Below are 115,343 nucleotides of genomic sequence, written 5' to 3'. Positions count from 1 at the left end.
ACGAATACGATCCGTCCACGGAAGCGGGCATCGTCTTCAGGCAGAGCAAGCTCGAAGGGCTCAGCGTCAAGGAAGGGGCGGCGCTGATCCTGACCGTCGGTTCGGAAAAACCGCTGACCGAGATGCCGAAGCTGACCGAGTTGAGCTACGACGAAGCGCGCCGGGATCTGGTGGCGCTCGGCGTGACCGAAGACCGGATCGTGCGCGAGGAGCAGTTCGACGATTCCGATCCGGAAACGGTCATCGCGCAGCAGCCGCAGGCCAGCGAAGATTTCGATCCCGAGCAGGCGACCGTCACGCTGACCGTCAGCATGGGCGTCGAAGAAAAAGAAGTGCCGGAAGTGGTCGGCAAGACGCGCCAGGAGGCGCTCGACGCCATTAACGGCCAGGCGCTCGCGCCTTCGTCGTCGGAAGAGCCGAGCTTCACGGTAGAAAAAGGCAAGGTCATCAGCCAGGAACCGCAGGCCGGGACCGAACTCAAGCCGAGCGAAGTCGTCAAGTTCGTCGTCAGCTCCGGCATTCCGCCCGAAGCGCTGAACTTTACCGTTCAGGTGCCGGTCGAGCCTTCCGCGGAAGGCGTGGCGACCAAAGTCCGTATCGAATACAGCGATGCGCGCGGCGACCGGATCGAATGGGGCCGCGATACGATCTCGTCGGTGCGAATCTTCCCTGTGGCGCTCGTTCTGGCTCCGAACCGGAACGGAGTCGTCATGGTCTACCGCGACAATCAGCTGATCTCGTCGTATCCGGTCGATTATACCGAAGCGAGCCGCGGGACGTTCCAGCAGCCGGAAGTTCCGGCCGAGGAACCGGAAGTCACGCCGCAGCCCGAGCCGCAGCCTGCCGACCCTCCGGCCGATAACGCCGGTGAACAGCCGGTAGAAGGAGAAGAGACGCCGGAAGAAGGCGCCGCTCCTTCGGGCGAAGGTTCGACGGAAAATGCGCCGGAGGAGACCGCTCCCGAAGAACCGGCCCAAGAAGGCACGGACGAGGAAGGCACGGAAGAAGAGCCGACCGGCGATCCTTCCGCGCTCGCTCCGCCGGGGCAGGCCGTATCCGCCGGCAAAGTGGAGAAAGCCGCGCTCAAAAGCAATGGCAACAGTAACGGCAAAGGGAACGGCAATGGCAATGGGAACGGAAACGGTAATGGCAAAAACAAAGAAAACCCCAACGGGAAATAAAAAGCTTCAACAATCAAACGGGCACCCGACGGGCCGGACGCAAGTCCGGCTCTCTCCCGTTACGGAAAAAGGAAGGTGAAGCATGCCAGAAGGATTAATCGTCAAAGCTTTGAGCGGCTATTACTACGTCAAGGATAACGAAGCGTCTCCCGGAGACAAAGCGATTCAGTGCCGGGCCCGGGGACTATTCCGGCTCAAAGGCAAATCGCCGCTCGTCGGAGACCGCGTCGTCTACGAACTCACCGAGAACGGAGAAGGCACCGTCACCGAACTCAAGCCGCGAACGTCCGAACTGGTGCGTCCGCAGGTCGCCAACGTCAACGTGGCCGTCCTCGTCTTCTCGGTCAAGGAACCCGATCTGAGCCTCAATCTGCTGGACAAGTTCCTCGTACATATCGAGAACGAAGGACTCGAAGCGATCATCTGCTTCACGAAGATGGACCTGATCGCGGAAGACGACGTGCAGACCCGCGAAGAAGTGGAGCAGGCGCGAGCGCTGTACACGTCGATCGGGTACGAGGTGCTGGAGACGAGCTCTCCGCAGGGGCTCGGAGCCGATCGGCTGCGCGAGCGCCTGGCGGGCGAGATCAGCGTATTCTCTGGCCAATCGGGCGTCGGCAAATCGTCGCTGCTCAACGCGATGTTCGCCGATCTCGATCTGCTGACGAGCGAGATCAGCCTGCGCCTCGGCCGCGGACGGCATACGACGCGTCACGTGGAACTGGTCGATCTGGGCAGCGGCGGGTACATTGCCGATACGCCGGGCTTCAGCCAGCTCGATTTCCTGGAACTTGGCGTCGACGAACTGCCGAGCTGTTTCCGGGAATTCGCGGCGCTGGCCGACGGCTGCAAATTCCGCGGCTGCACGCATCTCCACGAGCCGCAGTGCAAAGTGCGCGAAGCGCTGGAACGCGGAGAGATCGCCGAGAGCCGCTACAAGCACTACAAAGCGTTTTACCAGGAAATGAAAGATAAAAAACGGAGGTACTGAACTATGGTATGGATTGCTCCTTCGATATTGTCCGCGGATTTCTCGAAGCTCGGAGCCGACGTCGCCGAAGTGGAACAAGGCGGAGCGGATTGGCTGCACGTTGACGTCATGGACGGGCACTTCGTGCCGAACATTTCGTTCGGCGCGCCGATCATGCGCTCGATCGCGCCGCTGACGAAGCTGCCGCTCGACGTGCATCTCATGATCGAGAACCCGGAAGATTATATAGCGGAATTCGCCAAAGCCGGCGCTTCCGTCATTACGGTGCATGCGGAAGCCTGCGTGCATCTGCACCGCGTCGTGCACCTGATCAAAGAACACGGCGCCCAGGCCGGCGTGGCGCTGAATCCCGGCACGCCGGTGTCGGCGATCCGCGAAGTGCTGGAAGATCTGGATCTCGTCTTGATCATGACGGTCAATCCCGGCTTCGGCGGACAGGCGTTTATCGAACGCACCGTGCACAAGATTCGCGAGACGCGCGAGCTGGCCGATTCGCTCGGCATGCACGATCTGCGCATCGAAGTCGACGGCGGGATCTCGGCCGACACGGCGGGCAAAGTGGTCGCCGCGGGCGCCGACGTGCTCGTGGCCGGCAGCGCCGTGTACGGCGCGAGCGATCGCGCCGAAGCGATCCGCGTCATCCGCGAAAGCGCGGAGCGTGGCGAATGAACCTCAAATCGACGCTGATGCTGGCTCTGGTCACTTCGGTGACCGGCCTGTTGATCGCGCTGTTCGCTTTTCTGCCGACGCCGTTTAACGCGCTCGTCGGCTTGTTGACCGCGGGACTCGTCATCTGGTACTTCCGCAAGCTGGAAGGGCGGGGGCCCAAGATCGGCTTCATCATCTGGACGGTGGTCTACTTCTTGTTCTTCACCGTGCTGATCGCGATGGTCCGCTATCAAATGGGCTTGATCTGATTACCCGGTAGGACGGGACAGGTCGGTCCGGCTCGATCCGACAAAGCTCGAAGGGTAAAAAAGAACGCACGAAAAAAGCCGAAGTCCCGCTCCGGAAAGAGCGGACTTCGGCTTTTTTTGCCGTTCGGTCATACCTGACTTGCGGCTGTCGCCGCGATTAAACTAAAAAACACCCTCTGACGAAGGTGCTTTCCGGTCTATGTCTGGATTAAACGCGGGTCAATTTACCGGATTTGAGCGCCCGGGTGCTGACGTATACGCGTTTCGGTTTGCCGTTTACGAGGATGCGAACCTTTTGGACGTTAACTCCCCAAGTACGACGGTTGCGGTTGTTAGCGTGGGAAACGTGATTGCCGGAGCTTGGTTTTTTACCCGATACAAAACATCTGCGAGCCATGAATGACACCTCCTTGCTTAGATAAAACATACATAAGCAACACTTAGAACATCATAACACAACAAAAAAAGCTCCGTCAACGGTTCTAAAAACTTTATTTATTTATACGTGCGCTTATAGTACAATATTAGGTGGGGCCTTTTGCAAAATCTGCTTCAAAATTTTGCCCGGATTTTGCAAGAGGCTCATGGGGATGTGACCGCAAGCCCAGTTCATCCGTATAAGGCAGGAGCGGACCGCGCAATCGGCCGCCAAAGTCCCGTATGGGTCGCGGGGGACGGAAACCCGGTTTCCGGCGTGCGCCTGACCGGCAGAGCGGCAGGCGTGCGCAGAGCGAGCAGCATACGGGCTTAACATCCAAATAGAGCGGACGCTTCGGTTTGCGGCGTTTGCGTATCCAGCAGGTGTGGGAAGGGGAATTTTCATTGAGCAGGCGTTCGATTAACGGAACTGATTTTACAGGCATGGTATTGGCCGGGGCGGAGAGGCTTTCCCGTCAGGCGGAACATGTCAATGCGCTGAACGTATTCCCGGTGCCGGACGGCGACACGGGCACAAACATGAATTTGACGATGACGGCGGGCGTGACCGAGCTGCGGGAACGTTCTTCCGCATCGCTCGGCCAGTCGGCCACGGTGTTGTCAAAAGGACTGCTGATGGGAGCGCGCGGCAATTCGGGCGTCATCTTGTCGCAGCTGTTCCGCGGCTTCGGCCGGTACGCGGCTTCGCATCCCGAGTTGAACGCGATCCAATTTGCGGCCGCGCTTCAGGTCGGGGTCGATACCGCTTACAAAGCGGTCGTCAAGCCGGTCGAAGGCACGATCCTTACGGTTGCCCGCGAAGCGGCCAAACACGCGGCCGCTTACTCGCGCCGGACGACGGACGTCGTCGAGCTGATGCGCGAAGTGCTGGCCAAAGCCCAATACGCGCTCGACCGCACGCCGGACCAGCTTCCGGTACTCAAGCAGGTCGGCGTGGTCGATTCGGGCGGTCAGGGCCTTGTCTACATCTATGAAGGCTTCCTCGACTACCTGGAGAACGGGTCTTCCGCGGACGCGGCCAATCCGATCGGCGCAGGCTCGCAGCAATCCGGCAAGCCGGCCGCGGCTCCGAAAGTGCCGAACGTGCAGGCTTCCGCCCAGGCGCAGCTCGAGACCGAAAATATCGAATTCCTGTACGACATGGAATTTTTCGTGAACCTCGGGCTCGGCGACGGTTCGAGAACCGCGTTCGACGAAGAAGCGTTCCGCAAAGCACTCGCCGTCAACGGCGATTCGATCATTATTATCGCCGACGAAGACATCGTCAAAGTGCATGTGCATTCCAAAACGCCGGGCGAAGTGATGACGCTTGCGCTGCGCTACGGGGAGATCACGCAGATTCATATTCTGAATATGCGCGAGCAGCACCGCGACCTGCTGAACGCCGGCATGGACGGAGCGGCGCCTCCGGAGCTGTTCGCCGACATGCCGACGCTTGAACCCGCGGCGGAAGAACAGGCCGCGCTGCCGGCCGACGAAGTGGCGCCTTACGGCTTTATCGCCGTTGCCAGCGGATCGGGCATCGAAGAAATCTTCAAAAGCCTCGGGATCGATATCGTGCTGTCCGGGGGACAAACGATGAACCCGAGCACGGAAGATTTCGTCAAAGCGATCGGACAGGTGTCCGCGCAGCATATATTCCTGCTGCCGAACAACTCCAACATCGTGCTCGCCGCCCAGCAGGCGCGCGATCTGCTCGAAGGCGAACGCCAGGTCACGGTCGTTCCGTGCAAGAGCATTCCGCAGGGCATTGCCGCGGCGCTCGCTTTCCAGGAAGACGAAGACGCGCAGGTCAACGAAGCGCAGATGAACGAGGCGATCAAGCGGGTCAAGACCGGCCAGATCACCCACGCCGTGCGCGATACGACGTTCGACGGACTGGACATCAAGGCCGGCGACTATATCGGCATCTTCAATTCGAAGATCGTCGCGACGGCCGCCGATCGCCTGACGACCAGCCGCACGCTGCTGTCGGCCATGATCGACAGCGGCGACGAAGTCGTCACCCTGCTGGCCGGGGAAGACGCTTCGCAGGAAGACACGGCCCAACTGGCCGAGTGGCTCACGTCCGAATATCCGGACGCCGAAGTGGAATTCCATACCGGCGGACAGCCGGTGTACGACTACATGTTCTCGGTGGAAGCCTGATCTTCTCCCGCTCGAACAGGCGAAAAGCCGGCCGAGGCCGGCTTTTCCCTTAACCCAAAGGACGGTGACAGATGAATCCGATTATCGTAACCGACAGCACGTCGGACATTCCCGAGAATTTGATCGAACGTCTCGGCATTCGCGTCGTGCCGCTCAAAGTCATGTTCGGCGGCGAAGCGCTGCTCGACGGCGTCGATATCCAGGCGCAGGAATTCTACCGCCGGCTTGCGGCGGCGGATAAGCTGCCGACGACTTCGCAGCCTTCGCCGGCCGACTTCACCGCCGAATATCAGCGCATTCTGGACGAGCACCCCGGCGCACCGATCGTCTCGCTCCATATTTCGACCGGCATGAGCGGCACGTTCCAATCCGCGACGCTCGGCAGGTCGATGCTGGAGAACGACGCGGCGGATATCACGCTGATCGATTCGCTGTCCGCCTCCTACGGCTTCGGCCTCATGGTGGTACGGGCCGCGGAACTTGCGCGGGCCGGCGCTTCGACCGCGGAGATTGTGGCCGAAGTGGAACGGCTCAAATCGGTCCGCAAGCTGTATTTTCTCGTCGACACGCTCGAATATTTGCAAAAAGGCGGCCGGATCGGCCGCGCGGCGGCGCTGTTTGGTACGCTGCTGAATATCAAGCCGATCTTGTCGATCGACAAAGAAGGCGTCATTTACGCCGTAGAGAAGGCCAGAGGACGCAAAAAAGCGCTGGCCCGCGTGGTCGAGCTGTTCCAGCGGGAGCTGGGCGAAGCGGGCCGGGTGGACGTGGCGATCGGGCACACCGTTCAGCCGGAATCGGCGGACGAGATTTTGGCGCTGCTGCGCCAGCATTTCGACGTCGGCGACGTCGTCTATTCCCATATCGGCTCCGTCGTCGGCACGCATGTCGGACCGGGCTGCAACGCGATCTATATCTGGCCTTCCGTCAAATAAGGGAGAACCCAATGAACAATCGCCTGGATCAAATCCCGGTAAAAGAAGTCAACGGTGTGGGCGCCCGCAAGGTGGAGGAGCTGCACGCCGTTGGCATTTTTACCGTCAAGGACCTTATCGAATATTTCCCGTTTCGTTATGAAGATTATCGGCAAAAGCCGCTCGGCGACGTCAAAGACGGAGACAAAGCGACCGTACAGGCCAAAATCGCCGGTATCCCCGTCGTGCAGCGGTTCGGCAAAAAAACGAAGCTGAGCTGCAAAATGCTGGCGGACTATTCGATGTTTACCGCCGTATGGTTTAACCGCAATTACCTCAAGGAACAGCTGGAGCCGGACCGGGAGATTATCCTGACCGGCAAATGGGACGGGCGCCGTCTGCAAATGAACGTCACGCAGTCCGAATTCCCGGACCGGGGAACGATACGCAGCGGCTCGCTTCAGCCGGTCTATTCGATCGGCGGCGACCTGACGCAGAACTCGCTGCGCAAAGCGATCGCGAGCGCGCTCGACCAATACGGCGACGCGCTCGAAGAAGTGCTGCCGCAAGAACTGGTATCCAAGTACGAACTGATGCCGCGTCCGCAGGCGATCCGCCTGCTGCACCAGCCCGGCGACCTGGCCGAAGGCCAGGAAGCGCGCAAGCGCATGGTCTACGAAGAACTGTTCCTGTTCCAGCTCAAGCTGCAGGCGTACCGTTCGCTGAACCGCGACCGGCGCGACGGCGTGCTGCATACGACGCCGAACGCGGTCATTCGCGAATTCGTGCGCAGCCTGCCGTTCGAGCTGACCGACGCGCAAAAAAACGTCGAACTGGAAATTCTCAAAGACATGCGCTCCGAAGCGTGCATGAACCGCCTGCTGCAGGGCGACGTCGGCTCGGGCAAAACGGCTGTCGCCGCGATTGCCCTGTTTACGAGCGTCCGCTCCGGCTTTCAGGGCGCGCTCATGGTGCCGACCGAGATTTTGGCCGAGCAGCATTCGCGCTCGCTGACCACAATGTTCGAACCGTTCGGCATCACGGTCGGACTGCTCACGAGCAGCGTGACCGGACGCAAACGCAAAGATCTGCTCGCCGCCCTGCAAATGGGGCTGATCGATATCCTCGTCGGCACGCACGCGCTGATTCAGGACGAGGTCAATTTCCGCTCGCTCGGCCTGGTCGTGACCGACGAGCAGCATCGCTTCGGCGTCAATCAGCGCAGCGTGCTGCGCCGCAAAGGCTATAACCCGGACGTGCTGACGATGACCGCGACGCCGATCCCGCGCACGCTCGCCATTACGGCGTTCGGCGATATGGATGTGTCGACGATTGCCGAACGTCCCAAAGGCCGGGTGCCGATCGAGACGTATTGGGTCAAGCACGAGATGATGGAGCGCGTGCTCGGCTTTATTCGCCGCGAGGTGAGCCAGGGCCGGCAGGCGTACATGATCTGCCCGCTGATCGAAGAATCCGAGAAGCTTGACGTGCAGAACGCGATCGATCTGCATACGCAGATGAGCCAGGCGCTGCCGGATTATCGGGTCGGCCTGCTGCACGGCCGGATGAACGCGGCGGAGAAAGAAGAGACGATGCGCCAATTCTATGCCGGCGAGACGCATCTGCTCGTTTCGACGACCGTCGTCGAAGTCGGCGTCGACGTGCCGAACGCTACGCTGATGGTCATCATGGACGCGGACCGTTTCGGATTGTCGCAGCTGCACCAGCTGCGCGGCCGCGTCGGCCGGGGCGAACATGCTTCGTACTGCGTGCTGATCGCCGACCCCAAGTCGGAGCTCGGCCGTCAGCGCATGGGCGTCATGACCGATACGAACGACGGCTTCGAAGTGTCGCGGCGCGACCTGGAGCTGCGGGGACCGGGTGACTTTTTCGGCACGAAGCAGAGCGGGCTGCCGGAGTTCAAAGTCGCGGACATGGTCGCCGATTTCAAAGTGCTGGAGCAGGCGCGCGACGACGCGGCGAAGCTGGTGGAAGATCCGTTCTTCTGGACGTCGCCGACGTACGAGCATCTGCGCGGCAATCTGGAGAAGGAAGAAGCGTTCCGCGGCGAGCTGATCGACTGATGGCCGATCGCGCGCCGGACGTCCGCCGCAGGCGGACCGGGGACGCTCGTCTACCGAGAGCAAGAGGAGGAGGCCGCCGGCGGGAATGCCGGCGGTTTTCTTTGTACGCCGCCCGGGGGATAGACCTCCAAAACACGACGGGCGGGGAAAGGAGGCAATCAGCCGATGGAGACTTCGCATCCGCTGTCCATTTTTTTGCAGCTGTTCGAACGCGGATCGCTGCTGCTCATGTGCCTGTTCGTGCTGACGCGTATTCCGCGCTTCAAAGCGGTGTTCCAAAAAGAAGAATACCGGCCGCAGGATCTCGTGACGGTGACGGTCATTTTCGGACTGTTCGCCATTTTCGGCACTTATATGGGCATCAGCGTGGAAGGTTCGCTCGTCAACGTGCGGATCGTGGCGATTATGTCGGGCGGTCTGCTGTTTGGTCCCTGGGTGGGGATCGTGACGGGCGTCGTATCCGGCGTGCATCGCTATGCGATCGATATCGGCGGCGTGACCGCGATTCCGTGCCTCATCACGAGCATCGTGGCCGGGGTCGTCTCGGGCCTGATCCATTTGCGCGTACCCAAGCGCAAACGCTGGTTCTACGGCATCATCGCCGGCATGCTGTGCGAGGTGCTGACGATGGCGCTGATCCTGCTGCTGGCGGAGCCGTATGCGCTGGGCGCGGACATCGTCTCCAAGATCGCCGTGCCGATGATTGTGGCGCAGGTCATGATCGGCCTGATCGTCATGCTCGTGCAGAGCGTCGAAGAAGAGAAAGAGAATGTCGCGGCCAAGCAGGCCAAGCTCGCGCTCGATATCGCCAACGAGACGCTTCCATATTTTCGCAAAGTGGACAGCGCGTCGCTGCTGCGCATCTGCGAGATCATCGAACAGAAGATCGGCGCGGACGCGGTAGCGATCACGGATACGAGCCATATTTTGGCGTATTCGGGCTTCGGGCAGGAGCACTACAATATCGGGCACGAGATCATGAGCGACGAGACGAAGGAGACGATCCGCAGCGGGAACATTACGATCCGCAACAACGACGCCGACCATCGCAACGAATGGATCAAGTCGATGATCATCATTCCTTTGCAGGAAAAAGGCGTCGTGACGGGTTCGCTCAAAATTTATTACCGCCACGCGCACCAGATTACGTATTCGCTGCGCGAATTGGCCGTCGGCTTGTCGCAGATCATCTCCACGCTGATGGAAGTGTCGCGGGTGGAGCAGATCAAAGCGATGGCGGACAAAGCCGAGATCAAGGCGCTGCAGACGAAGATCAGCCCCCATTTCCTGTTCAACGCGCTGAACGCGATCGCTTCGTCGATCCGGCTCGATCCCGACCAGGCGCGTGAGCTGATCATTAACCTGTCCGGCTATCTGCGCTACAATCTGGAGCTGAACGACGAATTGATCGACGTGCACCGCGAGCTGCAGCAGGTCAAAGACTACGTCGAGATCGAGAAAGCGCGCTTCGGCAGCCGGCTGCAGGTGGAGTACGATATCGATGACGAGACGAACGTGAAAATTCCGAGCCTGATCATCCAGCCGCTCGTCGAGAACGCGATCGTGCACGGTATTTTAAAAGAAAAAGGCAAAGGCACCGTGAGCATCCGCGTCAAAAACGAAGGCGAGCTCGTGCGGTTCGAAATCGCGGACACGGGAGCCGGCATCGACGAGTCGGTCATCCGGCATATCCAAAGCGGCAGTATGCCGTCCAACAAAATCGGCTTGTCGAACGTGCACGAGCGGCTCAAGCTGATCTACGGACACGGCGTCGATATTCGCAGAGCCGCCAAAGGCACGATCATTACTTTTACAGTCAGAAAGGAGCCTCACGCATGAGCATGAATCCGCAGAACAGGCCGCCCATGCAGGGCATCATCGTCGAGGACGAATTTTTGGCGATGGAAGAACTGGATTATTTGATCGGCAAAAACAGCTCGGTCGATATCGTCGGCAAATTCGAGGACGGGATCGACGTGCTGAAGTTTTTGCAGACCCGCGACGTGGACGTCATTTTTCTCGATATCAATATTCCGTCGCTCGACGGCGTGCTGCTCGCCAAAAGTATCAGCAAGTTCGCGCACAAACCGTATATCGTGTTTACGACGGCGTACAAGGAGCATGCGGCGGAAGCGTTCGAGATCGAAGCGTTTGATTACATTCTCAAGCCGTACCACGAGCCGCGGATCGCGGCGATGCTGACCAAGCTCGAACTTACGTTTGCGGCGAAAAAAGAGCGCGAAGCCGGTCAAGCGGCATCTTCCGATCCCTCGCCGCCGCGTGCTGCCGCGCCTCCCGGCGCTTCTGCCGCAGTCGCGGGCGGGCCTGCCGCCGATAGTGCCCTCAACGGCCCGGCCGGCGACCGCCGCATCAATCTGCACAAAGACGACAAGATCATCGTAGTCGACGCGGACGATATTTATTACGCTTCGGCGCAGGAGAAAACGACGCTCGTCCACACGCGCAAAGAAGAGTACACGATGCATATGAGCATTTCCGAGTTTCAGGCGGGGCTTCCGCCGGAGCGCTTTTTCCGCTGCCATCGTTCGTACGCGGTCAATCTGTCGAAGATCCGCGAGATCGTGCCGTGGTTCAACAACACGTATCTGCTGCGCCTGCGCGACATCGACGCCGAAGTCCCGGTCAGCCGCAGCAAAATCAAAGAATTCCGGCAGCTCATGCGCCTGTAGCGGGCAGTTCCGGCTTATCCCGAGACGCTCATGACGGCTGCCGCGCATTTCATTCCGCTTTACCGGCATCTCATTCCAAAAACGCTTTCAGTATGGCCGAAAGATTTATACTAAAGCCATAAGGAAACGAAAACGAATGAGAGAAGGAATCGACATGAAAACTCTTACAGCTTCTTCTTCCCCGACTTCCGCACCGGATTCCGCGCTGCCGAAAGTCAACCGTCTGTGGATCGTGATCGGCACGATCATCGTGCAGATGGGCCTCGGCACCATCTATACGTGGAGCCTGTTCAACCAGCCGCTCGCCGACAAATTCGGCTGGGAACTGGGCAGCACGGCGATGACGTTCTCCATTACCAGCTTCGCGCTCGCGTTCGCGACGCTGTTCTCCGGCAAGCTGCAGGACAAATTCGGCATCCGCCGGCTGATCGCCGCTTCCGGCATCCTGCTCGGCGTCGGACTGATGCTCTCTTCGCAGGTTACGTCGATCGGCATGCTGTACGTCGTCGCCGGACTCGTCGTCGGGTACGCCGACGGTACGGCCTACATGACGTCGCTGTCCAACCTGATCAAATGGTTCCCGAAGCATAAAGGGCTTATGTCCGGCGTGTCGGTCGGCGCTTACGGTACCGGCAGCCTGATCTTCAAATATATCAACGGCGCCATGATCGAATCGCGCGGCGTCTCGCAGGCGTTCCTGATCTGGGGCATCATCGTGCTGACCATGGTCGTGCTCGGCTCGCTGCTCGTACGCGAAGCTTCGATGAATGCTTCGCCGGTGTCCGCGTCCGGCGTCCGCGCCAAAGATTACACCGTCAAGGAAATGCTCAAGACCAAGCAGGCCTATCTGCTGTTCGTCGTCTTCTTCACCGCCNTCTCGGCCCGCTGTCCGACAAAGTCGGCCGCCTGAGAGTCGTCTCCGGCGCACTGCTGGTCACTTTCGCGGCTGTCATGGTGCTCAGCTTCGCGACGCTGACGTATCCGCTGTTCTTCGCAAGCGTGGCGGCCATCGCCTTCTGCTTCGGCGGCAACATCACCGTGTTCCCGGCCATCGTCAGCGATTTCTTCGGCCTGAAGAATCAGGGCAAGAACTACGGCGTGATCTACCAGGGCTTCGGCCTCGGCGCCTTGTCCGCCTCGTTCATCGCGGCACTGCTCGGCGGATTCAAGCCGACGTTCCTCGTGATCGGCGCGCTGTGCGCGATCTCGTTCCTGATCGCGATGCTCGTCAAAGCGCCGAAGTCCGGCACGCCGGTCTTGGCCGAAGCCGCTTCGGAAACGGAAGCGCAAGCCAAAGAGCCGCAGGGCAAAGAAGCCAAAGGCATGCGGCTTAATCCGCAGACGAAAGGGATTTGACGCGAATCAACGACCGGATCGCTTCGCTCACCCGAAAAATCGTCCGGCAACAAACGGGCAATCTCCAATAAAGATTCATGCCGGCTTCCCCTATGAAGTGCAGGCCCACCCAAGAAACCTTTTCCGATTGCCGGAAAGGGTTTCTTTTTTTGTCGGCCTTTGCAAAAAAAAGTTTCGGCTTCCTCCGACTTTTTGCATGCAGACGACGCATATACCTATAGACGGACAAAAGGTCGGAGAGCGAAAGGAGGCGGTGTGAGCCGAATATGCCAAACGAAGCGAAATTAATCAGACGCATTCAGCGCAGCGGAGACCGTGAAGCCGCCGATGAGTTGGTGTCGCTCTACTACCGCGAGATTTATGCTTTCGTCTACCGGCAGCTGATGGATCGGGAATATGCGCTCGATCTGACGCAGGACATCTTCGTGAACCTGCTGCGCAGTATCGGTTCGTTCGAAGGCAAACGTTCGTCGCTGCGTACGTGGTTGTACCGGATCGCGACGAACCGGGTCATCGATCATTTCCGTTCGCGCATCCATCGAGACGCGAAGCTCAGCCAGCCGCTCGAAGATTTCGACCTGGCGGAAGAGGGAGACTTCACGCTGGAACTTGTTCAGCGGGAAGAAGTAAGCCGGGCGCTGGAAGTGATCCGCACTTTCGATCTTCGCACCCAGGAGATTATCCGGCTCAAACTGTTCGCGCAGCGGACTTTCGCCGAAATCGCGCAGATGCTGGAACTGCCGGATTCGACGGTCAAAACGAATTATTACGCTTCGATCCGCAGGATCAAACAACATTTTGAGGAGGAACGCCGTGAACAAGCAGGAGAGACCGCAGCCGCCGGACGACGCGCAGCGGATATATAGCGGAAACCGGTCAAACTTTGACGAACCGGTACACCTTTTGGCCGTGGACTACCCGGATGACCTGGAGATGCGGCGGCAGATTTCTGCGATCGTCGACGAGGCGCTGCCGGCTCGCCCGTCGTTTCCGGCTTACGTGGCGGACATGTACCGTCAGCTCGGCTTCCGGCATCTGTTCCGGGACCTGACGGAGATCGCTTTCGTGCTGCTGCTCGGAGTGGGCATTTTGGTGTTCATGGCGCTGTTTGCGCTGGAGAATATGAACGCGGCCGGCATTTATGCTTTTATTTTTATCGTATCGCCGCTGCTTTATTTGGCCGTATCTGTCGTTTTCTTCGCCGATTTGCAGCGCAGGGATACGTACCAGGTCGAGATGGCCTGCCGCTATAACGTGTACCAGCTCGCTTCGCTGCGTATGCTGGCGTTCGCGGGAGCCTGCCTGCTGCTGAATGTGGCGCTCGTCTGCTGGCTCGCCGCGTTCTACGGAAACATCGACCTGCTGCGCGGCCTGCTGCTGTCGGCTTCGTCCTTGTTCCTGTTCGCGACCGCCTTTTTGTACGGTATGCTGCGCGCCAGGGCGACGACGATGCGTTACGGCTTGATCGCCGCATGGCCGCTGCTGAATGCCGGATTGTGGATGGCGCAGCCGCAGCGTTATGCCGCCCTGCTGTCGGGCATGCCGATTTATGCGTATGCGGCGCTGATCGTGCTGGCGGCCTCCGTTTACGTGGGACAGACCCGGCGGCTGGTCGATTTTCGGCCGAAGCCGTCTTGAATACGTACAACAGCGACTTATAGAAGACATGCATAAAAAAACGTATAAAAGGAAGGAGCGGAGGCTGAATGTTGAGCGTACGATCCGCGGGCAAGCGGTACGGAAACGCCGTTGTCTTGCACGATCTTGATCTGGAATTTGAACATGGCGTGTACGGCCTGCTCGCTCCCAACGGAGCCGGCAAAACGACGCTGCTGAAGATGTTGGCCGGCCTGCTGCCGCCTACGCAGGGCGAGATTACGTATGCCGGAACGCCGCTTGCGGCATTGGACGAAAAGTATCGGGAAGTGCTGGGCTATTTGCCGCAAAAGTTCGGCTACTATCCCAACGATACGCCGCTGAAATACATGCAGTATCTGGCCGCGATCAAAGGCATGGAGCGCCAAAGCGCGCGGGAGCATTCCGAGCTGCTGCTGGACATGGTGGCGCTGGGCGAGGTGAAGCGGCGCAAAATGAAAACTTTTTCCGGCGGCATGATCCAGCGGGTCGGCATTGCGCAGGCGCTGCTGAACGATCCCAGCGTGCTGATTCTGGACGAACCGACAGCTGGACTCGATCCAAGAGAACGTGCGAGATTCCGCAGCCTGCTGACGCAGCTTGGGCGGGACCGGATCGTCATCTTGTCCACGCATGTCGTGTCGGACGTGGAGTCGGCGGCGAATCAAATCATTTTGCTAAAAGACGGGCAGGTGTTCGCCAAAGATACGGCGGAGGCGGTCTGTTCGCTGCTGGCGGGGCGGGTGTACGAGACGAAGGTGGAGGACGCAGAGGTCGACGCTTTTCGCGATCGCTATCCGATTCTGGCCGAACGCGGCGAACAAGGCGGCTGGCAGATGCGTTTCGCGGCGGAACCGGAGAGTGCTCTGCCGGAATGGCAGGCGGTGAAGCCGGGGCTGGAAGACGTGTTTTTGTACGTATACCGGGATCAAGCGTCGAGGAACGGCAGAGGAGGAAGATCGGGATGAAAACGGCTGTAACCTATTCTGCAAAAGGCTATGGGAGGTCGGAAATCCTCTTGGTCTGGCTGGAGTTCAAAAAATTGTTCATGCCAAAAAGGGTTGCTCTTGCGCTGCTCGTCCTACTGATCGGCGGGGTGTGGTTGTATCCGTTTCGGGTACTGTATCCGGGCGAGCGATTCAAAGACTGGGATACCGTTATTGCCGTGCAGATGGAAGCGAAGTACGGACTGCAGATCGACGAAGCGGAGTTTGAGCAGTTCAAGCAGTCGCTCATCCCGAAGATGGCGGAAGCGGACGCGTATATCCGTTCAACGCCCGCTTTTGCCCGGGTCAATCTGGACCGTTACGATCGTTATGTGAAAAGGTCCGGGATGACAAACGGCGGAACGCTTCCGTTAGATCGAATCATTGACGCCGGACCGGCCAGAGATCTGTTCGCGGAACTGCAAGCGTCGCTGCATTGGATCGCATATTACGAAAATAGGACGATAAATACGTTTGGCCTGAACGAAGCCGGGAAAAAACGGGCAGCAGATATCCAAAGCCGTGATTGGGTATCGGTACTGCCTCCAAACTTTATAAATGGTTATAATTCCATGAATCTTCTAAACCGGCTTGCGCTCACCGCCATGCTGCTGACTTCGCTGCTCGTTATGCCTATTCATATCGGAGACCGCCGGGCCGGGTTGGGTGAAATACAGGCGACGTCAAGAGCCGGGACAAAGGGAGTGTTTCGTCTCAAAACGGCTGCCGCGCTGTTGACCGGAACGTGGGTTGCAGCCGTTCTGCTGGTCGTTCTGATGCTTGCCTATCGATTTAGCGGGATGTGGAGTCTGATGGGAGCGGATATCAACGGATTGGGTCGCATTTTCTGGTCCGACCTAAGCTTTATGCAATATATCGGCGTCACGTATGCGGCCGTGCTCATGCTTTGCTGGCTTGCGGCGCTGTTGACCGTATTTTTCTCTTCGATCGCTCCTAATTACTTTGTGCTGGCCGGAGTTGTCGCTTTGACGTTGATCTTGTTTTTCGAAAGCGATTATCTGCTGAATCCGATGCTTAACCATATTCTTAGTATGGGACTAGGCCGCTACCCGTTCCAGACTTTCACGGAGTTAAGCGTGCTGCTGCTGGCTGCGGCGGGGCTGACGTATATCGCGCGCAAACGGGAGATGAGGAGGGAGCGATGGTAAGCGATACGCATGACAGGGATGGAATTTTATAAAGGGAAAAGGGAGCGGCCCGATCGGGGCTGCTCTCTTTTGCTTTTCGCCGATGTACGTTGGCCGAGCCATTCGACTGTTCTTTGTATGATTTCATCCGGCAACTTATTCAGTCGCCATAGTTCCGCCAAGGCGCGAACAATATCAGGCAACTTATTCAGTCGCCATAGTTCCGCCCTGTTCCCCGCCCCGCGAATAGGCGACAATGGCTTCAGATCCCAAACAGGGATTCGCGAACGCCTTCCCCGTAAGGCCGGGACTTCGATAGTCCGGCGGTGCCGGGCGCGCTGCGCCTCGGTATGCCGGAAGAAGCGTTCGCAGAGGCGGACGCGATTATTTGGGGTTCGACTCCCCACCTGCTTAGGCGCAAGCTCTTGGTAGAGCACTCCACGTTTAATGGAGCTACAACAAATGATGATCTTTGGGGAAGGAAGTTCCGGCGGGCCGCCTACTGGGGGCCCGGCGCCCGAACGCGCTTTGCAGCTCCGGCGGATTCCGCCGGCCGAAGCTGCGGCGAGCAAGCGAAGAACGACGGAGAGGGGGGCGGTCCGAAGTCGGGACCGGCGCTGCCCGGCCGCTCGATTCCCGCTTGCCGCGCGCAGCCGAAGCCGGCTCAAGCCGGGCTCCGCGCATACGGTCGTGCGAACTTCCGCCGCAAAGATTCCAAGGAGGAACCATCCATGAATTCAAATTCAAATCAGTCGAATATACACGCACCGCACGGCCGCAAAATTCCGGGGATGCCCGGTCCGAACGTTCGTCCGGGAGAAGCGAAAAAAGAATCGGTCTTCCTGCCCGGCGTGCTCGAACTCGGTGCGGGTCTGCGTACCGTCGAAGTCCAAGACGGGGAGCGCGCGCTGCTGTTTGAACATACCCGCTACGTCCGTCTGCTGATGCCGGGCCGGCACCGCTTTTGGAGCTGGACGGACCGCACCCGCAAAGTGGTCTTCAAAAGCGTAGCCGAGCCGTTCGAACATCATCCTACAGACAGTTCGGTGACCGGCTGGCTTACCGCCAACGGTGTTCCGGACATGGACGTGCGTCTGTACGCGGCAGATTCCGAGCTGATGCGGCAGCTGAGCACGGTCGAAGTCGGCGACGGCGAGTACGTGCTGCATCTGGAGAACGGGCGCTTCAAAAGCCTGCTGTCGACCGGACGTTACGCCTACTGGAACGAATCGCGCGAGCATACCTTTATTCGTGTCGACCTTCGGACGCCGGAGATCGGGCCGGAGATCGGACGGGCGATTCTGGAAAAGATCGGGCCAAGCGCGGTGCAGACGGTCGAGGTGGGAAGTCACGAGACCGGCCTGCTGTATTTCGATAACAAGCTGCAGCGGCAGCTGGCGCCGGGACGAAGCTTTTTCTGGAACGGCTCGGCGTCCGTCACGGTCAAGAAGTTCGATCTGCGCAGGCAGCAGCTCGATATGACGGGCCAGGAGATTCTGACGGAAGACAAAGTGTCGCTGCGCCTGAACTTCGTCTGCCAGTACCGGATCGTTGATCCGCTGCGGGCGGCGGAGATCAAAAATTTCGAAGACCAGGTGTACGTCCAGCTGCAGCTGCTGCTGCGCGAATACGTCGGCACGCTCAAACTGGACGATCTGCTGCGCATGAAGCAGGAGATCGGCGACTTCGTGCTGGGCCGGCTCAAAGCAAGCGGTGCCGATTACGGCGTAGAATTCCTCGCGGCCGGACTCAAAGACGTCATTCTGCCGGGCGAGATCCGCGCCATTCTCAATACGGTGCTGCTGGCGGAGAAAAAAGCGCAGGCCAACATGATCACCCGGCGCGAAGAGACGGCTTCGACCCGCAGCCTGCTGAACACGGCCAAGCTGATGGACGAGAACGCGACGCTGTACCGGCTCAAAGAGCTGGAGTTCGTGGAGAAAATCTGCGAAAAGATCGGGACGATCTCGCTCAGCGGCGGAAGCAGTCTGCTGGAGCAGATGAACGGCGTGCTCGGCCTGCGGCAGGGAGAAGAACGCCGGTACGTCGGCGGGGCCTCTACCGAATAAGATCGGGAATAGGCTCGCGAAAAAGAGTGAGCACAGACACGCAAATAGCACTGTGGACAAGAAGATACGTCCGCAAGCCGCGCTATCGCCGACCCGAAAGCCTGCGCCCCCGCGCAGGCTTTTTTTGCGCTGTGCTTGACGTTCCGCCTCACGCCCCGCCGCTTCGTCTCTCTTTTTTCAGGCATCTTATGAATCGCCGTTCCGATCTTTTTTTTAAAATAGCGTTGACAAAAAAGCAAACCACCTTTATGGTTAGTTACATGACTAACAAACCAGAGGGGTGGTTGCGATGCCGATTCCATTCGACGAGAGCCGACCTATTTTTCAGCAAATTGCAGAACGAGTCGAAGACGACATTCTAAACGACACCTATGCCGAAGAAGACCAGATCATCTCGACGACCCAATTTTCGCGGATGTTCCAGATCAACCCCGCCACCGTCGTCAAAGGGTTTGCGCTGTTGGTGAACGAAGACATCATTTACAAAAAAAGAGGGCTGGGCATGTACGTGGCCGCCGGAGCGAAGGAGAAAATCATGGGCAAACGCCGCGAACGGTTCTATAGCGATCTGGTGGTCAGACTGTTGGAGGAAGCGGAGAAGCTGGGCTTGACGACGGAAGACGTGATTGCAATGATCAAACGGGAGAAAAGGGGAGAACGCGCATGAATTCGGTTCTTGAAGTCAAACAGTTAAGCAAAGCGTACGGACGCACGGAGGCGGTCAGCAGTCTGAGCCTGGACTTGTCCGAACAGACGATCTACGGCCTGTTGGGGCGCAACGGAGCGGGCAAAACGACCCTGCTCAACATGGTGACCGGAGGCATCTTCCCGGACGGCGGCGAAGTGGTCGTGCACGGACGGACGCTGCGCAAAGGGGAAGTGCCGCCGAATACATGCTACGTCCGCGAGAAAAACTTTTACCCGAACGGAGCCCGCGTTCGCGACGTGCTGCATATGGCGTCGGCGTTCCATCCGAACTGGGACAAAGAGCTGGCCGGGCGGCTGCTCGGCACGTTCAAGCTGAATCCGAGCCAAAAGATGCGTCAGCTGTCCCGCGGGATGGAAGCGATGGTCGGCAACGTGATCGGACTGGCCAGCCGGGCGCCGCTGACGATCTTCGACGAGCCGGTGCTGGGACTGGACGTGCTCATGCGCGAAAAGTTCTACCGGACGCTGCTTGAAGATTACGCGGAGCATCCGCGCACCGTGCTGCTCTCGACGCATCTGATCGACGAGATCGCGACGGTGGTCGAGCAGGTGTTCATCATGGAGAACGGCAGCATTCTGATGCGCGAAGACGTGGAACGTATCCGCGAACGCGCCCATACGGTCAGCGGCAGCGGGGCGGCCCTGCAAGCGTTCGTCGAAGGACGCCGCGTTATTCACACCGAGAGCTACGGCCATGTCGGCGTCGCGATCGTGTACGGAGAGCTGGCCGAGAACGAACGCCGGGAAGCGGAGAGCCGCGGACTTGTGATCGACGGCTTGCCGCTGCAGAAATTTTTCGCTTATTTGATCGAGGAGGGACAAGCCGATGCATAAAATGGGAGCGCAGCTGCGCGTATCGCTGCTTCGTATGAAGCTTGCGATCTGGATCGTCGTGGCCGTCATCGTCGTCTCGACGATCGCCAACTTTACCGTCAACGCGGCGCTGCAGGGCGATCCGCAGCGGGACGCGCAGGAAGTGTCGGAAGCGCTCGACGAAGTGCGGGCCGTAACCGGAGAGGATTCGCTGCAGATCGAAGTGCCGGAAGAAATCGAGAACGTCAACGTGTCCGCAGGCAACCTGCTGCTGATCCTGCTGCCGATGCTCGCTATCATCCTGCCGCTGCGCACGTTCCGGACGATGATGAACTTCGGCGATTCGCGCAAGCGGTACTTTGCCGGCCTGCTGCTCGTGTACGCCGTGTCCGCGCTGGGGCTTGCGCTGTGCAACAGCCTGTGGTGGCCGCTCGAGCAGAACGTGATCCGCGATTACAGCCAGACCTACAACCTGATCGAGGTGTTCGGCTGGGACGGATTCGGCGCCGTCGGCATCTTCCTGTACCAGGCCGCGTTCTACTTTTTCGTCCTGACGCTGTTCAACCTGCTGTTCTCGGGCGTGAAATCGCCGGTCTCGTGGGTCTTGTGGGCGGTGCTGATCGCGGCGATTCCGATCGGCACGTCGATTGCTTCGCTGCGCGTGCACGTGGCCGATTTCTTCCTCGCGCTGCTGTTCAACGATCACCTTGCGGCCGGTGTCGGCCTCAATCTGCTGCTGAGCGTCGTGTTTATCGCGGGCGCGTGGTTATTCACGCGGCATCGGACTTTTTGACCCCGGATTCGAACGCCGCCGCTCTACAGCTTCTATAGAAACGTTTTCGACGTGCAAAAGCTTTTGCTTTTGCACTTTTTCTTTTGAAAACTCCTTTTTATGCTAAATTTTGTGCTTATTATGTCGATAAAGATCGAAACAAGTCACAGCTTCGCCGCTCAATCATCACGATACTTCAGAAGCCGTACGGCAGGCTTGAACGATTGGCATAATGAGGAGGGCTTTAAGATGAACCTGAAAATGAAATTGGCAGCGCTGCTCGTCGTCGTGACGGTCTTGGGAACCGGAAGTATCAGTTTGGGCGCTTTGAGCAGCATGAGAAGCGAAGCGGAACAATCGGTAAGCGATAACCTCAAAAATACGGCGCTCAAAACGACCGAACAGATTGGCGGCTGGGTCGGCAAAAACGCCAAAGTGGTCGAAACGACGGCGCTGAACCTTCAAGCCACTGTGCCTCTGAATCAAATCCGGGAAAAGCATCTTGGAGTGTTCAAGACCGAATCGAATAAAAACAACATCGGCGACATTTATCTTGGGCTCGAAGACGGGACGATGATCGACGGTACCGGATGGCTGGCGCCGGAAGGCTACGACGTCAAGGTTCGTCCGTGGTACACGGAAGCCAAAGCGGCGAACGCGCTGAACTTCAGCAATCCGTACCACGACATGGCGAGCGATCAATACGCGGTCTCGATCGGTTATCCGCTGCGCGATTCCGCCGGCAACTTCGCGGGCGTGCTCGCCGGCGATATGCGCCTGACAACGCTGACCGACACGATCAAGAATATCAAGATCGACGGCGGTTTCGCGTTCCTGACCGACAAAACGGGCGTCGTGCTGGCCCATCCGGACGCGGACGCGATCAACAAGCCGCTCAAGGAATCCGCGGACTATGCCGCGATCGCCCCGCAGCTGCTCGAAGGCGAATCGGGCAGCCTCGAATATACGTACAAAGGCGAACCGCAGCTGCTCTACTACCAAAAAGTCCAGGACACGGATTGGGTCGTGGCGGCTTCGGTCTCGAAAAGCTACGCGTTTGCCGATTACGTGCAGATGCGTAACCTGTTCATCGTCGGCATCGCGGCGTTGATCATTGTCTTGACGATCGTGGCCGTCATCGCCGCTTCAAGGCTGATCAAACCGCTGATCCTGCTCCAAAAAAGCGCGCAGCGCATGTCCGAAGGCGATCTGACCGTGACGGTCGACGTCAAAGGAAACGATGAGATCGGCAAGCTCGGCGGCGCCTTTAACGAGATGTCGGCCAGCCTGCGCGAACTGATCCATGCCGCGGCCGGTTCGGCCGAAGGCGTGGAGAACTCCGCCAAGTACATGAACGGACAAGCCGAAGGCGCCAAGCATATCTCCGACCAAATCGCCGTCGTGATCGAAGAATTGGCGCGCGGCGCGACGGACCAGGCTTCGTCGATCCAATCCGGCGTCGAGCAGCTCGGCGATATGAACGCTTCGATCGAAGCGATCGCCAGCAGCGCGGGCCGTGCGTCTGCCGGAGCCGACGACGTGACCGACGCGATGAGAGGCGGTCTTCAGGCCGTCGCTTCGCAGGCCGACCTGACCGAGGCGAGCCGCAGCTCGGCGGGACGGGTAGAAGAAGCAAACCGCCGCCTCGGCGATCAGACGATCAAGATCGGCGAAGCCGTCAGCTTGATCCACACCGTGGCCAAGCAGACGAACCTGCTGGCGCTGAATGCCGCGATCGAAGCGGCCCGGGCAGGCGAGCACGGCAAAGGCTTCAGCGTCGTAGCCGACGAAGTGCGCAAGCTCGCCGAGCAGGCGCGGGCTTCCGCCGCGGATATCGACACGCTGCTGGCCGGCGTGCAGGAAGCCGGACGCCAGAGCATCGGCGAGATCCAGGAATTCCAGGCGATGGTCGACAAGCAGATCGAAGCCGCCGCTTCGACCCGCGGAGCGTTCGACGTTATCCGCGGTTCGGTCGACGGTATCACGAGCCGGATTCGCGAAGTGTCCGGGGCGTCCGACGAACTGAAACGCAGTTCCGACCAGGTATCCGCCATCATGACGGATATTGCAGCCGTGGCCGAGCAGAGCGCGGCCAGCACCGAGCAGGCCGCTTCCTCGACGCAGGAGCAGGCCCAGGCGATCTCCAGCATCTCGGACCTGTCCGGCGAAGTGTCGGTCAGCGCGGACGAACTGCGCGCCCGAATCGCCAAATTCAAAACGCAGTAACGCGAAAGCCTGCGATTCCGCGTCCGCGCGCTGTAGGCCCGATTACGCGCAGCACGTGCACAATTACACGCATCCAAAAGCCGGTTGTCCCCTGCGGGGACAGCCGGCTTTTGCGCTTCGCATTTTCAAACAGATCCCTATTCGGGTAAAGGACAATGAGGAAAGCAAGCCATAGCCGCGCGGCCTACGCCGTGCGGAATCAGGCGGGAGGAGTGGACAACATGAACGAAGACGAACAGCGGGACGCGGGAGGGGAACAGACGGAATCGCCGGGCTGGGACGCGATCAACGGCGCGCTGAGCGGCATCTATCCGGATGTGGAGCCGTTTCATTACGGAACGATGATTGCCTACCGGCTGGGAGGGCCGGACCCGCTGGACGGAGTGAGCGTCTACAAGCGTGAAGAACCGGTCCCGCATTGGCATTACGTCACGTACGGGTTCACGGAGCTGCATGAAAAAGAGTCCAAAACGACGCAGGTCAGCGGATTCGGCTTCGAACTGACGCTGCGGCTGGCGCGCGAAGGCGAAGACCAGCCGCCTGTCTGGGCGATCAATTTCCTGCAAAATCTGGCCCGCTACGTGTTCAGCAGCGGACACGGATTCCAGCCGGGCCATCATCTGGACGCCAACGGGCCGATCGAAGCGGATCGCGAGACGCCGATCACGGCCGTCGCGTTCGTCGAAGACCCAGAACTGGGCCCCGTGCGTTCGCCGTTCGGCGAATTCCGGTTCGTTCAGGTGATCGGCATAACCGCGGACGAACTGGACCTGATCAAAGTGTGGAATGTGCGCAGCTTTCTGGAGCTGGCGCGCACGCGGCTGCCGCTGTACGTGACGGATATGACCCGTGCTTCCCTGCTGCAAGACGACGAGCTGAGAGCAGCCGCCGAACTCGGCGTGCGCACCGAAGGGTCGAGCACCGGCCATCTGTATTTCGAGAGCCTGGTGTGGGAAGAACAGAGAAACCTGCTAAAAGGCAATTCGTACGTGCTGCAGCTCGGAGCCAATCAGGCCGAGTCGCTGGCGCGCATCCTGACGGGCAGGCTCATGCATGACCGAAGCCTGACGCTGATCGGATCGGATACGGAAGTGATGATGATCCCCGATCTTCAGAACCGGATCGCCGAAGTGCAGGATGGGCTGCATCTGTATCTAAATGCCGACGCGGTCGCGGAACTGTCCCATCGCCTCGTGGCGCAGGAAGGACAATTCCGGCTGGAGACGATGAAGACGTTGACGATTCGTATCGTCAAAACGCTGCTGCGCGATCCCGACGGCAACGTCGTGGACACGATCGGCTGACAGCCCTTCCCGCACCGTGACAAGATCGTTTCGGGCCGCACCATTATCCTTCATCGTGCCGGTATCGCCGCGCAGGAAGCTTCGATCGACCGAGCCGCGTCACCCGCATCCGGCGGACGACGCGGCTTTTTGGCGTGCCCGATAAAAAAGGGAAAAAATGGACCTTGCAAAGCTAATCTCTCAAAACCGTTCAACCGATAGTAGAGGCATAACGATGAACGAATGAGGCGGAACAGGAAAAATACGGTCAGCCCTAGGAAGCGTTACCATCATTTGTGCATCGGCAAAGGGCGGCGGAAAGGACATGCAATCAAACACTGAACTTTTTTGAACGTTTTTGAATAAAAATGATTGTTATTTGACGAAACGTACGTTACAATGAATGGCAGATGGAGGAATCGAACATGCTGACCGAAGAAAGATACCGTATCATACTACAGCGCTTACAAGTGTCCGGAATCGTCAAGCTTCAAGAACTCGTCGAGCTGCTCGGTACGTCCGAGTCCACGGTGCGGCGGGATCTGATCGACCTGGAGTCGCAGCATCTGCTCAAGCGCGTGCACGGCGGGGCTTCCCTGCTGCACAGGCGGAGCGAAGAACCCGGCATGGAAGAGAAAACCTTCAAAAACGTTCAACAGAAGAATGCGGTCGGCCGCGCGGCGGCGATGCAGCTTCGGGACGGAGAATGTATTTATATTGATGCGGGCACGACGACGCTGGCCATGATCCCTTTTATCGAAGCGCAGGACATTACGGTTGTAACCAACGGCCTGTCGCACGTCGAAGCGCTGGTAAGCAAAAATATTCGCGCCTACCTGCTCGGCGGCATGATGAAGAGTCATACCAAAGCCGTCATCGGCAGCATCGCCCTTCAGAACATGGACAATTTCAGGTTCGACAAAGCTTTTATCGGCACGAACGGCGTCAATGCCGAATTCGGCTTCACGACGCCGGACCCCGAAGAAGCGCTGATCAAACGGCGCGCCCGCCAACTGTCGGAACGCTCGTACGTCCTGGCCGACGCCAGCAAGTTCGGCGAAGTGGCGTTTGCCAAACTGTTCGATCTCAAGGAAGCGACCATCATCACCGACTCCATTCCGGAACGGTGGAGAAAATCGATTCTTGAGAAAACCAAAATAATCGAGGGATAACTCATGATTTATACCGTAACGCTCAATCCTTCCATCGATTACATCGTGGAAGTGGAAGATCTGCAGCTGGACGCCCTGAACCGCATGAAGCGCGACCTGAAGCTCCCCGGGGGCAAAGGGATCAACGTCTCGCGTATCCTGAGCCGGCTCGATGTCCCGAATACGGCACTCGGCTTCGTCGGCGGATTTACCGGCGGATTTATCGAAGAAGTGCTGAAGTCGGAGTCGATCGTGACCGATTTCGTGAACGTGCAGGGCGATACGCGGATCAATATCAAGCTCAAGCACGGTCAGGAGACCGAGATTAACGGACAGGGACCGGTCATCGGCAGCGAAGAAGCCGATCAACTGGTCGATCAGCTCGGCAAGCTGACTCCGGCAGACATCGTCGTGCTGTCCGGCAGCGTGCCGCCTTCGCTCGGAGGCGCTTTCTACGATCGGTTGATCCGCGTCATCGGCGAACGCGGAGCGCGCTTCGTGATCGACACGACCGGCGACGCGCTGCTCAAGGCGCTGCCTTACGGGCCGCTGCTCGTCAAGCCCAACCACCACGAATTGGCCGAACTGTTCGGCGTCGAGATTCAAGGCCGCGACGACCTGATCACTTACGGACGCAAGCTGCTTGGGATGGGCGCGCAGAACGTGCTGATCTCCATGGCCGGCGACGGCGCCCTGCTGGTGACGGCAGAGCGGGTGTATCACGCGAACGTGCCGAGAGGCGAAGTGAAAAACTCCGTCGGCGCAGGCGATTCAATGATCGCGGGCTTCGTCGGAACGTTCTCGCAGACCGGCGATCCGCTGTCCGCACTGCGGACCGGCACCGCTTCCGGCAGCGCGACCGCTTTCTCGGACGATCTGGCCGAACGCTCGAAGATCGAGTCGCTGCTTCCGCAGGTGCAAGTCAACCCCTTGTAACGGATCATCCGATAGATCGGTTTGGAACGAGAACGAACGCAGCGAATCTAGTGAACGCAAATCGTGCATGAACGGCGCGCACACCGCGTGCCGACAACCCCCCCAGAGGAGTGGAAACGAATGAGAATTACGGATCTGATGATCGAACCGGTCATGATCATGGACCTGCGGTCCGCCACGAAAGAAGCCGTGATCGACGAATTGATCGCGTCCCTGAACGCAAGCGGCCGCATCAACGACGTCTCGGCGTTCAAACAGGCGATCCTTGCCCGCGAAGCGCAGTCCAGCACAGGCATCGGCGAAGGCATCGCGATGCCGCACGCCAAGACGAGCGCGGTCAACCAGCCGACGATCGTGTTCGGCAAAAGCACGCGGGGCGTCAACTACGAATCGCTTGACGACCAGCCGGCTTACTTCTTCTTCATGATCGCCGTGCCGGAAGGCGAATCGAATCTGCATTTGCAGGCGCTCAAAGTGCTGTCGCGCATGCTGCTGGACGCGGACTTCCTCGATCGCCTGCGCGCGGTCAAGACCCCGGGCGAAGTAACGGCGCTGTTCGACGCGGCGCAGACCCAATCCGAAGCTGCGGAAGCGGCCGAGAAAGCGAAAAGAGCCGAATCGGCGCGGCAATCCGATGCCGCCGTGGGCGGAAGCGCTTCCGGCATGGCCGACGTCATCGTCGGCAATCCGAGCTCCGACCAGTTCGTCGTCGCCGTAACGGCCTGCCCGACCGGCATCGCGCATACGTTCATGGCCGAAGACGCCCTGAAGAAAAAAGCGAAAGAACTCGGCATCAATATCCGCGTCGAGACGAACGGATCGGAAGGCGTCGGCAATGAACTGACGGCCGCCGAGATCGCCCGCGCAAACGGCGTCATCATCGCAGCCGACAAAAACGTGGAAATGGCCCGCTTCGACGGCAAGCCGGTGCTGCAGCGCAAAGTCAGCGACGGCATCCGCAAGCCGGAAGAACTGATCCGCAAAGCGGTCACCGGCGACGCGCCGATCTACCGGCATGAAGGCGGAGCGGCAGGGAGCTCGGATGCCGGCGGCAAAGTCAGCGTAGGCGGCAAAATCTACAAAGACCTCATGAACGGCATTTCGCACATGCTGCCGTTCGTTGTAGGCGGCGGTATCCTTATCGCCATCTCGTTCCTGTTCGAACAGTACGGCGGAGGCGGATCGGAGAACCCGATCTTCAAGCTGCTCATGGGTATCGGCGGAGGCGACGGCGCGTTCCACTTCCTGATTCCGATTCTCGCCGGCTTTATCGCGATGAGCATCGGCGACCGTCCGGCTCTCATGCCGGGTATTGTGGCCGGTTACATGGCGTCCACGTCCGGCGCCGGCTTCCTCGGCGGCCTCGCTGCCGGTTTCCTGGCCGGTTATATCGTGATCGGCCTGCGCAAGCTGTTCAGAGGTCTGCCCAAGAGCATTGACGGCCTCAAACCGATCCTGATCTATCCGGTGCTCGGCCTGCTCGCGGTCGGCCTGGTCATGTACTACATCATCGATCCGGTCTTCGGCGGATTGAACACATGGATTACGAACGTGCTGGAAAACCTCGGTACCGGCAACGCGATCCTGCTCGGCCTGCTGCTCGGCGGCATGATGGCGATCGATATGGGCGGTCCGTTCAACAAAGCGGCGTACACGTTCGCGATCGGCATCTTCACTTCGACAGGCGACGGCGCCTGGATGGCGGCGGTTATGGCCGGCGGCATGGTGCCTCCGCTCGCGATCGCGCTGGCGACGACGCTGTTCAAGAACAAGTTCACGGAAGAAGAACGCAAATCCGGCTTGACGAACTACGTGCTTGGCGCAAGCTTCATTACGGAAGGCGCGATTCCGTTCGCGGCCGCCGATCCGCTGCGCGTGCTCACTTCGTGCATTATCGGTTCCGCGATCGCGGGCGGCCTGACCCAATGGTGGGCTATCAACGTTCCGGCTCCGCACGGCGGCATCTTCGTCGCGGCGCTTGCGAACCATGCGGTACTGTTCCTGCTGACCGTCGTAATCGGCGCCGTCATCTCCGGCCTGATCCTCGGCTTCTGGAAAAAGACGCTCGCGGAACGCGCGGCAATCACGGCTCAAAAAGCGGCTTAACCGCCCACACGCAGCACTTTCAATAACGAGTTTGTCCAGCCCGTCTCCGATTCGGAGGCGGGCTTTTTTATATTTTTGTGAAAAGAAAGAAAAGAAAGACGTTTAATGATTCATTTTCAAAAAGAGAGGGTTATATAAGCTTCATGCAGGAAAGGCAACTTTTACATAATATTACTGAAAATAATTGGAGTCAGGGAGGCTGCAAGCAGGTGAAACCGTTTCTAAGCATTATCGTTCCCGTGTATAACGTGGAACATTTTTTGGGAAGATGCTTGGACAGCTTGAGTAAGCAAACACTGCAAGAGATCGAAGTCCTTATGGTGAACGACGGATCGACCGACGGATCAAGGGAGATTGCGGCAGCCTACGCGCTGCGCGATAATAGATTCCGGCTGATCGATCAGGACAACCAGGGCTTGAGCGGAGCGAGAAACAAAGGGCTCGGCGCGGCATCCGGGGAATACGTCGCTTTCGTCGATTCCGACGATTGGGTAGCGCCCGACATGTTTGCCGTCATGTACGCCGAAGCGGAGCGCAGCCAAGCGGATATTTGCGCCTGCGATTACGCGCTTGCTTACGAAGATCGCAGCGAACCGGATATGCTGAAGTTGGATCGCACGCGGATCGAGATCGAGGAATACGGACTGGATCGGCTGTGGAACAGCAAAAAGTACGCCGTCGTCGTATGGAACAAAATTTACCGGCGCAGCATCATCGCGGCGCACCGGCTGAATTTCGAGTCGAACCGTAACGTATTCAGCGAAGACGTTCTGTTCAACCTGTTTTTCCTGCGGCACGCGAAAGTGTTCGCTTCCGTGCCGGATACGTTCTATTATTATTTTCAGCGCCCGAACTCGCTCACCAGTACCCGCAAGCCGAATTACATGAGACGCGAGCTGTATCTGGTAGACCGTTTCGTGGAATTCTACGCCGATTATCGCGACCGCGACGTCTACAATCGCATCCTCAATCGGCTTTTTTTCGAGCGCGTGCAGAACAGCTGCGTCCATGACGTCGAATACAAAGTGGCGGTGTCCGAGACGAAGCGGGAACTGCTGCAGGCCAGCACGTATCCGGGCTTCGAGGCGAACATGAAAGCCGTCTCCGAAGACCGCGAAGTATGGAAGCCGATGCGGATGTTTGCGTTTCTTTGCCTGCAAAAAAAGTATACGGCTGCCGTGCTGCTGCTGCGCGCTCTTGCGGTGCGTTCGCGCGTCGCTTCTTTTGTCAAAAGCAGGAGTCGAAACCGGCAGTATTCGTCGGCTTGACCTCTTGAACCGATCCGGTTCAAACTAGACGGTTCGGGGCAGGCGACGGCAGAAAAAGAAAAGGATGAGAACCCATGAATCTGAGCATTATTATTCCCGCCTATAACGTGGAACGTTATATCGGCAGCACGCTGGGCAGCCTGCGCCGCCAATCGGCGCAGGACTTCGAAGTCGTGGTTGTCGACGACGGATCGACCGACGGCACGGCGGAAGCGGCCGAGCGGCATTTTGACGGACTGCCGGAAGTCCGGTTGATCCGGACAGCCAACGGAGGCGTCAGCCAGGCCCGTAACGTCGGCTTGGCCGCGGCCAAAGGCGACTACGTCCTGTTTCTCGACGGCGACGACTACGTCGGCGAAACGTTGGTCGCCCGGGTCGCGGAGGCGACGGCGACGAACGCGATGTCGCCGGAGCAGACCGCTCCGGACGCGGTCGTGTGGCGCTTCGTCGAAGTCGACGAAGCCGGCAAAGTGCTGTCCGATTTTTTCCAAGGCAAGCCTGCACTGCCGAAGCGGCTGGAAGGCGCAGAAGTGCTGAACCGCATTTTCTTCGACCGGAATTTACGCGTACATACGGCCGGGATCGCGTACCGGCGCGAACGGCTGCTTGAAGCGAATCTGTCCTATACGCCCGGCTGCGTCAACGGGGAAGACCAGGAGTTTATTTACAAAGCGCTTTGCCGGGCGCGCGAAGTCCGGTTTATCGACGAATCGCTGCTGTTCTACGTGCAGCGGGGTTCGTCGGTCACCTATACGTACAACGTCAGAAAATTCGATTTCGTCGGCGCGTTCGAGCGGACCGCCCGCGATTTGCGCGAGCAGGGCGGTTCCGAACTGCATCGGATCGCCGATCGGCTGGACGGACCTTACCTGCTCGAAGATTATTTGTATACGATCCGCACCTGCCTGAGCGGAGGAGGGGTGCCGATGTATCGTCTGCTCGCCGATGTCGAGCGGCAGTATCCGGGCTTGAATGTGCGTATACGCGAGCGGATTCGCGGCCTGCAGGTCGAAGGAGGGACGCTGCCGCGCGCGCTGCGTTTGTTCGCCGCGTCGCCTTCGGCTTACGGCCTGCTTCTGCAAGCGAAGCGTTCCGCCCGCAAGATTCGGGGCGGCCGCAGCACCGGCTCTGCGGCTGCCGCGGTCGGGGAGAATGAACGCACATGAGACTCAGACGAACGCTGCTTAACGCCTTCACGGGCCTGTTCAGCCAGATCATTACGATCGGGCTGGCCTTTTTTATCCCGCGGCTGATCATGGTCGGCTACGGCTCCGAGACCAACGGTCTCGTCAACTCCATTTCGCAAATTATCGGCTATCTCGCCCTGCTCGAAGCGGGGGTAGGCGCCGCTTCCCTTCAGGCGCTGTACAAGCCGGTGGCGGAAGGGGACCGCGGACGGATCAATTCGATTCTGGCGGCGACCTCGGCGTATTACAAAAAAACGGGCGTCTATTACTTTTTCGCCGTCATCCTGCTCGCCATTGTCTATCCGCTGATTGTCGAGAGCGGCTATTCGATGCTGACCGTGTTTGCGATCGTGTTGTTCACGGGACTCGGCGGAGCAGTCAATTATTATTTCCAGGGCAAGTTCAAGGTACTGCTGCTGGCGGAAGGCAAAAGTTATATCGAATCTTCGGTCGTGACCGTCGGCAATATCGTCAACAATCTGGTGCGAATTGCCCTGCTGCTGCAGGGAGTCAATATCGTCACGGTGCAGCTGGCGTATTTCGTTATCGTCCTGCTCCAGATTCTCGCCTACCAGATCTATATCCGGCGGCATTACCATTGGCTGGAACTGACGGTCAAGCCGGATTATCCCGCGATCAGCCAAAAAAATTCGGTCATGATCCACGAGCTGTCGTATTTGATCTTCCGCAATACGGACGTGCTCGTGCTAACGCTGTTCACGAATCTGAAAGTCGTCAGCGTCTACGTGCTGTACAACATGATCTTCAACGTGGTGGACAGTTTCGTGCAGACGTTCGGCGGCAGCATCAAATTCGCGCTGGGACAGAGCTTTTTCGAGCAGAGGCAAAAGTTCGACCGGCTCTACAACGCGTACGAGACGTATTTTATCGGACTCGTATTCGCGGTCGTCACGCTCGCTTATCTGCTCGTCCTGCCGTTTATGCGGCTGTATACGGCAGGGATTACGGACGCGAATTATATCGATATCTGGCTGCCGCTGCTGTTCGCCGTGTCGAAGCTGCTGATGAACGCGCGGGCGCCGGCGGACAACGTGATCGATATCGCCGGCCATTTCCGCGGCACGCAGGGACGTTCGATCGCGGAGTCGGCCATCAATCTCGTGTTCTCGTTCGGACTCGTGCATTGGCTCGGCTTGTACGGCGTGCTGCTCGGCACGATCGTGGCGCTGCTGTACCGTTCGGTCGACATGATCTTCTATGCGAACGTCCGTCTGCTGCAGCGCAATCCGTGGCTGACGCTGCGAAAATGGCTGCTCTGCGCCTTGCTGTTTGTTTTGGCCGTGCTGCTCGATCAGCGGATGGAACTGCCGATCCATTCTTACGCCGGTTTCTTCTTGTGGGCGGCGATTCTGGGACTGATCGTACTGCCTGCGTATATGGCCGTGCTGTCGATTTTCGAGCGCGAATCGTTCCGGTACGTCTTTTCTTTTGTCAAAAGAATAGGCGGGCGCTCCGGGAAAAATCCTGCCGCGCGATAAACCGCAACCAAGTAAACCGCAATCAAAAAAGCCGGGCCCCGAAAAATTCGGGGTCCGGCTTTTTGCGGCGGAACAGGGCGGTTAGCTGCCTGCGTTGGCGATGCGCTGCTGCGCATTTTTGACGACGGCTGCCGTTTCCTGCGTTTGCTTCTTGAGCTTGTTGATATCGTCCTGCAGCTTCGTATCGTTCTCTTGTTCGCGCTGGAAGCGTTCCAGTTCGACTTTGAGATCCTGAACGGCCGCTTCGATCTCGACTTTCCATTCCATGGCGACTTCGCCGACTTCTTTGCCGAATTCGATCAGTTCGCGGCCTTTCTCGGCTGCGATCTGGCCTTTGACGCGCAGCGAAGCGATCGTCTCCTGGCTTTTGTCGCGGGCGGCATAGAACGTAGCCTGGCTTTTGTCGCGAATGGAGGAAGCGGTCGTCACGCCGATCTCCTTGATGTCGTTGGCGACGGACACGCCTTTGTCCTTGATGTCGAGCGCGGTCATGACGCTTTTGTCTTTGAGGTCGACAGCCGCGACGACTGTTTTGTCCTTGAGCACGACCGTTCTGTCTTTCAGGTCCACCGCCGTATCGGCGAGCAGCATGCGGGTCTCCGTGCCTCGCTGCGGCGCGAACAGCAGGGCGGCGGCACCGCCTACGGCGGCGCCGGCCGCGAGTCCGGCAATAAATTTCAATGTTTGATTCGGCATATGTAGGCCTCCTGTCTATAAAGGTTCTCCTTTAGTATTACCCAGACGCGCGCTTCTGAACAGAGTCAGCCGGCAATCCGTCAAAAAAGACGCGCCCGCAGGGGGCGCATCCGGGAGAAAAGGGCGGAACGATCGGCGGGGAAGAGGCGGATTTCCTAACGAAGATCCGGCAGCTTCTGCGGAAACGGAACGATATCGGCCGCCGCGGCTTCCTTGTCGGACAAAATGTGGTCGTCCTGCGCGGGTTCCTGCGGCGATTCGATATTCGCTTCCGGCTCCGGCTCGATTTCGAGCGTCTCCAGCGCGTCTTTCCAATCTTCGTCGCTGGACACTTCGCGGCCGAGCGCGATCAGGTCGCGCGTCTTCTCGGCCGTGCCGTGTCCGAGTTCCACGCCGAGATCTTTCGTTTGCACAGCGAGGTCATGCAGCTTCTGCCGGGCATCGGCGCCTTTGCGGGAAGTCAGCAACCAGGCGACTCCGGCGCCGGTCAGCGTGCCCGCCACGATCCGGGCCGCACGCTTTTTCGTCGTTTCATCCATCGATCATCACGTCTCCTCGTTGGCTTGAGCGATTGACTTTCTTCCCTACATTAACCCTTTTCGGTTAGCTGCCAAACTGTGCTTCGTGCAGACGGCTGTAAATTCCACCCGCCGCGACCAGATCCTGGTGCTTGCCTTCTTCGGCGATGCCGTCTTTGCTGACGACGATGATGCGATCCGCGTTTTTGATCGTCGCCAGGCGGTGGGCGATGACGAGCGTCGTCCGTCCGACCGCAAGTTCGGAGAGCGATTTCTGGATCGCAAGTTCCGTCTCGGTATCGAGCGCGGAAGTCGCTTCATCCAGAATCAGGATCGGCGGGTTCTTGAGGAACATGCGCGCGATCGCCATCCGCTGCTTCTGGCCGCCGGACAGCTTCACGCCGCGTTCGCCGATCACGGTCTCCATGCCTTCCGGCATAGCCTGAATGACGTCGGACAGATGCGCGCGCTGCGCCGCTTCCCAGATCTCTTCGTCGGTGGCGTCGAGCTTGCCGTAAGCGATATTTTCCCGGATCGTGCCCGAGAACAGGAACACGTCCTGCTGTACGATGCCGATCTGCTTGCGCAGCGATTCGAGCGTCAGGTCGCGAATATCCATGCCGTCCACCGTAATGCTTCCGGCATCCACTTCGTAGAAGCGCGGCAGCAGGCTGCAGATGGTCGTCTTGCCGGCGCCGGACGGTCCGACGAACGCCACCGTCTCGCCCGGGCGGACGGAGAGGCTGATGCCGTCCAGAATCGGACGTTCTTTTTCATAGCCGAAGGTCACGTTGTCAAACCGGATCTCCCCGCTGAGCGAGTCGACCGTTCGGGCATTCGGGGCGTCCTGGATATCGGGATCGGTGTCCATGATTTCCAGATAGCGGCGGAAGCCGGCGATGCCTTTCGGGTAGCTCTCGATAACCGCGTTGATCTTCTCGATCGGGCGGAAGAACACGTTCGCGAGCAGCTGGAAAGCGACGAATTCGCCGATCTGGATCTCGCCGCGGATAAAGTACAGCGCGCCGAAGATAAGGACGAGCACGCTGATCAGGCGCATCATCATGTAGTTGACCGACATGCTGCCGGCCATCGTTTTGTAGGCGAGCAGCTTCGTTTTGCGGAATGCCTGGTTCTCGACGTCGAACAGATCGCGTTCATGACTTTCGTTGGCGAACGATTGCACGACGCGGATACCGCCGATGTTGTCTTCGATCCGGGCGTTGAAATTGCCCACGTTGCCGAACAATCGGCTGTACGTGCGCGTCATGCGGCGGCCGAAGAAAATAATCATCCACGCCATGACCGGAATGACGATGAACGTGATGATCGCAAGTTCCGGGCTGATGTTGTACATCAGGATGAACGAACCGATCAGCGTCATGATCGCGATAAAGACGTCTTCCGGGCCGTGGTGGGCCAGTTCGCCGATATCGTTGAGATCGTTCGTCACGCGTCCGATCAGGTGGCCGGTCTTGTGGTTGTCATAGAAGCGGAACGACAGCTTTTGCAGCTTGGCGAACAGGTTCTTGCGCATATCGGTCTCGATATTGATGCCGAGCATATGGCCCCAATACGTGACGATATATTGCATGCCCGTATTCAGCGCGTAGATGCCGAGCAGCGCGAAGGAGGCGATCAGGATCAGGCTCCAGTTCTGGCCCGGCAGCAGGTCGTCGATGAAGACGTTGACCGCGAGCGGAAAAGCCAACTCCAGCAGGCCCGCGAACACGGCACAGCAGAAGTCGATCAGAAACAGCCCTTTGTAAGGACCGTAAAAAGCGAAAAAGCGTTTCAAAATAGTGATGCCAATCCCTCTTTTCTCTATAGGTTGTACTCCGGGCCCCGAAGCGGACGATTCGCGGCATTCGCCGATCCGGGGTTTATTGAGAATCATTCTCTATGATAGCTTGTCAAGCCGCCGGACGGCAAGAAAAAATTGCAAAAAAAGGACGGTCGGCCGCGGAAAAGCCGATCGTCCCGTGTTTTTGCCTGTGTGCGTTCGAAACGATTCGAGATCATTCAAGACGATTCGAGACCATTCAAGTCCGAACCGGTGATCGGGAATCACCGGTCAGGCTCGTTCGCCGCCGGACAAACGCGACTTGAGCGCTTCGTAGAACGCGACCAGTTCCGCTTCCGAGCCGAACGCCGCCTGCGCGGACGTCTCGCTTCCGCCGCCGCGGCCGCCGAACGCCGGCAGCATCTCCTTGAACAGCGCGCCGCAGGAGAAGCCCGCTGCGCCGCCGTGCGACAGCACAAGCTTGAACTCGTCCGTCGAACCGAGCAGCACCGGCTTCGGCGTCCGCGGGGTCAGGACTTGCGCCAGGCTGATCAGATCTTTGATCGTCCGGCCGTCGAACAGCCGCGCGGCCGCTCCGCCGGTACGCTCCGCTTCTTCGAGCAGCTCGTCCGCCGCGTACGCGTCGAGCTTCACGCGCAGCGCGTTCCATTCGGCCTGCCTGCGCCGGTCGTCTTCGGCCATCCGGTCCAGCCGCGCGGGCAGCTCTTCCTTCGGCGTGCTCAGCTTGGCGGACAGCGAGCCCAGCACCCGCGTCTGGAGCGCGAATTCGGCCAAAGCCCGGAAGCCGGCTTTGAACACGAGCCGCAGACGGCCTTTTTGCTTCTCGGCCCGCAGCAGCTTGAGCAGGCCCAGCTCGCCGGTACGGGCGACGTGCGTGCCGCCGCAGGCGTTGTATTCGACGTCTTCGATCTCGACGATGCGCACGTCGCCTTCGACGGAAGGCGCTTTGACCAGCGGCAGCTTCGCGGCTTCGCCGGCGCTGACTTCGTAGCTGCTGATCTTCAGGTTGCGCATGATGCGCGCGTTGACTTCAAGTTCCAGCGCTTCGAGTTCGGACTCGGTCCATTCGGCGCGGTCCACGTCGATCGTGGCGTAGTCTTCGCCGAGGTGGAAGCTGAGCGTGGGGGCGCCCAGCACGTCCAGGGCGGTCGCCGACAGCAGATGCTGGCCGCTGTGCTGCTGCATATGGTCGAAGCGGCGGTCCCAGTCCAGCCGGCACGTCAACGCCTCGCCTTCTTCGCCCGGGAAGGCGTCGACGAGATGCAGCACTTCGCCGTGCTCGGCGATCGTATCCAGTACGCGCGCCGCGCCGATCGATCCGGTATCGCCCGGCTGTCCGCCGCCTTCCGGATAGAAGGCCGTCTTCTCCAGACGGACATACAGACCGTGCTCGCGTTCGAGGCGTCCAACGATTCGGGACGTCCACTCCCGGGTGTAAGCGGACTCTTCGTACAGTTTGTGCGTCATGGGGTTCTCCTTTTCGTGTCCGGCAAGCAGGGCGGCAGGTGCGTCCGCGCACCGCCGGTGATCCTATGCCGGAGGGATCTGTCTGCATCGTATCCCATATCGGAGCCGCGGGCAACGGAAGACGGGAGAGACGGCCACGATTTTGCCCGGCGCAAGCCGCCGGGGCCGTTATTTGCCGGGCGGGCGCAGCGGCCTGCCGCCGGTCCGCAGCAGGCGCGCGGCCGGCTTCCGCGCGGGAACGCCCGGCCGTTCGCCCGCGGCACTCGCGGCGCCTGCGGCATACGAAGCGTAGGAAGCGGCCGGTTCGGCGTCGGCCGCCAGGCGCCCGCGCAGATCGGCGGGCGGATACGGCGTTCGCCGCAGGTTGAACGTATCGCGCACGATATAGAGCGGCCGCCCTTTGACTTCGTCGTAGATGCGGCCGATATATTCGCCGATCACCCCGAGCATGATCAGGGTGAATCCGTCGAAGATCAGCATGAGGCAGATCGTCGACGCCCAGCCGCGCATCGTGCTGTCGGTGAACAGCGCCATGCCGATCACGTACAGCATGTACAGAAACCCGACCGCCGACATGAGCGTGCCCGCGTATCCGGCCAGCTTGAGCGGCTTGTGCGAGAACGACGTAAGGCCGTCGAGGCACAGCTTGATCATTTTGCCGAGCGGGTATTTCGTTTCCCCGGCGAGACGTTCGTCGCGTTCGTATTCGATCGACGTCTGCCGGAAGCCGGTCCAGCTGACCAGTCCGCGCACGAACGGGTTGCGTTCGCCGAGCCGGTTCATCTCGTCGCACACTTTGCGGTCGATCAGGCGAAAATCGCCGGTGTCGACCGGAATCGAAATATCGGACGAAGCGCGCAAAATCCGGTAAAACAGGGCGGCCGACGCTTTTTTGAACAGGCTCTCGCCGCTGCGCTTCACGCGCCGGGCGTAGACGACTTCGTAGCCTTCGCGCCATTTGCCCAGCATGTCGGGGATCAGCTCCGGCGGGTCCTGCAGATCGGCGTCGATAATCACGATCGCGTCGCCGGCCGCGTAATCCATACCGGCGGTCACGGCGACCTGATGCCCGAAATTGCGGGAGAAATCGATCAGTTTGACCGATTCGTCCTGCCGGGCCAGTTCGCGCACAACGTCCGGCGAACGGTCGGCGCTTCCGTCGTTGACGAACAGCAGCTCGTGGCGATACCCGGTCCGGCGCAGCACGTCTGTCAGGCGTCGGTACGTCTCGGCAATGACCGGTTCTTCGTTATACATGGGAATAATGACGGAAATGAGCGGGGATGGATTCATGGCACACGCCTCCTTGTTGAGTTTCATTGTGGGCCGTCGACCTGAAACTCACCTGAGGACCCCCTGAATGTTTGCTGAATGCTCGCTCGATCAGGCATAATGAGCGATAGCAAACATCCGGCGGCAGGCCGGCAAGAACGGAGGAGGTCCTATTGGCGGGCGAAAAAAAAGTCAAAATCCTGTTGGCGGACGACGAGCCGACCATTTTGCAGTTTCTCGATCTGGGGCTGACGGGCGAAGGGTACGAAGTGCGCCTGGCGGCAAACGGAACGGAAGCGCTGCGCGAAGCGGAGCAATTCCGGCCGCATATCGTCATCTTGGATATCATGATGCCGGAGATGAACGGGTTTGACGTGTGCCGCAGGCTCAAGGAACACGGAGACAACGTCGCGATCATTATGCTCAGCGCCAAAGACGCGGTGGAAGACCGGGTGACCGGGCTTACGCTCGGCGCGGACGATTACCTGGTCAAGCCGTTCAGCTTCGAGGAACTGCTGGCGCGTATCCAGGCGAGGCTGCGCAACCAGTTTCCGAACCTGCTCGGCGGGGTGGAAGTCGGGCCGTTCCGGATCGACGAGCGCCGCGGGGAGATGCTGTACCGGTCCGAAGCGCTGTCGCTGTCGCCGACGGAATACGGGCTGCTCAAATTTCTCGTGCTCAACCACGGCATCGTGCTCAGCAAAACGAAAATTCTCGACAGCGTATGGGGCTACCAGTTCGGCGGCGAGGAAAATATCGTCGAAGTGTATATCCGCTCCCTGCGCGAAAAGCTCGGCGACAAGGAACACCGGCTGATCCGGACGCTGCGCGGCGCGGGTTACCGGATGGATCTGCCGTGAAGCGGGCGGGAGGCCGGGGCGGCAGGCCGTTTCGCAGCACGCTCTACCGGGAGCTGCTTATGCGCTCGCTGTTCGTGCTGGCGGCGCTGCTGCTGCTGATCGGAGCGTTCCAGTATTTCCTTATGCGGGGATTTCTGTATCAAAATCAGGCGGAGACGCTCGAAGCGCAGTTTCGGTCTATCCCGCCGTTCCTGATCGAGGAATGGCGGGGCGGGCAGGCAGCCGGCCCCGGTCCGGGTCCCGGCCCTGCGGCTCCCAAAGGCAACGAAGCGGAGCGCCGGGCGCTGCTGTTCAACGGCTTGTCGCTGGCCGCGATCGATGACAGGGGGAAGGCGACCGATCTCAATGCGCAGTACGGCACGTCCGCGCCGATCTTGACGCCGGGCCGCTACGAAGCGCTGCGCCGCGAAGCGGCCAAGCCGGGCAAGGTCGACTACGTGCTGGCCGGTGACGCTTCCGGCACGGAGCAGCTGCTCGTGCTGCGCCCGGCCGGCGGATTCGGCGCCGGCGGCACGCCGATGCTTCAGATCGGCATGCCTACCGGGCCGCTGACCGCCATCTTGTGGCGGCAGCTGGCGATCTTCGCCGGCTTGTCGATCGTGGCGCTGGCCGGCGGCTTCGCTCTGTACCGGCCCGTGCTGCGCCGGTCGCTTGCGCCGCTGTCGCGGATGGTCGGGACGGTCAAGCGTATCGACGCGGGCCGTCTGGACGAGCGCTTTCCGGCGCAGCCGGGGCAGGCGGAGATCGACCGGCTGGCCTCGTCGTTCAACGGGATGCTGGAGCGGCTGGAAGACGCTTTTGCCGCCGAGCGGGAATCGCAGGAGCGGATGCGGCGGTTTATCGCGGACGCTTCGCACGAGCTGCGGACGCCGCTGACGTCTATTCGCGGATTTCTGGAAGTGCTGCTGCGCGGCAGCCGGATCAGCGAGGAGCAGCTGCATGCCGCGCTGCGCAGCATGAGCGGCGAATCGGCGCGCATGAACAAGCTGGTCGAAGACCTGCTGCTGCTCGTCAAGCTGGACCGGGGGCCGGAGCTGACGCTTGCGCCGCTGCGCCCGGCAGAGCTGCTGCGCGAGCTGGAGTATCATCTGCGGATGCTGGCCGGGGAGCGGCACGTCACGCTGGACACGAACGGCGCGGAAGCGGCGACCGTGCCGGGCGACCCGGACAAATTGAAGCAGGTCGTGCTCAATTTGTTCGGCAACGCGGTCCAGCATACCGACCCGCGCGAGGGCGCGATCACCCTCGCGCTGTCCGTTGCCGGCGATCGCGCGCGGATCGAGATCGCCGACAACGGCCCGGGCATTGCGCCGGAGCTGCGGGGCAAAGTGTTCGAGCGCTTCTACCGCGGAGACGAATCGCGGTCGCGCCGCAGCGGGGGAGCCGGGCTCGGCCTGGCGATCTCGCTGTCGATCGCCGAGGCGCACGGAGGGACGATACAGCTTGCCGGGGGGCCGGGCGGCAGCGGCAGCTCGTTTTGCATGCTGCTGCCGCTTGAGTGAAGATTTTCCGGCGCCGGATCGGCGTGCCGTCAAGGATTCAGACCGGTATTCCGACCAGCGTTACGACAAAGAATGTTCGGCCGCGCGCGCTTTCTTGCGGGAAAGTGCGTGCGGCCTTTTTGCTGTGCAAAAAGGAGAAAAAACGAACAAAAAAGAGCAAAGAGCATACTGAAGCCGTTTATGCCACGAAATTTGTCGAATATGTCGAATTTATATTGCTTTTGCCCAAATCTGAACTATTATTAAGTTATTCATATTACCAGCTGCGACCTATCCGCAGGCGCAATCTAAGGAGCCCTCCATGACAACCGTATCCACGAAATTTTTCTCCGCAAAAGGCGCCACCGTTTCGGCTTTGGCCGCTGCCGTGCTGGCGTTCCCTTTCTCCGCGCAAGCTTCCGCCCCTTCGGACTCTTCCGCTCAAGCTCCTGCCGTGCAAGCTCCCAACGCTCAAGTTCCTACTACTAAATCCGCTGCCGCTCCCGAAGCTTTGACGGTGCCCGGCACCGATGTGCAGCGTGCCCAAGCAAGAGGCATCCTTACAGGCGACGCGCAGGGCAGCCTGGCCGTGAACCGCGGCTTGACCCGCGCCGAATTCGCCGTGCTGGTCGCGCGTTCGTTCGGACTCGACACGACGTCCAAGCCGTCCGCTTCGTCCTTCAAAGACCTCAAGACTTCTTCGTGGGCTTCTTCGGCAGCCGAAGCGCTGCTGGCCAAAGGCTGGATGACAGGCAGCGGTAGCGCTTTCCTGCCGGACGCTCCGGTCACGCAGGAACAGATGGCCGTCGTGCTCGCCAAAGCGCTGGACCTGTCCGCGACGCCGGTACGCATTCCGGGACTCGGCCTTGCCGAAAGCGACCTGGCCGCGGCAAGTTCGTGGGCCGCTCCGGCGCTGCGCCAATCCGCGGCGGCCGGCCTGCTCGGCGTCTACGCGCAGGGCGTGAAGCCGGGCCGGCAGGTGCTGCGCGGCGAAGCCGCATCGGCCGTGCTCGCCGCTTCGAACCTGCAGCCGCAGACGATCGAAGCCGTGCAGAACGGCATCGTCAAGCTCGGCGGCGTAGCCTACGCCGCCGCGCCGGAACTGTCCGGCCTGTTCTCGGCGGCCAACGCCCCGGCTCTCGCCGGAGCAAGCGCGAAGCTCACGATCGCGAACGGTATCGTGACGCAGGTACGCGGCCTTGAACTGAACGCGGCCGGCCGGGCGGCCGACGCGGGCAAGCCGGAATTCAGCGGCAATCTGACGCTGGACGGCGCCGGCGTCAAAGTTCACGGCGCGGTTACGGTGAACGGCGACTACTTCACGCTGAACAAGCTGGAGATCGGCGGCGATTTCACGATCGGCACCCAAGTGAAGCACGACTTTTCCAGTACGGGACTGATCGTCACGGGCGTCACGAATATCCGCGGCGGCGACGATAATACGGTCGTTTTCCAATCGGCGCGGTTGGGGCAGGTCGTACTGGACAAGACGAACGTTCGGATGGCCGCGCTCGAAGGAACGAAAATGGCGGAGATCAACGTCCGGCAGAACGCTTCGATCGACGGCGATGAGAGTGTCACGATTCCTTCGATCAAGATCGAAAAAACGGCGTCGGCCGTCAACCTGAACGCGACCGTCGATATTTTCGCCGTTCACGAAAACGCGATGCTGTCGATGGGACCGAGAGCCAGTATCCGGGACATCCTGATCCCGCAGCTGGCCAAGCTCTCGGATTTCGTCAAAGACTGGAACCGGGTCTCCGACAAGTTCCGGCTGATCAACGGATTCGAGGCGTTCGTCCCGGCTGCCCTGCCTTCGGCTCCGCAGCCTTCCACGGGTACGACGACGCCTGCGGTAACGCCGCCTGTCGTGACACCTCCTGTCGTCACGCCTCCGGTGGTCACACCGCCTGTAGTGACGCCTGTCGATCCCAAGGCGTCTTTGAAAGCGGCGGCCGCGGATGCCGGGCTTGCGCTCAAGGAAGCGTCCGTCGGCGAACAGGTCGGCGCGGATTACCCGCAGCTGAACCACGATGCGCTGTCGCTCTTGTTGGCGCAGGCACAAACGGCGCTGGAGAGCGATACGTTCACGCAGACGCAGCTGAATGAGGCTGCCGACAAGCTGGCGAACGAGACCAAAACGCTGCGCGCTTCCAAAAATTACACCGGCCTTACGAGAAAATTGGCGGTTGCCCGTGCGGCCTCTTCGACTCTTGAGATCGGCACGCAGCCGCGTCAGGTCAGCCAAGCCGTATACACGTCGTTCTACGAAGATCTGTCCGGGCTGGAAAGCCAAAACCCCGATCCGTTCGTGATCGAGGGGGACAAGGAACAGCAGCTTACGCAAAGCTTGGTCAAGCTGCAGCAGGAGCTCGAAGGAAATCGCTTCGCATGGCGTTTCGAAGAGCTGTCCGCCGCGATTCAGGCAGCCGAAAAAGCGTTGAAAGACCATAGCGACGGCACCGGCGTAATCGGTTTGATCATGGCGATTGAAGAAGCCAAGAAATATGCCGCTGTCCAACTTCCGGCTTCCCAACAAAAAGTGGACGAATTGAGCGGGAATTTGGTTACCCTCACCGAAACTTATCTCAAGAGCAGCCCGCCGCCAACGCTTCCGCCCGTGATCCTGCCGCCTATGCTGCCGAATATCCCGGGCTTCCCGTTCTCGGGAACGATTCCGGGTACGTTCCCGCTGCCGGGCACACTCCCGCAGTCGGTCGCGCAGTCGGCTCTGCCTTCCGCGAACCCGGAGCAGCTGACGTACAATCCGGAGACGGATACGCTCGAATCGGCCAAGTCCGCCGAATAAACGCTTCAAGCGGCTTCTTCGACCGTCTGTCTTGACGCGATCGATACGGATCATCCAGCCGCAGCCCAACCGGAAGGAGCCCAACCCCATGATCGTCATCAAAAAGCTTCCGGCGGAAGCCGGGCAGTTCCGGGATCACCTGCCGGGCCTCAGCGATCCGCTGCCGCCCGGAGCGATCGCCCTGACAGCCGAACTGGACGGCTTATCCGTAGGCACGGCGCTCGTCATCGCGCATCCAAGATCCGGCACGGGCAGTATCAGCGTGCTGCATACGCCCGAGCTGTTTCGCCATTTGGGCATCGGCAGCCGGCTGCTGCTGGAAGCCGAGCGCCAGCTGCTCGATGCCGGCTGCCGCATCTGCCGGGTCACGCTGACGCTGCGCAAAGACAAAGCGGCGCCGGAACTGGACTTTCTGCGCAGCCGGGGCTACGCCAACGAGCAGCTCTTGATTCGCACGTATACGCTTCGCGCGGCGGATCTGCTCGGCTCGGGGCGCCTGGATCGGCTCGTTCTGCCGTCCGGCACCGAACTTGCGCCGCTGCTGTCGGCTTCGCCCGAAGACCGGGCGGAATTGGACCCTCTTGCGGCGCAGCTTCCGCCGGAACTGCATCCGCTGCTCGAAGAGCGGCTGCTGCATCCCGAATTCAGCACGCTGATGAAGATCGGCGGACGGATCGCCGGCTGGATCGGCATCCAGCAGCTCGCTTCCAATCTGCTGCTGTTTCGCTCGATGTACGTGCGGCCGGAACATCGCCTGCATGCCAGCGGCATGGCGCTGTTCGCGGAAGTGAACCGCCGGCATCGCCTGCCGGAACGCTTCGCGCACCAGCTGCTCGGCGTTCCGGGCGATAACTTGGCCATGCTTCGCCTGGCCGAGCGCACACTCTCGCCGCACGCGTCGAGCATCAAATCGACCGTGCGGCTGGAGAAAAGGTTGTAGGGCGGGCTTGATCGGACACGGAGGCGAATGCCCGCCGAGGGGTTCGTGCATCCCCATGCAAGGTCGGCTCTCGGGCCGACGAATTCGCCGCCGGGCTTCTGCCGGCGGCGTTTTACATAGCAGATCAGAGATCGGTAAATTGACGAAACACCCTCAGACTGATAAATTAGGTACAATCTTGCGATGGAGGCGGTCCGGCTATGAATTTTGTGTTTTTCTCTCCTCATTTCCCTGCCAGCAGCGGCGAGTTCGCGATTCGGCTGCATGAGGAAGGTGCGACGGTGCTCGGCATCGGCGACGCGCCGTACGACAGTCTGTCTCCGCGGCTTCAGGCGGCGCTTACGGAATATTACCGCGTCGAACAGATGGAGAACGAAGACGAGACGCTGCGCGCGACGGGGTATTTTACCCATAAATACGGCAGAATCGATCGCTTCGAATCGTTGAACGAATACTGGTTGGAGAGCGACGCGCGCATGCGCACCGACTTTAATATCGATGGCACCAAAGCCGATTTTATCGACAACCTCAAGCACAAATCGAAAATGAAAGACTTTTTCCGCCAAAGCGGCGTCGACACGGTGCGGTTTCTCAAAAATCCGAACCGGGACAGCGCAGCGGCGTTTATCGCGGAGAACGGCTTCCCGGTCGTCGTCAAGCCGGATCTGGGATCGGGCGCCAGCCATACGTACAAGCTGAGCGATCAGGAAGAGCTGGATTATTTCTTCCATACGTCGCCGGCGGATACCGAATTTATTATGGAAGAGTTTATCGACGGCATCATTCTTACGTATGACGGCCTGATCGACCATGACGGCATCGTGCGGTTTCACGCCAGCCACCGCTTCGAGCAGAGCATCATGAAAGTGGTGAGCGACGACGACCATCTGCGCTATTTCTGCCTCAAGGACGTCGATGCGGAAGTGGAGCGGGCGGGACGCAGCATTCTGGACGCTTTCGGGATCCGGGAACGCTTTTTCCATATTGAACTCTTCAAATCGCACAAAGACGGCCGTCTGATCGCGCTCGAAGTGAATATGCGTCCTCCGGGCGCCTGGATGACGGATTCGATCAATTATGCGTACGAGGTCGACGTGTATACGAAGTGGGCGAATATGGTCGTACACGGCGGCAGCGGCGAGCCTCCGGCCGGGCATTACTATACGGGCTACGCCAGCCGCAAAGACCGCAAGCATTACGTGCGCAGCCATGAAGATCTTCAGCGCGAACTGGGCGACGCTTTGGTGCGCTACGACGAGATCGACGAAATCTTCAGCCGTGCGAGCGGCAACCGGGCTTACCAGTTCCGGGCGGATTCGCTGGACGGCGTGCGGCGGATCGCGGATCTCATTCAGGAAGAGTGGACGTAACAGCAGGGCAAGCTTGGCAGGCAGCAAAGAGCCGGGCAGTTGGACCAAACAGGACAAGAGGCGGAGGGCAAGGCGATGGTCACTGTGCAGTATCGGAAACAATACAGTCCGGCGCTCGGCCGAGATATGGAATACAAAGTGTACGGCGACCGGGGAAAACCGATGCTGGTGTTCCCGACGTCGCTCGGACGCTTTTATCAATATGAAGATTCCGGCATGATCGAAGAGCTGGCTCCGTGGATCGACGCGGGCAAGCTTCAGGTCTGGGCCTGCGACACGCTGGACGAAGAGACGTTTTTCTCGGCGCATTGGGATATTCAGGCCCGAATCGGCCGGCACGAACAGTACAACGGCTATATTATGCACGAACTCGTTCCGGGCATTTTGCATGAAAGTGCGCACAACAACGGCGGCGACGCGCAGAAAATACTGATCAGCGGCTGTTCGATGGGCGCTTATTACAGCGGGAATTTCTTTTTCCGGTATCCGGAGTCTTTCGATACGCTGCTTGCGCTCAGCGGGGTGTATTCGGTTAACCATTTCTTCGGCGATTACCGCGACGGAGCCGTCTATTTCAACTCGCCGCTCGACTATCTGCCGGGCCTCGTCGACGAGAGTCTGCTGGGCCAATACCGCGCCAGAACCATTCTGATCTGCTGCGGGCAGGGCGCGTGGGAAGACGAAATGCGGGAAGAAACAGCGCGGCTCGGCGAAGTGCTGTACAATAAAGGGATTCCCGCGCGCGTGGACTTCTGGGGATACGATTCGGAGCACGACTGGCTGTGGTGGCGCCGGCAGATCCGGTATTATATGAGCGAATTGATGTGAACGGATGTGCACGGATGCAGCCGACCAAATAAGCAGTACGGCATCGAGAGGGGCTGGCATCATGAATGAATTTGTTAAAAAAGACAAGGAACAAGCTTGGCAAAGCGGACATTCCAACGTCCCCGGATTTTTGCCCGACGGCACCCTGCGCACGTTGACGAGTCGTCTGCTGCTGCGAAAAGCGGACGACAGTCTGGGCGCTTTTTCCGGTTTCGCCGAAGCGATGCTCGCCGAATGGCAGATCGAAACGCATACGGCGGTGGCAGGCGGAGAACTGGTCTTCGAACATGAAGGCATGACCGTGCGCTGCCGCTACGTGCCGGATGTGGTGCCGGATCGGCGGATCGAACACGATTTTGCGGAAAATCCGTATCTGGGGCAAGCCCAGAAAGATATCGAACGTTACGCGGCGTATATCGAAGTGTCCGTGAGCGGCGCTGCCGACGGGATCCGCGGGCATATGCTGCTGACGCAAACGGTCGCGGCGCTGCTCGATACGCCCGGCGCGCTGGCGATTCACAACGATCCGAAGCTGTTTACCGTAAAAAGCTACCGGATTACGGTGAAGCAGCTCAAAAAAGGCCGGCTTCCGGCTACGCTGTGGGGCTTTATTCGCGTGCAGCGCGACGAGAACGGCGTCGTCGGCGGCCACACGTTCGGACTGCCGGACTTCGGCATGCCCGAACTGGAAGTGACGCATACGCTCGTGCCGGTCGGCGAAACGTACGAGATGATGATGGCCGCGCTGTTCCATATTTTCGAGCACGACGTCCGGTTCTCGGGCGGCGAAAAGATCAGTTTCCGGCGCAACCCGTCTTCCATGTCGGCGTATTCCCCGGAAGCGGAAGCTGCCGGCATGAGTACGCTGCGGCTCGTGCGTTCGCCCGGCGTGCAGGTGGCCGGCGAATCGCTGAAGATCGAAGGCTTTTGACACACCATACATCATGGACGGCTTGTGGACGACAGCATGAAGTTCGGCGGACATTTGGATAAGGCGTGCATCCGCAGCCGGAACACAGAGAGGAGCCGACAACGATGAGTTTTTTCACCAAGTGGTTTAAAAAAGAAAAAAGCGGCGAAGAAGAAACGGAGCGCGGCGTTCGCGACCCTTCGGGCGGATACCGCGAAGTGTACGCAGGCGAGCGCAGCTGGACCGCCGTGCCGGAACACCGGCCGGATACCCGGGCGCTGAGCCGCCACGTGCTGCTGCGTGCGGCCCAGCCGCCCGCTTTCGGCGGCGTGCTGCAAATGCTGCGCGTGCAGGGCATCGAAGCGGAAGGCGGCCTGCACGAAGGGCGATTCATCGCGCACTACCGCGGCATGACGGTGACGGCGGAATATCTCCCCGCTCCGCTGCCGGATGGCGAGGTCGAGGAGAACGGCAAGTACAACCGGCTGTGGCCGGAAGCGGAGCAGGAAGTGTCCGGCTACGCCGCGCAGCTGCTCGTGGAGCTGCGCAACGCGGGCAACGGGCTGAGCGGCCACCGCTTCCTGACGCAGGCCGTCGCGGCGCTGCTGGCGAGCGAACCGAACGCGATTGCCGTCTATTCCGCGCCGCTGCTCGTCAGCCGGGCGGATTACCTGGCGAGCACCGAGCTGCTCAAGGAAAACGAGCTGCCGGTGAATCTGTGGGTGTTCGTCGGCCTGTACGGCAGCGAGGGCGGCGGAGCGGCGTATACGCACGGCATGGCAGACTTCGGCTCGGAAGAGTTCGAGATGCTCGACTCGCGCCGCTCCGGCAACGAGATCTTCGAGCTGACGTTCTCGGTCGTGCATTACGCCGTCGCGCGCAACATCCGCTTCCAGGGCGGCGAAGAAGTGTCCTTCGGCGAACAGTCTTTCCGCCTGAACCGCTCCGTCGGAGCGGCCCTACAGGGGATGACGGTGAAGATTGAGGAAGCTTGAGGATTTAGGCGCAGCGTTTTGCTGCTGCGGGAAGGTATAAAAAAGGCGCAAACGGAGGAATGGCCGTTTGCGTCTTTTTTTGTTTTTTTGTTGGGGAGGGTTGGTGGGATTCGTTGGAACGATAGGTCCAGTTTAGGCTTCCTTCGGAAGAACGACCCGGGAGTATATGTTTTAGTCGGTTGGGCTTAGAATTTTGAACCGAGTTTTATAAGAGCTTTAGAATAGCATTTTTAAAATTGTGAAGTCTAAAAAAAACAAGTCAAACTACGTAAAAGAAATGATTGAATGTAACAGATAGATGTGAAACAGGTTTAAAAACAAAAACAACCCAGCTCAGCAATTTGGTAGCCGAGAAAGGTTGCGTTACAGATGCCTATCAGCCCATCAAAAGGGTAGATAAGAAAATACACATCGGATGCATGCATTTTATTTTGATTTTAATCGCTCTATATAAAGCTGTCAACTACGCGCTTACTCTAGGAAAAGAGCAGCGCAATATCAGTTTAGGAGGCCTTAGGAGCAAATGGGCTCTGCATCATGCAGGCTTATAGTTTGTTCGTTTTAATTTACACTTCCAACTGGATGTAGCGAGGGTCGCTTTGCTTCAATCGAGGCTCCCGCACGGGGGCGGCGGATAACGATAAAGGCCGTTGCGAAAAAGATGAGGTTTCAATCCACGCTCCCGCGTGGGGAGCGACGAACCTGCCCGGTCGGTATTCGGATGCTGCTGAACGTTTCAATCCACGCTCCCGCACGGGGAGCGACATCGGTATGGCCTACATCGCAGGGTCATATGACACGGTTTCAATCCACGCTCCCGCACGGGGAGCGACCCGCCCAGAGCGATTTCAGGAGCAGCCAAGATAGGTTTCAATCCACGCTCCCGCACGGGGAGCGACGATGTCGCTGGAGAGATATACAGCCAGTTAAGGCCGTTTCAATCCACGCTCCCGCACGGGGAGCGACAACCTGATAAACACCAAGATCCCGCAGCTGGATGTTTCAATCCACGCTCCCGCACGGGGAGCGACCCCCAAGCCCCCTGACGAAAACCTAAAGGGCTTGTTTCAATCCACGCTCCCGCACGGGGAGCGACCGACGAGAAATGGACGAGCAATGCGGATTCCTGTAGTTTCAATCCACGCTCCCGCACGGGGAGCGACCATGAGCCGGCGTGGGTTGAGCAGATCGAACGGATTGTTTCAATCCACGCTCCCGCACGGGGAGCGACCACGAGAACGGACGATTTGACGCAACGGCTGCCGTTTCAATCCACGCTCCCGCACGGGGAGCGACAGTTCCGGCTGCAAAACGCCTTTCCATCGTGCTTGTTTCAATCCACGCTCCCGCACGGGGAGCGACGGAAGCGAACACATCGACGCCGGATAACTGGAATGTTTCAATCCACGCTCCCGCACGGGGAGCGACAGGGACTTGGGTTCTTCGACTTCTTCTTCGAAAAGTTTCAATCCACGCTCCCGCACGGGGAGCGACTCCTTAGTCGATTAAGTCTCGAAAGTGTACGGGTTGTTTCAATCCACGCTCCCGCACGGGGAGCGACACGGGGAAATTTATGTCATAGAAAACACAGGTATGTTTCAATCCACGCTCCCGCACGGGGAGCGACATTCTGAAACCTCTTTTACAAACAAAGGCTTAAAAGTTTCAATCCACGCTCCCGCACGGGGAGCGACACGGGGAAATTTATGTCATAGAAAACACAGGTATGTTTCAATCCACGCTCCCGCACGGGGAGCGACACTCCACGAGTTCTTCGAGCATAAGCCGGGCCCGGTTTCAATCCACGCTCCCGCACGGGGAGCGACGTCCGGTCTGTCGTTTTAGTCGTGCCCGGGTTGTTGTTTCAATCCACGCTCCCGCACGGGGAGCGACTGGAAAGGCAAGACACAACTACTTCCGACGAAAGTTTCAATCCACGCTCCCGCACGGGGAGCGACCGAAGCTTGGAGGGGTAAATAATGGCGAGTCGAGCTGTTTCAATCCACGCTCCCGCACGGGGAGCGACCTTGGAGAAGGTGCCGTACAAGCCTGGACAGCAGTTTCAATCCACGCTCCCGCACGGGGAGCGACGCAGGCGCAGCAGAATGCAGAGAATCAGCAGTTCACGTTTCAATCCACGCTCCCGCACGGGGAGCGACCATCGAGGTCAGCTACAACGAAGGTTTCGCCGAGTTTCAATCCACGCTCCCGCACGGGGAGCGACCGTTCCAACAATGGCAGGCGCAGCAGAATGCAGAGTTTCAATCCACGCTCCCGCACGGGGAGCGACGAGACCAAGACATCAAAACATATGGGCCTTTAAGTTTCAATCCACGCTCCCGCACGGGGAGCGACAAGTTGATCAGCGTGGACGCCGCATTCAAAGATGGGTTTCAATCCACGCTCCCGCACGGGGAGCGACTGCACCCACTCCGAGACCTTACCCCGCAATGGGTTTCGGCCTCAAAAGTGCGAACCTCAAAATCAGCCTAACGAAAAGCGGACAAAAACACAAGCGAAAAGGCTGCAGCCCTTATCACGTAAGGGGTGCGAACCTCCTGGGAATAGCATGGGAGCTTCAGGTTCGCATGTTTGAGATAAAAACAAGCAGACGTACATAAAATAAATTAATCTCTTTGAAGGATATTTATGGATAATGCCGAATCTAATTAAGCAAGCATCCAGAATAGCCTCGAACTCATTCAAAGGAGGACAAGCCTTGCCCTATTACGCGCATACGAAACAGAGGGAAGACAAGTCGATCGGTCCGGAATCAACGTGGCAGCTGCTCCGGACTCACTTAACCGAGGTTGAAATGTTGGCAGGCGACATGGCCAAGCCTTTCGGAGCCGAACAGTGGGCGAAGGCTGCGGGACGTCTGCACGATTTGGGCAAATACTCGGAGGCTTTTCAGCACAGACTCAAAGGTTCGACCCAAAAGGTCGATCATGCGACCGCCGGAGCGCTTGCGCTTGTACAGCACTGGTCAAGCACCGGTGCGGAGCAAGCGGCTGCGCGTTTGCTCGCTTACGTCATTGCCGGACATCATTCGGGTCTGCCGGACTACGGAACGTCGGAAGCGGACCACAACGCCTGTTTGCGTAAAAGACTTTCCCAAAATCAGCAGTTGGAAGATTACAGCGCTTTTCGTGCAGAGATCGTTGTTCCGCAGGCGCCGCAAACCTTTCCGATCAAGCCCGGATCCGCGCCCGGGTTCCAGCTTTCTTTTTTTACCCGAATGTTGTTCTCGTGTCTGGTCGACGCCGACTCGCTCAATACCGAAGCTTTCTCCGATCCGTCGCGCCATGGTTTGCGCAAGCGCGAAGAAGAGGCGGAGGAGAGAATGGCCCGGTTGTGGAAGCGGCTAAGGCAGCGTTTTTACGATTACCGCACCGCCAAATTCCATGCCCCGCGTGGGAATATCGACCGCTGGAGAACCGAGATTTTCGAAGAAACGATGCATCGCGCGGCCGATCCTCTTGGATTATTCAGCCTTACCCTGCCTACGGGCAGCGGCAAAACGCAGGTCTCGCTCGGCTTCGCGCTGGAACATGCGGTCAGGCACGGGCTTCGCCGGATTATCTACGTGATCCCTTATACCTCGATCATCGAACAAAATGCCCAAGAGTTTCGGGATATTCTCGGCGACGAGCACGTATTGGAACATCACTCCAATTTTCAGCATAGCCTGCACGATCACGGAACGGAAGCTTTCGAGACGACGGAACGGCAGAAGCTGGCTGAAGAAAATTGGGAACTGCCGCTGGTCGTGACGACGAACGTGCAATTTTTCGAATCGCTGTTTGCGTCGCGGCGTTCTCCTTCGCGCAAGCTGCATAATATCGCCGGAAGTATCATTGTGCTCGATGAAGCCCAGATGATGAACGGCGGATTTTTCCGACCGTGCCTGTATGCGCTGGATGAACTCGTCCGTAATTACGGCTGCTCGGTGCTTTTTTGTACAGCGACCCAGCCGCCGGCGGCCAAGCTGATCCCTCATGCCGTCATTCGGGAAACGGTAGCGGATCCGCAGCGCCGGTATGAACAGTTCGAGCGTGTGGAAGTTCGGTTTGAAGGGCGGATGAACTGGGCAGACTTGGCGGAACAGGTCGGGGCAGCCGGAGGGCAAGCGCTTTGTATCGTCAATACGCGGGGCAATGCCAGGGAATTGCACGCCACGCTGGCAACCCTGTATGAAGAAGACGAGTTATATCATCTGAGCGCGCGCATGTGTCCCAAGCATCGACGCGACATTCTGGGCATGGTCAAGCAGCGGCTTCGGGACGGACTTACTTGCGTGCTGGTCAGTACGCAGTTGATCGAGGCCGGCGTCGATATCGACTTTCCGGTCGTGTATCGGGAGTTGGCCGGTCTCGATTCGATTGCGCAGGCAGCGGGACGCTGCAACCGCAACGGACGTCTGGAACGGGACGGACAGCGCTGTCTGGGGCAGGTGCATGTATTCGAGACGGAAAAAGGACTGCCGGAAGGCTGGATGAGCCGTACCGGCGAGGTTGCACGCGATCTGCTCGTCAAGTTCGGGGGAAGCGGCCAAAGTCCATTATCGATTGAAGCAGTGCGGGCCTACTTCTCGCAGCTCTTTTTTTACGGACATAACGAAACGATCGACCAGAACGATACGGAAGGCATTTTGCCGATGCTGGAAGAAGGCGCCAGAAAGATGTCTTTTCCTTTTAAGGAGGCCGACCATAAATTCCGCTTGATCGACTCGTCGATGAAGACGCTGCTGATCCCGTATGTGGATGACCAAGAACGGGCGGCTGCGTTGGAACGTGGAGAAGACCCCGACAATCTTTCCTATTCAGGCACAGCCAGAAGATGGCTCGATCAGTTGAGAAATGAGCCTTACTCGATCCGTCCGATCATGCGTGCGCTGCAGCCTTATACCGTTCAACTGTATCCGTACGAATTTGAAGAATATTGTCGGGCCGGCGAATTGGACGAAGTAAGGGAAGGCATCTTCGCGCTTGCCAGACCTAATGCCTGGTACGAAGCGAAAACGGGAATTAAGCCTTATTCGCAGGAAAGCGCGGCCAAGGAATTATGGATTGTGTAAGCAGGCAGCAAGGAAAGGAGAAACATCATCATGGGATATGGAATCAAGCTGCATGTGTGGGGAGATCGGGCCTGCTTCACGCGTCCGGAGATGAAGGCGGAACGCGTAAGTTACGACGTAATGACGCCTTCGGCGGCACGCGGCATTTTGGAAGCCATTCACTGGAAGCCGGCTATACGCTGGGTGATCGATCGCATTCACGTGCTGAACGAAATTTCTTTCGATTCGGTGCGGCGCAACGAGGTAGAAGGGAAAATTTCGGCGGCGCAGGTCAAATCGGCGATGAACGGGCGGCACGTCGCATTGAATCAGGCGTCGTCGGAAGAGCGGCAGCAGCGCATGACCGTTATGCTGCGCGATGTGGCCTACGTCATTGAAGCCCATTTTGAAATGACGGACAGTGCCGGCGCGACAGACAACCCGGAGAAGCATTACAGTATCTTTTCGAGACGCGCACGCATCGGGCAGTACTACCATCAGCCTTATTTCGGATGCCGGGAATTCCCCGTGAACTTCGAACTGATTGAAGAAAATGACGTGCTGCCAAGTTCGGTGTACCGGAATTCAGTCGAACGCGATTTGCAGTGGATGCTGTGGGATCTGGAGTACGGATCCGAGATTTCACCGAAATTTTTCCGGGCCGTGATGCGCAAAGGTGTGATTGAGGTGCCGGATCTGCACAACCGGGAGGTGCGTTCATGATCGTGCAATCGCTCTACGAACGGTACGAACAACTGCTGCAGGACAAAAATTCGGGAATGTCCAAGCCGGGATACAGTTCAGACAAAGTTTCCTTCGTCTTGGAAATCGATGAAGACGGCGAAGTGCGAAAAATCGTCGATATTCGCGTGCAGCAGGGGAAAAAAGTCGTACCGCTGCGTATGAAGGTGCCGGAACACCCGGTGCGTACAAGCGGAATCAAGCCTTTTTTTCTGTCGGACAAAGCGGAATACGTACTCGGCATTCGGGCGGACAAGACGAACGGAATCGAAGTCTCGCCCGCTAAATATGCCAGCAGCGCCGATTTGCATAAACGGTTGTTGAACGCTTCGCATGAACCGGAAGCGCGCGCGATCGTTGCCTTTTATGAAAAGTGGAACCCGCAGGCGATGATTCTTCCCGATTCGGCGCTGCACGCCGAACTGCTGCGAATCGTCGGTACGACCGACAATAATCTCGTTTTCCAGTTGGCGGGCGCGGAGCGGTATGTGCACGAAAGTCCCGAAGTGCTGCGCGAGTGGGATTCGGCGATTGCGCAGGCGGAAGCCGGCAGCGAGGCGATCCTTGGAAATTGCCTGGTTACGGGGCTTGAGAATCAACCGATTGCCAAAGTACACAAAGTGAACATTAAAGGCGTTCCAAATTCGCAGCAAGCCGGAGCAAGTTTGGTTTCTTTTAATTTTAAAGCAGCGGAATCGTACGGAAAAGAAAAAAGCTATAACGCTCCGTTCAGCGAAGCCGCTTCCATCGGTTATGCCAAAGCGCTCAACCATCTGATTTTGTCCGAACGCAATCGCCTGCGCCGGATGGGCGATATGACGGTCGTCTTCTGGGCGCAGCGTCTTCCGGGCGAAGCCGCAGCAGAATGGGACTTGCAAGAAGGGCTGTTCGGGGCGTTCTTCGACGGACCGCTCGGTGCCTCTTCTACCGGCAGCGAACAGGTTCGGCCGGAATCCGATCATTCGGCAGAAAGTGCAGTTGAAATGGAGGAGCCGCCCGTAGAGACGATCGAAGCTTCCACGGGCGAAGAAAATCGGGAACTGACTCGTCAAATCGAAGATTTGCTCGGGCGTGTGAAAAATGCGGATACGGTAAGTGCCGACATGCTGCCTGCCAAAGACGCTTCGTTTTACGTGCTTGGCCTGTCCGGCAACAATGCTCGGCTGGCGGTACGCTTTTTCTGGCAGAGCTCGTTCGAAGAATTATTTCAAAAGTTAAGTCTGTATGCGTCGGATATGGCCATGGGACGTCCGGGCAATCACCGGGACGATCTGCCGACGCTATTCAACATTATGCTTCAGACGGTACGGCAGACGGGCGATCTATCCAAAATGCGGCAAAACATTTCGGGCTCCATGGAAAGCGAGTGGTTCCGGGCGATGTTGGGCGGCGGATTGCTGCCCTACTCCGTATTCTCGGCGGTTGTGAACCGCGCCCGCATCGACGGACAGATGTCCCCTTACGGCGAACAGGGGCGAAGTGCCTGGATCCGGGCTTCCGTCATCAAAGCCTATCTGGTCCGTTACGCGCGCATTCATCAACAAAACGAATTCAAGGAGGCCTTGACGCCTATGTTAAATGAAGAAGCTCAATCGGTGGCCTACCGGCTCGGCAGATTGTTCGCCGTCCTGGAACGGGCGCAAACGGATGCGGCCGGCGGTCCCGGTCGCCTGAATGCGACAATCAAGGATCGTTACTTCGGCTCGGCTTCGGCGACTCCCGCTGCGGTATTTCCCATTCTGCTTCGCCTTGCGCAGCATCATATGGCCAAAGCCGAGTACGGGCGTTTCCGCGATCGGGATATTGCCGGCATTTTGCAAGGGGTAGACGCTTTTCCGAATCATCTGGATCTCAAGCAGCAGGGATTGTTTATGTTGGGCTATTATCATCAAACGGCTTATCGGGCTCCGGCCAAAACTGAAGAGACGTCCGCGCCAACGGTTGAATCCGAAGCGTCGGCGACAATCGAAACGGAGGCAGCGAAATGACGGATATCCAAGTAGAAGGACAAGAACGGCAAACCGAGGACAGCCCGATTCCGACGATTAACAGACATGAGTTCACGATCTTTTTCGATGTGACGAACGGCAACCCGAACGGAGACCCGGATATGGGCAACATGCCGCGGATCGATCCGGAGACCGGGCACGGGATCGTGACGGACGTCTGCCTGAAGCGAAAAGTACGGAACTATGTCGAGATTACGCGGGAGCAGGGCGAAGGCCACCGCATCTACGTGACCGAAGGAGCGGTACTGAACGAACAGCATCGCAAAGCGTATCGCAGTCTGCGCGAAGAAGACGTCGACAAGTTGAAAGAACTCAAACCGAAAGACCGTGCGGAAGCGGCGCTGCTCACCCATTGGATGTGCGACAACTTTTACGATGTCCGCGCGTTCGGCGCCGTCATGACGACCAAAGTCAACTGCGGCCAGGTACGCGGACCGATCCAGTTCACGTTTGCGCGCAGCATCGACCCGATCTTCTCGCAGGAGACGACCATCACCCGCCAGGCGGTTACCCAGGAAGGCGCGGAGAAAGAACGGGAGATGGGACGCAAACATATCGTGCCTTACGCGCTCTATCGGATGGACGGTTACGTCTCCGGACATTTGGCGGAGAAAACGCATTTCGGTCCGGAAGATCTGGAGCTGCTGTGGGAATCCGTCATCAATATGTTCGAGCATGATCGTTCCGCGTCCAGAGGGCAGATGGCGCTGCGCAAATTGATCGTGTTCGAACATGCTTCGAAGCTTGGCAATGCGCCGGCACATCGTTTGTTCGAGCGTATTTCGGCTAGAAAGATCGTCGACGCTCCCGCTCGTACTTATGCGGATTACGAAATTATCGTGAACGGAGACCAGCTGCCCCAAGGCGTAACCCTCAGCGAACGATGAGCAAGCTGCCGCTTTACGCCGACGACGAACTCTTGATGCTGTCCGGCCTGCAGCATTATTCGTTCTGCACGCGCCAGTGGGCGCTGATCCATATTGAGCAGCAGTGGGAAGAAAATATCAAAACGTATGAAGGCCAACTGCTGCACGAACGTGCGGATAACCCAATGTTGACGGAAAAAAGAGGTTCGCTCCTGATTTCCCGTGCGATGCCGTTGGTGTCGAGACGCCTCGGTCTGAGCGGCAAAGCGGATGTGGTCGAATTTCACGCAGCCGACGAGGAGACGCCTCCGGGTTATGGAGCCGTGCTGGCCGGCCGCCGCGGCAGATGGATTCCTTTTCCCGTCGAATACAAGCGCGGCAAGCCCAAGCCGGACGATTGGGACGAGGTGCAGCTGTGCGCGCAGGCGATCTGCCTGGAAGAAATGCTCGGCGTCACGGTTGCGGAAGGCGCTTTATTTTACGGAGAACGGGAGAGGCGGGCCGAGGTAGCCTTCACGGACAGCTTGAGAACTCGCGTGGAAGACTATTTACGGGGAATGCGGGAATTGTTCGAACGGGGAGAGACGCCGCCCGCACGTTATCGCCCCGGCTGCAAATCGTGTTCGCTCATAAACGTCTGTCTGCCCAAAATGAAAACGGGCAGCGTGGATTCTTATATGCAGGCCTATTTGGGAGAGGAGGAGTGACGTGAGGAAGCTGTTGAATACGCTCTATGTCACGGCGGCGGACAGCTATCTGGCTCGGGACGGAGAAAATGTGCTGGTGCTTATGGGCGAGAAAGAGCAGCAGGAAAAGTTTCGCGTGCCTGTGCATAATCTGGAGCAGATCGTCACGTTCGGGTATGCGGGTGCGAGTCCGGCATTGTTCCATTTGTGCGCGGAACGCGGCGTAGGACTTACGTTTCTCAATCAATACGGCGGGTTTCAAGCGCGTATTCAGGGCAAGGTAAGCGGAAACGTGCTGCTGCGCCGGCGCCAGTACCGCATGGCGGACGGTCCGGAAGCGGTAAGCATATCGGGGCGATTTATCCAAGCCAAGATTATCAATTCCCGCAGCGTGCTTCGTCGTGCCGTACGCGATCATGCGCATGAAATCGATGCAGCGAAAGTGACGGAAGCGGCTCAGACGCTCAAGCGGTTGTCGCTATCGGTCGTGAAAATGCCGACAGGCGATACGATCCGGGGAGCGGAAGGCGAAGCGGCACGCGTGTACTTCGGTGTGATGAACGAGCTGGTACTGGCCGACCGGAATCTGTTCTATATGCATACGCGTAATCGCAGACCTCCGCTTGATCCGCTAAATGCGATGCTGTCGTTCCTCTACACGCTGCTGCGCGTCGATGTGCATGCTGCGCTGGAGACGGTCGGACTCGATCCGGCGGTCGGCTTCCTGCATCGAGACCGGCCCGGGCGGGCGAGTCTTGCGCTCGACCTTATGGAAGAACTGCGTCCGTATCTCGCCGACCGGCTCGTGCTTTCTCTCATCAATCGGCGTCAGCTGTCCGCAAAGTCTTTTGTCGTCAAAGAAAACGGAGCCGTACTGCTGAAGGACGAGGCCCGCAAAGAAGTGTTGGCCGCTTGGCAGAAACGGAAACAGGAAGAGATCACGCATCCTTTTCTGGGAGAAAAGATTCCGCTCGGCCTGCTTCCGTATGCGCAAGCACTGCTGCTTGCCCGTCACATTCGAGGAGATCTGGCCGATTATCCGCCTTTTTTGTGGAAATGAGTCTAAGGGAATAGAGAAGGAGGTGCGACATGTTGGTGCTGATCACGTACGATGTACAGACCACTTCGCCGGACGGAGCCAAACGGCTTCGTTCCATCTCGAAAATCTGTCAAAATTACGGCCAACGCGTGCAGAACTCGGTGTTTGAATGTCTGGTTGATCCGCTGCAGTTCAAGCAGATGAGAACGCAGCTTGAAGCTGCCATGGACCCTCAAACGGATAGCTTGCGCTATTACATGCTTGGAGCGAACTGGAAGCGAAAAGTGGAGCACGTCGGCGCGAAGCAGAGCTATGACCCGGAAGGGTTACTGCTGCTGTAGAAAAGCGAGTCCAGAACGTAACAAAAAGAAGCCGCGGGGATTGGATCCTGCGGCTTTTTGGATTGGGTTTAATTACTTGCTTGGGGTGCGATTTATGTGACGATTATAAAGCACTTTGGATTATGATTTCAATCCACACACCCACGCGGGGTGCGATCCATAGATGTGATTGAGCGGTGATTATCCTACGAGTTTCAATTCACGCACCCTCATAGGGTGTGACCACACATCATCTGCCGGAATCGTATGCGATCCTTGTTTCAATCCACGCACCCACACGGGTTGCGACGGCACTATAGGCAGCGGCAAGTCTTATCATGCGCTGTTTCAATCCACGCACCCACGCGGGGTGCGACCAGCGTCACGCCGAAGCGGCTTACAAAGGAATCCGTGTTTCAATCCACATACCCACACAGGGTGCGACTGCAGAGCCGGTAGCGCCCGGTGGGTGGGGCCCCGTTTCAATCCACGCACCCACGCGGGGTGCGACCGGAAAGGGAGGAGTATCTACATTCAGAAAGGTGTTTCAATCCACGCACCCACACGGGGTGCGACCTAAGCAAGACACGGATCGAAAGCCCAATTCGCGTTTCAATCCACGCACCCACGCGGGGTGCGACTTGGATTCGCCGCGTTCTAAGCGTCCGACGTAAGAGTTTCAATCCACGCACCCACGCGGGATGCGACGCGAGAAGAGGGTAGAAAGAAAGACACGGCGCTCGTTTCAATCCACACACCCACGCGGGGTGCGACCCGGATCACGATGCGCTACATAGGCATCATACAAGTTTCAATCCACGCACCCACACGGGGTGCGACCGATGCAAGGCGGTCGCCGCCCGTAGACGTAGCCACGTTTCAATCCACGCACCCACGCGGGGAGCGACCGAAGGGATACCGCAGGGTTTTCCTTTTTCATCGTTTCAATCCACGCTCCCACGCGGGGAGCGACGCTTACAAGGCCACGGCTGGACTCGCTCGCACCATGTTTCAATCCACGCTCCCACGCGGGGAGCGACAATATCCCGAAGAACACCCGGGCCCGGACGCTTGGTTTCAATCCACGCTCCCACGCGGGGTGCGACACGGCGCGGTGCGTAAATCAACTCCGTATTGAGCGTTTCAATCCACGCACCCACGCGGGGTGCGACTTGCTTTTGAGCGGCCGAGGCTTCGAGTCATACTTGTTTCAATCCACGCACCCACGCGGGGTGCGACGGTATTCGCCAATCGAAAGCGAAGTGGGACAAAATGTTTCAATCCACGCACCCACGCGGGGTGCGACTCGATCTCTTCACCGGTACGGATAATTGGGACCCGTTTCAATCCACGCACCCACGCGGGGTGCGACAGGCTGCCGATCGCGCAGCCATTGAGATGTGACAAGTTTCAATCCACGCACCCACGCGGGGTGCGACGATCGTTCCGCCTGGGCTTTTGGTACAGGTGATGAGTTTCAATCCACGCACCCACGCGGGGTGCGACAGATGCCGTTGAGCATCCATAGCATTAAGTCAATGTTTCAATCCACGCACCCACGCGGGGTGCGACGAAAGGAGTCCAATTGTATGCTGTCATCCAAGCCGGTTTCAATCCACGCACCCACGCGGGGTGCGACGGGTTGACGGCCGCCGCCGGGGATATACTTTCGGGGTTTCAATCCACGCACCCACGCGGGGTGCGACGACAAGCGGAAACGATACGAGTATGTACTTGTCCGTTTCAATCCACGCACCCACGCGGGGTGCGACTTGTACGAGGCATTTACCAGTTCTTCTTTTGCGAGTTTCAATCCACGCACCCACGCGGGGTGCGACGCAAAAGTGACCGGCCGGGTACACGGGGAGATGCTGTTTCAATCCACGCACCCACGCGGGGTGCGACTTAGAATCGTAGCGGCGGCATTTAAATTCTTTGATGTTTCAATCCACGCACCCACGCGGGGTGCGACATCCGTTGCGGTCGGCGCCTCCCCTTTCACTTTCGTGTTTCAATCCACGCACCCACGCGGGGTGCGACGCTCGAAACCTCGATCAATCTTCTGCCGGAAAATCAGTTTCAATCCACGCACCCACGCGGGGTGCGACCGTAAAAGGCACCGTCGTTTCGGTCACGGATCGGAACGGGTTTCAATCCACGCACCCACGCGGGGTGCGACGCACGGGGTGTTCGATAATCTGGAGGATGAATACGTTTCAATCCACGCACCCACGCGGGGTGCGACTTGGGCAAATATAAAGAAATGAAAATGCTGATGGTTTCAATCCACGCACCCACGCGGGGTGCGACCGAACAAAGACTACGAGAACTTAGCACGGGCAGGGTTTCAATCCACGCACCCACGCGGGGTGCGACCCCAGGTCGCGAACCATTTCTTCCGACCAATCCGTGTTTCAATCCACGCACCCACGCGGGGTGCGACCAAGCTTACTTTGTGTTCGTCCGGGTAGGCGTCTGGTTTCAATCCACGCACCCACGCGGGGTGCGACCATCCCCAACCGTTCGAACGCTACCCCAAGACCGGTTTCAATCCACGCACCCACGCGGGGTGCGACGCAGCCGGAAATGTCCTACCGCAAGGCAAGGCACTGTTTCAATCCACGCACCCACGCGGGGTGCGACTCGGCATCATGATTGCGGCTTCGATGCTTTCCGAAGTTTCAATCCACGCACCCACGCGGGGTGCGACGTGTAAGGCTTAACCTTGGGAGCCGTCTTAACCTGTTTCAATCCACGCTCCCACACGGGGTGCGACTTGAGTACTGTAGGGTTTGCGTCTTGGTAAACCTGTTTCAATCCACGCTCCCACACGGGGTGCGACACTGCTGGCCAGCCACAATGACGTCGACCAGCGAGGTTTCAATCCACGCTCCCACACGGGGTGCGACTGTCGCGCAGCAAGACGTGGTTAAGAACGCGCAAGTTTCAATCCACGCTCCCACACGGGGTGCGACCTGAATGTCTCGTATTCTATCGGTGAGGCGTCGGTTTCAATCCACGCTCCCACACGGGGTGCGACTGACTTCCATTTGCTGCATCGGCTGCAGCTGCTGGTTTCAATCCACGCTCCCACACGGGGTGCGACTGTTCACCCTTCCAGCCCAAGCCCGACAAGGCTTCCCGAGCCCAAAAGTGCGAACCTCAAAATCAGCCTACCCAAAACGAGACGAAAATACAAGTTAAATCGTTTAATCCCATACGGGGTGCGGAGTGCGAACCTACCCGGGATTTCATGTGAGCTTCAGGTTCGCAATTTCAGGCGTATTTTCTCCGTATCAAGTGCAAGCCGCGTGGGAACCTTCCATATATACCTGCAAAATTGCAAACGGACCCGCGTTACTTTACCATGAAAGGTAGAAGACGTTCAGGTGGCCGCGCCGACTCCGCAACCCGCATCTGCAAAATCACCGGCGCAGCCTTAGGCATGTATCCTTTCACCCACTCGTAAACGGGAGGCGATCGAGCATGAGTCCACATCAAAACGAACACGATCGGAGCCACGCAGATCCAAGTAACAAGCCGCAGGGCGGAGAAAGCCGGCCGACGGAGCAGAAATGGCTCGGCTTCGGCTTGGCGATCGGCTCGGCGTTCGGGCTGCTGATCGGCTTGTTTCTCAAAAATGTAGCGATCGGGCTGCCGCTCGGCATGGCGCTGGGCCTTATTTTCGGCACGGCCTTGCAAAAAAGCAAAGACGAACAAAAACGCAAAGACGAACAACAAAGCAAGTGAGATTCGACCGATTACGAAATCCGCAAAAACGGAAATGACCCCGTGCAGCCTTTGCCCTCTGCATGTACGGTCTATTGAGAACAGGAGGGCTTTCTTATGGATGCAATAACAGACATGCTGCAAAACAACAAAAAAATCGCCCGCTGGTCGGCGCTGCCGGAGCATGCTCCGGCGATCGGCTGGATCGTGCGCGGAGAGAAGTTTTATTGGACGCCCGAATCGGGCGCGGCCGGGCAGGCCGGCACAAGCAAACCGAAAAGCAAAGCCAAAAAAGCGCCCGAACCGCAGTACGAGATCGGTTCGATCACGAAGACGATGACCGCTTTTCGTCTGGCGCAGGGCGAGCAGGACGGGCTGTGGCAGCCTTCCGACACGCTGGCGCAGCTGATCCCGGAGCTTGAGAGCAGCGATTTCGCCCGGCAGGTCACGCTGCGGCAGCTGGCGACGCATACGTCGGGGCTGACCCGGCTGGCGAAGAACCAGGTCATTGCCTCGATGAAAAAAGACAAAAGCAATCCGTACGCCCCCTATACCGAGGAACAGCTGCTCGAAGCGGTGCTGGAAGAAAAATTTCGCAGCGGCGCCAAGCATGAATATTCGAACTACGGCTACGGCCTGCTCGGCTGGGCGCTGGGCCGGATCTCCGGCGTTCCGCTGCACGAATCGCTGCGGCGGGAGCTGTTCGTTCCGATCGGCATGAGCGGAACGGAGATGCCGGTGCTGGATGCGGCGCCGGCAGAATCGACGGCCCAAGCCGGCGGGGCCGCTGTTTCCAAGGCCGCGGCCGGCCGCGGGGCTGCGCCTGCGGGTACCGTGCTCGTCCCGGGCTTCGCGCCCGGCGGACGAGCAGTGCCGCATTGGGATTTCACGTCCGCGATGGCCGGCGCGGGCGCGGTGCGCTCTACCGTGCCGGATATGCTGACGTATCTGGAAGCGCAGCTCGGCCAACATCCGGCGGCCGCGCCGTTCGAGTCTTCGCTGCTGGCGTGCCAGAACGAGCAGGCTTCCGTCGCGCCGTCCAAAGGCGTCGGCATCGGCTACGCCTGGATGCGTTCGATGCGCAAAGACGGCACCGTTACGCATTGGCATAACGGCGCCACGTACGGAGCGAGCAGCTTTGCGGCGTTCAACCGCGATTTGCAGTCCGGCTTCGTCATTTTGTCCAACCGGGGCGTCAGCTTCGCCGGACAGCTCAAGCAGATGGTCGGCTTGGGCGAGCTGAGTACGGACCGCGCGGCGCATCTGGTCGCCGAAGCGCTGTTCAAGAACGAATAGCGGAGCGTGCTGAAGATCGCCGATCGGCCTGAACAGGGGAAATCAAAGGCTTCGCCGGCTGCGGCGAAGTCTTTTTGTATCCTTTTCCAAATTTAAGCTTGCCACCCGAACAAAGCTGTGCTATTTTTAAAATCATAAAAACGTTTTTATAAAAGGAACTGCACATTATGACTAAAATTACGATCCGGGATGTCGCAAGGGAAGCCGGAGTGTCCATTTCCACGGTGTCGAACGCGCTCAACGACGTGGACGTGCTCAATCCGGCGACGAAGCAGCACGTGCTGGAGGTCGCGGAGCGGCTCAATTACGTTCCGAACCTGAACGGGAAGATGCTGAAGTCGGGCAAGACGATGATGCTGGGCTTTTTCACGACAAGCGTATCCGGTCCTTATTTCTATAAGCTGATCGAGACGATGTCGAGGCAGTGCGAGCGCCACGGCTACGGTTTGAACGTATTCGTGACGAAGGACAAGTCGGTCATCATGAGCAATATCCTCGGCCGGCGCGTGGACGGGGTCATCATTTACGAAGAGCTGAAGATCGACGCGCACGATATCGAAGTCATGCAAAAAGACAAGATCAAAACGGTGTTCCTCGATCGCGAATTCAGCAACGAGACGATGGGCAGCGTGACGTTCGATTCGTACGCGGCCGGCTACGAAGCGGCCAAGTACCTGATCGGGCTGGGACATAAACGGATCGCTTACATATCCGGCGTCGATACGATGTTCGACAGCGTGCAGCGCCGCGAAGGTTATCGCGCCGCGCTGCGCGAATACGATCTGCCGATCGATCCGGATTACGTGATCCAGGGGTATTTCGAGGAAGACAGCACGTTCAACGCAATCAAGGCGTTTATCCGCATGCACGGAAGCAAGCTGCCGAGCGCTTTTCTGGCCGGCAACGACCTGAGCGCGATGGGCTGCATCCAGGCGCTCAAGGCGCACGGATACGAAGTGCCGGGCGACGTCAGCGTCGTCGGATTCGACGACGTGGATATCGCGCAGTATTTCTCGCCGCCGCTGACGACGGTGCGCAATCCGATCGCCCGTCAGGCGATCCTGACCGTCGACCAGCTCGTGCGCATGATTCAGGGCAAAGACGAAGGGCACAGCCAGACGCTGACGGGCGAGTTGATCGTCCGCGGCTCCAGCCATGTTCCGGTCGACCGGGCGGAGTAAGCCGGCACTCCGGCCCGGCGTGCGCCGCGATCCGGACTGCGGACGCGCGCCGCAGATCCGCCGGTTCTTTTTTTGAGAAGAAATGTAACCGCTCGCATTATGGGGGATCGGCTGTAAATCAGGTCGGGAGCCGCTAGCAATTTTTTTTACAAACAAATAAAAACGTTTTAATCGTAACAGGAGGGAGTCTTTCCAATGGCCAAATCTGCGCTGGAATCGTCCGGCCGGTCTTCGAGCGGGAAACCGTCGATGCGCCACAGAATCAAAAGCTTCGCGATCGACTATGTGCGCCAATGGGAACTTCAGACGATGGTCATTCCCGGCATTTTGTTCATGATCGTGTTCTGCTTCGTGCCGATCTACGGCCTGACCATCGCTTTTAAAAGTTATACGGTGATCGACACGCTGGGCAGCGCGCCCTGGGTAGGGCTGGAGAATTTCAAGATCATTCTGTCCGACCGCTACTTCTGGGATTCGGTCGTCAACACGCTCGCGATCAGCTTCCTGAAGCTTGCGATCGGATTCGTGCTGCCGATCGTGCTGGCGATCATGATATACGAAGTGCGGCACAACCGGCTCAAAAAGTTCGTCCAGACCGTCTCGTACCTGCCGCATTTTCTGTCGTGGATCGTGCTGGGCGGCATGATGATCACGTGGTTCTCGACGACCGGGCTGTTCAATCAGCTGCTGCTGGATCTCGGCCTCATCTCGAACGCGCAGAACATCCTGCTCGACGCGAACAAATATTGGTGGATCGCGACGCTGTCCGATATTTGGAAAGAATCCGGCTGGGGCACCATTTTGTATCTCGCCATCATGGCCAAGATCGACCCGACCTATTACGAAGCGGCGAAGATCGACGGAGCGGGCCGCCTGCGGCAGATCTGGAACATTACGCTGCCAAATATGAAGATGATTATCAGCTTGAATCTGATTCTGACGATCAGCGGTTTGTTCGGTTCGAATCTCGATCAGACGCTGGTGCTGATGAACTCGCAAAACCGCGAAAAAGCGGAAGTCATCAACTCGTACGTATACCGCATGGGCCTTGCGCAGGGCGACTTCTCGTACGCGACGGCCGTCGGGCTCGGTGTCTCGATCGTATCCGTTATTTTGCTGCTTACCGCCAACAAGATTACGAGCAAGCTGAACGACAATCAATCCGTACTGTAGGGAGGAACCGGACATGGGCATACTGACAAAATCGACCAAAATCAAAGGAGGCATGGACAGCCGGGTCTTCGATGCGGTCAATATTACGCTGCTGCTGCTGTTTACGGTGGCGATCGTCGTTCCGCTCTGGAACGTCATCGTGTCTTCGTTCAGCTCCGGGCAATCGCTGGCGCAGGGCGGATTCGCGTTTTGGCCGACGGAGTTTTCATTGGAAAATTACCGCGCGGTGTTCCGGGACGCGAACATCTGGCAGGCTTTCTTCATCTCTGTAGCCAAAACGATCGTCGGCGTCTCGACGCACGTGTTCTTCTGCGCGATGGTCGCCTACGGGCTGAGCAAAAAATATTTGAGAGGACGCAGGCTGTATGTGGCGATGGGCGTCATTACGATGTTCTTCTCCGGCGGGATGATCCCGACGTACCTGCTGATCAAATCGCTTGGGCTGCTCAACAGCTTCTGGGTGTACATCATTCCGGCGCTGTTCAGTTATTACGATGTCGTGATCCTGATGAACTTTTTCCGCAATGTGCCCGACGCTTTGGAAGAATCGGCCAAAATCGACGGAGCCGGCGACTGGCGCGTTTTCCTCAGCCTGTTCATTCCGCTGTCGATGCCGGCACTGGCGACGATCGCCCTGTTCAACGGGGTCGGCCAATGGAACGATTTCATGACGACCAAGCTGTATGTGACCGATCAGGCGCTGTATCCGCTGCAGATGATGCTGTACGAGATCATCGTCCAATCGCAAACGCAGGCTATGCAAAACATCGGCGGTTCGGTCGTGATCGAGACGACGACCAAAGGGGTGCAGCTGGCAACGATCGTCATTACGACGCTGCCGATCCTGGCCATCTATCCGCTGCTGCAGCGCTACTTTATCTCGGGCATGATGCTCGGCGCGGTTAAGGAGTAAACGGAATCACAATCAACACCACCACTACATTTTTGCGAAGCGGAGGACTTAATCATGCGGCAAAATAAAAACGTTTTAAGAAGTACGGGTTGGAAATTGGGTGCGGGGATGTTGGCGGCAGCGCTGATGCTGACCGGATGCGGAGGCGGATCGGGCAGCGAAGCGGCGGCTCCGGTCTCGCTGGAAGGGCGCTACGCGCTGGATCCCGAGACGCCGGCCTGGAAATCGGACAAAAAAGCGGAAGCGACGACGCTGACGTGGTACGTGAACGCGGACTGGTGGAATACCGACTTCGGCAAAGATCTGGTCACGAAAAAGATCAAGGAAGACCTCAACGTCGACATTAAGTTTTTGACGGGCGACGATACGAAGCTGAACACCTTTTTCGCCGGCGGCGATATGCCCGATCTGATCACTGTGTTCGATTCCAACTCCGCCGTCGCGCAAAAAGCGTCCACCTGGGCACTTCCGCTGAACGATTTGGCGCAGCAGTACGATCCGTATTTTAACAAAGTCGCGGCCGAAGACACGCTGAATTGGTTCCAGCTCAAAGACGGCAAAACGTACGGCTACCCGAACTATTCCAACACGCAGGCCGATTACGACAGCGGCGAGATCCCGGCCAAGACGGCATTCATTATTCGCAAAGACGTCTATGAAGCGCTGGGCAGCCCCGAGATCGGCACGCCGGAGCAGTTTGCTTCCGTGATGGGCGAGATCAAGCGGCAATTCCCGGAATTGATTCCGTTCGGTTTCAATTCGATCGGCGAAGGCACCGGATCGCTGGGCGATACGCTGCAGGATTTCCTCGGCGTGCCGCTGCAAACGGCAGACGGGCAGTTCTACGACCGCAATCTGGACGAAGATTATCTGGCCTGGCTCAAAACGCTGAACGAAGCGTATCGCGCCGGCGACTTGAGCGACGACAGCTTCGCGGACGACGGCACGGGCTTCGAGGAGAAAGTGAAAGTCGGCAAGTATGCGACGATGCTGCTTGACGGCACGCCGCAGCAGAGCGGCAACCTGCAAATCTTTATGACGGCCAATCCGGACAAAGCCTATATGGCGATCGACGGGCCGCAGAGCACGAAGGGTAACAACCCGACGCTGAACCAATCCGGCATTACCGGCTGGATGGTGACCTACGTGACCAAAAAAGCGAAAGATCCGGCCAAAGCGATTCAGATCTACACGTATCTGCTGAGCGAAGAAGGCCAAATGCTGATGAATTACGGCATCGAAGGCGAGACGTACAAGATGACCGCGGACGGCAAAGTCGAGCTGCTGCCGGAGATCAAAAAGCTGCAAACGGACGACGCGGACCGCTATAAAAAAGATTACCGGATGGGCGAGTTTATGTTTTTCGGCCACGACAAGCATAAAGCGCTCAGCGACGACGCGTTCCCGGAATCGGTCAAACAAATGCAGGCATGGGGCGAAGGCAAGCTTGTGCCACACTTTATTCTGGAAAACATAAACCCGGATCAGGGAACGCCGCAGGCCCGCGCCCTGACCGCGATCAATACGAAATGGAACACGACGCTCGTCAGCTTGATCCGTGCCAAGGACGACGCTTCCTTTGAAGCTGTGTTGAACGAATACAAAGCGTTCCAGGAGCAAAACGGCTGGGCCGACATCGTAAAGATCCGCAGCGAAAAAATGGCGGCAAACAAAGAAAAACTGGGCCTCAAATAATGGAGGAATCGGAGATGGCGAACTGGACAATTTACCGCTCGCGGGGCGAACATGACCTGTTCCGTAAGCTGAGCATGGACGAACTGACAAGCGGCGCTGAAGTGGAAAAGAAAACAGAAAAGGAATCCGAATCGGAAGCGCAAGTGGAAGGAGCCGTGTATGTCGAACTGGACCTGAACGAGCGCGGCCAACGCATGGACGGCTTCGGCGCTTCGTTTACCGATTCGTCGGCGTACCTGATCCATCAGGTGCTGGGTGAAGCGGAGCGCGAAGAACTGATGGTCAAATTGTTCGACGCCCAGAGCGGAATCGGACTGTCCGTGCTGCGCAATCCGATGGGTGCCTCGGACTATGCGCGCAGCCTGTACAGTTATGACGACCTGCCGGAAGGCGAAAGCGATCCGTCGCTCGACCAATTCTCGATCGAGCATGACGAAGCGGACGTCATTCCGCTGACCCGCAGAGCGCTGGAGCTGAACCGTGATCTCAAGCTGATGGCGTCGCCGTGGAGCGCGCCGGGCTGGATGAAGACGAGCGGCTCCCTGTTGGGCGGTCGCCTCAAGCCGGAATATTATGAAGCGTTTGCGCAGTATTTCGTACGCTATATTCAGGCTTACTGCGAGCACGGTCTGCCGATCCATGCGGTAACGCCGCAAAACGAAGCGCTGTACGAGCCGCAGCATTACCCAAGCATGCTCATGCCGGCCGACGTACAGACAACGTTTATCCGCGATCATCTCAAGCCCGCGTTCGTTCAGGCCGGGATTTCCGCCAAAATCTTATGCTACGACCATAACTGGGACCGGCCGGATTATCCGCTTGAAGTGCTGGCCGGCGCGGGAGATGCAGTCGACGGTGTAGCGTGGCATTGGTATGGCGGCAACGCTTCGGCGCAATCCGACGTTTTGCAGGCGGTACCCGGCAAAGAGGTGCATTTCACCGAAGGGTCGGGCGGCGAATGGATTCCCGCGTTCGAGCCGGCTTTCTCGAACGTGCTGCGCACAGGCATCGAGATTCTGCGCCATAACAGCCAATCGTTTGTGCTGTGGAACATGGCGCTTGATGAACAGAACGGACCGACCGTGCCGGGCTTCGGGCAGAGCACCTGTCGCGGCATCGTACAGGTCAATCAATCGACCGGCGCTTTGACGTATACGCTTGATTACTACGCGCTGGCCCATTTCAGCAAAATCATCCGCCCCGGCGCCGTTCGGATCGAATCATCCTGCGCGCAGCCGGAGATCCGCTCGGCCGCGTTCGAGAACACCGACGGCTCTATTGCCGTCGTCCTGTTCAACGACGCCGAAGAAGATCGCCGTATCACGCTGCGGATGCCTTCGGAAGCATTGGAAGTGTCGGAAGCAGCAGATCAGGCAGACGAATTCAGCTTCCTGCTCGAAGCCAAAGCCGCCCTGTCGCTGCTGCGCCGTTCGCGCTGAGAACAGAACGGCCGTCCGAGCGTCCGACCGCCCAACTGTCTAACTGTTCAACTGTCCGACCGTCCGACCGACCGAAGCGACGTTCGTATCCGGCGAATTTCTGATGGCACGGCCTGCTTCATCCGCTGGCTTTCAAAAGTCAGTTCCCGCAGATCCCGCCAGTTCCCGCTGCTGCCGCAGCAGCTCGATAAATACGTCCAAAGCCCGCGTCCGAAAAGAAGAAGCCGTCACGATCGACAACGGCCGGATATGCGGCAGGCCGGGAATATCGACGATTTGCAGTTCGCCGCTGTAAAGTTCGCGCCGGATAGCCCAACGCGACAGCAGACTAAGGCCGAGTCCCGCAATCACGGCTTCTTTGACCGCCTGCGTGCTGCCGAAGACGAGAATCTCCGCCGGAGAGACGACGCCCAGCCTATGCAGCGCGTCGTCCGCAGCTTCGCGAGTGCCCGAACCGGTTTCCCGCAGAACCCAGGCGTGGGCGCTTAACGCTTCCGGCACGGTCGGTTTCAATGGCGGCGCAGCATTGCTCCGCAGGCCGGGCCGATTCAGGTCTTCCCGAACTTTGCGAATAAACGGATCTTCGGGTACCGATGGCCATACGTTCTCCTGTTCGTCCGCAAGCTCGATCAGCGGATGATCCGGCGAAGCTACCAGCACCATGCGGTCGTCCGCCAGCTTGTCCGCGCGCAGCGGCTTCATATCCTGCGGTTGCCCCTGCACGATGCCTACGTCCAATTCGCCGGCACGTACTTTGTCGGCGACAGCGGCGGTCTTCCCGATGATCACGGAAGGCTCTACTTCGGGATACTGCTGCCTGAGCGTGGCCAAGACGCGGGGCAGAATATATTCGCCGAACGTAGGACTGGCCCCGATCGCAAGCGACCCGCCGGCGCGGCTGCCCAGATCGTCGACCGATTTTTGCATGCGTCCATACGAACCGAGGATTTCTTTGGCATGTGCGTACACGATCTCGCCGGCCCGCGTCATCCTGATCTGTTTGTGGTTGCGCTCCAGCAGCTGCGCGCCGACGGCCTGCTCCAGCGCACGAATATGCTGGCTGACGGCAGGTTGGCTCATATAGAGCACCGCGGCAGCCCGGGAGAAGTGTCCTTTTTCCGCGACAGCCACGAAGACCCGAAGCTGTTGATCCATCCGGCATGCCCCTTTCGTTTTGCGATTTCGTATAAGCTATATAAGTTTACTTATCGTTTTGATTATAAATCGTTAAGTTACTTATATACAGGTTCGGATAGCATAATAGGAGGGGGCAGGGGCGACGTGGTGCGGTGCGAAGACAGCCTAAGGGCAGGAGGCGGCGCGATAGGATGACAGCATAAGGGTGAGGGAGCGACGCGATACGATGCTAGCGTTAGCCTGGAGGCAGGCGGGGTAAGATACAGGATGCGGGAAAAGAGCGGAAGCGGAAGCAGAGGCGAATCCGGCGCTGGCATTGTTATTATTGGCGAGGCACGGGAGCGTGGGAGCGCGGGAACTTAGGAGGGTCGGAATCGAATTGAACATCAAAAAAGGACCCCTGTCCGCAGACGGGAGTCCTTTTTTGCGATGATCGGCTTTTTCGCTCAAATTTGCTCAGCCTTTTACCGCGCCGGCCGTCAGGCCGCTCACGATATACTTTTGACAGAACAGATACAGAATGAACACCGGCAGGGAAGTCAGCACGAGATCGGCGAAGATCAAGTTCCAGTCGCGGCTGAATTTTCCGTAAAAATTGTACACCGAGAGCGGCATCGTCCAGTCGGAGCTGTCGGTCAGGAAATAGAGCGGGATCGTAATGTCGTTCCAGACGGACATGAACACCATGATCGCGACCGTCGCGTTAACCGGGAGAATGAGCGGCGTGACGATTTTGAAAAAGACGCTCAGCGTGCCCGCCCCTTCGAGAAACGCGACTTCGTCGAGCGCTTTCGGGATGGAGCGGATAAAGCCGCTGTACAAAAAGACGCTGAACGCCGTGTTGAGCGACGCGTAGATCAAAATGACGCTCGTGATGCTGCCGTAGAATCCGAACCACTGTACGACGCGAATCGTCGTAATGGTCGACATCGGCGCAATCAGTCCCATGAAAAAGAACATGTACAAAAAGTTCGACAGCTTCGTGTCGCGCCGGGTAAGAATGAACGCAGCGGCGGACGAAGTGAAAATGTTCAGGAAGCAGGATACGCCGGTGATCAGGATGCCGTTCCAGAACGCGCGGGCGAGCCCGCCTTCCCGGAATACGGTGGCGTAGTTGGAGAAATGCCATTCGCTCGGCAGACGCAGCGTGAACTTCATGACTTCGATATTGTTCATGAAACTGCCGAAGATCATGACGAGCATCGGCAGGATGATGATCAGCGAAGTTAGGATCAGGAAGCCTTCGACCAGATAATTGCGCCAGGCCATTTTGCGGGTGTAGTTCATTATTCGGATACCTCCTTGCGGCGCATGAAGATCAGCAGCGGAATGGCGATAATCGTCACGGCCGCGAACAGCAGCGTGTTGACCGCGGTGCCGAGTCCCCAACTGCCTTCACCGAACGAACGCAGGATGATCGTGCCGACGACCTGCGACGCGTTGCCCGGTCCGCCGCCGGTCAGGACGAACACTTCGGAGAATACTTTCAGGCCGCCGATCAGCGTCAGCATCAAGTTGATGTTCAGCGCGGGGAGAAGCAGCGGCAGCGTAATGCTGCGGAAGCTTCTCCATGCGCCGGCGCCGTCGATCGTCGCGGCTTCGTAGTAGTCTTTGGGAATCGACTGCAGGCCGGCCAGATAGATGGCCATCTGGAAACCGGCGTGCTGCCAGACCGATACGGCGGCGACCGTCCAGATGACGATCTGCGGATCGGTCAGCCAGCTCTGGCTCAGGAAGCCGAGGCCGACCGACTCGAAGATCCGGTTGATCGTGCCTTCCGAGCGCAGCATCGGCGTGAACACGATGCTGATGACCAGGACGCTCAGAATGGAAGGGGAATAGAAGACGGCCCGCAAAATGTTGCGCGTTTTGAGCCGCATGTTCAGCGCGATCGCAAGCGCCAGGCCGATCAGGTTTTTGCCTATTACGGTCGCGACCGCGAAGATGATCGTGTTCTTGATCGCGAGCAGCAGCGTCTTGTCGGTGAAGATGCGTTCAAAGTTGGCCCAGCCGATAAACTTGATGCCGACCCGGTCAAGCCGCCAATCCGTGAACGAGTAGAACAGGCCGGCGATCGCGGGTACGACGAACAAGACGGAATAGATCAGCAGGGCAGGCAGGATCAGGTAGTAGGAATATAGTTTTCTCGATATTTTCATCTCTTCACGCTCCGATCAAAACCCTTCGATTTCCTTGTCTTTCATCAGCTGCGCGAACTTCTCGTCCCATGCGGTCAAGACGCCCTGCGCGTCGATGCCGCCGGCAAACTCGTCCTGAAGCAGGCGGTACAATTCGCTGCGGTCGACCAGCATATGGGCATCGACCGTAAGCACCGTCTGCTTAGGCGTGATGTAGTCGTCCACGATCTCCTGCTTGTAGGCCGGCAGTTCCGGGGTCGTCACGTCGCTGAAGTTGGAGACGAATTTCTGTTCGTCGATGATCTTCTGGGCGACATCTTTGCGGGCGACATACTCGAAGAACTGCTTCGCTTCTTCCATATGCTTCGCTTTTTTCGGAATAAACAGCTGGCCGCCGAGCGGGCTCGCGCCGAGTTTGGCGTCAGGCGCATACGGGATCGGGAACACGCCGAGATTCATGTCCGGGTCATTGTCGTTCACGTTCTGGATCAGCCAGTCGCCCATGAACATCATCGCGACTTCCTTGTTCAGGAATTTGCCGACCGCCATGTCGTAGCTGTCGCTCAGGATGTCGCCGTTCGTATAGCCTTTTTCGTACACTTCGTACTGCTGCTGCAAAATATCCGCGAACGCCGGGATATCCGACCATTTCTTTTTGCCCGAGTTGAGTTCTTCAAACAGCTTCGGCTCGTTCTTCTCGGCGTAATCCGCGAAAGCGGCAGCCGGCCAGACGTTGGCGGCCCAGTTGTCCTTGAACGGCATGAAGACCGGTGTGATGCCTGCGGCTTTGATCTTTTCGCAGACGGCCAGAAACTCTTCGAAGTTGTTCGGAACGGCGAGGCCCAGTTCTTCGAACATGTCTTTGTTGTAGACGACGCCCTGCATGCCGGTATCTTGGCTGAGATGGAAACTGTATACGTGGCCGTACGCGGACAGCACTTCCTTGTTCTCGATCCGGCTCACCCACGGTTCGTCGTCGAGAATCTCGAAATTGCGCTCCAGGTTAAGATCCGTCGTCGCGCTGGCCAGATTGTACTGGACAATATCGGGCGTCTCGTCGACCGCAAGCTTCGTCTGAAGCACGGTCGCCGTCTGTTCGGCCGGCAGCAGCTGGAGATTGACTTTGATACCGCTCTCTTTTTCAAAAGCGTCAAGCAGATCCTGCTGTACGAAAATGGAGTCCTGCGAACTTTTGGAAATGGCCAGCTCGATCGTCGCGCCGCCGGCTCCGCCGCTGCTGTTTCCGCTGCCGCCCGCCGCCGTCGATCCGCCCGGCGAAGCGTTGCCTCCGCAGGCCGTAAGCGAGACCGCGAGCAGCCCTCCGAGCAGTCCCGCCGCGATCTTCTTCGTTTGTTGGTTCATGTTGTCGCCCCCCTATGTATTGAATCCGCTTACAAATATGAATTATAGAGGTCGGAGAAGAGCGGGTACATGTCTCCCATTTACTCTTTGGGTGTAATATTCTGAACAACGTCCGAGCCCTTGTCCATTTCCGACTTTGTATTGTACAGTATGAACATCAACACGCCATGGGAGGTTCCGCGGTGCTTTTCCAAAAAATGAAAATCGGAAGCGCGCAGGCCAGCCTGCAGACCAAGTTCCTGCTGGCGTTCGCCGTGCTGCTCGTGATCGTCATGGGCAGCTTCGGCGTGTACGTCAATCAGGTCGTCGTCCGTCCGCTTCGGGACACGACCGAAAACGAAATGCGGCTCGCCGCGGCCAAGATCGGCGATCAGCTGAATCTGTACGTCGACGGGCAGAACCAGCTGTCCCAGCGGATCTTGTCGAGCCAGGACATTTTCGCGCTCATGCCTTCCGGCAGCGAGTCGGGTCTGACCGTGGAAGGGCTGGCCCGCAGCCGCAAATTGAGGGAAATCATGTTCCAATCGATCGGGCCGAGCATGAATATCGAAGACGTGGCGATCTACGACCTGCGCGGGACGCTGCTGACGACTTTCATCAGCATGTCCGGCAATCCGTCGTCGCTGCTGCCTTTTCTGGAAAGCAGCGGCAGCAGCACGACGTGGAATGAGAGCGGTTACGCGCTGTATCGTCCGAGCTCGAACCGGGTGTTTTTCGTCCGGGCGATCCGGAACCAGAACGGCAAAGTGTTCGGCTATATGGCGATCCAGCTGCAGCAGGAGATGCTGCGCCGTTCGGCGGCGGCCGGCAGTTCGGGCAGCGACGTCTACGTGCTCGATCACAACGGCCAGACGATCTATGCGTCGAGCCGCCAAGCGGACGGAAGCATTCCGAAGCTCGAGACGTCGCAGCCCGATTCCGAAGGCGTCTACCTCGACGGGCAGGCTAACTACGTCGCGTTTTCGCGCTCGGACGAGACCGGGTGGACGACGTACAGCGTGACGCCCAAACGGGTCGTGCTCGGCCCGGTCAACTCGGTGACGACGGTGTCGATGCTGCTGATCGCGTCACTGTTTCTTTTTTCCGCCGCGTATATGTATTTCTCTGCCCGAAGCTTGCTGCTGCCGATTCGCAAACTGCGCAATCAGATGCTGCGCATCAATTACAGCAATATGGACACGCGCGTCGTAACGCCTTCGTCGAACAACGAACTGCTCATGCTGAGCGAGTCGTTCCAGGGGCTGCTGGATCGCCTGCAGGTGTCGATCGAGCGGGAAAAGCTGGCCGTGCACGAAGAAGCGCTCGCTCGCCATTCGGCGCTGCAGGCACAAATCGCGCCGCATTTTATCCACAATACGTTGTACCTGATCAGTATCGCCGCGCAGGAAGGCAAAAACGACGTCGTCTCGGAAATGTGCAAAAACCTGTCGGACAGCCTGCGCTACATCGTCTCCTCGCCGTATCAGCATGTCAGTCTCACGCAGGAACTTGAGCATGCCGAACATTATTTGGCGCTGCTGCACCGCAATTACGAAGACGATCTGGTGTGGAGCGTCGACGTAGACCGGGCTTTCGACGACATTCGCCTGCCGCGCCTCGTCGTGCAGCCGTTCGTGGAAAACTGTATCGAGCACGCATTCAAGGAAGCGGACACGCCGTGGCGTATCGAAGTGCGGGTGAAAGTGTACAACGGGCTGTGGGCGCTGGAAATTCGCGACAACGGCGACGGCTTCGACGACGCGACAATCCGGCATGTACTGGACAGTATCCGGGCAGGGGAGGCGTCGGACTACGGGTCACATGCAGCGGAAAACGACGCGTTGGCGTCCGGCAGCGCAAGCTTGGACTACGTCGCAACGGGCATCGGCGGCATGGGTATCGTCAATACGGTGCGGCGGCTGCAGCTGATGTACAAAAACCGGCTCTTTTTCAACATGTACAACCATTCGGACGACGGCGGCGGAGCGGCGATCCAGATCATTGCGTCGCTGACCGAAGATTTTTATTAGCCAAAAGGAGGGGCGGCATGTACAACGTCATCATTGCGGAAGACAGCAAGCCCATTTTGCGCCATATCGGAATGCTGATCGAATCATCCGGCCTGCCGGTGCGGGTGACCGCGACCGCGTCGAACGGACTCGAAGCGCTGGAGCGGCTTCAAGACGGGCAGGCCGACATTTTGCTGACGGATATCCGCATGCCCAAGCTGGACGGACTGGGGCTAATCGAGCAGGCCAAAGCGCTGAATCCGCGGCTGCAGGCCGTTCTTATTACGGGTTACAGCGATTTCGACTATGCGCGGCGCGCGCTGAATCTTCATGCGTTCGATTATCTGCTCAAGCCGGTGGACCAGGCGCAGCTGAGCGACGTGCTGGAGCGGCTGATCACACAGTTGACGGAGCAGCGGCAGAGCGATCGCAAGCTGCTGGAAAGCGTGGTCGAACCGGCGTTTCTGGCGGACATGCCGCTGGATGCCGGACTGCTGGCGGGCCGGTATCGCATGGCGCTGCTGCGGCGCAAGCCTTTTGCGGCGCAGGCGGAGCGGGCGTGGACGGCCGGGCAGATCGAAGCGGCGCTCTCCGCGCTGCCGGGCGGCGAATGCCGATACGTATGGCCCGCGCCGCAGCAGGGCCGGTTCGTGGTGCTGCTTGCGGAGCAAGAGCGTGCAGCAGACGGCGCAGCTGCTGCACGCCAGCTGACGCAGGCGCTGGAAGCGTCACTGGCCGCGGCCGGACTGTCCGCGGTTGCCTTGGCCGCGCCGGAACCGGCCGGTCTGCGCGCGCTTGCGGCCGTGCATGCGGCGCTTGAGCGGGAGCTGCGCGAGCACTTGACCGTCGGCGGGGATCTGGCGCCGCCGATCTACGGCGAAGGCGATTACCCGGCGGCGCCGCAGGCAGGCGAAGCGTCCAAGCTTGCGCTGCGGGAACCCCTCAAGCGCGGCGGCGAAGAGTTGTTCGAACGACTGGACCGTTATTTGCGGCAAAACCTGTACGCGCAGCTGTCCATAACGGAAGCGGCGCAGCAGTTTCACGTCAGCCCTTCGTACGTAAGCCGCCTGGTAAAACGTTATACCGGCAGCACGTTCGTGCATCATTACATGGCGCTCAAAATTGCGGAAGCCCGACGCCTGCTATCTTCGGGGCCCGAAGTCAAAGTCAAACATGTCGCCGAAGCGCTCGGCTTCGGCGATCCGCACTATTTTTCCAACGTGTTCAAAGAGTATGTCGGCTGCCGCCCAAGCGAATTCAAAGACAAATGAACAAGAAGGAGTGAGCGGATATGGAACAATCGCCGCGCGACCAAGCCGTCCGTCAGGGCGCCGAAGCTTTGGCCGGAACGCTGCACTTTTTTAGCCTTGGGATGGGAGTCGTGCTGATTGCGTTTGGTCTGTACGTGATTTGGCCGAAAAAATACGATCGAAAACGCAGCGGAACCAAAACGTTCGGCGGGGTGCTGTGCGCGGGCTTCGGCTTGGTGCTGCTCGTGAACGGGCTGCTTCAGCTGTAGGGCGGACTTTGGCGATCGCATCTGGGCAAAAACGCAAAAAAGAGCGTTCGGGATAAATCCCGAACGCTCTTTTTTTGTTGAATTTGCAAAGCACGCTAGACATTTTATGCAAAGTAAACTATGCTTAAAGTGCAAAGTATGCATTGCATCTATTGCATCTACTGTATACAGGCGAGGAGGCGTTCCGTTGAAAACCAAAATCCCGGAACTGCGCAAGCAGCGCAAGCTGTCGCAGGAGGAGCTTGGGATGGCCGTCGGCGTGACCCGGCAGACCATCACCTCGCTCGAAGTGGGCAAATACACCGCGTCGCTGGTGCTGGCCTACAAAATCGCCCGTTATTTCGGGCTGACGATCGAAGAAGTATTTGATTTTAGCGAAGTGGAGGAATAACTTATGGAATCATTCAAACGAAAATTGCGTATTCGGATTCGCGTGCTGACGCTGCTGGCTGTCGTCGTCGCCCTGATCTATGCCGGCTTTATGATGTATCGCTCGGAACTGCCTGTTTTGAACAGCTTTATCAAAGGATTCCATCACGGCATTTTCTTCGGCCTGGAACTGATCATCCTCGGCTTTTTAGTCCAATACGTCAAAGCTTCCAAAAGCGAAGAAGCGATCCGGAAGCTGCAGATCAACGAAAACGACGAACGGACAGGCCTGATTCTTCAAAAGGCGGCTTCGCTCGGCACTTCCGTCGCGTTTTTCGGCATCGGGATCGCCACGATCGTGGCCGGATTTTTGAACACCGTCGCGTTTGTGACGCTGCTGGGCACGCTGCTGTTCGTCCTGATCGTCTTCTTCTCGATGTGGGGGTATTTCGCGAAGCGGATCTGATCGCCGGGCGGCAAGGTTGAGCAGAAGGCTGCGCAAATAAGCTTGCTTTTTCGCTCGAAATCCTTTAGATTTGAACTCAACAGAATTCTGCCTTTCGCGAAGCACGCGGACGGACTTTCCTCGGGGAAAGTTTCGTCCGCTTTTTTGCGTGGTTTTTAGCATTTTTGGAAGCAAGCACACTTCCCGAGTGCAAGCAAGCCGGCGACAATGGGAAGACGGAATGCTGCCGGAGGAGCAATGTTGTCGGAGGAGATCGAGGCAGCGCCACTATACAGAAGGAGCGTGAAGAGATGAACAAGTATGGAATGAGATGGGCCGGATTGGTTTTGGCGGGGGTATGGGCGGCAGGCAGCCTGTGGAGCGCAGCTCCGGCCGCAAACGCCGCGGCGGTCAGTTTTTTGGACGTCAAATCCGGGCACTGGGCGTATGCTGCCGTAAACGGGGCGGTGCGGGAAGGGTACGTCGACGGTTATGACGACGCCACGTTCAAGCCGGACGCAAGCGTCACGCGCGCGGAATTCGTCAAAATGGCCGTTTCGGCGCTGAAGCTCGACGCCGCTCCGACAGGCGGCCGCTGGTATGCGCCGTACGTCGAGGCGGCCGTCCGGGCCGGCTTGTACGAAGCGAACGATTTTCCCGACAGCGAAGCCGGATGGGCCGCCGCGATGACGCGCGAGGAAATGGCGAGAGTCGCCGCCCGCGCGATCGGGGAGGAGACCCGCGAGAACGACAAATGGATGTATCTCGCCACGAAGACCGGACTGATTCAGGGCGTCAGCAAAGGGCAGATCGCGCCTCAAGGCCTGACTACGCGCGCGCAGTCCGTCGTGATCATCGAGCGTATCCGTTCCGTCAAAAGCGGCGCCAAACTCGAGATCGACCGCTACGCCGCCGGCTCGGCCGAAATCGCCTGGCACGGCACGAATATCTTCTCGATCATGCCCGAGATGTTCGTCACCCCGGAATCCGATTGGAAAAGCAAAGGCAAACCCTCGATCGAAGACATGTGGAACGAAAAAAACATGACGATCACGTCCAAAGACGGCCTGTACCAAGGCAAACTGGACGCGCTGATCGCGATCGACATGGCCGATGCGAGCGATCCGAATCGAGGGTTGTTGGGGGATGTGGGAAGTTTGAAGTGGCACAACGGAACGACACAGAATCCGATTAAGGATTTGAAAGATACTTATGTGCTGTATTTTAAAGGTAAAGAAGTGTTTAACAAAGAAAGTTCAAAATATGTGAGTCGTCCGTTTGTGCAGTTCGAAGTTAAAGGGTTTAATAATACGGATGTAAAAGCTTTCTTCGCAGGAAAGTTGAATCAAACTGCTTCAGTATACCGAGAACAATGGTTAGATACACCTGCTCTTATAATACCGAAACGTGTCACTTCGAAAGGTCAGGAAGGTATCAAAATCGTTTTGCAAACTCCGACAGGATCAAATTTTCGCTTTATAGAAATTGATCTGCTTCGTTTGCAAGGAATTCAGTAATGAAGAAAAACCAGCTACGAATAAGAGGACTTATATTTGTAGGGCTCGGGATACTGCTTCTGGCAAGTAGCATGCTGGGTGTTTTTTTTCCATCGCAAGGTAAGGTATATGCAGCGCCGATAAAAAAACAGATCGTTTATGTAGGCTTAAATTCACCACGTCCTCATCCCAACCGCACGGCTTTAACATTTGGTAAAGATCCGACAGCTAAAACAACGGTAATTCGAGAAGATGCAGGAAAAGGAAAGCGAATTAAAAAAATCGTATTCTACACGGGAAACGAAGCTGTCAAGACGATCGAAGTTGACGCTCAAACCTACACCGGAGCTGAAACCTTCAAAGGTGATGAGATCGAGGTCAATTCCGCAGATAACGGATCAGCAGGTTCTTGGTTTGCTTGGAGTCGCGGCATTACAAACGGTTGGACGGCTGGAGGTCAAGGTGAAAGTTGGGAAGCTTATGACAACATACTTGGTACCACTGAAGATATTATTACTCGTAACAGTGGTCGAGCTTTCCGTGACAATTACCTACGAGCGCCTGGAAAAAAAGTTAAGATGATCGTCAAATATCCAATTAGCAATACTTTTAAGGCCACTATTGGTAGTGATACATTAGTTTTTCCTTTGAATTTTATTGATAACCGGACTAGTATAGTACAAATGAAAAATCCGCAGTTACCTTCGAGTGAAGCGAAAGTACAAGTGAATTATCAAAAAGAAGTTTCGATCGATGGTTTAAAAATTACAGGCAAGTCCCACCCTTCAACCCAAATCGAATCCATTCTAGTCGGCTTGGACCCCGACCAGACGCCCGGAGCTACCCGGGACTTGACGTTCGCCACTATTACGTTCAAACAAAACCACGACAACTCATTCGACAACACGCGCTACTACACGCAAAAAGGCCCGAATAACCGCATGGTGCCTTATCATGAAGACCCAAAAAACGCCCAAATCATGGCCTTCTACTTTGCCGCCTATAATTTCACCGCCACCTCAGTCACCTACCAATACCCCGATCACTACTGGGTCTACACCGACAAAGATCCCGGCGAAGAGCCGAAACCTCCAACCGAAGTTTCGCCCGGATTCGCGGGCTGCACGATTCGCGACGGGCGTATCGTCGAAGGCGAGCGGATGACGCCGGAAGCGTCGGCCATGATCCGTGCCGATCAGAGAGACCGGGAAATCTTTGACGTGCTGCAGGGCATCCCGACATCCGAGAGCTTGTACGGCAGCGTCAGCGCAAACGGTTATTTGCACCAGTACAAGTTCAAAGAACAGTTGGGCAGCTGTGTGTACGACCTGACCGTCTCCAAGACGTACACGCTCAAATGGCAGGAATCGAACGCGACCTCGCTTCCGGACGGCAAGCCCGGACCTCCCGCGGTCCGAAGCAGGTCGGACACCGAGACGGTCCGGTATCCGGTACATATCGAACGTTATTTCTCTTATTGGGTCGTCGAGAAAATCGGGATTTATGCAATCGAACAGGCCGAACTGAGAAACTATGCGTTTCAGGGCGAATCGATCGAGATCCGGCCTGCCGGCTATGTGCCGCCCGCGCTGTCCGTCACCGCGACCGGCACATACGTCTCGGACCCCGGACCCGGCAACTGGACGGCATCCGGACAGACCGTTGCCGGCGGCTTCGCCAAGCCTTCCGTACCGAATGACTTGAATCTGGTCGCCGGGGAGACCGAGCGCAAGATCAAGCCGGTTCGAGTGCGCAACGATACGGTCGTTTTTAACAGTCAACCGCTCATGAACGGCAGCCTCGCCGAACGCAAAACCGAAGATCCGCACAAAGTGCCCGAACCGACCCGGATCGCCCGGGATGTGCTGTATAAGCCGAACCAGAGTATCCCGAGTCGCAAAATCAATCGTCGGGCCGCGCCGTCGAGCGGAACGATCACGTACATGCCGCTTGACGCCAACGTCAATGCCGCGCCCGGCGATACTTATCCTATCGGGGACATCAACCCGGTCACCGTGCATACGCCGGTCGTCAATTTTTCTGGCGCTTCCGATGACGCGGCACATAACCAGAAGACGACTCCGAATCCGGCCCGGCAGGCTTTTATTTTGGATCGTCCGTTCACCGTCACGCTGCCCACCTACGGCCCGCATCAGGACTATCCCGGCTACGGCAGCCGCGATTACGCCAAATATTTTCGCAGCAAGGAAGTCCGTTTCCCGTTTGACGTGTATACCGGCGACCGCTCGGTCTTTTATCCGAAAAACACGTGGATCGACATCCCGGTCAGCCGGCTTACGGCCGAGTTTTTCCTGCCGGTCTGGGTCGACGAAGGCGATTATGCGGTGGACTATCGGAACGTCGCCGAAAATGCGCCCGCGTCCGAACCGGCCGAGCCGGGAGCAAACCTGGACCTTGCCCACCATGCCGCTTCCGACAGCGTGAACGTCGAAGTGATCGGGCGGCTGTACGATCTGCACGTCACGGATATCGTCGACTACAACTGGGAGACGGTGTTCCGCCAGCGAGCGGACAGTCCGCTGCCGACCGGCAACACTTACTGGGTCGGCGGGCAGGGGATCGACGGAGCGGCCCGCGGCAATTCCGCGCCGTTTACGCTCCCGATCCTGCCCGGCAGCCATCCGCGGCAGGGCATGAAGAACGTGGCGGTGAAGACCGGCTACGCGTTCAAGTTCGATCTCAAGACCCAAGGCAATATGTTCGGCAAAAAAGACGGCCTCCGCATCACGCCAAGCTTTGCGTTCGTCAGCCGGGACGGCAAGCGGTATACGCCGGTCGATCTGTATTACGGCACCGATCGCGAGCCGTTCGTCAAGGTTGGTTCTCCCGCGGACAAACAAGAGCGGTACGTGATCCTGAACGAGCGGCTGCGCAATGTGCCGGAAGAAGAGCTGGGCGATACGGCCCGCTACGCTTATGGGCACCATTACGGATTCGCGGAGATGCACAACGTCAGTCGGCGGACGTTCGTGACGGATTATATCGAGCGGTTCACGAAAATGAAGACGCCGATCGGAGGGATCTCGCGGCTGCTGCTGCCCGAACAGCTGCGCACGCTGATCGGACCGAAGACCGACTTGCCGGCGGGCGTCGATTGGGAGCGGGCCAACGCAGCCAGGCAGAAATGGTACGGCGAATACAGTTTGCCCGGCGATCCTTATCTCGTCGTCAGAGGAACGGATTTGGCCGAATACGGCCGGACGCACGGCGGGCTGACGCGGCGCGATCCGATCTTTTTACGGGACGGGTACCTGATCGTGAACTTCAACATCGAGAGTATCCGCGACGGCGACGTCGCGCATCCGCATTTGCAGTATATCCATGCTCCGCTGATGAACCAGTGGGCGCTGGAAGGCTACACGCGCAGCAAGCAGGACGCCTGGGGCCACCGGTTCGAACTGCGGGACGGCGATGTCGTATTTTTCAATGCAGACAAGTCGTACAGAGACGATTTTGAAGTGCAGGTTCCCCATTAGAAAAAAGCAAGCGCGCCGCATCGCGGAACGGGTATTCGAGCATTATCGGGACCATGCCGGATTGTCGCTGGGCGTAATCGCGTTCAGCCGGAAGCAGGCCGAGGCGATCGAAGAAGAAGTGCAGGCATTGCGCCGACATCAGCCCGACTTCGACGCGTATTTTCAGGAAGACGTGCATGAAGAGTTTTTCGTGAAAAGTTTGGAAAACGTGCAGGGCGACGAACGGGACGTCATCTTCCTGAGCGTCGGGTACGGACCTGCGGCCGACGGTTCGATTTATTATAACTTCGGCCCGCTGTCCCAGGCCAAAGGCGAACGCAGACTCAACGTAGCCGTCACCTGCGCCAAGTCCCATATGAAGCTGGTCAGCTCCATGCTGCCGGAACATCTGCCGGAAACCAAAGTCGACGGCAATTCGGGCGTCAAACATCTCAAGCGCTATATGCAAAACGTCCTGCAGGGCAGACCTTCCGCGCGGACCGACTGGCAGAATCGCCCCGCTCCCGTGTTCGATTCGCGTGTTCAGGCAAATATTTTCCGCGTGTTGAGCGAGCTTGGCTATATCAAAGGACTCAAAAAGAAGAGATTTTAGTATAATTGAACAAAGGATTTAATAAAGGGAGGCGAGAGACATGGAGTATCGATTTTCAAGTGAAGAATACTTTTTAATCTACATGCCGTCATCTACTCGTGAAGAAGGAGACTTGATCGTCGTAGATATGATGGATCGTCCTTTTGAACACTTTTATGAGTTTGCTTCTCACTGTAGAAATTATGCTTGTCATAGTCAGGACGAATATTTGAACTTTGATCCGAAAAATCATGATAAGGTGGAAAAGTTCAGTTCAGGATTTTCCACGGATAAAGTCGAGTACGATAAGATGTGGGAAGTTTTGAATTCTCCTTTTCCGCGTAGTAAATAAAAACAGCCACTCTCTAATACAATTAGAAAGTGGCTGTTTTTTTAGTAAACGGTAAAAGATAATGTGCAGCGTGGGACTACGAAAGCGGTTATTAAGTGAAAAAAGCGTCTAAAAGCTCAATTAGCTGATTAGACGCTTTTATACCTAGCGTTTACTTGGCTTCCAATAAATCCTTCAAAAATCCAGGCACAGCTCCTCGTTCAGTTCTGTGAGACGCGCACAGAAGATACACGTTTTTCAACGCGATTCGTGCATGATAGTTAAACTGAACCGCTTTTGTATTATCTGAAAAATTTCATTGTCCTTGACTTTTCAGGCCGTTGAATCTGTTTTAAAAAAGGGAAGGCCAATTACTCGTCAAAGGTTTCCCCACCGCCCAAACCGGTTATTTCGACGTATGGGAGGGGATACAGATGTCCAACAACCATGACGGCAAGCATCCTTCGAAGAAAATGTCGGCTCTGGCTTCCAAGGTACTGCACGACAAATCGGCGGAGAAGAAAGCCAAATCGCTGGCCGGATCGGTATTGTCGCAGGCGGAGACCCATTCCGGCGAGTCCGATTCCCTAGAGGAACAAAAATGATTTGAGACCGCATGCATTCGACGGAGCTCAACGTTCCCCGGATGCATGTTTGCGTTCAAGACCGTTTGCTTATCTTTGTCTTCGCCCGGCGGACAGCACACCGAAAGCTTTTCCTCTGTGAGAGCGTTATCCCGAAAACGACTAATGTCTAGCAATAAGCTTCAAACCGTATTATTACTATCATTTTAAAATACCAGAAAACTGCATATTCATGCATGACTGGGCAGTCAGTTCGGAAAACGTATTCCGTTTTTCGAAACACTTGCTGCAAAAGACTTCAAGCATACAATCACTCTATATAATTGGGTAAAAAAAGAAATTGACCAATGTTTATTTATTCTGTATATTGTAAATTAATTGTAAGGGAAACATTAACTGATAAGCTTCATATACAGGATGGGTTTAAGCGAAAGAGGTGCGGAAAATGGAAATGACACTGCGTTCCGAAATTGAAAAAGGGATCGCGGGCATGGGCATGAATTTTTCGGAGTTTGGCGAGTGGTCGGGAATTAACCGGGGGATTTTCAGCGCTATACTGAACAGCAATCCGCCCAAACCGATTTCGCTCAACCAACTGGAAAGAATCGGCCGCGCGCTCGGGCGCGAAGATGGATGGATGTTCGAAGCGTACATCAACGAATGCTTCTACGACGGTCGGCCGAATCGCCGCAGGGTGGAGCCTTTTCTGCTCCGCTGCGCCGCACTCGGGCGAAACGAATGTATCGAAGAAGTGCTGTCCCGGCTGCTCGAAGACCTGCGCCAACTCGATACGATTTTCGATATTGCGGAAGCGTTGTATGCGAGCGGCAGCACTAAGGAATCGGTCGTTTTTTACCGCTGCATCGTGCAGAACGAGAAGTACCACCAGTCGGAGCGTCTGGCAATCAGCCATTACCGGTTGTTCCGTGCCGCTCTCGGCGAAGACAACGAACAGAACCTGCGCGCGGCGATCGAGTTCGAACCGTTCTGCGAAAAGCTGCCGGATCATCACCGGCTGGACGGGCTGATGAAGCTGGTGAACGTGTATTTGTCGATGGACAAAAGAGCAGAAACCAAAAAATACTCGCAAGCGCTGTTCGATTTTTCTCAGGCCATTTATCGCAATGAAGAGCAGCGGACGAAACGGGGGCTGAGCGAAAGCGACCTTTCATGCGAGTATCCTCTGATCGTGTATTACGGCTATGGCTTTTTGGCTATGCAAAACGTAATGCTGCATGAAGAAAATTACGAGCAGGCCAAAGTTTACATAAACGCGTATGCCAATCTGGATTCCTGTATGCAGAAAGACCAAAGTTCGCAAAAGGAGAGCGAAAAGTTCAAATTTTTTGCGAAAATAAATCTGATGCAAGTTCGGTTGCTGGAAGGCGATCCGACGGTTCTTCCGGATTGTGTTCGATTTATCGAAGAGCATCCTTCCGAACTTTGGGTGACCCTGTTGATCATAGTGGAGTCTGCCAACAGGCATCAATACGACATCGACGATATACTCGACAAATTTGCGGAGCCTCTTCATAAATATCCCGAGGACCATGCTGCGTACAGCAAGACGAGCAATTTCAACCGTTATATTCATGTTTGCTATGAGAGCGCGGTTTATCTTTTCAAAAGAAAAAAATACGGAGAATGCTTGACGTATCTATTGCTTGGTTTGGAAATGGCTATTAAAATAAATAATAAAGACATGTTTATGAAATATGTCCCATTGTTTGAAGGGCTTAGAGATATTGCGAGTCATCAAGAAAAGAAAAAGTACGAAAATCTGATGAAAAGAGTGTGATTTAGATGAAAAAACAACTGGCTAAATTTGTTTTGACGGTGGGTGTGCTTACGATTATAACGATTTCCGCCGTTTACCCTGTATCTTCCGCAAAGGGAGTAGGCGAAGAAGCTGCAAAAACTATTGTTCAAGTGCTTTCGGCAGTGCCGGGCGGAGGTTCCGGAAGCGGGGCTTGGTAAGACACTCGATATAAGCGATTTGACCTTTTAAGTTTTATAATCAAAAAGCTGCTTCTTTTCAGTCCTTTTCTGAAAAGAGGGGCTTTTTTTAGGTTCGGGATCTGTTCATTGGTTAAAAAGGAGGTAGCACCACACTACTGTGCAGATGGGTGTACATACATAGGAGGCTTCACATGGACAACAAGAAAACGGGTCAAAGCAAAAAGTGGCCGATTGCCGTCTTGGCAACGGTCGTCGTAGCGGGCAGTGCGTATGCGCTGCCGAAAGTATTTGCTGACGCGCCGTCGGAAACGACGCAGTCGGCGAGCGCTCCGCAAACGGCCGCCAAGCAAACCGCGCCGGCGGCGACCAAGCTGTCTGCTTCGCAAACGTCCGCTTCTTCTGCCGCAGCTTCTGCTCTTACGCCGGTTCCGGTTCGCTCTGCAAGCGGATCGACGGCGCGGAATGCCGAAGTCGTCCTGCCTGTCGTATCGGTCGATCCCAAAAAAGCTTCGGCCGGCGTATCGCGCGTCGCGCTGATCGAACTGCAAATCATGAGCCTGCGCACGGAAAAGCTGCTGGCGCTCGGCTTGTCCGAGAAGCAGTCGGTCAAGCTGATCGAAGCGCGCAATCGGGCCAACGAAGTGTCTTCGGACCTCAACGCACCGGCGGACCGGGTCTTCTCCGCTTCGCGTAAACTGGAAGAAGCGGTCGACCGGTATAACGACGAAGCGATTCGCGGCGCGAATGCCGTGACGAACCTGTTGGCGCAGGCGCGGACCGAGATTTTGGGCGGCCGCAGCGAAAGCGCACTGGACGCTTCCGGACGGCTGGCGCTTCAAGGACTGACGGAAGCACAGAGCCGGTTGAAAGCCGATTCCAGCGAAGCGGGAGCCCTGTCGGCGTACAAGCATTTCCTGCTGCGCTCCGCCGAAGCGAACGATATCCAGTCGTTCGATCCCGCGAGCTACAGCACGGCGTTGACGCAGTACGAAGCGAATATCAAAGCGCGCACCGAAGCGGCCGGCTCGTACGCGAAATCGGCGAGCAAGCTGGACAAAGCATACCGCACGTCGGCGGCTTCGCTCAAAGCGGCGATCGAACGTTCGACAGGCAAAAACGCGTTGGACGCCGCGCAGGCGAGCGTCAAAGTGACGTACGAAGCGCTTAACGAAGGACTGACGCTGGCCCAGGACATTCAGACGGCCGAGCCGCTGCTCGACTCGCCGGCCGGCAAAGAAAAAGGCCAGTACGGCGCTTCCAAGATCGGAACGCTCAAACGCGCGATCGGCAAAGCGGAACGCGCGCTCGAGACGTCCAAAACGACCGAACCGCTCAATCAGGCCCGGAAGGCGCTGGCGGCGGCAGTCACGGAGTTCAAAAACAGCCGCAATTCCTAAAATTCGCGTCATGATTGATAGCGACAGCCTTTCCGCTTTGCAAGCGGGAAGGCTTTTTTGCGTACCCCCGTATCAATTCTCAGCCAGCTTCGGTCGAAGGCAAGGGGGATTTTTTACAATGTCCTTACCTGGGGGTGACGCGTAACGAATAAAGCGATCTTACAATGAGAGGATGATCGGGCACGTATCAAATCAAGAGCAGCAGGGGGAGAAGATCGAATGAAGAAGGTACATAGACAGAAGACAGCTTCGAAAAAGAGAGGGTCCGCGCTGATACTGGCTTCGACGGCAGCCGTACTGTTCAGCGGATGCGGCGGTCCGGCTTCGACGAGCGGGACTGCCGGCGAAGCGTCGGCCGAAAGCGCGTCGATCGCGTTCTATACGTCGCAGCCGGAAGAAGATGCGGCCAAGCTGGTCGCAGCGTTCAACAAAAGCCATCCGGAGATTGAGGTCGAGACTTTCCGCTCCGGTACCGAAGAAGTGGTAGCCAAGATTCAAGCCGAGAAGCAGGGCGGCGAAATTCAGGCCGACGTACTGCTGCTGGCCGATGCCGTAACGTTTGAGACGCTTAAAGAGCAGGATCTGCTGCTGAGCTACAAGTCACCGGAACTGGAGCAGATTCCGGAAGAACTGGCCGACCCGGACGGGACCTACGCCGGCACCAAAGTGATTTCGACCATTCTGGCCGCCAATACGGAACAGGCCGCCGAGCTGCCGACTTCGTGGAAAGTGCTGACCGAAGCGTCGTCCAAAGATTCGGCGATCATGCCGAGCCCGCTTTATTCGGGCGCCGCCGCTTACAACGTGGGCGTGCTCAGCCGGACCGACGGTTTTGGCTGGGATTACATGCAGAACCTCAAAAACAACGGCGTGACGGCGATCAAAGGCAACGGCGCGGTGCTCAAAGCCGTAGCCAGCGGAGAGAAAACGTACGGCATGGTCGTGGATTACATGGTCGCGCGCGAGCAGGCCAAAGGGTCGCCGATCGAGCTTGTCTATCCCGAAGAAGGCGTACCGGTCATTACCGAGCCGATCGGCATTATGGAAAGCGCGAAAAACGCGGAGGGAGCAAAAGCTTTCGTTGATTTCGTCCTGTCCGAAGAAGGCCAGAAGCTCGCGGCAGAGATCGGGTATACGCCGGTTCGCGAAGGAATCGATCCGCCGGAAGGTCTTAAAGGACTGGAAGAAATGAAGCTGATGAGCGCCGATCTCAAGACGCTTACCGCCGAGCGCGAAGCGGACAAGCAGAAATTCACGGAGATATTCGGCAATTAAGCGGCATATGAGGCAAAACACCGTTCGAAAGGAGGCGGCGGGATGAAGGGACGCAAGTTCTGGATGATCTTCGGCACCGCTGCCGTCTTGTTCTTTTTCGTGTTTCCGATCGCGAGACTGATTCTGCTTAGTTTGCAGGAAGAAGGAAGCTGGTCTCTGGGCGTCTACTCGGAGCTGCTGCGGCAGTCGCGCTTTTGGGATGCGCTGCGCAATACCGCCTTGATCGTGCTCGGATCGACGCTGCTGTCGCTGATACTGGGAGTCGCTGCTGCCTGGCTGATGGCCTACACGGATATTCCGGGCAAAAAACCGATGCACCTGCTGATCCTGCTCTGCTTCATCCTGCCTTCGTACGTACTGACGCTGTCCTGGTCTGCGTTTATGGGCAATCAGGGCATGGTATCGCAGCTGTTGAAAATAGTCGGACCGGAGCTCAAGCCGTGGAATGTGTACAGTATGGGCGGCATCATCTTTGTGATGGGGCTGCATCATTTCCCGCTGGTTTACCTGTTCGCCGTCAATGTCCTCAAAAAGATCCCGCGGGATCTGGAGTGGGCGGCCAGCACGGGAGGGGCCGGGCGGCTCAAAGTGCTGCTGCGCATTACGCTGCCCATGGCTCTGCCCGGGATCGCGGCGGGAGCCCTGCTCGTTTTTCTGGCTTCGCTCGACAACTTCGGCATTCCGGCTTTTCTCGGGACGCCGGTCAATATCAGCGTGCTCAGTACGTTGATTTATGAAGAGATTATCGGCTTTGGGCCGTCGGCGTTCGCCCGCGGTGCTTCGATCTCGGCCGTTCTGGGATTGATCGCGATTGCCGGAACCCTGCTGCAGTGGCTGAGCGTCCGCAAAAGCAAACAGGCGGAGACGGGCATGCCGGACGAAGCGCCGCGCTTGTTCCTCGGCCGGCATCGACTGTGGGTAGTGCCGCTCGCTTGGGGCACGCTGCTGTTGATGAGTGTCGTGCCGCTGATTTCCATGATTTCGCTCTCGCTGCGCAAATCCTACGGTGGCGGGCTAACGCGCGACAACCTGACGCTGGACAATTACCGGTATATTTTGCTGGAACATGCCGGTACCTGGCGTTCGATCCAGAACAGCCTGCAGCTGTCGCTGTGGACGCTGTTGATCTGTCTCGTCGCCGGTACGGCGATCGCGTATGTACGGGTACGCCGCCCTTCCAAATGGAACGGACTGGCCGAGCTTTCGATCTCGATTCCCTATACGCTGCCGGGCATCGTGTTCGCGCTGGCGATGATTCTCGCCTGGATGGAACCGATCCCGGGATGGAATCCCGGCATTTACGGCACGACGACGCTGCTGTTGATCGCTTACGTCTGCCGTTTCCTGATTTTACAAATCCGTTCGGGCATCACGGCGTTTTCGCAAATCGAACCGGCGATGGAAGAAGCGGCCCGTGTGTCTGGAGCGCGCGGCATCCGTCGCTGGCGGATGATTCTGCTGCCGCTGCTGCTGCCGGGATTGATCGGGGGCGGGCTGCTCGTCTTTTTGACCGCCCTGACGGAATTGACGGTGTCCGCGCTGCTCTATTCGTCCGGTTCGCAGACGATCGGCGTCGCGATCTTCAGCTTCGAACAGGCGGGTAATACGTTATATTCGACCGCTTTGTCCAGCCTCATCGTGTTCTTGATCTTCGCCGGAGGCGGACTGCTCGGACTGATGCGGATGATGATCCGGCGAAAGGGAGGGAATGATTCGCTTTGAGCATTCAAATCACACAGTTGGAAAAATCGTTCGGATCGTTCCGAGCGCTGCAGTCGATCGACCTGTCGATCGCGAATGGAGAGTTCGTCGCGATTCTCGGTCCTTCGGGCTGCGGCAAAACGACGCTGCTGCGCCTGCTCGCGGGCTTTGAGCGTCCGAGCGGCGGCGAGATCAGGATCGACGAAGTCGTGGTCGCTTCCCCGTCCGCTGCTCTGCCGCCGGAAAAGCGGCATATTGGCATGGTGTTCCAGAATTTTGCGCTCTGGCCGCATATGAACGTGACCGAGCATATCCGATTTCCGATTCGCAGCCACAAAAAGACGCCTCCGGCGATCCGCGCCGCCGAAAGCCGGCGGATCGCGGAAGTGCTGAAGCTGATCGGGCTGGAAAGTCTGGCGGAGCGGATGCCAAGCGAGCTGTCCGGCGGGCAGAAGCAGCGCGTAGCGATTGCCCGAGCGATCGCCGCGCGGCCTTCGCTGCTGCTGATGGATGAACCGCTGAGCAGCCTGGACGCCATGCTGCGCATGGATATGCGTCGCGAGATCCAGTCGGTGCATCGCAGTACCGGAACGTCGATCGTTTACGTGACACACGATCAGGGCGAAGCGCTGGCAATGGCCGACCGGATCGTCGTCATGCGTGAAGGACGGATCGAACAGGTCGGCACGCCGCAGGACATTTACCTGCGTCCGCAGACCGAATTCGTCGCCCGGTTCGTCTCGAAGTCCAATCTGCTTCCCGGAAGCTGGACAGGGGATCTGTTCACGCCGCAGGGGGCGAACTCTTCGGTCCGCTGGCATGGCGGCGAAGTAGCCGATGCTTTCAAGGCGATCGGCTGCTATCCGGTACGGCCCGATCGGCTCCGCCCGGAACCTCCGCAGGTCGGAGGATTGAACGGAAGCATCGTCAACGTGCAGTTCCAAGGGAGGGAATTCCATTACGACGTGCGTACCCCGTCCGGGCAGTGGGAAGCGATTTCCCCGGTTTCTTTCCGGCTGCATGACGAAGTATCGCTGCATCTAACGGAAACGGAAACCGTGCCGGAACGGGGGCCGCTTCCGGTAGTGAGTTCCCGGGCAGCCCCAAATCGTAACCGTTTTCGTCTATAAAAGTCCCCTATGCGAAAATATTTTCGCACGGGGGGCTTTTTATGCTTCTAATGTTTAGTAATCTGTTTATATATGCAATAAGTTCCATTTAATGAAGGCGAGTAAAGGTCTGAACGGGATCACGAAGATCCGGTATAGGCATCAGCTCGCGCACTTCCATTCGATACATAGGAGGCTTTACCTTGAACAACGAAACTGTAAAACGTTCCCCTCTCAAAGTGTTATCCGCAGCCGCTCTCGCATCCGTCATTATCCTCGGCGGCATCGGCACACTTCCGCCTGTCCATGCCGAGGCGCCGGCTCCGCAGGCAGCCGAAGCCGACGCTTTCGCGTACTTGAACGATGCCGGCCGGATGAAGCTGATCAATCTGGAAGCCGAGCAGCTGGTCTCGTCTTGGCCTACCCAAACGACTTCCATCGACCGTGTGGAAGTTTATGAACTGTTGGAGATCCGAAACGAAGCTTACGCGGCGGTCATGGACCCGACTACGTCCCAGGCGCGTCTTCAGGCGATTGCGAGAAAATACGAGCAAAAACTGAAAAATTACCAGGAAATCGTATTGGACGAATTTTGGGTAGACAATTACTTCTATAAATTGAAAATGGCTATTTTACGCGGAGTCAGTTACGAAAATAGTCATCTCTCGCCTCCCGACAAACGTACTATCGAAGCGGTGATGGCGGCGGAAGCGGCTTTGGGAAAAAACAAAACGGACAAAAATTACCGGGACGTTTTCGTTAAGTATTATATTCCGGTACAGGTTAACGAATTCGATCTGCAGACTTCTTACGATAAAACGCGTTATGATTCGCAAATCAGCCGGTATCGGCAATGGGTGCAGGAGGATATCGCGAAAGCGGTCGCCGCAGGCAGCACCGAAGATTATTCGTCGTACACGGCGGAGATCGAGCAGGCGATTTCGAGTTTCGAACAGCTGCTCGCGTCTTCGGCCAATCAGAAAAAGGTCGATTTCAGCCTCGGATACATCAGTTCGAAGTACGACAACCTGCTCGCGGCGCTCGACTCCTATCTCCCGCCGGCTTCGTCGACGAGCGAACGGAATCTGCTGGTCAATCTGATCGCGCGTTCCAAAGAGCTGCTGGCTCTGCCTACGGACAATCAGCCCGGCCAATTTCCAGCTACCGCAGTCAGCAAGTTCCGTCTCGTGCTCAAAGCGGCCGAAAAAGACTTGAGCCAAGCCAAAACGCGTGTCGAATACGGAATTGCCGCTTCCAAGCTTGACCAAGCCCTTATGAAATTTTATGAGACCCACCTTCCGTATGCTCAATAAGGCGCAGGCCTAAAACGCAATATCGGGTCCGGATATTCGTCACGAACCTGACTGTTTCCCAGGCGGAATTGTCAGCTTTGCAGCTAATCGGGTTAACGAGTTGAAATTGGATAGCCCGATCCAAAATAGCGAAGAATACCAGGATTTAAAAAGAGGAATTGCGAACATATGGACGATGATGGATCTGCCGAAAGGCATTCGGACCGGCGAATACCCGCCTTCGGCTTTTGGGGATCTGCGCCGCGCGCTGCGCAAATGGATTTTCTCGTGCGCAGAAAGCTCTAGGCGTTAAGCGNGCACGGCACAGTCCGATTGGGACCATGCCGTGCTTTTTTTGTTCCTGATTCGCTTATTGGGCGATCCGCGTCGCCGCGGGGAGGCCGGACGATCGAGATCCGGGATTTTGGCTGCCCGGGCTTAGCTGCCGCCGGACTGCGCTTTGGCCGCGAGTTCGCGGAGCAGATCCTGGATCGCTGCTTGAAGCGGCCGCGCAAGCTGGGCTTCGTCGCCGTAGCGCCGCACGTTAACGCTGCCGGCTTCTTTTTCTTTTTCCCCGACCACGAACACGTACGGAATTTTATCCTGCTGCGCCGCCCGCATTTTGTAGCCGAGTTTGTTGCCGCTCATGTCCGCTTCGGCCCGCAGGCCGGCGTCGCGCAGAGCTTTGCGGACTTCGAACGCGTAATCGTCGTAATGCGCCGATACCGGCAGCACGCGGACCTGGACAGGCGACAGCCACAGCGGGAAGGCGCCGGCGTAATGCTCGATCAGAATGCCGATGAAGCGGTCGATCGACCCGTAGATGGCGCGATGGATCACGACCGGCCGGTGCTTGCCGCCGTCTTCGCCGATATACGACAGGTCGAACTTCTCCGGCATCTGGAAATCGAGCTGGATTGTGCCGCACTGCCAGCTCCGCCCGAGCGCGTCGAGCACGTGGTAATCGATCTTCGGTCCGTAGAAGGCGCCGTCGCCTTCGTTCAGCCGGTACGCCGCTCCGCGGTCGTCGAGTACGTGGCGCAGCGCGTTCTCCGCTTCGTCCCACAGCTCCTGCGAGCCCATGGAATCGCTTGGGCGCGTCGACAGCTCGATCCGGTAATCAAAGCCGAACACGCGGTACATGCCGTCGATCAGATCCATGACCCGGCCGATCTCGTCTTCGATCTGGCTGGGGAGGACGAACAGATGCGCGTCGTCCTGGCAGAACGTCCGCACCCGCATCAGACCGCTGAGCGCGCCCGAGTATTCGTGGCGGTGCACCTGGCCGAACTCCATCATCCGAATTGGCAGGTCGCGGTAGGAATGCAGCTCGTTTTTGTACATCAGCATATGGCCCGGGCAGTTCATCGGCTTGAGCGCGAACGCTTCGTCGTCGACTTCGGAAAAATACATATTGTCCTTGTAATGATCCCAATGCCCGGATTCTTCCCACAGGCGGCGGTTCATCATGAACGGCGAGCGGACTTCGTCGTAGCCGCCGCGAAGCTGCACGCCGCGCGAGAACTGTTCGAGCTCCGTGCGCAGCGTCATGCCGTTCGGCAGATAGAAAGGCATGCCCGGCGCTTCGTCGGAAAACATGAACAGTTTCAGCTCGCGCCCGAGTTTGCGGTGATCGCGCTTCTTCGCTTCTTCGAGCAGGCGCAGATGGTCGTCGAGCTGTTCTTTGCGGGGAAAAGCGGTACCGTAGATCCGCTGCAGCACCGGGCGGTCCGAGTCGCCGCGCCAGTAGGCGCCTGCGACGCCGAGCAGCTTGAACGCTTTGAGCCGGCTTGTCGACGGAAGATGCGGGCCGCGATCCAGATCCGTAAATTCGCCTTGTTCGTACAGCGAAAAAGTTTCGCCTTCCGGCGCGTCTTCGATCATTTCGAGCTTGAACGATTCGCCGCGCTCCCGGTAAAAAGACAGCGCTTCTTCGCGCGAGACGACCCGGCGGCGGATCGGCAGGTTTTGTTCGGCGATACGCCGCATTTCGCGTTCGATCAGAGGCAAATCGTCCGAAGACAGCGCGGACGGCAGATCGAAATCGTAATAAAAGCCGTCCTGGGTATTCAGACCGATCGCAAGCTTGACCCCGGCTTCGCCGTACAGCCGTTTGACGGCCTGGGCGAGCAGATGGGCGGCGCTGAGCCGGTAGATCGGCAGGCTGTCCGCGTCGCCGGGAAGCAGAATCTCAAGCGAAGCGGAGTCCGGCACCGGTTCGTCGAGATCGACGAGGCGGCCGTTCAATCGGGCGGCGACGGCGTTTTTGCCGAGCGACGTACCGGCGGAGCGGGCGATTTCGAGCACGGACGTGCCCGGCTGCACCCGGCGAATATCACCGTTCGGAAACGTGATCTCAATCGGGGCGGACAAGGACTTTGCGGCGGAGCTGGATAGGGAATCGGATCGTTCGGACATGCGGCATTCCTCCAAGTATAGTGGGATGGTGAGCGCAGACGAGCTTCCGGAGAACGCAAAAACGCACTCTCCCCGGAAAGGGACGAGTGCGCTCGGCTCGTGGTTCCACCCTCATTCGGTCCCGGTACCCGGAAGCTTACGCTTCAAGGCAAATCCGTGACCCTTACTTGGGATCCGTTAACGGGGATCGGGCGGCGGAAGCTAAAAGCCGCCGTGCGCGTCCACTCAGGACGGGCATCGGGCGCGGCGTTCGCTTGCGCGGCTGCGAAGAGGTAATTCCGGGCCGCTTACCGAAGAAGCTCACAGCAATCGCTTCTCTCTCTGGACGGTGCGCACGGGGAATGTTGACTCCGGTCAAAGCCGAATGGTTCGTTGGTTCTGAATTATAGGCGGCAAATCGCAAAAGGTCAAGCCGAAAATAAAAAAAAGCGAACGAGCGGCGATTTGAACGAACCCCCTGCGGGAGGGTATGATAGAAGTATACGAATTATACGGAAAAAGGGAGGGCTGGTCATGTACGGACATACTTTTGCCCAGGCATTGTGCAAGTTGGGCGGCGACGAGTTGAGGCTGGTCTACGTCTTATGCTGCGACACCGCGGTTCAGGAACTGCTCGTCTCCAAAATTCGCGATTTGATCAAACGCGAGCCGGAGCGGTTTACCGCACAGCTTCAACAAAAAGTGCTCGCTTACCGGGAATGGAGCGACGACGAGCTGCGGCTCGCCATCCTGCTCGAATTGGCCAAGCGTTCGCGTATGCACGGAGCGCCGCTGACGACCGCGGCGGAGCTGGAGGAATTTGCCGGCGGGATTGTCGAGCAGATCGAACTCGGGGCGGCGGACGAAGACCGCGCCTATTTCACTTACCGCGAAGAACACCCGGAATCGAGCGCGCTCGAAGCGTTGATCGATTACCAGATCGAACAATGGACGGACGGGCTCGGCCGGCTGCTCGATGCCGCTCCGCAGTCCGAATGGGACGAGTACATCCGGCGGATCGAACCGCTGCTGCCGGAAGGCATGTCGGAGCTGTGGGTAAATGTCGCTTGGCCGGATGGCAGCGCGGCGGGAAGCGGAATGGCGGGAGAAGCCGGAATGGCGGGGAAAGCAGGAACGGCGGCAGGAGCGGGAAGTTCGCCGGCGGCAGCGGCCGCGGGTATTCCGCCGCGCGGCGAAGGAGCCGACCTGTCGGCTTTCGAAGACCGGGCGCCCGAATGGGAGCCGTTCGGCGGCGAAGATTATCCGCCGGGCATCGCCGAATCGCCGGGAGCGGCGGAAGCGCTGCGGCACGCGGGCGAAGCCGCGCCGCTTCCCGGCAGCCAGGCGGCAGACGCCGAATGGGAACGCGCGATCGGCGGGCGAAGCGATTCCGGCGCGGCTTCGACCGACGAAGCTGCGGGAGCCTTGCCGGGCGTGCGCCTGGATAAGGCGCAATCTTCGGCCGCCGGCGGGGCAGGCGGCGATGATGCCGAAGCGGCCGGCTACGAGGCCGACGGCGAAAGCGAACGGCCGGACGACGCGCAGCAGGCGTCCGAACCGCCGCGTCCGAGCGGCGTCAAGCTGCTGCTGGCCGCTTTGGAGTCGCGCAAAGGCTACGCCTATTACGAGACGCTGATGTCGCTGCTGGATGCGGCGGAAGGGCTGCTCGGCATCGGCGGAATGCCGGATCTGTACGGCCGCCGCGTAAGCTTCCTGGCCGTCTCGGCCAGTCCGGTGTTCCTGCACGTGCTTCCGGGCGGAAGCAAAAGCGCGCCGCGGACGCTGTACCGCAGCCTCAATCCGCAGCGCCGCCGTCTGCCGCTGCTGCTCGTGCAGCTGTTCCTGCCCGAGCTCGTCTCGGAAGACGAGCACGACGCGGACTACGAGCCGATGCTGGCGCTGTGGCGCGCGCGTGCCGAACAGCACGGCACGTTCAAGAGCGAAATCGCCGAAGAAGATTCGCATATCGACTATTACAAGCGCGAATCGGCCAGCTGCGCCGAACAGCTCGAAGCTTCAAAGACCGAGCGGGCGGGGTCCGAGAAACGGATCTTCGAAATCCGCGGTTCGCTCGTGGACAAGCTGCGGGCCAGCAGCATGCAGCTGCCGTACATTTCCGATTCGTTCGACCGGCTGTTGGCGGAATACGCCGACAACCGCCAGCGGATCGCCGACGCGGAAAATTCCCGTCAGGAACGCGGCCAGGGCTTCGCCGGGCTGCTGAAGTATACGCTGAATTACGCGACGTCCAGCGTCACGCTGATCGACCTTCGCCGCAAACAGGACCGCCTGTTGGAGCGCATGGCCGACGAAGCGCTGCACAACGAAGGCGAATGGGGCCAGGGCGAACGGTACGTCGTCGCCGCGGAACGCGAACGGATCGCGTTCCTCGACGCCGAGATCTCGCGGCTGGAGAAACTGCAAGCCGAGTACCGCGAACAGCTGCGCCGCTCCGAACAAGCCCGCAAAACGCTGGAGCAGAGCAAGAAAAAGCTGGAGAAGCAGGTCTACGGGTTGATGGATTTGTAAGCCTGGATGTAAGCCGAACCGGCTTCGTTACGGCTGCGCCGCGTTTTGGGATAAGGCGGGCCGATTCGAACCAAAACGAACCGATTCGAAAAGGCTGCGCCGCTTGGGCGCAGGCCCGCGTGGAGACTTGAGCATACCCGCCGTACATCAAACTTCATACTTTCGCCTGTTTTCTCGCGAATAACTGCGTGAGAACAGTTATTTTGCCCAAATTGTCCGTATAGAGCGAAATAACGTCCTGAGAGCAGTTATTTGGCTAGCAGACACGGAAACCCCCGTTTTTCGCGAAAATAACTGTATCTGCGCGGTTATTGGTATAGCCGGCCGTTTGTTTGCGGAAATAAGTGGATCTGTGCAGTTATTTCGAGACGATCGGTTGTAAGTTGGTGAAAACAGGTGCACTTGTACAGTTATTCGTGGTCCCAATGGCCAGTTGGCTAAAATAAGTGAACTCAATCCGTTAATGCGGCTGTACCTTGGGAATGCGAAAGGTTTTCGCGGATGCAGATGCAGCCGGATTCCCTCAACCTTCATGCTTCTTCGCCAAACGGGCTTTCGAACGCCCGTGAATCGGAGTGAAGGAGTCGAAATGGAAATGGAAACGGAGTCGTTGGAATCGGACGCAGCCAAGCGGGAACGGAGCCGCTTGAAACCGATTAGCTGCCTGAAGTTTGTATATCCATGCCGAAACAGACGAACATGTTCAAAAAGCCGGAGTCCCTCAAAAGGGACTTCGGCTTTTTCGCGATGATCGCGGTTCGCGTCGATACGGTCGTCATCGTTCATTCGTTACGACAAGGCGCAGCGTCGCATAACGAGTTCGTCTGCGCAAAATTCAACGCCTCGCCGCTGTCAGGCCAGGTTCCACGGTCCGCCAACCGCCTCGCTCCGCGGCCAACCGCCCCGCTCAGCGGCCGGTCGGCGCGTAGAAGCTGATCGTGCCGGTGCTTTCGTCGGCGCTGACGAACAGGTCGCGACCGTTGACGTGGTGGATGCCTTCCGGCGATTTGCCGGCGGTCGGGATAAGGCCCAGATATTTCGGCTTCGCGGCGTCCGCGATATCGAAAAAGAGGACGGCGTCCGCGCGTTCCGCGGCGACGGCGAGCAGGGGACGTCCGTTCACGATGGACGTTGTGAGGTTTTCCACCTCGCTGCCTTTTTTCCCGCTGCGGTCGTCGGGGTAGAGGCCGGCCGCAGCCGCGGCTGCATCGACCCGATTCAAGCTGTCGTAGACCAGCTTGCCGTCGAGGTCCCATACGGCGATGCCCCGGCCGCCGGCGCTTACGCCGTCTTTGAACTCGTTGCTGCCGAGATCGCCTTCGTTGGCGGTGATGAGGTGCCGCCCGTCCGGCGTGAAGGCGATGCCGTCCGGCTCGAAACGTCCGGTCAGCGTGCCGGAGAACGAGACGACGCCGTCGTCTTCGAGATCGGCGGCATGCCGGGTCGTGCCGAGAGCGAACACTTTCGTCACTTTTTTGGCGGCGAGGTCGACCAGGGCAACGGCGTTGTTTTCCTGCAGCGTCACCGCGGCCAGCTTGCCATCCGGATGGATCGCGACGTATTCCGGCTGCGGTTCGTGCGGATAGACGGCGCCCGGTACGGCGCTCAGGTCGACCGGTAGATCGGTCAGCGTACCGCTCAGCGCGTCGCCGCCGGCGAATTCCAGCACGGATATGCTGCCCGGACGCTTGGCGTTCGGATAATCGAACTCGTCCGTTTTGGGATCGAGCTCTTCGTCTTCAATCGCGATCACGGCATAGGTGCCGTCCGGCGAAACGGCGATCGAATCCGGTCCGATACCGAGCGGATACGTCTTGGCGATCCGGTATGTTTTCAGGTCGACGACGGCCAGGAAGCCGGGATTCGCAAGCTGCATCGTGTCGCCGCCGCGCACGGCGGCCAGCGCGTATTTGCCGTCCGGCGTCACCGCGACGCTTGTCACTTCCGCGTCTTTGGATAGCGATTTGAAGCTTACGCTTTGGATCAGCGAAGTTCGGCCGATATCGGAGATATTCAGCACGCCGATACTGCCCTGATCCGCTTCCGTCACGATCAAACGTTGTCCGTCAGGTGTGGACGCTGCGATCTCCGCTTTGCCGGACGGCATCTGGAACGAAGCACTCAGGGCGAACCCGGTCCGGTTCTGGGCCGAGGCCGCCGCGCCTTGCAGCGCCTTCAGCGTCGCCGGCGAGACGTATACCCGGCCTTTCTCGGCGTAAGGCGCCGCGTCCAGCTTGACGCTCTGGCCGTTCAGCGTCATCGACGTGCCGCCGAGCTTGAGCGCCGCGGCAACTCCCGCCGAGCGAACGTCCACGCGGCCCGCGGCCGCGTTCCATTCGGCGGTGCCGAGCATGTTCTGCACGGCGGTGCGCAGCTGCACCGGGGTGTCCGCTTCGGCGGCGCGCAGTTCGCCGGAGCTTAGCGTCAGAACGCCCGAAGCGAGCGTAAGCGTGCCGACTCCCAGCAGGAAGCGGCGGATTTTTCGGGACAGCGTTGGGGTACGGCGTTTTCTTTTCATGTACAGGCTCCTTTTTCGGTCCAAGGTCTGGGTGAGATGAAATGAAGTGAAATGAAATGCAGGACAAGCTTGCGAACAGACTGTTTTTCCATACTGCCCGTGTCACTGTACTGTCACTGTCGTGCTGCCTAACTATGTAAAAAGTTCCGCGGATACCGCTAAAAAGCCCGCAGGCTTCTGCCATTGTAAAGACGGAATGTACGCCGGGTGTCAAAAGCGAAGATGCTTTTTGTAAACGCCTTCCGCAAACGTCTTCCGTAAACGCCCTGCGCAGCCGCTTTTCGCAAACGTTCGGGTCTTCGGGACCGGTGCCGGGCTCGTCCGCATATGATAGACTTGGACAAGAACCGAATCGGGGAGCGGCACAGCCGATCGGCAAACGGATCAAGAGAGGAAGAAGCATATGACAGAGCAGCAGTACCAAGGAACTTTGTTCAAAAACGGCCGGATCGGCCTCGGCGCTTCGCCAAGCGGACCGGATGCGGTCTATGCGGAGAACGGCATCATCCGGGCGATCGGCACTTCGGCGGAGCTTGCGCTTCAGCTGTCGGGCCGGCCGCACGAAGTCGTCGATTGGGCGGGGGCGCACGTGCTGCCCGGCCTGACGGATTCGCATATGCATTTGTCGATGCAGGGCGTGAAGCTCGAAGCGCTGGACTTTTCGGAGACGGCGTCCAAAGAGCAGATGCTGTGGCAGGTGCGCGAACGCGCGGCGAAGACGCCGGACGGGGAGTGGATCTTTGGGCTGAACTGGAACGAGAACGCCTTCTCGCCGGCCGAGGCGCCCACGCTCGACGAACTGGACGAAGCGGCGGGCAGCCGCCCGCTGTATTTGACGCGCACGTGCTTCCACGCTTTTCTCGCCAACCGCGAAGCGTTCCGGCGCGCGGGCGTTACCGCGGACACGCCCGATCCGCCGTCCGGCGCGCTGGGACGAAACGAATCCGGCGAGCTCAACGGCTGGATCTACGAAGAAGCGTCCAAGCTGCTGACGGCCGTGCAGCCGGAGCCGGATTACGCAGCCAAAAAAGCGGCGATCCGCCGGGCCTGCGAATATGCGCTCAGTCTGGGATTGACGGCGGCGCATACGGAAGATTTGCGCTATCTCGGCGGAATCGACGTCATGCGTCGTATTCACCGCGAGCTGCGCGAAGAAGGTCTGCGTTTCCGCTCGCATCAGCTTGTGTTCCACGAGTATCTGGACGAAGCGGAAGCGCTCGGGCTGAGAGCGGGCGACGGCGACGAATGGCTGCGCATCGGAGCGGCGAAGATTTTCTCCGACGGAGCGATCGGCGGGCGGACGGCGCTGCTTAACGCGCCGTATCACGATGCGCCGTCCACGATGGGCATGGCGATCCATCCGCGGGAGCGGCTGCACGGGATTACGGCCCGGGCACGGTCGCTCGGTTTTCCGATTGCCGTGCACGCGATCGGCGACGGCGCGGCGGATCTGACGCTCGGCGCGATGGAAGCTTATCCGCTTGCGGGCATCACGGCGCTGCCGGACCGCTTTATCCATGCGCAGGTGCTCGATGCTTCGCTGCTGGAGCGGATGACGAAGCTGCAGCTGATCGCGGACATTCAGCCGCGCTTCGTCGTCAGCGATTTTCCGTGGGTGCTGGAACGTGTCGGACCGGAGCGGACCGACTATTTGTACGCATGGAAAAAAATGATCGACGCGGGCGTAATCTGCGCCGGAGGCAGCGACGCGCCGATCGAGCCGCTTAATCCGCTGCTCGGGCTGCACGCGGCGGTGGCCCGGCGCCGCCCCGGCAGCTCGGAGCCGGCGGAAGGCTATCTGCCGCAGGAGCGGCTGAGCCTGGAACAGGCGCTGTGGCTGTTCACCGAAGGCAGCGCGCTCGCGGCGGCCGAAGAGAACGAGCGCGGGCAGATCCGGCCGGGCTTCGCCGCCGATTTTACCGTGCTGGACCGCGATATTGCCGCCGGCGAAAACGAGCTGACGCAAGCCCGGGCGCTCATGACCGTCGTGAACGGCCGAGTCGCTTACCGGGCGTGACCGGGGAGGATCGGCATTGAACCGCACCGGGCCCGCTTCGGCGGCTTTTATCCGTCTGTACGCGCTGGCTTTCGTGTTCTTTTTCGCAAATTCGGTGCTGACCGTCGTGCTTCCGCTGCGCGGCGCGCAGGCCGGGCTGGAATCGGGTGCGATCGGCCTGATGATGAGCACGTACATGCTGACCTGCATGCTGCTGCGTCCGCTCGCGGGACAGTGGATCGGCCGGTTCGGCCCGCTTGCGGTCATGCGCGGACTGCTGGCGGCGCATGCGCTCACGCTGCTGCTGTTCGCGGTCTCGGACATCGGCGGATATGTCTGGCTGCGGGCGATGCAGGGCGCGGTGACCGCTTTCTTCTCCATGGCGATGCAGGCGGGCATCGTGGAGAAGCTGGCCGATCGCGATCGCGGGCAGGGACTGTCGCTCTACACGCTCTCGACGATGCTGCCTTCGCTGGCCGGTCCGCTGCTTGCGGTGGAACTGTGGGAGCGGGGCGGCAGCTTCGGCTTCGGCGGAGTCATGGTGCTGCTGGCCGCGGCGGCGGTCTGCTCGGGCTTCGCGCTGCCGCTGCCCGGCGCGTCCGGGCAGCGGTCGACGTACACGCTGCGCGGCATGCTCGGCTCGTTCGGAGAGGTCCGGCGCAGCCGCGCGCTCGGCGTCAGCACGCTGATCATGCTGCTGGTATCGTGCGTGTTCGGCGCGCTGGCGACGTTTTTGCCGCTGTACATGATCTCTTCGGGCATCGGCAGCGCGGGCTTGTACCTGGCGCTGCAGGGCGCCGTCGTCGTGCTGTGCCGATTCGTGTTTCGCAAAAAAATCCCGTCGGACGGACGCTTCGGCACCGCGCTGATCGCCGGGCTGCTGCTCTGTTCGGCGGCGGGCACGCAGATGCTGGCGATGCCGCAGACGTTTGGGATGCTGCTGTACGTCTCGGCCGCCTTCAACGGGATCGCGCTGGCGTTTCTGTATCCGGCGCTGACGACGTATCTGTCGTTTGCCCTGCCGGCCCGATCCCGGTATACGCTGATGGGCCTGTTCATGTCGGCGTACGATCTGGGTTTCTCGCTCGGGGGACTGGCGCTGGGCGCGGTCGCGCAGTACTTCTCGTATCCGGCGGTGTTCGGCTGCTGCACGGGGCTTGCGCTGATCGCCGCCGTCGTCGCGCTGCTCAACGGCCGGTCGATGCAGCCGCGTTCGGGCGCGGCTGCCGCGGAGAACGGGCCGGGCGGAAGTAGCTAAGTGGAATACCGGAAGAAAAGGCCTCGGGCAGGGCCTTTTTTTTGTGCTATACTGAGAATCATTATCACAGGCAGGACGCCAAGAAAGAAGGAGAGTCCATATGACTACCATTGTACAGCCGGCCGCATTCGTGGTCAGCAATATTCATGAATCGGCATGCGGGGTCAGCGAGTCGTTGAACCGGATGTACCGCTCGGGATCGTCGCCCTCGGCAAGCGCGGACCTTGCTTCCGACGTCGGACTGGGCGCGTTCGAAAGGTCGAGGTTGAACGCTTCGCTCGAACTTCGCACGTGCCGGATGACGTTCGACCGGGCCCTCGTCATGCGCAGCCGGGAATACGATCCCGGGATCAGCTGGAGTTTTTGTCTCGGGGAAGAAGTGGAATGGTCGACGCAGGGACCGCAGGGCAGCGTGTCTTATCGCCTGAACGAAGCAGAGATGCTGATCTCCGGCGCGGGCAGCTTCGACAGCACCGGCGGCTACGAAGCGGGCAAAACGTACCGGGGACTTTGCCTGAGCATGGATCGTTCCTTCGCGGACAGGCTGCAGGAGGCGGGCGGCGCGTCGCTGCCGGGCAGCTCTCTTTTCGCAGGACCCGTGTTTCGCAAAGAAGCTCTGTCCCCGTCGATCCGCCGAATCGTGTCGGACATGGCGGGCTGCGCGTACGCGGGAGATTTGAAATGGTTGTATCTGGAAGGCAAAGCGATCGAGTTGGCGTCGGTCTATATCCACGAGACGTCGATGCGTGCGCCGGTCGCTTTCGGCTGGTCCCGAACGGAACGGGAAGCGCTCGGCAGAGCCCGGGACATTCTCGACGCCCGGTTGACGGATACGCCCGGCATTCGCGAATTGTCGCGGCTCGTGTCGTTGAACGAGTTCAAACTGAAGCGCGGCTTCAAGCAGCTGTTCGGCAGCTCGATTCACGCGTACGTGATCGAGCGACGCCTGGAAGAAGCGTATCGGCTGCTGCATACGGGGCGTATGAACGTGACGGAGGCGGCGTTGAGCGCAGGCTTCGGCAAACCGAGCCATTTTGCGCAAAAATTCCGGGAAAAATACGGGGAAGCGCCTTCCAGCTATTTGGCCCGGCAAAAAGCGCTCGAACGCTAAGCATCGGATTCCGGCGAGAAAATCCCGATTGAGGTCGTTTTCCTCCCGTTTTGGGTCGCGCGGGCGGGCAGCCCCATGTGAAAATAACATTCATGCGAGAGCGGGCAGGGCGGACAAGGCCGACGTCCTGTTCGTTTTTAATCGTAATGATTATTTTTATCAAAGGGGGATGCAAAATGCAAAAAGCTGCGGATTTGAACGCGGGACGTACAGCACTGTTGACCAGGGATTATATTTTGATCGGGGTCTTCTCCATTTTGATCTATATCGTCAATGCAGTCGTGGGGATGGCTGCCATGCCGTTTCTGGGGCTTACGGCCATGCCGCTGATCGCCGGCGTCTGCCTGCTGTTCTCGACGGTTGTGTACCAGGTCATGGCGATCAAAATCGGCAAACGCGGCGTTCTGCTGCTGTTTGCGATCGTTACCGGTCTTTTCTACCTGCTGATGGGTGTGCCGTTTATGCTGCCTTTTATGGCTTGTGCGGGCATCGTCGGTGAGTTGGCGCTGCTTGGCGGAGGCAAAGCGGCTTACCGGAGCTTTATCCGTCAGGCCGGCGCGTTCGGGGCGTATGGAGTCGTCTACGGCATGGGTTCGTTCGTTATGATCTACGTGTACAGCGGAGCGGCGCTTGCCGACATGTTCGCGCCGGATACGCTTGCGCTTATGGTCGGATTTGCCCGTTCGCCCGTATGGATGATCGGCAGCATGGCGTTCTCGTTCGTCATGGTGCTGCTCGGCAGCGTGCTGGGCCGACGCCTGCTGCGCAAACACTTCATGAAATCGGGGCTTATCCGTTGAGCGCCGCGGCGGCTCGAGAGGAGGTTCGATCTCTATGCGCAGCAAATCGGAATTGTCTATTCTGCTTGATCTGGCCGGCAGCCGCAAAGGACTGCTGATCGCGGCGAGCCTGCTGTCGATCGTGTCCGGCCTGCTGCAAATCGTTCCGTTTATCGTGGTGTACCGGATCGTCGATCAGGTGTTTCGCGCAGCCGGCCAGCCGGAAGCGCTGGACGGTCCGGCGCTGACGCGCCTGGGATTTGCGGCGCTGGCCGCGCTCGCGGCTGCGTTGGGCGCTTTGTACGCGGGAGCGATGTGCTCGCATATTGCGGCGTTCCGGATCTTGTACGCGCTCAGGGTGCGGCTGTCCGAACACGTGGCGAAAGTGTCGATGGGGTACCATGTGCGCACCCCTTCCGGCGAACTCAAAAAAATTATCGAAGTGGCGGTCGAAAAGATCGAGAAATTTATCGCGCACCAGCTGCCCGACACGGTGAGCGCCGTCGCGCTGCCGCTTGTGCTGATCGGCTATTTGTTCGTGCTGGACTGGCGGATGGCGCTCATTCTGTGCGTGCCGATCGGGATCGGGCTTGCGATCCAGGCCCGCATGTACGGCAGCGCGAACGCCCAGGGGCATTACCGGGACTTTCAGCGCTCCGGGGAAGAGATGAACGCGACGGCGGTCGAATACGTGCGCGGCATGCCCGCCGTCAAAATCTTCGGCATTACGGCCGCTTCTTTTTTGACGTTTCGCCAGGCGGTGGATCGGTATCGGAAAATTTCCCTCGATATTACGGATCTGTTCAAAGGAGCATACAGCCTGTTCGCGGTGCTGATGGGTTCGTTGTTCACGTTTGCCGTGCCGATCGGCGTGATGCTGATGGGGCGGCATCCGGGCGACCAGGCGTTTGCCATTACTTTTATTTTGTTCCTGCTCGTGTCGCCGAGCTTGTCCGCGCCGCTCGTGAAGCTGATGTACGTCGGCAGCGGACTGCGCGAAGTGTCGGAAGGGGTTCGCCGTATTCAAGCGGTGTTCAACGAGCCGATCGTCGCGGAACCGGAGACGCCGAGACGCCCGTCGACGTACGACATCACGTTCGACAACGTGGTATTCGACTATGCGCAGCCCGGCGTGCCGGCTGGCCGGCCGGTGCTGGACCGGATCGGCTTTACGGCCCGAAGCGGCGAGATGACCGCGCTTGTCGGTCCGTCGGGCGGCGGCAAATCGACGATCGCGAACCTGCTGCTGCGCTTCTGGGAAGTGCGGTCCGGCGAGATCGCGATCGGAGGCGTGCCGATCCGGGAGATCGGCACCGAGCAGTTGATGGATCTGGTCTCGTTCGTGTTCCAGGACGTGCACCTGTTCTATGACACGATCGAAGCCAATATCCGGATGGGCAACGAGACCGCGAGTCAGGCGGACGTTGTGAACGCGGCACGTATCGCCTGCTGCCATTCGTTTATCGAGCGGCTGGGCGACGGGTATCGGACCGTGATCGGGGCAAACGGCACTTATCTCTCCGGCGGGGAAGCGCAGCGAATCGCGATCGCCCGCGCGCTGCTCAAAAACGCGCCCATTTTGGTGCTCGACGAAGCGACGGCCTATACCGACGCGGAGAACGAGCATGAGATCCAGCGCGGGCTGGCCGAACTGATCCGGGGCAAGACCGTGCTGGTCATCGCGCATCGCCTGTCGACGATTCGGGGAGCGGAGCAGATTCTTGTCATCCGGGGCGGACAGATTGCGGAGCGGGGCCGCCACGACGAGCTGCTCGGACTGGGCGGCTTGTATGAACGGATGTGGCGGGCGCACCAATCGGCTTCCGACTGGAAAATCGGCGGCGCGAAGCGGAAGGAGGACGGAGACGATGAAATCGTACTTGCATGACCTGACGGCGGGCCAACCGAAAACGCTGCTGCCGTCGGCGCTCTCGGCCGTGTTGGACGGTCTGGTCAAAATCGTGCCGGCCGTCCTGCTGGTCGATTTGTTCAACACGCTGTATCGGTCTTTCGCCGATCCGGCGGCCGGGCTGGATATCGCCCGGATGTGGGTCGTCTGCGTCGTGATGATATTGTGGATCGGCATCGAATACGCGACATTTTCCATGCTGTACGACAAGACGTATGTGGCGGCTTACCTGACGGCGGCGCAGGGACGGATGGAGCTGGCCGAACATCTCCGCCGGCTTCCGCTCGGATTTTTCGGCAAAAGGGACCCGGCGGACCTCACCAACCTGCTGCTCAGCGATTACGCGCAGGTCGAACATACGATTTCGCATAACGTGCCGCAGCTGATCAGCGCGATCATGCTGCCGACGCTCGCGCTGTGCGGGCTGCTGTTTCTGGACTGGCGCATGGCCCTCGCGCTGTTCGCGGCGCTGCCGCTCGGCCTGCTGCTGCTGTGGCTGACCGATCGCCTGCAGGCCCGGCTGAGCGACAACCACGTCCGGGCCAAAAACGAAGCGGCGAGCCGCCTGCAGGAATATTTGGGCGGCATTCGGGAGATCAAGGCGCATCATGTCGGCGGCGCGCGTTTTGAACGTCTGCGCTTGTCGTTCGATGCGCTTATGCGGGCGTCGATCCGTCTGGAAGGCGTGATGGGGCCGCTGATCATGGGCGCGATGCTGCTGACCCGTTCGGGCATGACGCTCATGATCGTGACCGGCACGTATGTGCTGGCCGGCGGCACGTTGACGCTGCCGACGTTCCTGCTCTTCCTGCTCGTGGGCAACAAAGTGTTCGAGCCGCTGACCGTCGTACTGATGAATTACGGCGAAATCCGGTATTCGGCGTTCAGCGCGGCCCGCATCATGGACGTCCGGCGCGAGAATCCGCTGCCGGGCGATCAGCCGGCGGAGCGGGGCACGATCGAATTCGATCGTGTCCGGTTCGGCTACGAAGCCGGGAAGCCGGTGCTGCGCGATCTGTCGTTTACGATCCCGCCCCGCACGATCACGGCCCTCGTCGGTCCTTCGGGCAGCGGCAAAAGCACCGTCACCCGGCTGATCGCCCGTTTCTGGGAAGTCGACGGCGGCGAGATCCGGATCGGCGGGCAGCGTATTCGGGAATGCGACCCCGAACGGCTGCTGGAAAATATTTCGGTCGTGTTCCAGGACGTATACCTGTTCCGGGATACGATCGGGCGCAATATCGGCGTCGGGCGCCCGGGAGCGACGCAGGAGCAGATCGAGGAAGCGGCCCGCCGGGCCTGCTGCCACGAGTTTATCCAAGCGCTGCCGCACGGCTATGACACGCCGGTCGGCGAAGGCGGTTCGACGCTGTCGGGCGGAGAGAAGCAGCGCATCTCGATCGCCCGCGCGCTGCTCAAGGACGCGCCGATCGTGCTGCTCGACGAAGCGACGGCGTCGCTTGATCCCGAGAACGAACAGTCGGTCCAGCAGGCGATCAACGAGCTGGTTCGAAGCAAGACGGTCATCCTGATCGCGCATCGCCTCAAAACGATCCGCGGCGCGGATCGCATTCTCGTCCTTGACGACGGTCAACTGCGCGAATCGGGGACGCACGACGAACTGGTGAAGCAAAACGGTCTGTATGCCCGATTGTGGAAACTGCAGGAGGAGGCGGGAGCATGGAGTCTCAAATGAGTGCGCCCAAGCGGAACATGACCGTCAAGCTCGATCCGCGCACGCAGCTGCTCGCGGTCGGATCGGCGGGCCTTGCGGTCGCTTTCTGCCCGCCGGTAGGCGCGCTGCTGTTGACGGGCGCGTTGGCCGCCTATGCCGCCGTTCAGGGATACGCCCGGCAGGGCGCCGGATTTTTGGCGGTTGCCGCGCTGCTGTTTGGCGGACATCAAGCGGCGGCCGCCTCGCCGGGTAATTTGTCCGGCTTTCTTATTTTCATATTCGGATTGCTGCTGCGCCTCGTTCCGGTCGCGCTGTCGGCCTATCCGCTCAGCCGGGTTCCGGCCGGTATGCTGATGGCGGCGCTGCAGCGGTGGAAGCTGCCGCCCGGCCTGCTGATCGCGCTCGTCGTCGGACTTCGGTTCATTCCGATGCTGCGGCTGGAATACGAAGCGGTGCAGACGTCGGTCCGTCTGCGCGGGTTGTCCGCGGGGCGGCTGTCCAATTGGCGCCGTCCGCTGCGGATATTCGAATACCGGATCGTGCCGCTGATGGTGCGCAGCCTCAAGATCGCGGACGAGCTGGCGGCTTCGGCTTCGATCCGGGGTATGGAAGCGCCCGGCAGGCGAAGCAGCGTGTACGCCGTCCGGATGAACGGATTCGATTATGCGGCGCTGCTTGCGATCGCGGGCTTGTCGGCGTGGGGCCTGGCATGGAATATGGGAGGGTGAAGGAATCATGAACAGCAGACCGATCGCTGCCCGGCTGAACCAAGTGAGTTTTCGGTACAACGAAGCCGAGGCTCCGCTGACGAAAATCGATTTTACGCTGCATCGGGGCGAGTGCGTACTGCTGACGGGACCTTCGGGCAGCGGAAAGTCGACGTTGATCCGATTGTTCAACGGGCTGATTCCCCATTTTTACGAAGGGCAGTTGACCGGGGACATGGAACTGTTCGGCCGTTCGGCCGCCGGAATGGAGAGCTGGGAATTCAGCCGAATCGCCGGCAGCATCTTTCAGGACTCGCGCAGCCAATTTTTCAATGCGGTAGTGCGGGACGAAATCGCGTTCGGCGGCGAGAACCTCGGGATGGAACCGGAAGAGATTCGGAGCCGCCTGGACAGGTTGGCCGGCAGGCTCGGCATCGGCGGACGCTTGGAAGCGAACGTGCAGACGCTGTCGGGCGGGGAAAAGCAGAAAGTCGCTTTCGCGGCGGCCAGTCTGCCCGGTCCCGAATTGTATGTGCTGGACGAGCCTTCGGCGAATCTGGATCGCTCCGCTTCGCTTCAGTTGTCGCGGCTGCTGGCGGAACTCAAGCAAGACGGCCGCACGCTGCTGATCGCGGAACACCGGCTGCACGACCTGCTGCCGATCGCCGACCGGATTGTGTACATGGAAGAAGGGAGTATCCGCGCGGAGTGGACGCCGCAGCAGCTGCTGTCGTTGAGCGCCGGGGAACTGGAACAGTTCGGTCTGCGCTCGCCCCGCCTGGAACTTGATCCGGCAGGCGTCGAGCCGATAGCGGAAACCGAATTCGGCGTCGAACGACCGGACCGCCTGACGGCCGTCAATCTCGGCATCTCCTCGCCCGGCGGGCGGCGTTCGGCGCGAAACATGCTGGAGAATGTCGGGTTGGTGCTGCGTCCCGGCGAGATTACCGCGTTGACGGGTCCGAACGGCGCCGGCAAATCGACGTTGGCCAAAACGCTGTCCGGGTTGATCCGCGAACGCGAAGGGTCGGTGTCGCTGTCCGGCGAACGGCTGCGCGCTTCGAAGCGACTGGGCCGGGTCGGGTTCGTCATGCAGGATAGCGAATGCCAGCTGTTCGCGGACAGCGTCCGGGGCGAACTGCTGCTTACGCGGGAAAAAGACCCTCAAGCGCCGGAGCTGGCAGAACGTCTGCTGCGCGAATTGGGCTTGTGGGAACTGCGCGAGCGTCATCCGCTGGCGCTGTCCGGCGGGCAGAAGCAGCGGCTCGCTCTGGCGGCGGGCATTATGGGCCGGCCGGACGTGCTTGTGCTGGACGAACCGACCTCCGGGCTGGACGGCCGGAACATGCGCCACGTCATCCGCCTGCTGCGGGACATCGCGGCGGGCGGCACCGCCATTTTGGTCATTACCCACGACTTCGAGTGGATGCAAGCCGCCTGCGATCGCCTGGTCGTGGTCCGGGATCGCGGCCTGCATACGTATCTCCGGCCGGACTCCGCCTCTTTTCGCCGTGCGTTGACAGAAGCCGTGATCCGTAGTTAAATAGTAAAGATTACTATTAAAGAGGAACATTCGGCATTTTGCATATGAGCACGGCCAGGCATGGGAAGGAGTTTGGAAGCAATGGGGAAATCCGCAATGACGGCGCGTCTACCGAAGTCCAAAGGGACCGAGATGGCGACCGTGTACGAAGTGAAAGACTGCATGCGCAAAGTCAAGCATCTGGTACTGCCGGAGCGCAACCGCCGGATCGTGGAAGAGTTTATGACGATTCTCGGCATGCGAGAAGAATTTGACCGGCACGAGGTGCCGATTCCGAATAAAGTCGTCATGTACGGGCCTCCGGGCACGGGCAAGACGCTGACCGCTTTTCACGTGGCCGCTTCGCTTGAACTGCCGCTGATCGTCGTTCGGCTCGATTCGTTGATCCACAGCCATTTGGGCGAGACGGGCAGCAATATCCGCAAAATATTCGACTACGCGCGGACCGTTCCGTGCGTGCTGTTCCTCGACGAATTCGACGCCGTGGCCCGCACCCGCGAGAGCGGCGACGAAGTGAAAGAGATGGCGCGGGCGGTCAATACGCTGCTGCAATGTCTCGACGAGTTCGGCGACGTGAGCATTTTCATGGCGGCGACCAATCTCGCGACCGAACTCGATCCCGCGATCTGGCGCCGGTTCGATACCCGCATGACGTACCAGCTCCCGGACGAGCAGGACCGGCGCCATTATATCCGGCTGCTGATCGGCGAATTCGGCTGCGCGCAGGAAGCGGAAGCCGAAGCGTGCCGGCTGCTGTGCGGCTGCAGCTTCGCCGACATCGAGCAGATCGTGCTCAAAGCCAAACGCAAAGCGATTATCGAACGCCGGCCGCTCGATGCCGCGCATATCGGACTGTCGTACCGCGAGTATGCGCCGACGCCTACCGAAGTCCGGGTACACGCTTAGGACTTATAGGGCTGGATTGGACGCGGAACGACCGGGCCGGGAATAATCAGTCCGGACGCCAGTAACGAACCGCGGACGGTAGAACATGGCCGGCGGGTGGAAAAGACGGCGGATGCCGATAAACGCGCCAACAGAAAAGCTCCGCCCCGCGCGGATCGAGAAGTCGATCCCGCGCGGGACGGAGCTTTTTTTGGCTTGCGATTCGAACGGAAAAGCGGGGGGTTGGCTGGCGATTCGCCATTTTCGCTATACGACGCGCGGCGCCGGTCTATTCAGGACGGTTTGCCCTCGCCGCGGTTGGCCTGCCGGATCTCTTCGCGGTTATCCCACAGCATGCTCCGCAGATTCGATTTCGAGCCTTGAATAATGAAGTACGGAACGCCGGACGCTTTCGCCAGTTCGATCCCTTCCCAGGACGCGCGGTGCGACGTGGACGTAATCAGCAGGAACAGCGCCTGGGCGCGCCGCAGGTCCGAAGCGACCAGATCCGGCCGTTCGCCGTTCTCGTGCACGTAAGCGGCGCCGCTCTCGACGACGACGTCTTCGAACCATTTGCGCTGACCGCCCAGTACGACGACGGTGCAGCCTTCCAGATAAGGTTCGGGCTTTTTTTTGCGTCCTTCTTTTCTCGTCTTGGCGGACGGAGAAGGCTGCCGGGCTCCGGCGCCGGACGGCCGCGGCAGCGTCTCCTGGTCAGAGAAGTCGCGGTACACCCGCGCGAGGCGGGCGACGGATTCTTCTTCGCCGACGTTGAAGATGCACGGCGCGCCGTCGACCGGACGCTGGATATCGAGGTCTTTGGCATGGATCGGATAACGGCGGTCCGCATCGTTCATATCGACCGCGTACCAAATCTCATGCTCGCCGAGTTCGACGTAGCCGTTGTACTGCCGGACCGGCGAGAATGTGTCGTCTCCCTGGAACAGCAGCTCGATCTCGTACTGCGTGCCGCCGTGCCCGTCTTCGCGCGGCATGCACCGCACTTCGGCTTCGTGCTGAAGCTGGTGCTTGTACACCATCGATTCGGTAATGTTGAACGTCTCGCCGTTGTCCAGCACGATATAGCCGCCGTGGTCCCGGCGATGGAACAAGCCGCCGATCCCGGCGTCTTCGGCCGGTTCCGCCGCGTCCGGCAGCGCAGGCGCGCCATCGCCGGCAGCTTCGCTCGCCGGCAGCGCAGCCGCTTCCGCATGCGCCGCCGCTGCGCCGGCTTGCGCGGCGTCGCCGCTTGCGGCCCGCTCCGCGC

At 58.7% G+C, this 115,343-nt stretch carries 87 protein-coding genes, 1 pseudogene and 2 CRISPR repeat arrays (1 of these 90 running past the window's edge); of the genes and pseudogenes, 75 read left to right on the top strand and 13 right to left on the bottom strand.

Features of this window, described 5'->3' with window-relative positions:
- The 4 genes from pknB to FTE24_RS13165 all read left to right on the top strand — a co-directional run.
- On the top strand, positions 1-1,181 hold the 3' portion of the coding sequence (pknB, locus tag FTE24_RS13180) for a Stk1 family PASTA domain-containing Ser/Thr kinase (protein ID WP_150230021.1). The gene continues 1,168 nt to the left of window position 1, outside the view; 1,181 of the gene's 2,349 nt are visible here — the last part of the coding sequence; its start codon lies off the left edge, out of view; the stop codon is at positions 1,179-1,181.
- Positions 1,182-1,263: 82 nt separating this feature from the next.
- Positions 1,264-2,172, top strand: a complete 909-nt coding sequence (gene rsgA / locus FTE24_RS13175) for a ribosome small subunit-dependent GTPase A (protein ID WP_141446116.1) — start codon at positions 1,264-1,266, stop codon at positions 2,170-2,172.
- Positions 2,173-2,175: 3 nt separating this feature from the next.
- The gene (gene rpe, locus FTE24_RS13170) at positions 2,176-2,841 is read left to right on the top strand and encodes a ribulose-phosphate 3-epimerase (protein ID WP_150230019.1); all 666 of its coding nucleotides are present in this window, start codon (positions 2,176-2,178) and stop codon (positions 2,839-2,841) included.
- Positions 2,838-3,089 (top strand): hypothetical protein, encoded by a 252-nt coding sequence (locus FTE24_RS13165; RefSeq protein WP_141446114.1) that lies wholly within the window; start codon positions 2,838-2,840, stop codon positions 3,087-3,089. The genes rpe and FTE24_RS13165 overlap by 4 nt, the downstream gene beginning before the upstream one ends.
- A gap of 208 nt (positions 3,090-3,297) precedes the next feature.
- Here the strand turns inward: FTE24_RS13165 and rpmB are convergent, their stop codons facing one another.
- Positions 3,298-3,486: a 50S ribosomal protein L28 gene (gene rpmB / locus FTE24_RS13160; RefSeq protein WP_141446113.1), complete on the bottom strand. Its 189-nt coding sequence runs from the start codon at positions 3,484-3,486 to the stop codon at positions 3,298-3,300.
- Between the two features lie 425 nt (positions 3,487-3,911).
- On the opposite strand from rpmB, the gene FTE24_RS13155 reads away from it, so the two are divergent.
- The 22 genes and pseudogenes from FTE24_RS13155 to FTE24_RS13050 all read left to right on the top strand — a co-directional run bounded on the left by FTE24_RS13155 (position 3,912) and on the right by FTE24_RS13050 (position 32,506).
- On the top strand, positions 3,912-5,675 hold the full coding sequence (locus FTE24_RS13155; RefSeq protein WP_150230017.1) for a DAK2 domain-containing protein: 1,764 nt from the start codon (positions 3,912-3,914) through the stop codon (positions 5,673-5,675).
- Positions 5,676-5,746: 71 nt separating this feature from the next.
- The gene (locus tag FTE24_RS13150; protein WP_150230015.1) at positions 5,747-6,610 is read left to right on the top strand and encodes a DegV family protein; all 864 of its coding nucleotides are present in this window, start codon (positions 5,747-5,749) and stop codon (positions 6,608-6,610) included.
- A gap of 11 nt (positions 6,611-6,621) precedes the next feature.
- The gene (gene recG / locus FTE24_RS13145) at positions 6,622-8,673 is read left to right on the top strand and encodes an ATP-dependent DNA helicase RecG (RefSeq protein WP_150230013.1); all 2,052 of its coding nucleotides are present in this window, start codon (positions 6,622-6,624) and stop codon (positions 8,671-8,673) included.
- Positions 8,674-8,838: 165 nt separating this feature from the next.
- Positions 8,839-10,512, top strand: coding sequence for a sensor histidine kinase (locus FTE24_RS13140; RefSeq protein ID WP_150230010.1), 1,674 nt, complete (start codon positions 8,839-8,841; stop codon positions 10,510-10,512).
- Positions 10,513-10,538: 26 nt separating this feature from the next.
- Positions 10,539-11,363, top strand: coding sequence for a LytR/AlgR family response regulator transcription factor (locus FTE24_RS13135; RefSeq protein WP_150230725.1), 825 nt, complete (start codon positions 10,539-10,541; stop codon positions 11,361-11,363).
- 256 nt (positions 11,364-11,619) lie between these two features.
- A pseudogene (locus tag FTE24_RS13130) lies at positions 11,620-12,719 on the top strand (OFA family MFS transporter).
- A 266-nt stretch (positions 12,720-12,985) separates the two neighbouring features.
- On the top strand, positions 12,986-13,585 hold the full coding sequence (locus FTE24_RS13125; RefSeq protein ID WP_150230005.1) for an RNA polymerase sigma factor: 600 nt from the start codon (positions 12,986-12,988) through the stop codon (positions 13,583-13,585).
- The gene (locus FTE24_RS13120) at positions 13,533-14,357 is read left to right on the top strand and encodes a hypothetical protein (RefSeq protein ID WP_160441758.1); all 825 of its coding nucleotides are present in this window, start codon (positions 13,533-13,535) and stop codon (positions 14,355-14,357) included. The genes FTE24_RS13125 and FTE24_RS13120 overlap by 53 nt, the downstream gene beginning before the upstream one ends.
- Positions 14,358-14,425: 68 nt before the next feature.
- On the top strand, positions 14,426-15,322 hold the full coding sequence (locus FTE24_RS13115) for an ATP-binding cassette domain-containing protein (RefSeq protein WP_150230000.1): 897 nt from the start codon (positions 14,426-14,428) through the stop codon (positions 15,320-15,322).
- Positions 15,229-16,509: a hypothetical protein gene (locus FTE24_RS13110; protein WP_150229998.1), complete on the top strand. Its 1,281-nt coding sequence runs from the start codon at positions 15,229-15,231 to the stop codon at positions 16,507-16,509. The genes FTE24_RS13115 and FTE24_RS13110 overlap by 94 nt, the downstream gene beginning before the upstream one ends.
- Before the next feature lie 710 nt (positions 16,510-17,219).
- A complete protein-coding gene (locus tag FTE24_RS13105) occupies positions 17,220-18,557 on the top strand; it encodes a slipin family protein (protein WP_150229995.1) in 1,338 nt (445 codons plus the stop codon).
- Between the two features lie 289 nt (positions 18,558-18,846).
- The gene (locus FTE24_RS13100; RefSeq protein ID WP_150229992.1) at positions 18,847-19,224 is read left to right on the top strand and encodes a GntR family transcriptional regulator; all 378 of its coding nucleotides are present in this window, start codon (positions 18,847-18,849) and stop codon (positions 19,222-19,224) included.
- A complete protein-coding gene (locus FTE24_RS13095) occupies positions 19,221-20,099 on the top strand; it encodes an ATP-binding cassette domain-containing protein (protein ID WP_150229989.1) in 879 nt (292 codons plus the stop codon). The genes FTE24_RS13100 and FTE24_RS13095 overlap by 4 nt, the downstream gene beginning before the upstream one ends.
- Positions 20,092-20,871, top strand: coding sequence for a hypothetical protein (locus tag FTE24_RS13090; RefSeq protein WP_150229986.1), 780 nt, complete (start codon positions 20,092-20,094; stop codon positions 20,869-20,871). The genes FTE24_RS13095 and FTE24_RS13090 overlap by 8 nt, the downstream gene beginning before the upstream one ends.
- A gap of 228 nt (positions 20,872-21,099) precedes the next feature.
- A complete protein-coding gene (locus FTE24_RS13085) occupies positions 21,100-23,076 on the top strand; it encodes a methyl-accepting chemotaxis protein (protein WP_160441757.1) in 1,977 nt (658 codons plus the stop codon).
- A gap of 221 nt (positions 23,077-23,297) precedes the next feature.
- Positions 23,298-24,380 (top strand): suppressor of fused domain protein, encoded by a 1,083-nt coding sequence (locus tag FTE24_RS13080; protein WP_150229981.1) that lies wholly within the window; start codon positions 23,298-23,300, stop codon positions 24,378-24,380.
- 404 nt (positions 24,381-24,784) lie between these two features.
- Positions 24,785-25,531: a DeoR/GlpR family DNA-binding transcription regulator gene (locus FTE24_RS13075; protein WP_141446096.1), complete on the top strand. Its 747-nt coding sequence runs from the start codon at positions 24,785-24,787 to the stop codon at positions 25,529-25,531.
- A gap of 3 nt (positions 25,532-25,534) precedes the next feature.
- Positions 25,535-26,446: a 1-phosphofructokinase gene (gene pfkB / locus FTE24_RS13070; protein WP_150229979.1), complete on the top strand. Its 912-nt coding sequence runs from the start codon at positions 25,535-25,537 to the stop codon at positions 26,444-26,446.
- Positions 26,447-26,566: 120 nt separating this feature from the next.
- Positions 26,567-28,552, top strand: a complete 1,986-nt coding sequence (locus tag FTE24_RS13065) for a PTS fructose transporter subunit IIABC (protein WP_150229976.1) — start codon at positions 26,567-26,569, stop codon at positions 28,550-28,552.
- 143 nt (positions 28,553-28,695) lie between these two features.
- Positions 28,696-29,820, top strand: a complete 1,125-nt coding sequence (locus FTE24_RS13060; RefSeq protein WP_150229974.1) for a glycosyltransferase — start codon at positions 28,696-28,698, stop codon at positions 29,818-29,820.
- A gap of 74 nt (positions 29,821-29,894) precedes the next feature.
- Positions 29,895-30,986: a glycosyltransferase family 2 protein gene (locus FTE24_RS13055; protein WP_150229971.1), complete on the top strand. Its 1,092-nt coding sequence runs from the start codon at positions 29,895-29,897 to the stop codon at positions 30,984-30,986.
- A complete protein-coding gene (locus FTE24_RS13050) occupies positions 30,983-32,506 on the top strand; it encodes a lipopolysaccharide biosynthesis protein (protein WP_150229969.1) in 1,524 nt (507 codons plus the stop codon). Before FTE24_RS13055 ends, FTE24_RS13050 begins: the two co-directional genes overlap by 4 nt.
- Positions 32,507-32,587: 81 nt before the next feature.
- Here FTE24_RS13050 and FTE24_RS13045 read toward each other — a convergent pair whose 3' ends face one another.
- The 5 genes from FTE24_RS13045 to FTE24_RS13025 form a co-directional block, all read right to left on the bottom strand.
- Positions 32,588-33,202, bottom strand: a complete 615-nt coding sequence (locus tag FTE24_RS13045) for a YtxH domain-containing protein (protein ID WP_150229966.1) — start codon at positions 33,200-33,202, stop codon at positions 32,588-32,590.
- A 155-nt stretch (positions 33,203-33,357) separates the two neighbouring features.
- Positions 33,358-33,741 carry a YtxH domain-containing protein gene (locus tag FTE24_RS13040; protein WP_150229963.1) on the bottom strand — a complete coding sequence of 128 codons (384 nt, stop codon included), beginning with the start codon at positions 33,739-33,741 and terminating at the stop codon, positions 33,358-33,360.
- A 64-nt stretch (positions 33,742-33,805) separates the two neighbouring features.
- A complete protein-coding gene (locus FTE24_RS13035) occupies positions 33,806-35,521 on the bottom strand; it encodes an ABC transporter transmembrane domain-containing protein (RefSeq protein ID WP_150230723.1) in 1,716 nt (571 codons plus the stop codon).
- 273 nt (positions 35,522-35,794) lie between these two features.
- Positions 35,795-36,991, bottom strand: a complete 1,197-nt coding sequence (locus FTE24_RS13030; RefSeq protein ID WP_150229960.1) for an alanyl-tRNA editing protein — start codon at positions 36,989-36,991, stop codon at positions 35,795-35,797.
- Between the two features lie 168 nt (positions 36,992-37,159).
- Complete coding sequence (locus FTE24_RS13025; protein ID WP_150229958.1) at positions 37,160-38,284, bottom strand: glycosyltransferase family 2 protein; 1,125 nt, start codon at positions 38,282-38,284, stop codon at positions 37,160-37,162.
- A gap of 152 nt (positions 38,285-38,436) precedes the next feature.
- On the opposite strand from FTE24_RS13025, the gene FTE24_RS13020 reads away from it, so the two are divergent.
- The 22 genes from FTE24_RS13020 (at position 38,437) to FTE24_RS12920 (ending at position 70,599) form a co-directional block, all read left to right on the top strand.
- Positions 38,437-39,123: a response regulator transcription factor gene (locus FTE24_RS13020; RefSeq protein ID WP_150229955.1), complete on the top strand. Its 687-nt coding sequence runs from the start codon at positions 38,437-38,439 to the stop codon at positions 39,121-39,123.
- A gap of 59 nt (positions 39,124-39,182) precedes the next feature.
- Positions 39,183-40,625, top strand: coding sequence for a sensor histidine kinase (locus FTE24_RS13015; protein WP_150230721.1), 1,443 nt, complete (start codon positions 39,183-39,185; stop codon positions 40,623-40,625).
- Between the two features lie 301 nt (positions 40,626-40,926).
- Positions 40,927-43,413: an S-layer homology domain-containing protein gene (locus tag FTE24_RS13010; RefSeq protein WP_150229953.1), complete on the top strand. Its 2,487-nt coding sequence runs from the start codon at positions 40,927-40,929 to the stop codon at positions 43,411-43,413.
- Positions 43,414-43,501: 88 nt separating this feature from the next.
- Entirely contained in the window at positions 43,502-44,353 is an 852-nt protein-coding gene (locus FTE24_RS13005) for a GNAT family N-acetyltransferase (protein WP_150229951.1), read from the top strand.
- Positions 44,354-44,553: 200 nt separating this feature from the next.
- Positions 44,554-45,723 (top strand): ATP-grasp domain-containing protein, encoded by a 1,170-nt coding sequence (locus FTE24_RS13000; RefSeq protein ID WP_150229946.1) that lies wholly within the window; start codon positions 44,554-44,556, stop codon positions 45,721-45,723.
- A gap of 75 nt (positions 45,724-45,798) precedes the next feature.
- The gene (locus FTE24_RS12995; protein ID WP_150229944.1) at positions 45,799-46,551 is read left to right on the top strand and encodes an esterase family protein; all 753 of its coding nucleotides are present in this window, start codon (positions 45,799-45,801) and stop codon (positions 46,549-46,551) included.
- A 61-nt stretch (positions 46,552-46,612) separates the two neighbouring features.
- Positions 46,613-47,482: a DUF4261 domain-containing protein gene (locus FTE24_RS12990; protein ID WP_160441755.1), complete on the top strand. Its 870-nt coding sequence runs from the start codon at positions 46,613-46,615 to the stop codon at positions 47,480-47,482.
- A 104-nt stretch (positions 47,483-47,586) separates the two neighbouring features.
- Positions 47,587-48,456, top strand: a complete 870-nt coding sequence (locus tag FTE24_RS12985; RefSeq protein WP_150229940.1) for a DUF4261 domain-containing protein — start codon at positions 47,587-47,589, stop codon at positions 48,454-48,456.
- 666 nt (positions 48,457-49,122) lie between these two features.
- A CRISPR array of direct repeats spans positions 49,123-50,878; the repeat unit is 32 nt; unit sequence GTTTCAATCCACGCTCCCGCACGGGGAGCGAC.
- Positions 50,879-51,112: 234 nt separating this feature from the next.
- Positions 51,113-53,533, top strand: a complete 2,421-nt coding sequence (cas3, locus tag FTE24_RS12980; protein ID WP_150229937.1) for a CRISPR-associated helicase Cas3' — start codon at positions 51,113-51,115, stop codon at positions 53,531-53,533.
- A gap of 30 nt (positions 53,534-53,563) precedes the next feature.
- On the top strand, positions 53,564-54,235 hold the full coding sequence (gene cas5c, locus FTE24_RS12975; protein WP_150229934.1) for a type I-C CRISPR-associated protein Cas5c: 672 nt from the start codon (positions 53,564-53,566) through the stop codon (positions 54,233-54,235).
- A complete protein-coding gene (cas8c, locus tag FTE24_RS12970; RefSeq protein ID WP_150229931.1) occupies positions 54,232-56,241 on the top strand; it encodes a type I-C CRISPR-associated protein Cas8c/Csd1 in 2,010 nt (669 codons plus the stop codon). The genes cas5c and cas8c overlap by 4 nt, the downstream gene beginning before the upstream one ends.
- Positions 56,238-57,149 carry a type I-C CRISPR-associated protein Cas7/Csd2 gene (gene cas7c, locus FTE24_RS12965; protein WP_150229928.1) on the top strand — a complete coding sequence of 304 codons (912 nt, stop codon included), beginning with the start codon at positions 56,238-56,240 and terminating at the stop codon, positions 57,147-57,149. The genes cas8c and cas7c overlap by 4 nt, the downstream gene beginning before the upstream one ends.
- Positions 57,146-57,835 carry a CRISPR-associated protein Cas4 gene (gene cas4 / locus FTE24_RS12960; RefSeq protein WP_150229927.1) on the top strand — a complete coding sequence of 230 codons (690 nt, stop codon included), beginning with the start codon at positions 57,146-57,148 and terminating at the stop codon, positions 57,833-57,835. Before cas7c ends, cas4 begins: the two co-directional genes overlap by 4 nt.
- A 1-nt stretch (position 57,836) precedes the next feature.
- Positions 57,837-58,874: a type I-C CRISPR-associated endonuclease Cas1c gene (cas1c, locus tag FTE24_RS12955; RefSeq protein ID WP_150229925.1), complete on the top strand. Its 1,038-nt coding sequence runs from the start codon at positions 57,837-57,839 to the stop codon at positions 58,872-58,874.
- A gap of 29 nt (positions 58,875-58,903) precedes the next feature.
- Positions 58,904-59,194 carry a CRISPR-associated endonuclease Cas2 gene (gene cas2 / locus FTE24_RS12950; RefSeq protein WP_150229923.1) on the top strand — a complete coding sequence of 97 codons (291 nt, stop codon included), beginning with the start codon at positions 58,904-58,906 and terminating at the stop codon, positions 59,192-59,194.
- A gap of 191 nt (positions 59,195-59,385) precedes the next feature.
- A CRISPR array of direct repeats spans positions 59,386-62,279; the repeat unit is 32 nt; unit sequence GTTTCAATCCACGCACCCACGCGGGGTGCGAC.
- A 380-nt stretch (positions 62,280-62,659) separates the two neighbouring features.
- Entirely contained in the window at positions 62,660-62,923 is a 264-nt protein-coding gene (locus tag FTE24_RS23055; RefSeq protein WP_150229921.1) for a DUF456 domain-containing protein, read from the top strand.
- A gap of 96 nt (positions 62,924-63,019) precedes the next feature.
- Positions 63,020-64,198 carry a serine hydrolase domain-containing protein gene (locus FTE24_RS12945; RefSeq protein WP_150229919.1) on the top strand — a complete coding sequence of 393 codons (1,179 nt, stop codon included), beginning with the start codon at positions 63,020-63,022 and terminating at the stop codon, positions 64,196-64,198.
- A gap of 167 nt (positions 64,199-64,365) precedes the next feature.
- Entirely contained in the window at positions 64,366-65,379 is a 1,014-nt protein-coding gene (locus FTE24_RS12940) for a LacI family DNA-binding transcriptional regulator (RefSeq protein WP_150229917.1), read from the top strand.
- A 195-nt stretch (positions 65,380-65,574) separates the two neighbouring features.
- Positions 65,575-66,552 (top strand): ABC transporter permease, encoded by a 978-nt coding sequence (locus FTE24_RS12935; protein WP_150229915.1) that lies wholly within the window; start codon positions 65,575-65,577, stop codon positions 66,550-66,552.
- A gap of 13 nt (positions 66,553-66,565) precedes the next feature.
- The gene (locus tag FTE24_RS12930; protein ID WP_141446068.1) at positions 66,566-67,465 is read left to right on the top strand and encodes a carbohydrate ABC transporter permease; all 900 of its coding nucleotides are present in this window, start codon (positions 66,566-66,568) and stop codon (positions 67,463-67,465) included.
- Between the two features lie 54 nt (positions 67,466-67,519).
- Positions 67,520-69,160 carry a sugar ABC transporter substrate-binding protein gene (locus FTE24_RS12925; protein ID WP_150229913.1) on the top strand — a complete coding sequence of 547 codons (1,641 nt, stop codon included), beginning with the start codon at positions 67,520-67,522 and terminating at the stop codon, positions 69,158-69,160.
- Positions 69,161-69,174: 14 nt separating this feature from the next.
- On the top strand, positions 69,175-70,599 hold the full coding sequence (locus FTE24_RS12920) for a glycoside hydrolase family 30 protein (RefSeq protein WP_150229911.1): 1,425 nt from the start codon (positions 69,175-69,177) through the stop codon (positions 70,597-70,599).
- A 132-nt stretch (positions 70,600-70,731) separates the two neighbouring features.
- Here FTE24_RS12920 and FTE24_RS12915 read toward each other — a convergent pair whose 3' ends face one another.
- The 4 genes from FTE24_RS12915 to FTE24_RS12900 all read right to left on the bottom strand — a co-directional run bounded on the left by FTE24_RS12915 (position 70,732) and on the right by FTE24_RS12900 (position 75,236).
- Positions 70,732-71,754: a LysR family transcriptional regulator gene (locus tag FTE24_RS12915; RefSeq protein WP_150229909.1), complete on the bottom strand. Its 1,023-nt coding sequence runs from the start codon at positions 71,752-71,754 to the stop codon at positions 70,732-70,734.
- A gap of 438 nt (positions 71,755-72,192) precedes the next feature.
- On the bottom strand, positions 72,193-73,023 hold the full coding sequence (locus tag FTE24_RS12910; protein WP_150229907.1) for a carbohydrate ABC transporter permease: 831 nt from the start codon (positions 73,021-73,023) through the stop codon (positions 72,193-72,195).
- On the bottom strand, positions 73,023-73,895 hold the full coding sequence (locus FTE24_RS12905; protein ID WP_150229905.1) for a carbohydrate ABC transporter permease: 873 nt from the start codon (positions 73,893-73,895) through the stop codon (positions 73,023-73,025). Before FTE24_RS12905 ends, FTE24_RS12910 begins: the two co-directional genes overlap by 1 nt.
- A 15-nt stretch (positions 73,896-73,910) precedes the next feature.
- Complete coding sequence (locus FTE24_RS12900; protein ID WP_150229903.1) at positions 73,911-75,236, bottom strand: ABC transporter substrate-binding protein; 1,326 nt, start codon at positions 75,234-75,236, stop codon at positions 73,911-73,913.
- A gap of 182 nt (positions 75,237-75,418) precedes the next feature.
- Here FTE24_RS12900 and FTE24_RS12895 point away from each other — a divergent pair, with 182 nt between their 5' ends.
- From FTE24_RS12895 to FTE24_RS12820, 17 genes are all read left to right on the top strand, one after another.
- The gene (locus tag FTE24_RS12895) at positions 75,419-77,245 is read left to right on the top strand and encodes a cache domain-containing sensor histidine kinase (RefSeq protein WP_337190051.1); all 1,827 of its coding nucleotides are present in this window, start codon (positions 75,419-75,421) and stop codon (positions 77,243-77,245) included.
- 17 nt (positions 77,246-77,262) lie between these two features.
- Complete coding sequence (locus tag FTE24_RS12890; RefSeq protein ID WP_150229901.1) at positions 77,263-78,495, top strand: response regulator; 1,233 nt, start codon at positions 77,263-77,265, stop codon at positions 78,493-78,495.
- A 20-nt stretch (positions 78,496-78,515) separates the two neighbouring features.
- Complete coding sequence (locus FTE24_RS12885) at positions 78,516-78,743, top strand: hypothetical protein (RefSeq protein ID WP_141446060.1); 228 nt, start codon at positions 78,516-78,518, stop codon at positions 78,741-78,743.
- A 187-nt stretch (positions 78,744-78,930) separates the two neighbouring features.
- Positions 78,931-79,134, top strand: coding sequence for a helix-turn-helix transcriptional regulator (locus FTE24_RS12880; RefSeq protein WP_141446059.1), 204 nt, complete (start codon positions 78,931-78,933; stop codon positions 79,132-79,134).
- 3 nt (positions 79,135-79,137) lie between these two features.
- Entirely contained in the window at positions 79,138-79,578 is a 441-nt protein-coding gene (locus FTE24_RS12875; protein WP_150229899.1) for a hypothetical protein, read from the top strand.
- A gap of 164 nt (positions 79,579-79,742) precedes the next feature.
- A complete protein-coding gene (locus tag FTE24_RS12870) occupies positions 79,743-81,074 on the top strand; it encodes an S-layer homology domain-containing protein (protein ID WP_237401751.1) in 1,332 nt (443 codons plus the stop codon).
- Between the two features lie 830 nt (positions 81,075-81,904).
- The gene (locus FTE24_RS12865) at positions 81,905-84,550 is read left to right on the top strand and encodes a DUF5704 domain-containing protein (protein ID WP_237401750.1); all 2,646 of its coding nucleotides are present in this window, start codon (positions 81,905-81,907) and stop codon (positions 84,548-84,550) included.
- Entirely contained in the window at positions 84,528-85,142 is a 615-nt protein-coding gene (locus tag FTE24_RS12860) for an AAA domain-containing protein (RefSeq protein WP_160441753.1), read from the top strand. Before FTE24_RS12865 ends, FTE24_RS12860 begins: the two co-directional genes overlap by 23 nt.
- A gap of 40 nt (positions 85,143-85,182) precedes the next feature.
- Positions 85,183-85,473 carry a hypothetical protein gene (locus tag FTE24_RS12855; protein ID WP_150229894.1) on the top strand — a complete coding sequence of 97 codons (291 nt, stop codon included), beginning with the start codon at positions 85,183-85,185 and terminating at the stop codon, positions 85,471-85,473.
- A gap of 413 nt (positions 85,474-85,886) precedes the next feature.
- Positions 85,887-86,057 (top strand): hypothetical protein, encoded by a 171-nt coding sequence (locus tag FTE24_RS23050; RefSeq protein ID WP_202111868.1) that lies wholly within the window; start codon positions 85,887-85,889, stop codon positions 86,055-86,057.
- A 424-nt stretch (positions 86,058-86,481) separates the two neighbouring features.
- A complete protein-coding gene (locus FTE24_RS12850) occupies positions 86,482-87,834 on the top strand; it encodes a DNA-binding protein (protein ID WP_150229892.1) in 1,353 nt (450 codons plus the stop codon).
- A gap of 5 nt (positions 87,835-87,839) precedes the next feature.
- Positions 87,840-88,013 carry a hypothetical protein gene (locus tag FTE24_RS12845; RefSeq protein WP_160441752.1) on the top strand — a complete coding sequence of 58 codons (174 nt, stop codon included), beginning with the start codon at positions 87,840-87,842 and terminating at the stop codon, positions 88,011-88,013.
- Between the two features lie 173 nt (positions 88,014-88,186).
- Positions 88,187-89,392 (top strand): hypothetical protein, encoded by a 1,206-nt coding sequence (locus tag FTE24_RS12840; RefSeq protein ID WP_150229890.1) that lies wholly within the window; start codon positions 88,187-88,189, stop codon positions 89,390-89,392.
- A 219-nt stretch (positions 89,393-89,611) separates the two neighbouring features.
- Complete coding sequence (locus FTE24_RS12835) at positions 89,612-90,667, top strand: ABC transporter substrate-binding protein (protein ID WP_150229889.1); 1,056 nt, start codon at positions 89,612-89,614, stop codon at positions 90,665-90,667.
- Positions 90,668-90,709: 42 nt separating this feature from the next.
- Positions 90,710-92,389: an ABC transporter permease gene (locus FTE24_RS12830; RefSeq protein WP_150229886.1), complete on the top strand. Its 1,680-nt coding sequence runs from the start codon at positions 90,710-90,712 to the stop codon at positions 92,387-92,389.
- Positions 92,386-93,498 carry an ABC transporter ATP-binding protein gene (locus FTE24_RS12825; protein WP_150229884.1) on the top strand — a complete coding sequence of 371 codons (1,113 nt, stop codon included), beginning with the start codon at positions 92,386-92,388 and terminating at the stop codon, positions 93,496-93,498. Before FTE24_RS12830 ends, FTE24_RS12825 begins: the two co-directional genes overlap by 4 nt.
- A 182-nt stretch (positions 93,499-93,680) precedes the next feature.
- On the top strand, positions 93,681-94,790 hold the full coding sequence (locus FTE24_RS12820; RefSeq protein ID WP_150229882.1) for a hypothetical protein: 1,110 nt from the start codon (positions 93,681-93,683) through the stop codon (positions 94,788-94,790).
- A 417-nt stretch (positions 94,791-95,207) separates the two neighbouring features.
- Here the strand turns inward: FTE24_RS12820 and thrS are convergent, their stop codons facing one another.
- Positions 95,208-97,187, bottom strand: a complete 1,980-nt coding sequence (thrS, locus tag FTE24_RS12815; RefSeq protein ID WP_150229880.1) for a threonine--tRNA ligase — start codon at positions 97,185-97,187, stop codon at positions 95,208-95,210.
- Between the two features lie 513 nt (positions 97,188-97,700).
- Between thrS and FTE24_RS12810 the strand changes: the two genes are divergently transcribed.
- The gene (locus tag FTE24_RS12810) at positions 97,701-99,695 is read left to right on the top strand and encodes a hypothetical protein (RefSeq protein ID WP_150229879.1); all 1,995 of its coding nucleotides are present in this window, start codon (positions 97,701-97,703) and stop codon (positions 99,693-99,695) included.
- 907 nt (positions 99,696-100,602) lie between these two features.
- Here the strand turns inward: FTE24_RS12810 and FTE24_RS12805 are convergent.
- Positions 100,603-102,213, bottom strand: a complete 1,611-nt coding sequence (locus tag FTE24_RS12805; protein WP_150229877.1) for a choice-of-anchor I domain-containing protein — start codon at positions 102,211-102,213, stop codon at positions 100,603-100,605.
- 403 nt (positions 102,214-102,616) lie between these two features.
- Here FTE24_RS12805 and FTE24_RS12800 point away from each other — a divergent pair, with 403 nt between their 5' ends.
- The 9 genes from FTE24_RS12800 (at position 102,617) to FTE24_RS12760 (ending at position 114,097) form a co-directional block, all read left to right on the top strand.
- Positions 102,617-104,230 carry an amidohydrolase gene (locus tag FTE24_RS12800; RefSeq protein WP_150229875.1) on the top strand — a complete coding sequence of 538 codons (1,614 nt, stop codon included), beginning with the start codon at positions 102,617-102,619 and terminating at the stop codon, positions 104,228-104,230.
- Between the two features lie 16 nt (positions 104,231-104,246).
- Complete coding sequence (gene cntE, locus FTE24_RS12795; protein WP_150229873.1) at positions 104,247-105,467, top strand: staphylopine family metallophore export MFS transporter CntE; 1,221 nt, start codon at positions 104,247-104,249, stop codon at positions 105,465-105,467.
- A gap of 100 nt (positions 105,468-105,567) precedes the next feature.
- Positions 105,568-106,578: a helix-turn-helix domain-containing protein gene (locus FTE24_RS12790; RefSeq protein ID WP_150229871.1), complete on the top strand. Its 1,011-nt coding sequence runs from the start codon at positions 105,568-105,570 to the stop codon at positions 106,576-106,578.
- Between the two features lie 176 nt (positions 106,579-106,754).
- Positions 106,755-107,378, top strand: coding sequence for an MptD family putative ECF transporter S component (locus tag FTE24_RS12785; protein ID WP_150229869.1), 624 nt, complete (start codon positions 106,755-106,757; stop codon positions 107,376-107,378).
- Between the two features lie 34 nt (positions 107,379-107,412).
- Positions 107,413-109,245 carry an ABC transporter ATP-binding protein gene (locus FTE24_RS12780; RefSeq protein ID WP_150229867.1) on the top strand — a complete coding sequence of 611 codons (1,833 nt, stop codon included), beginning with the start codon at positions 107,413-107,415 and terminating at the stop codon, positions 109,243-109,245.
- Positions 109,226-110,962: an ABC transporter ATP-binding protein gene (locus FTE24_RS12775; protein WP_150229865.1), complete on the top strand. Its 1,737-nt coding sequence runs from the start codon at positions 109,226-109,228 to the stop codon at positions 110,960-110,962. Before FTE24_RS12780 ends, FTE24_RS12775 begins: the two co-directional genes overlap by 20 nt.
- The gene (locus FTE24_RS12770; RefSeq protein WP_150229863.1) at positions 110,947-111,669 is read left to right on the top strand and encodes an energy-coupling factor transporter transmembrane component T; all 723 of its coding nucleotides are present in this window, start codon (positions 110,947-110,949) and stop codon (positions 111,667-111,669) included. The genes FTE24_RS12775 and FTE24_RS12770 overlap by 16 nt, the downstream gene beginning before the upstream one ends.
- A 7-nt stretch (positions 111,670-111,676) precedes the next feature.
- Positions 111,677-113,191 carry an ABC transporter ATP-binding protein gene (locus FTE24_RS12765; RefSeq protein ID WP_150229860.1) on the top strand — a complete coding sequence of 505 codons (1,515 nt, stop codon included), beginning with the start codon at positions 111,677-111,679 and terminating at the stop codon, positions 113,189-113,191.
- Between the two features lie 81 nt (positions 113,192-113,272).
- Positions 113,273-114,097, top strand: coding sequence for an AAA family ATPase (locus FTE24_RS12760; protein ID WP_141446034.1), 825 nt, complete (start codon positions 113,273-113,275; stop codon positions 114,095-114,097).
- Positions 114,098-114,369: 272 nt separating this feature from the next.
- On the opposite strand, the gene FTE24_RS12755 is transcribed toward FTE24_RS12760, so the two are convergent.
- On the bottom strand, positions 114,370-115,343 hold a 974-nt coding region (locus FTE24_RS12755; protein WP_160441751.1), incomplete at its 5' end, for a DUF2325 domain-containing protein.

It is taken from the genome of Saccharibacillus sp. WB 17, from assembly GCF_008634075.2.
In the GTDB taxonomy this organism is placed as follows: Bacteria; Bacillota; Bacilli; order Paenibacillales; family Paenibacillaceae; genus Saccharibacillus; species Saccharibacillus brassicae.
The sequence above is the reverse complement of the archived record's forward strand: the minus strand, read 5'-3'. Positions and strand labels throughout refer to the sequence as shown.

Excerpts from the sequence above, each read along its gene's own strand:
- rsgA (WP_141446116.1), top strand. The coding sequence starts at position 1,264 with ATGCCAGAAGGATTAATCGTCAAAGCTTTGAGCGGCTATTACTACGTC.
- rpe (WP_150230019.1), top strand. The coding sequence starts at position 2,176 with ATGGTATGGATTGCTCCTTCGATATTGTCCGCGGATTTCTCGAAGCTC.
- FTE24_RS13165 (WP_141446114.1), top strand. The coding sequence starts at position 2,838 with ATGAACCTCAAATCGACGCTGATGCTGGCTCTGGTCACTTCGGTGACC.
- rpmB (WP_141446113.1), bottom strand. The coding sequence starts at position 3,486 with ATGGCTCGCAGATGTTTTGTATCGGGTAAAAAACCAAGCTCCGGCAAT.
- FTE24_RS13150 (WP_150230015.1), top strand. The coding sequence starts at position 5,747 with ATGAATCCGATTATCGTAACCGACAGCACGTCGGACATTCCCGAGAAT.
- recG (WP_150230013.1), top strand. The coding sequence starts at position 6,622 with ATGAACAATCGCCTGGATCAAATCCCGGTAAAAGAAGTCAACGGTGTG.
- FTE24_RS13140 (WP_150230010.1), top strand. The coding sequence starts at position 8,839 with ATGGAGACTTCGCATCCGCTGTCCATTTTTTTGCAGCTGTTCGAACGC.
- FTE24_RS13135 (WP_150230725.1), top strand. The coding sequence starts at position 10,539 with ATGCAGGGCATCATCGTCGAGGACGAATTTTTGGCGATGGAAGAACTG.
- FTE24_RS13125 (WP_150230005.1), top strand. The coding sequence starts at position 12,986 with ATGCCAAACGAAGCGAAATTAATCAGACGCATTCAGCGCAGCGGAGAC.
- FTE24_RS13115 (WP_150230000.1), top strand. The coding sequence starts at position 14,426 with ATGTTGAGCGTACGATCCGCGGGCAAGCGGTACGGAAACGCCGTTGTC.
- FTE24_RS13110 (WP_150229998.1), top strand. The coding sequence starts at position 15,229 with ATGGCAGGCGGTGAAGCCGGGGCTGGAAGACGTGTTTTTGTACGTATA.
- FTE24_RS13105 (WP_150229995.1), top strand. The coding sequence starts at position 17,220 with ATGAATTCAAATTCAAATCAGTCGAATATACACGCACCGCACGGCCGC.
- FTE24_RS13100 (WP_150229992.1), top strand. The coding sequence starts at position 18,847 with ATGCCGATTCCATTCGACGAGAGCCGACCTATTTTTCAGCAAATTGCA.
- FTE24_RS13095 (WP_150229989.1), top strand. The coding sequence starts at position 19,221 with ATGAATTCGGTTCTTGAAGTCAAACAGTTAAGCAAAGCGTACGGACGC.
- FTE24_RS13090 (WP_150229986.1), top strand. The coding sequence starts at position 20,092 with ATGCATAAAATGGGAGCGCAGCTGCGCGTATCGCTGCTTCGTATGAAG.
- FTE24_RS13085 (WP_160441757.1), top strand. The coding sequence starts at position 21,100 with ATGAACCTGAAAATGAAATTGGCAGCGCTGCTCGTCGTCGTGACGGTC.
- FTE24_RS13080 (WP_150229981.1), top strand. The coding sequence starts at position 23,298 with ATGAACGAAGACGAACAGCGGGACGCGGGAGGGGAACAGACGGAATCG.
- FTE24_RS13075 (WP_141446096.1), top strand. The coding sequence starts at position 24,785 with ATGCTGACCGAAGAAAGATACCGTATCATACTACAGCGCTTACAAGTG.
- pfkB (WP_150229979.1), top strand. The coding sequence starts at position 25,535 with ATGATTTATACCGTAACGCTCAATCCTTCCATCGATTACATCGTGGAA.
- FTE24_RS13065 (WP_150229976.1), top strand. The coding sequence starts at position 26,567 with ATGAGAATTACGGATCTGATGATCGAACCGGTCATGATCATGGACCTG.
- FTE24_RS13060 (WP_150229974.1), top strand. The coding sequence starts at position 28,696 with ATGCAGGAAAGGCAACTTTTACATAATATTACTGAAAATAATTGGAGT.
- FTE24_RS13055 (WP_150229971.1), top strand. The coding sequence starts at position 29,895 with ATGAATCTGAGCATTATTATTCCCGCCTATAACGTGGAACGTTATATC.
- FTE24_RS13050 (WP_150229969.1), top strand. The coding sequence starts at position 30,983 with ATGAGACTCAGACGAACGCTGCTTAACGCCTTCACGGGCCTGTTCAGC.
- FTE24_RS13045 (WP_150229966.1), bottom strand. The coding sequence starts at position 33,202 with ATGCCGAATCAAACATTGAAATTTATTGCCGGACTCGCGGCCGGCGCC.
- FTE24_RS13040 (WP_150229963.1), bottom strand. The coding sequence starts at position 33,741 with ATGGATGAAACGACGAAAAAGCGTGCGGCCCGGATCGTGGCGGGCACG.
- FTE24_RS13030 (WP_150229960.1), bottom strand. The coding sequence starts at position 36,991 with ATGACGCACAAACTGTACGAAGAGTCCGCTTACACCCGGGAGTGGACG.
- FTE24_RS13025 (WP_150229958.1), bottom strand. The coding sequence starts at position 38,284 with ATGAATCCATCCCCGCTCATTTCCGTCATTATTCCCATGTATAACGAA.
- FTE24_RS13015 (WP_150230721.1), top strand. The coding sequence starts at position 39,183 with ATGCGCTCGCTGTTCGTGCTGGCGGCGCTGCTGCTGCTGATCGGAGCG.
- FTE24_RS13010 (WP_150229953.1), top strand. The coding sequence starts at position 40,927 with ATGACAACCGTATCCACGAAATTTTTCTCCGCAAAAGGCGCCACCGTT.
- FTE24_RS13005 (WP_150229951.1), top strand. The coding sequence starts at position 43,502 with ATGATCGTCATCAAAAAGCTTCCGGCGGAAGCCGGGCAGTTCCGGGAT.
- FTE24_RS13000 (WP_150229946.1), top strand. The coding sequence starts at position 44,554 with ATGAATTTTGTGTTTTTCTCTCCTCATTTCCCTGCCAGCAGCGGCGAG.
- FTE24_RS12995 (WP_150229944.1), top strand. The coding sequence starts at position 45,799 with ATGGTCACTGTGCAGTATCGGAAACAATACAGTCCGGCGCTCGGCCGA.
- FTE24_RS12990 (WP_160441755.1), top strand. The coding sequence starts at position 46,613 with ATGAATGAATTTGTTAAAAAAGACAAGGAACAAGCTTGGCAAAGCGGA.
- FTE24_RS12985 (WP_150229940.1), top strand. The coding sequence starts at position 47,587 with ATGAGTTTTTTCACCAAGTGGTTTAAAAAAGAAAAAAGCGGCGAAGAA.
- cas3 (WP_150229937.1), top strand. The coding sequence starts at position 51,113 with ATGCCGAATCTAATTAAGCAAGCATCCAGAATAGCCTCGAACTCATTC.
- cas5c (WP_150229934.1), top strand. The coding sequence starts at position 53,564 with ATGGGATATGGAATCAAGCTGCATGTGTGGGGAGATCGGGCCTGCTTC.
- cas8c (WP_150229931.1), top strand. The coding sequence starts at position 54,232 with ATGATCGTGCAATCGCTCTACGAACGGTACGAACAACTGCTGCAGGAC.
- cas7c (WP_150229928.1), top strand. The coding sequence starts at position 56,238 with ATGACGGATATCCAAGTAGAAGGACAAGAACGGCAAACCGAGGACAGC.
- cas4 (WP_150229927.1), top strand. The coding sequence starts at position 57,146 with ATGAGCAAGCTGCCGCTTTACGCCGACGACGAACTCTTGATGCTGTCC.
- cas2 (WP_150229923.1), top strand. The coding sequence starts at position 58,904 with ATGTTGGTGCTGATCACGTACGATGTACAGACCACTTCGCCGGACGGA.
- FTE24_RS23055 (WP_150229921.1), top strand. The coding sequence starts at position 62,660 with ATGAGTCCACATCAAAACGAACACGATCGGAGCCACGCAGATCCAAGT.
- FTE24_RS12945 (WP_150229919.1), top strand. The coding sequence starts at position 63,020 with ATGGATGCAATAACAGACATGCTGCAAAACAACAAAAAAATCGCCCGC.
- FTE24_RS12940 (WP_150229917.1), top strand. The coding sequence starts at position 64,366 with ATGACTAAAATTACGATCCGGGATGTCGCAAGGGAAGCCGGAGTGTCC.
- FTE24_RS12935 (WP_150229915.1), top strand. The coding sequence starts at position 65,575 with ATGGCCAAATCTGCGCTGGAATCGTCCGGCCGGTCTTCGAGCGGGAAA.
- FTE24_RS12930 (WP_141446068.1), top strand. The coding sequence starts at position 66,566 with ATGGGCATACTGACAAAATCGACCAAAATCAAAGGAGGCATGGACAGC.
- FTE24_RS12925 (WP_150229913.1), top strand. The coding sequence starts at position 67,520 with ATGCGGCAAAATAAAAACGTTTTAAGAAGTACGGGTTGGAAATTGGGT.
- FTE24_RS12920 (WP_150229911.1), top strand. The coding sequence starts at position 69,175 with ATGGCGAACTGGACAATTTACCGCTCGCGGGGCGAACATGACCTGTTC.
- FTE24_RS12915 (WP_150229909.1), bottom strand. The coding sequence starts at position 71,754 with ATGGATCAACAGCTTCGGGTCTTCGTGGCTGTCGCGGAAAAAGGACAC.
- FTE24_RS12910 (WP_150229907.1), bottom strand. The coding sequence starts at position 73,023 with ATGAACTACACCCGCAAAATGGCCTGGCGCAATTATCTGGTCGAAGGC.
- FTE24_RS12905 (WP_150229905.1), bottom strand. The coding sequence starts at position 73,895 with ATGAAAATATCGAGAAAACTATATTCCTACTACCTGATCCTGCCTGCC.
- FTE24_RS12900 (WP_150229903.1), bottom strand. The coding sequence starts at position 75,236 with ATGAACCAACAAACGAAGAAGATCGCGGCGGGACTGCTCGGAGGGCTG.
- FTE24_RS12890 (WP_150229901.1), top strand. The coding sequence starts at position 77,263 with ATGTACAACGTCATCATTGCGGAAGACAGCAAGCCCATTTTGCGCCAT.
- FTE24_RS12885 (WP_141446060.1), top strand. The coding sequence starts at position 78,516 with ATGGAACAATCGCCGCGCGACCAAGCCGTCCGTCAGGGCGCCGAAGCT.
- FTE24_RS12875 (WP_150229899.1), top strand. The coding sequence starts at position 79,138 with ATGGAATCATTCAAACGAAAATTGCGTATTCGGATTCGCGTGCTGACG.
- FTE24_RS12855 (WP_150229894.1), top strand. The coding sequence starts at position 85,183 with ATGGAGTATCGATTTTCAAGTGAAGAATACTTTTTAATCTACATGCCG.
- FTE24_RS23050 (WP_202111868.1), top strand. The coding sequence starts at position 85,887 with ATGTCCAACAACCATGACGGCAAGCATCCTTCGAAGAAAATGTCGGCT.
- FTE24_RS12850 (WP_150229892.1), top strand. The coding sequence starts at position 86,482 with ATGGAAATGACACTGCGTTCCGAAATTGAAAAAGGGATCGCGGGCATG.
- FTE24_RS12845 (WP_160441752.1), top strand. The coding sequence starts at position 87,840 with ATGAAAAAACAACTGGCTAAATTTGTTTTGACGGTGGGTGTGCTTACG.
- FTE24_RS12840 (WP_150229890.1), top strand. The coding sequence starts at position 88,187 with ATGGACAACAAGAAAACGGGTCAAAGCAAAAAGTGGCCGATTGCCGTC.
- FTE24_RS12835 (WP_150229889.1), top strand. The coding sequence starts at position 89,612 with ATGAAGAAGGTACATAGACAGAAGACAGCTTCGAAAAAGAGAGGGTCC.
- FTE24_RS12830 (WP_150229886.1), top strand. The coding sequence starts at position 90,710 with ATGAAGGGACGCAAGTTCTGGATGATCTTCGGCACCGCTGCCGTCTTG.
- thrS (WP_150229880.1), bottom strand. The coding sequence starts at position 97,187 with ATGTCCGAACGATCCGATTCCCTATCCAGCTCCGCCGCAAAGTCCTTG.
- FTE24_RS12810 (WP_150229879.1), top strand. The coding sequence starts at position 97,701 with ATGTACGGACATACTTTTGCCCAGGCATTGTGCAAGTTGGGCGGCGAC.
- FTE24_RS12805 (WP_150229877.1), bottom strand. The coding sequence starts at position 102,213 with ATGAAAAGAAAACGCCGTACCCCAACGCTGTCCCGAAAAATCCGCCGC.
- FTE24_RS12800 (WP_150229875.1), top strand. The coding sequence starts at position 102,617 with ATGACAGAGCAGCAGTACCAAGGAACTTTGTTCAAAAACGGCCGGATC.
- FTE24_RS12790 (WP_150229871.1), top strand. The coding sequence starts at position 105,568 with ATGACTACCATTGTACAGCCGGCCGCATTCGTGGTCAGCAATATTCAT.
- FTE24_RS12785 (WP_150229869.1), top strand. The coding sequence starts at position 106,755 with ATGCAAAAAGCTGCGGATTTGAACGCGGGACGTACAGCACTGTTGACC.
- FTE24_RS12780 (WP_150229867.1), top strand. The coding sequence starts at position 107,413 with ATGCGCAGCAAATCGGAATTGTCTATTCTGCTTGATCTGGCCGGCAGC.
- FTE24_RS12775 (WP_150229865.1), top strand. The coding sequence starts at position 109,226 with ATGAAATCGTACTTGCATGACCTGACGGCGGGCCAACCGAAAACGCTG.
- FTE24_RS12770 (WP_150229863.1), top strand. The coding sequence starts at position 110,947 with ATGGAGTCTCAAATGAGTGCGCCCAAGCGGAACATGACCGTCAAGCTC.
- FTE24_RS12765 (WP_150229860.1), top strand. The coding sequence starts at position 111,677 with ATGAACAGCAGACCGATCGCTGCCCGGCTGAACCAAGTGAGTTTTCGG.
- FTE24_RS12760 (WP_141446034.1), top strand. The coding sequence starts at position 113,273 with ATGGGGAAATCCGCAATGACGGCGCGTCTACCGAAGTCCAAAGGGACC.